This window comes from Cryobacterium mannosilyticum (assembly GCF_004402705.1).
Taxonomy (GTDB): Bacteria; Actinomycetota; Actinomycetes; order Actinomycetales; family Microbacteriaceae; genus Cryobacterium; species Cryobacterium mannosilyticum.
In genome coordinates this window covers 1-105528 of record NZ_SOFM01000044.1, presented here as the reverse complement: position 1 = coordinate 105528, position 105528 = coordinate 1, and the positions used below count along the sequence as shown (strand labels likewise).

Below are 105528 nucleotides of genomic sequence, written 5' to 3'. Positions count from 1 at the left end.
GCAAAAACTGCACTCTCCCGACCCCGAACCGCGTACCTCGTACGAAGCGCAGAACGACGACGCGCCCGCATCCGCTCGGTGAGAACGGATGCGGGCGCGTGACCTGCGAACGCGGGCGGGGCTATTCGACGAAGACGCCGGCCAGGGTCTTCTTGCCGCGGCGGAGAACCGCCACTCCCCCGGGCAGGACCGCGTTCTCGATCGTCTCGGCCTCATCGGAGACCTTCACGTTGTTCAGGTAGACGCCACCCTGGCTGATCGCACGCCGGGCCTCGCTCAGGCTGCCGGTGAGCCCGGTGTCGACGAGGAGCTGAACCACGGTCGCGTGCGGGGCCGTCGTCGTGTTCGGGAGCTCGCGGAGCGCCGCCTCGAGGGTGGCCTCGTCGAGGTCGGCCAGGTCCCCCTGGCCGAACAGGGCGTGCGCGGCCTGGATCGCGGCCTCCGTCGCCGGCCGGCCGTGCACGAGCCCGGTCACCGCCACGGCGAGGGTGCGCTGGGCAAGGCGCTTGAACGGCTCGATCGCCACCGCCGCCTCGAGCTCTTCGATCTCGGCCCTGGTCAGGAAGGTGAACACCTTGAGGCGGGAGATCACGTCGGCGTCGTCGGTGTTGAGCCAGAACTGGTAGAAGGCATACGGGCTGGTCAGGGTGGGGTCGAGCCAGACCGCGTTGCCCTCGCTCTTGCCGAACTTCGTGCCGTCGCTGTTGGTGATCAGCGGTGTGCCAATGGCGTGCACGCTCTCCCCCTCCGCCTTGCGGATGAGGTCGGTGCCGCTGGTGAGGTTGCCCCACTGGTCGCTGCCACCGGTCTGCAGCACGCAGTCATAGCTGCGGTAGAGCTCGAGGAAGTCCATGCCCTGGAGCACCTGGTAGCTGAACTCGGTGTAGCTGATGCCGGCGTCGGAATTGAGCCGGGCGCTCACGGCATCCTTCTTGAGCATGGTGCCCACCCGGAAGTACTTGCCGATGTCGCGCAGGAAGTCGATGGCGCTCAGCGGCGCGGTCCAGTCGAGGTTGTTCACCAGGGTGACGGCGTTGTCTCCCTCCCCACTGAGGAATCGCGAGACCTGGGCCTGGAGGTAGCCCACCCACTGGCCGACGACATCCTTCGTGTTGAGGGTGCGTTCCGCCGTCGGCCTCGGGTCGCCGATCAGGCCGGTCGACCCGCCGACCAGGCCGAGCGGGTGGTGCCCGGCAAGCTGGAGGCGCCGCATGAGCAGCAACTGCACGAGGTTGCCGAGGTGCAGGCTGGGCGCCGTGGGGTCGAAGCCGCAGTAGAAGGTGATCGGATCACCGGCCAGCAGCTCGCGGAGTTCGGTCGGATCGGTGGAGACCTGAACCAGGCCTCGCCAGGAGATCTCCTCCCAGACGTCGTCGAAGGTGAGATCGTTGGCCTGTTGGGTGAGGATTGCGGGGTCTGACACGGGTCCAGATTACCAGCGTGCCGGTGCGGGCCGGGAGCCACGCTCCAACCTTGATCGCCGGATATTAAGTGCAGGTAGTGAATTGTGTTATATTTAGCTTCCAAACTTACTTTTAGTCCGACAGGGAGGTGCGCTCGTGTTCGTGATCACCGCTGACCAGATCGACAGCCGCAATGACCGCGACCGGGCCGGCGAGATGATCGCCGGGCTCGTGGCGGAGTTCGGCGATGTCTTTACCCTGCCGCCCGACCAGACGGCCGGCGACGAGATCCAGATGCTGCTGGCGGATGCCCGCACCAGCCTCGATCTGGTCCTGGCCCTCCACCGGTCGGGGCACTGGAGCATCGGCCTCGGCGTCGGCACGGTGCGCACTCCCCTGCCCGACTCCGCCCGCCAGGCATCCGGGGAGGCGTTCGTCGGCGCCCGCGACGCGGTCACCCGGGCGAAGAAGGCGGACACCCGGTTCGGGCTCACGGCCGAGCCGGTCGGCCCGGCCGGCCCGGCCGGAGCGCGACAGCACCGCCCCGTGCTCGACGGCGAGCAGGTCGAGGCCCTGATCGCGACGTTTCTGCTCCTGCGCCAGCGCCGCACGAGCGAGGGCTGGGCCGCGGTCGACCTGCGAGAGACCGGTCTGACCCAGGTGGAAATCGCCGCCCGCCTGGGCATTTCGACGGCGGCCGTCAGCCAGCGGCTTCGGAGCGCGCTCTGGAAGGTCGACCGGTCCGCGCGCCCGGCACTCGTTAGGCTGCTGGAGGACCTCGACAACGCGACGACAGGAACAGGACCTTCCACATGAATTTCCAGGCTTTCCAGATTCTGGCCTACCTGTACTGGCTCCTGCTCCTGCTGGTCACTGGCGGGTCGCTCGCCCTCGCCGTGCTCGCGTTCAAGCAGCAGAGGCAGCAATTCGCCATCGCGTCGGCCGGGGGGCTCGCCGCGGCCCTGGTGATCGCCGCGGTGCCGGCCCCGGAGGGTTCCGGGTCGTTCGGCATCGTGCTGGCCATGGTGGCCCTGGCCCTCGCCGTGGTGGGCGGCGGCCCGATGGCGGTGCTCGCCCTCCGGCTGGCCACGAACAATTCCGTGCCGCCCGGCGCGCACGGCGGCATCCTCGTCGGCGACGGCGCAGAAGCAGCGCCGGGCCAGGCGGATGCCGGAGGCACGCACGAGGTGCTGCGCGGTGGCCTGATGATCGGAATCCTCGAGCGACTGGCCGTGGCCGGTGCGATCCTGGCCGGCTTCCCCGAGGCGATTGCCGTGGTCGTGGCGATCAAGGGCGTCGGGCGCTTCACCGAACTGGCCGCGGCCGAGGCCAGGGAGCGGTTCATCATCGGAACCTTCGCCAGCCTGATCTGGGCCTGCGCGTGCGCCGCCCTGGTCAGGCTCGCCACCGCGTAGGCAGTTCCTTCGTCGCGGCACAGGTTGCGGAACCGGGCGCACAGCAGATCGTGCGCCGGGTGCGCACACGTGAGCCGCGAGGTCAGCGATCAGCCCGTCGCGGGAGCGAGTTTCGGATGCCGCCGGTACGGCGACACCGACGGATCGTCCGGGAGCCAGAACCGCCACGGATATTCGGCTCCCCCGCCGGCGCCGCTGACCCCGGTGCGCGGCCCGGCCAGGAACACGGCCGGGCGGGCCGGCAGGGTGAGGTCGAACGGGTCCTCGGCGAGGTCGGCGCCGTTCTCGGCCAGGCTGATGCCGAGCGCGAGCGTGAGCCTCGCGGGCCCGCGGGCGAGATCCCGGTCCGACTTCGCGGTGCTGCGGCGCAGCCGGGCCTCGGCCGCGCCCGCGACGATCTCCCCGCCCCGCAGGAGCACCGCGGAGGCCTCGCCCTCCGGCGAGCAGACGACGTTCGCGCAGACGTGCATGCCGTAGCTGAAGTAGGCGTACAGGTGTCCGGCCGGACCGAACATCGCCGCGTTGCGCGGGGTGCGGCCGCGGAACGCGTGCGAGCCGGGATCCGTGCCGTCGCCGAGGTAGGCCTCCACCTCGGTGATGCGAAGCGACACCCCGGCCCGGCTGATCACCGCGCCGAGCAGGAGCGGCGCCACCAGGAGGGCGGGCCGCTCCAGCAGGCGACGGTCGAAGGTCACATCCGGAGAGCGAGGGCGAGCGCGCGCACCCGCGCCACCAGAACGGCGCGCTGCTCGGCGACCCGCACGGGCGCGGTGCCGGCCTGCCCGTCACGACGGTCGACCGAGCCCTGGATGCTCAGCACCTCGCGCACGTCGGGCGTGAGGTACGCGGAGATCGTCTGCAGGGACGCGTCGTCGACCTCGTGCAGGTCGAGGTCGTGCTGCTCGGCGAACTTGACCAGCGAACCGGTGATCTCGTGCGCATCCCGGAAGCTGACGTGCCGCTTGACCAGCCACTCGGCGACATCCGTGGCCAGGGAGAACCCGGCCGGGGCCAGCTCGGCCATCCGATCGGTGTGGAAGGTGAGCGTGGCGATCATGCCGCTGAACGCCGGCAGGAGCACCTCGAGCGTCTCGATCGAGTCGAAGACGGGCTCCTTGTCTTCCTGCAGGTCGCGGTTGTAGGCCAGCGGGAGACCCTTGAGCGTGGTGAGCAGGCCGGTCAGGTTGCCGATCATCCGGCCGGACTTGCCCCGGGCGAGTTCGGCGATGTCGGGGTTCTTCTTCTGCGGCATGATCGACGACCCGGTCGAGTAGCCGTCGTCGAGGGTGACGAACCCGAACTCGCGGGTGTTCCAGAGGATGATCTCCTCGGCCAGGCGGGACAGGTCGATGCCGATCTGCGCGGTGATGAACGCGAATTCGGCGACGAGGTCGCGGCTGGCCGTGCCGTCGATCGAGTTCTCCACCACGGCGCTGAAGCCCAGGTCGGTGGCGACGAGCCGGGCGTCGAGGCCCAGGGTGTTGCCGGCCAGGGCGCCGGAACCGTAGGGCGAGAAATCGGCCCGCTTGTTCCAGTCGGTGAAGCGTTCGAGGTCGCGCACGAGCGGCCAGCAGTGCGCGAACAGGTGGTGCGCGAGGAGCACCGGCTGGGCGTGCTGCAGATGGGTGCGGCCGGGCATGATCGCGTGCTCGTTCGCCTCGGCCTGCGACGCGAGCGCGTCGATCAGGTCGATCACGTGGGCGGAGATGGTGACCGCCTTGTCCCGCAGCAGCATCCGCACGAGGGTCGCCACCTGGTCGTTGCGACTGCGCCCGGCGCGCAGCTTGCCGCCGAGTTCGACGCCGACGATGTCGATCAGGCCGCGCTCCAGCGAGGAGTGGACGTCCTCGTCGGTCTCGGCCGGCTGGAACCGGCCGGACGCGACGGCATCCGCCAGCTCGTCGAGACCGGCGACCATGGCCGTGAGCTCGTCGCCGGTGAGGTAGCCGGCCGCGGCGAGGGCGCGGGCGTGCGCCCGGGAACCGCGGATGTCATACGGGGCCAGCGGCCAGTCGAACTGGGTCGACTTGCTCAGCTTCGCCAGTTCGGGCGACGGGCCGCCGGCGAAACGGCCGCCCCAGAGGGCGCCCGCCTTGCCCGCGCGGTTCGGGTTCTCGTCGGCAGCCACGCGTTGCCCCTACTTGCCGGCGAGGTCGCGGCGGGCGGAGATCTTGCTCGGCAGCGACCACAGCTCGATGAAGCCCTTGGCCATCGACTGGTCGAAGGTGTCGCCGGTGTCGTAGGTGGCGAGGTTGAAGTCGTAGAGGCTCTCGCCGGACTTGCGCCCGGTGACGACGGCGGTGCCGGCGTGCAGCTTCAGGCGGATGTCGCCGGTGACGTGCTTCTGCGTCTCGTCGATGAAGACGTCGAGGGCGCGCTTGAGGCCGGAGAACCACAGGCCGTCGTAGACGAGCTCGGCCCACTTGGACTCGACTCCGCGCTTGTAGCGGGCCAGGTCGCGCTCGACGGTCATGTTCTCGAGCTCTTCGTGCGCGGCGATCAGGGCGATGCCGGCGGGGGCCTCGTAGACCTCGCGGCTCTTGATGCCGACGAGGCGGTCCTCGACGATGTCGATGCGGCCGACGCCCTGGTTGCCGGCGAGCAGGTTCATCATTTCGATGGCCTGCAGCGGCGTGACGGCGACGCCGTCGATGGCGACGGGGACACCCTGGTCGAAGGAGACGACCACCTCGGTGGGCTCGCGCGCAATCGACGGGTCCTGCGTGTAGGTGTAGAGGTCTTCGATCGGCGCGTTCCACGGGTCTTCGAGGAAGCCGGTCTCCACGGCGCGGCCGTAGACGTTCTGGTCGATCGAGTACGGGCTCTTCTTCGACTGCGCGATCGGCAGGTTGTGCAGCGCCGCGTACTCGATTGCCTTGTCGCGGGTGAGCGCGAAGTCGCGGACCGGGGCGAGCGAGGTGAGCTCGGGGGCGAGGGCGGCGACGGCGGCTTCGAAGCGCACCTGGTCGTTGCCCTTGCCGGTGCAGCCGTGCGCGACACTGTCGGCGCCGAGCTCCTTGGCGGTGGAGGCGAGGTACTTGGCGATCAGCGGGCGGCTGAGCGCGGAGACGAGCGGGTAGCGCTTCTGGTAGAGGGCGTTGGCCTTGAGGGCCGGAACGACGTAGTCGCTGGCGAATTCTTCCTTCGCGTCGACGACGATGGCTTCGACGGCGCCGCAGTCCAGGGCGCGCTGGCGGATGAGGTCCATGTCCTCGCCGCTCTGTCCGACGTCGATGGCGAGGGCCACGACCTCCTTGCCGGTCGCATCCTTCAGCCAGCCGATGCCAACCGAGGTGTCAAGTCCACCAGAGTATGCGAGCACAACACGTTCAGCCATGGTTCTCCCTAAAGATTGTTCAGTTCAAGTTTAACGGTGTCAGTGGGCGTCGTTCTGGCGGAGGAGCCAGACGAGGAGGGCTTTCTGGGCGTGGAGGCGGTTCTCCGCCTCGTCCCAGATGATGCTCTGCCGGCCGTCGATGACGTCGGCGGTCACTTCGAAGCCGCGGTCGGCGGGCAGGCAGTGCAGGAAATGCGCGTCCGGCCGGGCGAGGGCGAGCAGGTCGGCGTCGACGCGGTAGGCGCCGAGCGTGGCGAGCCGGTCGGCCTTCTCCTCTTCCTTGCCCATCGACACCCAGGTGTCGGTGACGACGACGTCCACACCGGCCACGGCTTCCGCCGGGTCGGTGAAGAGCGTGACGGAGCCGCCGGTGCGCGCGGCGATCGCCGCGGCATCCTTCACCACCTGCGCGTGGGGGGTGTAGCCGGCCGGCGAGGCGATGCGCACGTGCATGCCGGCGGTGGCGCCGGCGAGGAGGTAGGACTGGGCCATGTTGCAGGCGCCGTCGCCGAGGAAGGCGAGGGTCTGGCCGGCGAGGTCGCCGCGGTGCTCGCGGATGGTGAGCAGGTCGGCGAGCAGCTGGCACGGGTGGAAGTCGTCGGAGAGCGCGTTGACGACGGGGACCGTGGTGCCGAGGGCCATCTCCTCGAGGCCGGCCTGGCCGTAGGTGCGCCAGACGATCGCGGCAACCTGGCGTTCGAGCACCCTGGCCGTGTCGGACGCGGTCTCCTTGCCGCCGAGCTGGCTGCTCGCGGTGGTGATGATGAGCGGGCTGCCGCCGAGGTCGGCGATGCCGACCGCGAAGGACACTCGGGTGCGGGTCGAGGACTTGTCGAAGATGACGGCGACGGTCTGGGGACCGGCGAGCGGCTTGGCCGCGAATCGGTCTCGCTTGAGCACCAGTGCCAGGTCGAGGATCTCGGCCTGTTCGGCCGGTGAGAGGTCGTCGTCGCGCAGGAAATGGCGGGTCACTGAGGTCACTTTCGGTGGGTTGCGGGATTGAACAACTCTAGAGGCTGGCCAGAGCGAGGCCGAAACGGTGCTCGAAATCGGCCAGTTCGGCGTCGCCGACGATGAGGGGCGGGGCCAGCCGGATGGTCGATTCGTTGGCGGCGTTCACGATCAGGCCCTCGGCCAGGGCCGCCGCCGCGAGCGGAAGCGCGACCGGGTCGGCCAGGCCGATGCCGAGCAGCAGGCCGCGGCCGCGCACCTCGGTGATCTGCGGCGACGTGAAGCGGGCGATGATCTCGCGCAGCTGCTCGCCGCGCCGTGCGGCGTTGGCGACGAGGCCGTCGCGTTCGATCACGCCGAGCACGGCGTTGGACGTTGCGGTGACGAGCGGGTTGCCGCCGTAGGTCGAGCCGTGCTGGCCGCGGCTGAACAGCTCCGAGGTGGCACCGTAGGTGACCAGGGCGCCGATCGGCAGGCCGCCGCCGATCCCCTTGGCGATGGTGATGGCATCCGGGGTGATTCCGTCGTGCTGGAACGCGAACCAGGCGCCGGTGCGGCCCGCGCCGGTCTGCACCTCGTCGATGATGAGGAGCACGCCGCGCCGGGTGCAGAGTTCGCGGGCGCGGCGGAGGAAGCCGGCCGGCAGGTCGATCACGCCGGCCTCGCCCTTGACCGGTTCGAGGAACAGGGCGGCGACAGTGCCGTCGATGGCCTCCTCGAGCGCCTTGATGGTGGTGTGGATGTGCTCGACCCCGCCGGGCACGGGCAGGAAGGCCTTGCGCATGGCGGGTTTGCCCGACAGGGCGAGCGCGCCCATGGTGCGGCCGTGGAACGATTCATGCAGCGACAGGATGCGGGTGCGCTTGCCGCCGCCCGTGTTGAGCCGGGCCAGCTTGAACGCGGCCTCGTTGGCTTCGGCGCCGGAATTGCAGAAGTAGACCCGGCCGGCCTCCCCTGCCCCGGTGATGCGCTTGAGCCGCTCAGCCAGTTCGAGCTGCGGCGGCGAGGAGAAGTAGTTGGAGACGTGGGCGACACGGCCGACCTGCTCGGTGACCGCGGCGACGAGGTCGGGATGCGCGTGGCCGAGCGAGTTCACGGCGATGCCGGCGAGGAAGTCGAGGTACTTCTTCCCCGTCTCGTCCCAGACGTAGCAGCCCTCCCCGCGCACGAGCATCGCCAGCGGGGTGGCGAGAGTGCGCATCATGGAGGCGCCGAAGCGTTCCTGCCAGTGCTCGGTGCCCGGGGTCTGCCCGGTCGGGGTCTGGGTCTGCTGGTCGGGGGTCATGCCTGGAATCGTCGTCCCTGGGTTGGTGGTGCCTGGGTTGGTGGTGCCGGGGTTGGTGCCTGGACCGGTCATGCGGGGACCACTTCGGTTCCGATGCCGCTGCCGGTGAAGACCTCGAGCAGGATCGAGTGCGGCACTCGTCCGTCGATGATCGCGGCCTTGGCGACGCCGCCGTCGACCGCGTCGAGGCAGGCGGTCATCTTGGGGATCATGCCCGATTCGAGGTCGGGCAGGAGCCGGCGCAGGGAGTCGGCGTCGATCACGGAGACCAGCGAGTCCCGGTCGGGCCAGTCGCTGTACAGTCCGGCGACATCGGTGAGGATCACGAGCTTCGCCGCGTTCAGGGCGATGGCCAGGGCCGCCGCGGCGGCGTCGGCGTTGATGTTCAGGGACTGGCCCGGGACATCCGTGTCGGGGGCGATCGAGGAGACGACCGGGATGCGGCCGGCGGCGAGCTGGGCGAGCACCGCCTCAGGGTCGACGCCGATCACGTCGCCGACGAGGCCGAGGTCGACCTCTTCGCCGTCGATCACGGTGCCGCGGCGACGGCCCTGGAAGAGCCCGGCGTCCTCGCCGGACAGCCCGGCCGACAGCGGGCCGTGTTCGTTGATGCGGCTGACCAGCTCGCGGTTGATCTGCCCGGTGAGCACCATCCGCACGACGTCCATCGCCTCGGGCGTGGTCACCCGGTAGCCGCCGCGGAACTCGCTCTCGATGCCGAGGCGGTCGAGCATGGCGGAGATCTGCGGGCCGCCGCCGTGCACGACGACGGGGCGGATGCCGGCATATCGCAGGTAGACCATGTCCTCGGCGAAGGCCCGCTGCAGTTCCTCGCTGACCATGGCGTTGCCGCCGAATTTGACGACGATGACCTGGTCGTGGAACCGCTTGAGCCACGGCAGCGATTCGATCAGGGTCGCGGCCTTGACGGCCGCCTCGGCCCGGCTGTTGGACTCACGGTCGGGGGCGCCGCCCGCGTCACGGCCCGCAGGGGCTTCGGGGGCGTCGTCGGGGGCCGGGATCGTCGGGATCAACTCGAGTACGCGCTGTTCTCTTCGACGTAGGCGTGGGTGAGGTCGTTGGTCCAGATGGTGGCCGTCGCGGCGCCCGCGTGCAGGTCGATCAGCACGGTGACCGCCCGCGGGCTGAGGTCGACCAGTTCGCGCGGCTGGTCGGGTTCCCCCGCCGTGCACACCTGCACGCCGTTGATCGCGACGTCGATCCCATAGGGGTCGAAGACCGCCTGGGTGGTGCCGACCGCGGCGAGCACCCGGCCCCAGTTCGGGTCGTTGCCGAAGATGGCCGTCTTGAACAGGTTGCTGCGGGATACGGCACGGGCAACGGTGACCGCGTCGGTCTCCGAGTCGGCGCCCTGAACCACGATCGCGACGTCGTGGGCCGAGCCCTCGGCGTCGGCCTGCAGTTGCAGGGTGAGGTCCTGGCAGAGGGCGGTGAGCGCGGCCGCGAACTCGGCTGGGTCGGCGGCGACCCCGCTCGCGCCGGAGCCGAGGAGGGTGACGGTGTCGTTCGTCGACATGCATCCGTCGGAGTCGAGCCGGTCGAAGGTGACCCGGGTGGCCTGTCGGAGGGCCGTGTCGAGCTGGCCGGAGTCGAGGACGGCGTCGGTGGTGATCACGACGAGCATGGTGGCCAGGCCGGGCGCGAGCATCCCGGCACCCTTGGCCATTCCTCCGATGGTCCAGCCGGCCGGCGAGGTGTGCGCGGACTGCTTGGGGGTCGTGTCCGTGGTCATGATCGCCGTTGCGGCGGCGAGGCCGGCGTCGGCGGATGCCGCGCTGCCGGCGTGCAGGGCGAGCGAGGCATCCCAGACCCCGGCGGTGATCTTGCCCAGGTCGAGCTGCTCGCCGATCAGGCCGGTGGAGCAGACGAGCACCTCGCCGGCGGAGATCTCGAGGCGGCCGGCCACGGCCTCGGCCGTGGCGTGGGTGGTCTGGAAGCCGATGCTACCGGTGTAGCAGTTGGCGCCGCCGGAGTTCAGCACGATGGCGCGGACCACCCCGCCGCGCATCACCTGCTCGCTCCAGATGACGGGGTTCGCCTTGCAGCGGTTGGTGGTGAAGACGGTGGCGGCGCTGGTGAGCGGGCCGAGGTTCCGCACGACGGCGAGGTCGAGGCCGCCGGACTTCTTCAGGCCTGCGGTGACTCCGGCTGCGGTGAATCCGGCGGGGGCGGTGACGCTCACGGGGCAACTCCATTCGTGCTCAGGCCGAGGGTCTCCGGGAGGCCCAGGGCGATGTTGGCGGACTGGATGGCGGCGCCGGCGGTTCCCTTGGCGAGGTTGTCGACGGCGGTGACGGTGACGACCCGGCCGACGGCTCGGTCGATGGCGAGGCCGATCAGCGCCGTGTTCGCGCCGAGGACGTCGCTGGTGCGGGGGAACCGGCCCTCCGGCAGCACGTGCACGAACGGCTCGTCGGCGTAGGCGCTCTCCCAGGCGGCGCGCACGGCGGCGTCGGTGGTGCCCGGTACCAGCCGGGCCGTCGCGGTGCAGAGGATGCCCCGGGACATCGGCACGATCACCGGGGTGAAGGAGATGGTGGGGTTCGCGGCCCCGGCCCAGGCCAGGCTCTGCTGGATCTCCGGGATGTGCCGGTGCACCCCGCCGACGGCGTAGGGGTTCGCCGAACCGAGGATCTCCGCGGCGAGGTTGGGCAAGGTGAGGCTCTTGCCGGCGCCGGACGGGCCGACCGCGAGCACCGCGACGAGGTCTTCCGGTTCGATCACGCCGGAACGGATGCCCGGAGCGAGCGCCAGGGCGACCGTGCTGGCGTTGCAGCCGGGCGCGGCGATCCGGCGCGCGCCGACCAGCCGGCTGCGCTGCTTCCCGTCGGCGACCGGCAGTTCGGGCACGCCGTAGGCCCAGGCCCCGTAATAGTCGCCGCCGTAGAACGCAGCCCAGGCGGCCTCGCTCTCCAGGCGGTGGTCGGCGCCGCAGTCGACGACGAGGGTCTCGGGCGGCAGCGCCGCCGTCAGGGCGCCGGATGCCCCGTGCGGCAGTGCCAGGAAGACCACGTCGTGCCCGGCGAGGGTTTCCGCCGTCGTGTCGACGAGGGTGAGCCCGGAGAGGGACCGCAGATGCGGCTGGGCGTCGATCAGCCGCTGCCCGGCGTTGCTGTGCGCGGTGACCGTGCGCACCTCGAATTCGGGATGCGCGGCCAGCAGCCGCAGCAACTCCCCGCCCGCGTAGCCGCTCGCACCCGCAACCGCCACCGTAAAAGCCATGTCTCAAACTTAGCGCGCCGCCCCGCGGTGGCGAGAATCCGCGTCGACGCAGTTTTCTTGCGTCGCGGGCGGTTTCGCGGGGCGGTCGGGACAGGTGTGTTCGCCGAGTTCTACTGTTTCGGTCGAGACCGACCGGTGTGCGGGGCGGTCTCGACCGAAAAGGTCGATCTGGGCGGAGGCTACTCGCGGAGGGTCGCGCCGAAGCGGGCGGCCGCGACGGCCACCCCCGCCAGCTTGGCGTCGCTGGCCTCGGCCGCGGTCAGGGTGCGGTCGGCGGCCCGGAACCGCAGGGCGAACGTCAGCGACTTGCGGCCGGACGGGATGCCCGCCCCGCGGTAGTCGTCGACGAGCTCGGCGTGGTCGAGCAGCGACCCGGAGCCGGCGATCACGGCCTCGAGCACCTCCCCGGCCGGGACGACGACGTCGACCACGAGGGACAGGTCCTGCGTGGCGGCCGGCATGGTGCGGATCGGGGTGGCCTGGAGTTCGGCGCCGGCGCGGTCGAAGACCACGCTGAGATCGATTTCGGCGACCGCGACGACCGCGGGCAGGTCGAAACCGCGGGCGATGGCCGGGAGCAGCTCGCCGGCGAATCCGACCGAGGCGGCGCCGGCATCCGTCGTTACGAACAGTTCGGCCGTGCGCCCGGGGTGCATCGCCTGGTGCGAACCCTGGCGCACCTGGATGGCCACGCCGGTGGCCAGGGCGACCTGCTGCACGGCGGCGAGGGCGTCCTGCCAGCCGGCGGCCACGGCCGGGCGGCCCGGCTGCTGCCGGACGGCGTTGCCGGTGAGCACGACGCCGACGGAGAACGGCTGCGGCGGGATGCCCGCGTTCAGCTCGGCCTCGAGGTGCGCACTGGGGCGTACGGCGCCGGGCGGCACGACCGTGCTGCCGTAGACCACGCCGGCCAGGGGACGGAAGACCTGGCCCTGCTCGAAGACGGCCAGGTCGGTCAGGCCGCGGGACCGGTTGCGGTGCGCGATCTGGAGCAGCCCGGGCAGGATCGAGGTGCGCAGGAACGGCGCCTCACCGTCGAGCGGGTTTGCGACCCGCATCTGCGGCACGACCGGGCCGGCCGGGGCGCCGAACAGGTTGTTGGCCTTCTCGGCGACGAACGGGTAGGCGAGCACCTCGGTGTGGCCGGCGGCAGCGAGGGTCTGCGCGACCTGGCGGCGCAGCACCTGGCTGCGGGTGAGGCCGCGCCCGGGAGGGGCGACGGGCAGCACCGAGGGGATCCGGTCGTAGCCGACGATGCGGGCGACCTCCTCGGCCAGGGTCCACTTGTCGGTCAGGTCGGGGCGCCAGCTGGGCGCGGTGACGGACAGCCCGCCCTCGGTCTCCGTGAGCGACGCGCCGATCTCGGCCAGCGAGGTGCGCACCTCCTCGCCGGTGTACTCGAGCCCGATCAGGCCGGAGATGAACCCGGTGGGCAGGAAGATCGGTTCGGCGGCGGGGGTGGCGTCGTGCAGCGAGCCGAGGTCGTCGGCCACTCCCCCGGCGAGTTCGACCAGCAGCTGCACGACGCGGGCCGCGGCGACGGCGGCGACGGCCGGGTCGACCCCGCGTTCGAACCGGCGGGATGCCTCGCTGGGCAGCTTGTGCCGGCGGGCGGTGCGCGCGATCGATACCGGGTCGAAGTTCGCGGCCTCGACCAGCACATTGGTGGTGGTCGCCCCGATCTCGGTGGTCTGCCCGCCCATCACGCCGGCCAGGCCTATCGGCCCGGATCCGTCGGTGATCAGGAGGTCTTCCGGGCTAAGGGTGCGGGTCACGTCGTCGAGGGTGGTGAGCTTCTCGCCGGTGGCAGCGCGGCGCACGGTGAGGCCGCCGGCCAGCGCGTCGAGGTCGTAGGCGTGGATCGGCTGGCCGAGCTCGATCATCACATAGTTGGTCACGTCGACGATCAGGGAGATCGAACGGATGCCGGCCAGCTTGAGCCGGGCGATCAGCCAGGCCGGAGACGGCCGGGTCGGGTCGACGCCGCGCACGGCCCGGGTGACGAAGACGCTCGCGCCGATCCGGCTGCGGATCGGTGCCTGGTCGTCGATGGTGACGACGAACTCGACCGAGGACGGCGCCGGGGTCACGGCGAGGGCCGGGTCGCGGAAGGTCGCCCCGGTGGCGTGCGCGTATTCGCGGGCGACGCCGCGGATCGAGAACGCATAACCGCGGTCGGGGGTGACGTTGATCTCCACGGCGCTGTCGTCGAGGCCGAGGAGGGCGATCGCATCCGTTCCGACGGGGGCGTCGAGGCCGAGGGCGGCCAGGCGCAGGATGCCGTCGTGCTCGTCGCCGAGGCCGAGCTCGCGGGCCGAGGCGATCATGCCGTCGGAGACGTGGCCGTAGGTCTTGCGGGGCGCGATCGGGAACGGGCCGGGTAGCACGGCGCCGGGCAGGGTCACGACGACCTTGTCGCCGACGGCGAAGTTGTGGGCGCCGCAGACGATGCCGTGCACGGCGGGGCCGCCGTCGGCGGCGACCTCGTCGCCGGGCGCGACCCGCACCTGGCACCAGTTGATGGTCTTGCCGTTGGTCTGGGCCTCCGGTTCGATCGAGAGCACCTCGCCGACGACGATCGGGCCGGTCAGGTCGAAGCGGTGGATCTCTTCTTCCTCGAGGCCGACGCTCACCAGCGCGGCGTGCACGTCCTCGGGGGTGGTGCCGGGTTCGAGGTCGACGAATTCGCCGAGCCAGCTCAGGGGAACGCGCATCAGACGGTCATCCCGTACTGCTGGCTGAACCGGACGTCGCCTTCGACCATGTCGTGCATATCCTTCACATCGTTTCTGAACATCAGGGCCCGTTCGACGCCGACTCCGAATGCGAAACCGGAGTACACCTCGGGGTCGATCCCGGCCGAGCGGAGCACATTGGCGTTGACCATGCCGCAGCCGCCCCATTCGATCCAGCGGGCGCCCTCCTTGAAGGTCGGGTGCCAGAGGTCGAGTTCGGCGCTCGGCTCGGTGAACGGGAAGTAGTTGGGGCGCAGCCGCACCTTCGCCTCCGGGCCGAACATGGCCTTGACGAAGTGGTCGAGGGTGCCGCGCAGGTGCGCCATGGTCAGGCCCTTGTCGACGGCGATGCCCTCGATCTGGTGGAACACGGGCGTGTGGGTGGCGTCGAGCTCGTCGGTGCGGAAGACCCGGCCGGGCGAGACGACGTAGACGGGCAGCTCGCGGGAGAGCAGGGCGCGCATCTGCACCGGGGAGGTGTGGGTGCGCAGCACGAGGTGGGCCTCGGGCGGGTCGACGAAGAAGGTGTCCTGCATGGCGCGGGCAGGGTGGTCCTCGTCGAAGTTGAGGGCGTCGAAGTTGAACCACTCGCTTTCGAGTTCCGGTCCTTCGGCGACCTCCCAGCCCATGCCGACGAACACGTCGGCCACGCGCTCCTGCAGCAGGGAGAGCGGATGCCGCGCCCCCGGCCGCCAGGCGGATGCCGCCGCGGTCACGTCGACGGTCTCGGCCGCGAGCTGGGCCCGCGCCTCCGCCTCGCCGATCTCGGCCTCGCGGGTGGCCAGGGCCTGGCTGACGCGGCCCCTGGCCTGGCCGACGAGCTTGCCGGCGGCGGCCTTCCGGTCGTTCGGGACCGTGCGCATGAGCGCGTTCAGGCGGGCCAGCGGGGAGGCGTCCCCCGCGTGCTCTGTGCGCACCACCCGCAGGGCGGCGGAGTCGGCGGCGGTGGAAATGGCGGTGAGGGCGGCGGTGACGGCCGCGCTCACGACCTCTTCGAAGATTTCGGTGGGATCAGACACAAGGCACAAGTTTAGTCCGTGGCGATTGTCCGGCCTTCGCCGCCGGCTAGATCTTGCTCGCCGCCAGTTCGGTCTCCGCCACATTCGCGGGCCGCGCCCCACTGCGACTGCGCCGGCTGCGCACCTCGACCCACTTGGCCACGCCCGAGAGGGCGAGGCAGAGGAGCACGTAGATGGTGCCGAACACGATGGTTGCCGGGATGATCGGCGACCCGTAGGTGAACTGCGCGCCGTAGAACTTCGCCAGGTAGAGCAGTTCGTGGAAGGTGACGATGAAGCCCAGTGCGGTGTCCTTGAGCACGACAACCAGCTGGGAGATGATCACGGGCATCATTGCCCGGATTGCCTGGGGAAAGAGGATCAGCGACATGACGGCGCTCTTGCGCAGCCCGATCGCGTAGGCGGCCTCCCGCTGGCCGGTGGGCAGGGATTCGATTCCCGCCCGGAACACCTCCGCGAGAACGGACCCGTTGTAGAGGGTCAGTCCGGTCACGACCGCCACGAACGGGGTGACGAAGGTCACTCCGAGCGGCGGCAGGCCGTAGTACATGATCATCATCAGGATGAGCACGGGCACCGCGCGGAACAGTTCGATGAAGACCGTGCACGGCACACGCAGCCAGGCGTGGTCGGAGAGCCGGCCGATCGAGAGCACCAGCCCCAGGAGCAGGCTGGCCACCGCGGCCACCGCGAACGCGCTCAGGGTGGCGAGAATCGCCAGGCCGATGTTCTGTTGCACGAGCGGGAAGGTGAAGACCCTCCATTTCGCGGCCGAGAACTGCCCCGTGTCTGCCAGCCGGTAGACGACGAAGGTGATCCCGGCCGCGACCAGGGCGATCGTGATCGCACCGAGGATGCGGTTGCGCAGGATCGCGCGGGGACCCGGGACGTCGTAGAGCACATTCGTCATCGGAGGACCTTCCATCGGCGCTCGAGGTATCGCTGCAGCACGGAGAGGACTCCCACCAGGATGACGAAGAAGAGCGCCACCCAGAGGAGGACGACGATGGCGGGCTCGCCCCGTTCGGAGAGATTGGCCCGGATCGCACCTGCTTCTGCGACGGAGAACCCTGCGGCGACGGTGGTGTTCTTGAGCAGGGCGATGAAGACGCTCATCATCGGCGGGATCACGGCCCGGAAGGCCTGCGGCATGATCACGAGGGTCATCGTCTGAGCGAAGGGCAGGCCGATCGCCCGTGCCGCCTCGGCCTGGCCGGTCGGCACCGTGTTGAAACCGGAGCGCAGCACCTCGGCAACGTACGTGGCGGTGTAGATGCTCAGCGCGATGATGGCGAGGGTCGTGTACGGCAGCTGCACGAGGTGCAGCTTCGGATAGCCGAACGCGAAGAAGAACATCAGCAGTGTCAGCGGCGTGTTGCGGACGAGGTTGACGTACAAGGTTCCGAACGCGCGCATGACCGGCACGGGCGACACCCGCATAGCGCCGACGACGATGCCGATGCCGAGGGCGAACACCGCCGAGACCGCGAACAGGAGGAGGGTGTTCTGGAATCCGAGCGCGAAGAGGTCAAGATTGTTGAACAGAGTGTCCATGACCTGGTCTTCCCTTCTCCTGCGAGTGCGAGTGGTGGTCGCCCCGGGTGACCCGGGGCAGTCGGCCGGCGCCGCCCGGATCGGGCGGCGCCGGCGACCTGGTGGTTAGTACGCTTCGACCTTGGGCTGCTCGACCTTGGTGCCCGACTTGCCCAGTGTGTCGTCGTAGATCGCGGCCCAGGTGTCCCCACCCTTGGTGAACATGTCATTGGTGAACGCCCGCAGTGCGTCGTCGCCCTTCGGCATGCCCACGCCGTACTTCTCGACCGTGAAGGGCTCGCCGACGACCTTGAGGTTGTCGGGATCCTGCGCGGCATAGCCGATCAGGATCGCGGCATCCGTCGTGACGGCGTCGACCGAACCGTCCTTGAGCGCTTCGACACACTGCGAGTAGGTGTCGAATTCGGTGGTCTTCGTGTCGGGGAAGTTCGCCTTGATGTTCTGGATCGGCGTTGAGCCCGTCGCCGAGCACACCGTCGTCCCCGCGAGGTCCTTCTCGCTCTTGATCGTCTTGTTGTCAGCGGCGACCAGCAGGCCCTGCCCGGTGACGAAGTAGGGGCCCGCGAAGTCGACCTGTGCCTTGCGCTTGTCGTTGATCGAGTAGGTGCCGACGTAGAAGTCGACGTCACCGTTGACGATCGCGGACTCGCGGTTGGCGCTCGGGATTGCTTCGAACGTGATCTTGTCCGCGGAGAATCCGAGGGACGCGGCGATCCACTTCGCGATTTCGATGTCGAAGCCGCTGCGTTCGCCGGTGGCGGCGTCCAGGTAGCCGAGGCCAGGCTGGTCTTCCTTCACCCCGATCTTCACCGTGCCACGCTTCGTCATGGCGTCGAAGGTGGGGCTGCCGGTGAGGGACACGTCGGTGGCAACCGTGAACGGGGACTTGCTTGCGGAATCGGAGGCGCCGCCGCCCGCGGGGTTGGGCCCGGAACAGCCGGTGAGCGCGAGAGCGGATGCTGCGATCACGGCGAGGAGAGTCATTCTCTTGCGCATGTGAATTCCTTTCGTGGTGCGGGGCAATTCGCCACCGCGGAATTTGTCGTTCAGGTCAATGCGTGATGAGTTTGGACAGGAAGTCCTTCGCCCGGTCGGTCTGGGGGTCGGTGAAGAAGTGCTCCGGGGTGGTCTCTTCGATGATTTCGCCGTCGGCCATGAAGATCACCCGGTTGGCGGCCTTGCGGGCGAATCCCATCTCATGCGTCACGACGATCATGGTCATGCCGTCATTGGCCAGGTCGATCATCACCTCGAGCACCTCGTTGATCATCTCGGGGTCGAGCGCGCTCGTCGGCTCGTCGAGCAGGATGACCTTGGGGTTCATCGCCAGGGCCCGCGCGATGGCGACGCGCTGCTGCTGCCCGCCGGACAGCTGCGCCGGCATCTTGTGGGCCTGGTTCGCCACCCCGACGCGCTCGAGCAGAGCCATCGCCTTCTCCTCGGCCGCGGCCCTGGAGAGACCGCGAACCTTGATCGGGCCGAGGGTGACGTTGTCGAGCACGGTCTTGTGCGCGAAGAGGTTGAACGACTGGAACACCATGCCAACATCCGCGCGGAGGCGCGCAAGCGCCTTCCCCTCCGCGGGGAGCGCCTGACCATCGATCGTGATGCTGCCGGAGTCGATGGTCTCGAGCCGGTTGATCGCCCGGCACAGCGTCGACTTGCCCGACCCACTCGGCCCGATGACGACGACGACCTCGCCACGGGTGACGACCGTGTTGATGTTCTTGAGAACGTGCAGGTCGCCGAAGTTCTTGTTGACGTCTTTCACGACGACCAGCGGCTCACCTCGGCGAACGGTGATGTTGGACGTAGCCGGCGCTGACTCAGTAGGCTCCATACCCCCAACCTAGGGGAGAAAAAAAGACGACGCCACCACACGTCATGTGATAGCGCCGTCGTGGTTCGTGGCTAGCTGCGCTGAGCGAACGCGCTCTCGTAAAGGCAGACGGAGGCCGCCGTGGCGAGGTTCATCGACTCGGCGTGACCGTAGATCGGCACCGAGATGGACCGGTCGACCTTGGCGAGGTCTTCGTCGCTGAGCCCGCGCGCCTCGTTGCCGAACAGCCAGGCGGTCGGGGCGAGGAGCAGCCCCTCGTTGCGGGCCTGGAGCAGGTCGGTTCCCTTGATATCCGCGGCGAACAGCTGCAGGCCGGCCTCCCGGGCGCGGTCGCGCACGTCTTCGAGGGTGACCCCGACGGCGACGGGGAGGTGGAAGATCGACCCGGTCGACGAGCGCACGACCTTGGGGTTGTAGAGGTCGACGCTGCGGCCGGTGAGGATGACCGCGTCGGCGCCGGCGGCATCCGCGGCACGGATGATGGTGCCCGCGTTCCCGGGGTCGCGAACCTCTTCGAGAATGGCGATCAGGCGCGGCTCATTGGCGAAAATGTCCTTGACTGAGGTGGGGAACTGGTGGCAGACGGCCACGAAACCCTGCGGGGTGACCGTGTCGGCCATGGTCTCGAGCACCTGTTCGGTAACGAATTCCACGTCGACGCCGGCTTCGACGGCCGTGTCGGCGATGTCGGTGTAGCGCTCGAGGGCGGTCGGGGTGGCGTACAGCTCCACGACGAGTTCGGGGCGGTAGGTGAGGGCCTCGGCGACGGCCTGCGGACCCTCGAGGAGGAACAGTCCGGTCTCGGAGCGCGCGGCTCGATTCGCCAGTTTCGCGACAGCCCGCACGCGCGGAGAACGGGGATTATCTAACATGAGACCAGCTTACCGGCCACGCTGCCGGGCGGCAGCAGCCGCGCGGGACGGCGCTCGCCTCGGCTCCCGGGCACGCAGAACGGGAGCGGGCGCTCGGCCCGCTCCCGTGAAGAGTGCGTGTTGCTGGGGGTGGAAGCTACGCGGCAACCTTCGGCGCCGACGTGTCGGCGGGCAGTGCTGCCTTGGCGCTCTCGACGATGGCGGCGAAGGTGGCCGCCTCGTTGACCGCGAGGTCGGCGAGGATGCGACGGTCAACCTGGATGCCGGCCAGGGCGAGGCCCTGGATCAGACGGTTGTAGGTGAGGCCGTTCTGGCGGGACGCAGCGTTGATCCGCTGGATCCACAGGCGACGGAAATCACCCTTGCGTGCACGGCGGTCACGGTAGCTGTAGGTGAAGGAGTGAGTGAGCTGCTCCTTGGCCTTGGTGACCAAACGCGAGCGCTGGCCGCGGTAGCCCTTGGCGCGCTCGAGGATGACGCGACGGCTCTTGTGAGCGTTTACCGCTCTTTTTACTCTTGCCATTGTTCTGGTTCCTTAAGGGGTACGGGGTCTAGCGACCGAGAAGCTTCTTGATGACCTTGATGTCGGCCTTGGCCAGCACCTGGTCCTGGTTGAGGCGAGACTTACGCTGAGTGCTCTTGACCTCGAGGTTGTGTCGCAGGCCGGCCTGCTGCTTCATGATCTTGCCGGAACCGGTCACCTTGAAGCGCTTCTTCGTCCCGGAGTGGGTCTTCATCTTAGGCATCTTTTTCCTCCAGTTTCGCTGCCTTATCGGCAACCTTGTCAGCCTTATCGGCAACTTTTTCTGCCTTGTCGGCAGCCTTGTGTGCGTTAGCCTCCGCCTTGGCCTCTGACTTGTTCTTCAGAGGTCCAATGACCATGACCATGTTTCGACCGTCGATCATCGGAGTCGATTCCACGGAACCGAACTCGGCGACATCCTCGGCAAATCTTTGAAGCAGACGTACACCCTGGTCGGGTCGGGACTGCTCACGGCCACGGAACAGAATCATGGCCTTGACCTTGTCGCCGGCCTTCAGGAAGCCTTCGGCGCGTTTGCGCTTGGTTTCATAGTCGTGCTTATCAATCTTGAGACGGAACCGAACCTCTTTGAGGATGGTGTTCGCCTGGTTGCGCCGGGCCTCCTTGGCCTTCTGCGCAGCCTCGTACTTGAACTTGCCGTAGTCCATGATCTTGGCAACGGGCGGCTTGGAGGTCGGCGCGACCTCGACGAGGTCGAGATCTGCTTCCTGTGCCAGACGCAGCGCAACATCGATGGCCACAACCCCGACCTGCTCGCCGTTGGGACCAACGAGACGGACTTCGGGGACGCGAATACGGTCATTTGTACGGGGATCGCTGATGCGTCTCTCCTCTTCTCATGCATCGTGACTGCAACTGACGACGGATGTCGCCCGCAGACGAAGAGAGGAAAATCGCGTATCCGGGTCTGAACTTTTCGTTCGAACACCGTCTACGACACCCTGTCTACCTTCGCGAACTGGAGATCCAGCGCCGCGACGGCGGAGTGTAAACAACCCGGTAACCTTGATGAAGCGGTATGCGCGGGTGGGAGATTATCCACTTTCGTACCGAGATTTGCATCTCGGAGCCCGGACGAGTCTAACAGAGGAATTCAGTGACGAGTAGCAACGAGCAGGAAGCACTTCAAGCCACCCGGGATATCGCCGATGTGGCCGCGGTCGAGATCATCACGACCGCATCCGTGCACCTGATGAGCGCGGCCGCGGTCAAGGTCGGCCTCGCCGACGACCCGGAGGCGCAGACCGACCTCGACGAGGCGCGCAAACTCATCACCGCCCTCGCCGGCCTGATCACCGCCGCCGCCCCCGACATCTCCGACATGCACGCGCGGAGCCTGCGCGACGGCCTGCGGTCGCTGCAGCTCGCCTTCCGCGAGGCGTCGGCGATCCCGGACCCGATCGGCCAGGGCCCGGGCGAGAAGTTCACCGGCCCGGTCAACTAGCCGGCCCGTCCAGGCCGCCGAACTGTGAGTTCGACGGCTTTTTCGGCCGGCCGAAGTCACAGTTCGGCGACCTGGGGTGCGGGTCAGGTTTGGCAGCGCGGGCACCAGAAGGTGTCCCGTTGTTCGAGGGCGTTGCGGCCGAGCCGGCCCCGCTCGATCGGGGTGCCGCACCGCCGGCAGGGCAGGCCGGCGCGGGAGAACACCCAGTCCTGGGCTCCGCGGCGGGTGTTGCCGGTGGTGATCCGCTCGGCGCGGTCGCGGTTGAAGAAGATCAGGCGACGGGCGAGGGCCACCAGCGCCGGGACATCCGTCACCTCGCCGACGGGACGGGTCGGCAGCAGGCCGCGCAGGAAGCAGATCTCGTTGACGTATTCGTTGCCGAGCCCGGCGAGGTTGGACTGGTCGGCCAGGGCCACGGCGACCGCGCGCTCGGGCCGGGACCGGAGGCGGCGCACCGCCTCGGCCGCGTCCCAATCGGGTCCGAGCAAGTCGGGCCCCAGATAGTCGAGCCGGGCGGATTCGTCGGCCAGCGGGAGCACCTCGAGCAGGCCGAGGTCGAAACCCACCGCCACCCAGTCCGCCGTCTCGAGCACGGCGCGGGCCTGGAACGCGGGCCTCCGCCATGCCGCCCCCGGCCGGTACAGGTGCCAGGCACCCTCCATCTTCAGGTGCGAATGGATGCTGGCCTCCCCCACCCGCATCAACAGATGCTTTCCCCGGCTGGCCACCTCGTGCACGGTCTCGCCGGTCAGGTCGACGGTGGCGAAGCGGGGAACGCGGAGGTCGCACCGGGTGAGCGTGGCCCCGTGCAGGGCGCCGTCGAGGGTGCGGGCAGCGCGGTAGACGGTGTCGCCCTCAGGCATGCAGCTTCAGCCCCTTCGGGGTGACGCCGAACCCGGCGGCCTGCAGCGCCTGCCCGGCCGGGGTGCCGATCACGAAGAGGCCGTTGACGGATTCGACGCCGAGCTTGACGACCCGGCCGGCGGAGATGGTGCGGGCCAGGGCGGTCGCCGCCGCGGCGAGGACGGCGTCGCCCGCGGCGTAGGCGAGCACGGATTTGCCGCCGCGCTCGACATAGAGCGCGAGGGCGCCGTCGACGATCACCACGAGGGCGCCGGCCTTGCGCCCGGGCCGGTGGCTGGTGCCCTCCGGCAGGGCCGGCCAGGGCAGCACGGAACCGTAGGGGTTGGCCGGGTCGGTGGCGGCCAGGGTGACCGCCACCGGCTCGGCGGGCGCCCCGGCGCCGCGGCCGAGTTCGACGAAGGAACGCAGCCGGTCGATCGTGCCGACGGTGGCGAACTGGGCCGCGCCGAGCCCCTCGATGAAGTAGCCGCGGCGGCAGCGGCCGACCTCCTCGAAGCCGCGCAGGGTGCGGTAGACCAGGGCGAACCCGCCGGTCACCCCCTCCCCGGCCACGGCCCCGCGGGTCACCACGCCGTAGCGTTCGAGCAGGGTCTCGCCGAGCGCGTGCGCACGGCGGGTGGGCGAGTCGTCGGCGACGGGCACGATCGACCAGCGGCCGGAGACGGTCGGCGGCCCGCCCCGCTGCGGCAGGCTCGGCCTGGCCAGGATGCGCCCGCCGTGCAGCCGGGCCCGCGGGGCCGGCCGGCGGGTGGAGTGGGCGGTGTGCCCGCCGGCGATGAGCGAGCGCACCGGGGCGAAGGTGTCGTTGCCGACGAGCCCGGCCCAGACCAGGTCCCAGAGCGCGACGGCGAGGACGGTGTCGTCCTGGCTGCCGACGGCATCGGCGAGCTGGCGGAAGAAGAACCCTCCCCCGCCGCCGAGCGTGCCGAGGATCTCCTGTTGCAGCGGGCTCGTCTCGAACGGGGACGGAGCGGGCAGGGTGAGCGGCGCCGTCTCGGCCAGGTGCAGGCTGATCCAGCCGTCGTTGCCGGCGAGGGTGCCGGCCCCGGCCCAGAGCACCTCGCCCGAGTTGGTGAGCTCGTCGAGCATCGCCGGCCGGTAGTCGGCGACCCGGGCGGGCAGAACGAGGGATTCCCAGGCCGAGGCGGGGATCCGCGCGCCCTCGAGCTGTTCGATCACGGATGCGACGCCGTCGATTCCGCGCAGCCGGCCGCCGACATGCTGCCAGACCGGCAGGAACCGCCCGACCGTGACCTGGTCGACGGGTTCGACCTCGTGCCGGAGCGCGGCGAGCGAGCGCCGTCGCAACCGCCGCAGCACCTCGGCGTCGCACCATTCGCTTCCGGTGCCGTGCGGACGGAACTCGCCCTCGACGATCCGGCGGGCCCCGGCCAGCCGGCGCAGGGCGCCGAGGACGACGGCCGGGCCCAGGCCGAAGCGCGCGGCGAGGTCGGCGGTGGTGAACGGCCCATGGGTGCGGGCGTACCGGCTGACGAGGTCGCCGAGCGGGTCGGGGACGGGCTCGGTGAACGCGGCGGGAACACCGAGCGGCACCGGCACGCCGAGGGCGTCGCGCAGCCGGCCGGCGTCTTCGATTCCGGCCCACCAGTCCCGACCGGCGTAACTGACCTGAAGCACCCGCCTGGCGGCGGCGAGTTCGAGCAGCCCCTCCGCCGCGCCCGGCCCCTGGGTTGCCTCCGACCCCTGGGCGACGGCGAGCCGGGCGGCGACCTCGGCGGTGGTCAGCGGGCCGAGGCCGCGGAGCAGGTCGGCGATCCCCTCGATCCCCTTCGCCTTGCGGTCGTCGGGGAGCCGTTGCAGTTCCTGGTCGGTCGCCTCGATCACCGCCGGGTCGAGCAGCTCGCGCAGTTCGACCCGGCCGAGCAGCTCGGCGAGCAGGCTGGAGTCGATCGAGAGGGCGGTGGCCCGTCGTTCGGCCAGCGGGGAGTCGCCCTCGTACATGAAGGCCGCCACGTAGCCGAACAGGAGGGTGCTGGCGAACGGGCTGGCGGTGTCCGTGTGCACCTCCACCAGCCGCAGCGACCGGTCGGCGATCCGCCGGGCCAGGCCGACCAGCGCCGGCAGGTCGTAGACGTCCTGGAGGCACTCGCGGATGGTTTCGAGGATGATCGGGAAGGTCGGGAAGGCCCGGGCCACCTCGAGCAGCTGCGACGCCTTCTGCCGCTGCTGCCAGAGCGGGGACCGGGTGCCCGGGTTGTAGCGCGGGAGGAGCAGCGCCCGGGCGGCGCATTCCCGGAACCGGGAGGCGAACAGGGCGGACCCGCCCACCTCATCGGTGACGAGCTGTTCGAGTTCGTCGGGGTCGAAGACGAAGAGGGAGGCGCCCGGCGGTTCGGAGTCGGTGTCGGGGATGCGGGCGACGATGCCGTCGTCGCTGGCGACGCAGCCCCCGTCGATCCCGTATCGCTCCCGCACCCGGGCGGCGACGGCGAGCGCCCAGGGCGAATGCACCTGCATGCCGAAGGGGGAATGCATCACGACGCGCCAGTCGCCGAGCTCGTCGCGGAACCGTTCGACGACGAGGGTGCGGTCGGTCGGCAGGTGGCTGGTCGCGGCGCGCTGGTCGCCGAGGAAGGAGAGCAGGTTGGTGACCGCGCGGTCGTCGAGGCCGCCGGCCGAGCAGCGGGCCCTGGCCTCCGCCGCCGGGAGTGCGGAGACCTCCCGGATGAAGGCGCCGATGGCTTCGCCGAGTTCGGCGGGACGGCCGAGGCCGTCGCCCTTCCAGAACGGCAGCCGGCCGGGTTCGCCGAAGGCGGGGACGACGAGGACCCGGTCGTGGGTGATCTCCTGGATGCGCCAGCTGGTCGCGCCGAGGGCGAAGACGTCGCCGACCCGGGACTCGTACACCATCTCCTCATCGAGTTCGCCGACCCGGCGGCCGGTGGCCTGCTCCCCGCCGACCATGAACACGCCGAAGAGGCCTCGGTCGGGGATGGTGCCGCCGCTCGTCACGGCCAGCCGTTGGGCGCCGGGCCGTCCGGTGAGGATTCCGGCCTCCCGGTCCCAGACGATCCGGGGCCGGAGTTCCGCGAACTGGTCGGACGGGTAGCGCCCGGCGAGCAGGTCGAGGGTGGCTTCGAACGCGGAACGCGGCAGGGTGTGAAACGGCGCGCTCCGGCGCACGGTGTCGAACCAGTCCTCGACCTGCACCGGTTCGAGCGCCGTGACGGCCACGGTCTGCTGGGCGAGGATGTCGAGCGGGTTGGCCGGCACGGACAGGGACTCGATCAGCCCGGCCACCATCCGTTCCGCGGCGACCGCGGAGTGGATGAGGTCGGCCCGGTGCTTGGGGTAGATGACACCGCGGGAGACCTCGCCGACCTGGTGGCCGGCCCGGCCGATCCGCTGCAGCCCGCTCGCGACAGACGGCGGCGACTCGACCTGCACGACAAGGTCGACCGCGCCCATATCGATGCCGAGCTCCAGGCTGGAGGTCGCCACCACGCAGCGCAGCCGCCCGCTCTTGAGGTCGTCCTCGATCATGGCCCGCTGTTCTCGGCTGACCGAGCCGTGGTGCGCGCGGGCGAGCACGGGTTCCGCGCCCTCGCTCCGGCCGCTGGCCCCCATCAGCTCGGCCGGTTGGCGGGGCGCCGGCTGCGCGGCGGCACGGGCATCCGTTGCCGCCGGCCGGTCGGTGTCTGCCTGACCGGCCGGGTCCTCGCCCGCTTCGGCGTCCTGCAGCCGCCCGGCGTAGATCTCGTTGAAGCGCGCGGTGAGGCGTTCGGCCAACCGCCGGGAGTTTGCGAACACGATCGAGGAGGAGTGCGCGAGCACCTCGTCGACGATCGCCTCCTCCACGTGCGGCCAGATCGACCCCGGCTGCGGTGCGGATGCCGCGGCCTGGCCTTCCCGGGGCTCGACCGGGCCGACCTGGCTCATGTCGTCCACGGGGACCACGACCCGCAGGTCGAACCGTTTGCCGGCGGCCGGGGCGACGATCTCCACGGCCGCGGAGCCGCCGAGGAAACGGGCGACCTCGGAGGCCGGGCGCACGGTGGCGGACAGCCCGATCCGTTGGGCCGGGGCGGCGAGCAGGTCGTCGAGCCGTTCGAGGGAGAGGGCGAGGTGCGCGCCGCGTTTGCTGGCGGCGACGGCGTGTACCTCGTCGATGATGACCGTGTCGATGCCGCGCAGGGATTCCCGCGCCGCCGAGGTGAGCATGAGGAACAGGGACTCGGGGGTGGTGATCAGGATGTCGGGCGGCACCTTGACCAGGCGGCGCCGGTCGGCGGCGGGGGTGTCTCCGGAGCGCACGCCGACGCTGACCCGGGGCGGTTCGAGCCCGAGGCGCAGCGCGGCCTGGCTGATGCCGACGAGCGGCGCGCGGAGGTTGCGTTCGACGTCGACGCCGAGGGCCTTGAGCGGGGAGATGTAGAGCACGGTCGTCGTCGGGGGCGCGTCGCCCGCTCCGGGTTCACCGGCCCGGGAGGCCAGCCGGTCGATGGCCCAGAGGAAGGCCGCGAGCGTCTTGCCTGAGCCGGTCGGCGCGACGACGAGCGCGTGCGAGCCGCGGGAGATGGCGTCCCAGGCGCCGAGCTGGGCCGGGGTGGGCGCCGTGAACGCCTCGCCGAACCACGCCCGGGTGGCCGGTGAGAATCGTCGCAGCACCTCGGTCATGGCACCATCTTGCCCGAAACGACTGACCGGCGCCGCTTTCCACCGGAGGCTATGCGGACCCGCTGAGCTGCACCCGGAGGGAATCGACCTGGGTGGCGATGACGTCGCTCGCCGACCAGCGGGCGGCGAGCCGGGCGAGGGTGGCGTCCAGTTCGGTGCGGGTGAGCCCGTCGACCAGTTCCAGCCGGACGATCAGTTCGGGGCCGGCCAGCCGGGACTGCGGGTCCCCGGCGCTGAGCCGGGCGTCGAGCACCGTCAGCTCGGTGGCGATCGAGGCGGCGAAGGCATCCGCCACCTGCCTGCTCGCGTAGCTGGGCGTCCACGGTTGCGACTGGGCGATCGCCCACAGCGCGGGGCGCCGGATGACGAATTCGGTGTCGGTGGTCGGATCGAGCACGACCAGGTCGGTGTTCTCCTGGGCTGCCGCCAGCGCCACCCGCACACCGTCGGACGGGACGGGACGGGCCTCGGGGTTCCAGGACCGCATCGCGGCCGTCGAGGAGAACACGGGCAGAACCCCACGGCCGTCGGGGCCGGCCACGGTGATGATCGAGAGTTCCTGGGTCTTGTCGATGACGAGACCGGTCGGGCCGACGCCGGCGTCGCCGAGCGCGGTCACGAGCGGGATGAGCAGCCGGGCCGTGCGGAGGGCGTCGACGACGCTCTCCTCCCCGGTCTCGCGGGCGCGGAAGAGCGCGAGGGCGGCAAGCAGCGCCTCGGGCGCCGCCCCGTCGTCGTCGGCATGGGTGTTCGCCTCGAATTCCCGGCCGGCCCACGGCTGCCCGGCGGAATCGGCGGGACCGGCCGGTTCGCCGGTCGAACCGAGGTTACGCGCCGGCGACATCCAGTGCCTCGCCCAGGGTGAAGGCGCCCGCGTAGAGGGCCTTGCCCACGATCGTGCCCTCGAGGCCGAGCGGGACGAGCTCGCGCAGCGCGGCGATGTCGGCGAGGCTGGAGATGCCGCCCGACGCCACGACGGGGCGGTCGGTGCGCTCCATCACCCGGCGGAGCAGCTCGATGTTGGGGCCCTGCAGGGTGCCGTCCTTGGTGACATCGGTGACGACGTACCGGGCGCAGCCGGCGTCTTCCAGCCGGGCGAGTACCTGCCAGAGGTCGCCGCCGTCCTTGGTCCAGCCGCGTGCCGCGAGGGTCGTCCCGCGCACGTCCAGTCCGACCGCGACGGCGTCGCCGTGCTCCGTGATCACCCGGGCCGCCCACTCGGGGTCCTCGAGCGCCGCGGTGCCGAGGTTGATCCGGCTGACGCCGGCGCCGAGCGCGGCCGCGAGGGACGCGTCGTCACGGATGCCGCCGGAGAGTTCGATCCGAACGCCTGGCAGCGAGCGGATCACGTTCCTGATCACCTCGGTGTTGTTGCCACGGCCGAACGCCGCGTCGAGGTCGACGAGGTGGATCCATTCGGCACCCTGCCTGGCCCAGTCGAGGGCCGCGTCGACCGGGTCGCCATAGTTGGTCTCGGTGCCGGCCTCGCCCTGGGTGAGGCGCACGGCCTTGCCGCCGGCCACGTCGACGGCGGGCAGGAGTACGAGACGCGGGGTGGGGTGCTGCTCAGTCATGGGAGTCCTCAGATCGGGGTGGGCGCGCGGCCCAGGGTCAGGCGAAGGGACCGGCTAACCGCGGAGCGAGCCGAGCCAGTTGGAGAGCAGGCGGATGCCGGCCTCCCCGGACTTCTCCGGGTGGAATTGGGTGGCCGACAACGGTCCGTTCTCGACCGCGGCGAGGAACGGGACGCCGTGCTCGGCCCAGGTCAGCCGGGGCTTCGGGAACGGCGGCATCACCTCGAGGGTCCATTCCTGAGCGGCGTAGGAGTGCACGAAGTAGAACCGCTCCTCTTCGATGTCCCGGAACAGCACGGAGTCCTCGGCGGGGGTGACGGTGTTCCAGCCCATGTGCGGGAGGATGGGCGCCTCGAGTCGGGTGACGGTGCCAGGCCATTCGCCCAGGCCCTCGGTGTCGACGCCGCGTTCGACGCCGTGTTCGAACAGAACCTGCATCCCCACGCAGATCCCGAGGACCGGGCGGCCGCCGGCGATCCTGCGGTCGACGATCTCGTCGCCGCGCACCGCCTTGAGGGCAGCCATCACCGCGCTGAACGCGCCGACCCCCGGAACCACGAGACCGTCGGCTTCGAGGGCCGTTTTCCGGTCGCTGGTCAGCGTAACCTCGGCACCGGCCAGTTCGAGCGCTTTGACGGCCGAGTGCACGTTGCCGGTGCCGTAGTCGAACACGACGACACGGCTCACAGCGCACCCTTGGTCGACGGGATGCCGGAGACGAGCGGGTCGAACGCCTTCGCCTGACGGAACGCGCGCGCGAAGGCCTTGAACTCGGCCTCGGCGATGTGGTGCGGGTCACGGCCGCCCTGCACGGTGATGTGCACGGTCAGGCCGGCGTTGAACGTGATCGCCTCGAAGACGTGCCGCACCATCGATCCGGTGAAGTGACCGCCGATCAGGTGGAACTCGAAACCGGCCGGCTCGCCGCGGTGCACCAGGTACGGGCGGCCCGAGATGTCGACGACGGCCTGCACGAGGGCCTCGTCCAGCGGCACGAGGGCGTCACCGTAACGGGAGATGCCCGACTTGTCGCCGAGCGCCTGGCGGATCGCCTGGCCGAGCACGATGCCGATGTCTTCCGCCGTGTGGTGCACGTCGATCTCGATGTCACCGCGGGCGCGCACGGTCAGGTCGGTCAGCGAGTGCTTGGCGAACGCGGTCAGCAGGTGGTCGTAGAACGGGACGGAGGTCTGGATGTCCGAGACACCCGTGCCGTCGAGGTTGAGCGTCAGGTCGATGCTCGACTCGCTGGTCTCCCGCTGAAGGTGGGCGACGCGGGGCGAGGAGGTCGTGGGAGTCAGGCTCATTCCGACAGTTTATTGGGCCGGGCGGCGGAGTGCTGCCCGAGCCCGGCCAGTGCCTCGAGGAATGCGGTCGTCTCCGCCTCGGTGCCCGCCGTCACCCGCAGGTGCCCCGGAATTCCGACGTCGCGCACCAGGACGCCCTCCGCCAGCAAGGCCTCGAAGGTGCCCCGGGGATCGTCCACCCCGCCGAACAACACGAAATTGCTCGCGCTGCGCAGTGGCCGGTAGCCGAGGACGGCAAGTTCGGTGACCAGGCGGTCCCGCTGACCGCGGATGTCGTCGACCATGGCGAGCATCTCGGGGCTGTGTGCCAGGGCCGCGATCGCCGCGGCCTGGGTGAGGGCCGACAGGTGGTAGGGCAGGCGCACCAGGCGGAGGGCATCCGTCACCGCCGGGTCGGCCGCAAGATAGCCGACCCGCGCGCCGGCGAATGCGAACGCCTTGCTCATGGTGCGGGAGACGAGGAGCCGTTCCCGCCCGGGCAGCAGGGTGAGTGCGCTCGGCGCGTCGGACGGGCCGAACTCGGCATAGGCCTCGTCGACGACCACGATTCCGTCGGCCGCGTCGTACACCGCCGCGATCGTGTCGAGCGACAGCGGGGTGCCGGTGGGGTTGTTCGGGGAGCAGAGGAAGACGAGGTCGGGCGACTCGGCGTCGACCCAGCTCCTGGCGGTGGCCGGGCTGAGCTCGAAGTCGGTGTCGCGGGTGCCGGCAATCCACCGGGTTCCGGTGCCGGAGGCCAGCAGGGGGTACATCGAGTAGGTCGGCGCGAAGCCGAGGACCGACCGGCCCGGACCGCCGAAGGCCTGCAGCACCTGCTGCAACACCTCGTTCGAGCCGTTGGCCGCCCAGATGTTCTCCCGGGTGAGACCGTGGCCGAGGTACCGGGCCAGCGACTCCCGCAGTTCGGTGAACTCGCGGTCGGGGTAGCGGTTGATGGTGCGGATGGCCTCGGCCATCGCGGCGACGATGTCGCCGGCGACGGCGTCGGGGATCCCGTGCGTGTTCTCGTTCACATTGAGCGCGACGGGCACGTGCAGTTGTGGTGCTCCGTAGGGGGTGAGTCCGCGCAGATTGTCGCGGAGGGGCAGGTCGTTGAGACTGGTCACTCCCCCAATGCTACCGGGGATGCCCGGGTGCCCCCGGGCGGCACCGATCACGCCCCAGTCGATTCAGAACCTGGCCGGCAGGGCGAGGCGCTGGCCCGGCTGCACGTTCTCGGAAGGCAGCTGGTTCAGGCTGACGATCTCGGCGATCACGTCGCGCGGGTCCGAGGTGGGGGCGATGGTCTCGGCCAGCTGCCACAGGGACTGGCCCGACGCGATGGTGACGTAGTCGAAGACCGTTGCGACGTCGGCCACCGTGGCCGCACCGGCGCTGGTGCCCTCCGCCGCTGCGATCCCGCCGTTGAGGGCGAGGGCGAGCGCGACGGCGGCAAGGGGGATCGCTGCGAGCGTCGTGAAGACGACCCGACCGCGTCGGGTGAGGTGCAGGCGGGTGCGGACGGAGGGCATCCGGACGGCGCCTGATCGGACGGCCCCCAGGTCGAGCGCCCCGTTGCTTCCGAGGGCAGTCATTCCGATTGCAGTGCTCATGTCGAACCTCCTGTGTAAAAACGCATCCGGCTCTCGGCCGGGAGAGCCGGATGCGAACCTATGTTCCGAATATATATTCGATTCTTCGAACAATCAAGAGATATTTGCGTTGTTTCCCGAAAAAGGTGACGACACACTCGAATAGATGTTTGTTTATCGTGCTCGAGATGGATACAGTTTCGATTGTCTGGATTGAATCAACCAGACGCCACCGACATTCGGGTCTGACGGCGGTTTCGACCGCTGACAGGACCGGTTCACCGAGACGAGGAGCGACATCGTGACGCAGGACAGCAGCGGTCCCCGCGACAAGGGCGGAACCAGGCGGCGCAAGAGCCTCAGTGAGAAGCAGCTCGCCATTCTGGACGTGATCCAGCGCTCGGTGAGTCAGCGCGGCTATCCGCCGAGCATGCGCGAGATCGGGGACGCGGTCGGCCTCTCGTCGCTGTCGAGCGTCACCCATCAGCTCAACCAGCTGGAGCTGAGCGGGTACCTCCGGCGCGACCCGAACCGGCCTCGGGCGCTCGAGGTGCTGATCGAGATTCCGCAGTCGCCGGAGGACGTGGCGGCCGGCGGTGCGGAGAGCTACCAGTCGGGTGTGCAGGTCGGCGATGCGGCCATGGTGCCGCTGGTCGGCCGGATCGCGGCCGGCGTGCCGATCATGGCCGACCAGATGATCGACGAGATCTTCCCGCTCCCCCGCCAGCTGGTGGGCAAGGGCGAACTGTTCATGCTCAAGGTCGTCGGCGAGTCGATGATCGACGCCGCCATCTGCGACGGCGACTGGGTCGTCGTCCGCCAGCAGAAGACGGCCGAGAACGGCGAGATCGTCGCGGCCATGCTCGACGGCGAGGCGACGGTCAAGGTGTTCCGCCAGCGCGACGGACACATCTGGCTGCTGCCGCGCAACACCAACTTCGAGCCCATCGTCGGCGACCACGCCGAGATTCTCGGCAAGATCGTGGCGGTGCTGCGCTCGGTCTGATCTTCTCGCGCGGAACGGCCCTGTCGGTGTTCCGGCAGGGCCGTTCTGCGTTCGGCTGGCGCTCAGGCCGGGGGCCGCGTTTAGGCGGGGATGCCGGCACCGATGCGCGCGCGCACCGCGCGGGTGGCGGTCACCATGTTGTGCAGCGATTCGGCGGTCTCCGCGTAGCCGCGGGTCTTGAGTCCGCAATCCGGGTTGACCCAGACCTGGCGCTCCGGGATGGATTCGAGGGCCCGGTCGAGCAGCTCGGTGATCTCCGCCACGCTCGGCACCCTCGGTGAGTGGATGTCGTACACGCCCGGTCCGATGCCGTGGTCGAATCCGCCGGCCTCGATGTCGGCGACGACCTCCATCCGGGAGCGCACGGCCTCGATGCTGGTGACGTCGGCGTCGAGGTTCCGGATGGCGTCGATCACCACGCCGAACTCCGAGTAGCAGAGGTGGGTGTGGATCTGGGTGGCGTCGGCCACGCCGGCTGTGGCGAGGCGGAAGGAGCCGACCGACCAGTCGAGGTAGTCGGCGTGGTCCCTCTTCTTCAGCGGGAGGAGTTCGCGCAGGGCAGGTTCGTCGACCTGGACGAGCCTGATCCCGGCCGCCTCGAGGTCGGTGATCTCGTCCCGGAGCGCCAGCGCGACCTGCCGGGCGGTGTCGCCCAACGGCTGGTCGTCGCGCACGAACGACCAGGCGAGGATCGTGACCGGTCCGGTGAGCATCCCCTTGACCGGCTTCCTGGTCAGCCCCTGGGTGTAGGTCGACCAGTCGACGGTGATCGGGCGGGGCCGGGACACGTCCCCCCAGAGGATCGACGGCCGGGTGCACCGGCTGCCGTAGGACTGCACCCAGCCGTTCTCGGTCACCTGGAAGCCGTCGAGCTGCTCGGCGAAGTACTGCACCATGTCGTTGCGCTCCGGCTCGCCGTGCACGAGCACGTCGAGCCCGATCTCCTCCTGCAAGGCGACCACCCGGGCGATCTCCGCCTCCATCAGAGTGCGGTAGCCGTCGGCGGACAGCGTTCCGGCGAGGTGCCTGGCCCTGGCCCGGCGGATCTCCCCGGTCTGCGGGAAGGACCCGATGGTCGTGGTCGGCAGCAGCGGCAGCCCGAGGGCGGCATCCTGCGCGGCCAGCCGGGTCCGGTAGTCGCCGCGGCTGAAGTCCGCCTCGGTGAGCGCCGCGGCGCGGGCACGCACCGCGGAGTCTCGCACGCCGGGAGCGGTGCGCCGGGATTCGAGCGCGGCGGATGCTGCCGCCAGCTCTGCCGCGATGGCTTCCCGGCCCTGCGAGAGGCCTCGGGCCAGGGCGGCGACCTGGCCGACCTTCTGGTCGGCGAAGGCCAGCCAGGACGTCAGTTCGTCGCCGAGCGCGGACTCATCGTCGACGTCGTGGGGAACGTGCAACAGGGAGGTGGACGTGGACACGGCCACCCGCGAGGAGAACGCGCTGAGCCGTTCGGCCTTCTCGAGCGCCCCGGCCAGGTCGCCGCGCCAGATGTTGTGCCCGTCGATCACCCCGGCGACGAGGGTCTTCCCGGCCAGGCCGGGGGTGTCCTGGGACAGGGCGCCGCGCACGAGGTCGAGTCCGATCGCGTCGACCGGTGTACCCGCGAGCACGGGAAGGGCGTCGTCGAGGCTGCCATACGGTGCCGCGACGAAGATGGCCGGCCGGGCGGACAGTCGGCCCAGGGTGGCGTAGGCCCAGCCGAGTGCGGTCAGTGCCTTGTCCCGGGGGGCGTCGATGCTCTCGCTGACCAGAGCCGGCTCGTCGAGTTGCACCCACTCGGCGCCGGCTTCGGCGAGTCGCTGGAGCAAGGTGGCGTAGACGGGGAGCAGGTCGTCGAGGCGGTCCAGGGGCGAGAAACCGGCGGGGGCCTCGTCACTGGCCTTGCTCAGCAGGAGGAACGTGACCGGGCCGACGATGACCGGGCGGGTGAGGTAGCCGGCCGTTTTCGCCTCGACGAACTCCCGCACGATGCGATCGCTGGAGAGCGAGAACACGGTCTCCGGGCCGATTTCGGGGACCAGGTAGTGGTAGTTGGAGTCGAACCATTTCGTCATCTCGAGCGGCAGGTTCTCGCCCGCGCCGCGGGCGAGGGTGAAGTACCCGGCCAGGTCGATCCCCCCGTCGGCGCCCACCAGCGACGCATACCGGGCGGGGACGGCTCCGACGGTGCAGAGGGTGTCGAGCACCTGGTCGTAGAAGGAGAACGAGCCGGGGATGGACGAGTCGTCGGCGCCGAGGCCGAGGGCCACGAGGCGCTCCCGGGTGGCCTGGCGCAGGGTGGCCGCGGTGTCCTCGAGCTCGGCGGCGCTGGTCGTGCCGGCCCAGAACGACTCGACGGCCTTCTTGAGCTGGCGGCGGGGGCCGATCCGCGGGTAGCCGAGGATGGTTCCGGCAGGGAATGGGGAGGTGGCGGTCATGGGGTGTCCTTTGCGGGGTGGGATCGTGCCTCGGATGGTGCGGGGCTTTTCGGTGCGGGCAGTGCCTGTGCCCGCACGATTTCGGGCGCGACGGTATCTCCGAGGCGCGTGCGGGCCGTTCGGTGGGAGGGGAAAGGAAGAGGGTGACGCCCGGAACGGGTCGCGGCGGGGCCGATCTACACGGTCGCCGGCAGCTTCGTCGGCGCCGAGACCGGAGCCGTGAGCAGTCCGCAGCCGCCGAGCACCTCGAGCACGGTCTCGTGCTCGTTGAAGGCGTAGAGGTGCAGCCCGGGAGCCCCGCCGGCGATCACCTGGCCGGCGAGGTCGATGGCGTGCTGGATGCCGATCTCACGCTGGCCTTCCTTGGTCGGTTCGATCTCGAGCCGGATCGACAGGTCGGAGGGCATTGGTTCGCCGGACAGCTCGATGATGCGGCGCAGTCTCGCCGGGCTCGTCACCGGCATGATGCCGGGAAGGAGCGGGAAGAGGACGCCGGCCTCCCTGGCGCGCTGGGCGAAGCAAAGGTAGTCGTCGGCATGGAAGAACAGCTGCGTGATGCCGAGGTTCGCCCCCGCCGCCTGCTTGGCGAGCAGGGTGTCGATGTCCTGCGCCGAGGACCGGGAGCGCGGGTGCCCGTTCGGGAACGCCGCCACGGCGATGCGCACCTTCTCGCGCCCGGGCTTCACGGCGCGGGCGGCCGGGATGCCGGGGATGATCGACTCCCGGTACGGTGATTTCTCGGCCTGGACCCGGTGGATGAGCTGCACGAGTTCGGCGGCGCTGCCGAAGTCACCGAGGAACGCCTCGCCCTCCTTCGCTCCCGCCGGGGGGTCGCCGCGCAGCGCGAGGAAGCTGCGCACTCCCGCGTCGAGGAACTCACGGATCAGCCGGTTCGCCTCCTCATGGGTGGAGCCGACGCAGGTGAGGTGGGCCATGGCCTCGACGTTCGTGGTGCGCAGGATCCGGCTGAGCACGTCGAGCGAGGATCGGCGGGAGGACCCGTTGGCACCGTAGGTGACCGAGAGGAAGTCGGGGCCGGCCGCGGCGAGCCGCTCGATCGTCGTCTCGAGAGCGGATGCGGCCGCATCCGTCCTGGCCGGATAGAGCTCGAAGGAGAACGGGATTCGACCGGGACAGGCCGGGTCCGACGTCTTCTGCATGTGCACCTCATTCGACAGTTGCCCGCACCGGCGGGTGCCGGGCGGCCGCGGACCGCCGGGCAGGCCTGGCGGGTGTTCGCGGGCGGATGCCGGGCTCGGCTGTCGCTCCATGCCCCCGAGCTGAAACCTCGGCGGCAACGATTGAATGAGACTCTAGCAACCCCGCTCGAGGGCCGCCAGACTGTGACTTCATGTGTCGCGCAGGCCCCGGTGATCGAACCTGTCGAGAGCCGGCCCCGGTGATCGAACCTGCCGAGATCCGGCTCAGGCGCTGACGGAGGGCCGAACGATGAACGGGCCGAACTGGGCCTGGATGTCGGGGGTGACCAGGGCGGTCACCTCGGTGCCGGTCTCGACGTAGTCCGTCGAGAGCACCTGTCCCTGGTCGTGCAGCGCGGCGATGAGGTCGCCGCGCTCGTAGGGGATGAGCAGCCTGAGCTCGATCTTGGGGCGCGGCAGGAGCTCGGAGACGGCCGCGAGAAGCTCGTCGATGCCCTCGCCGGTGCGGGCGGAGACGAAGATGCCCTGCGGCCACAGCCCCCGCAGCACCAGCCGGTCGTCCTCGCCGACGAGGTCGGCCTTGTTGAAGACGACGATCTCGGGGATGTCCCTGGCGCCGACCTCGCCGATCACCTCGCGCACCGTGGAGAGCTGGCTGGCCGGGTCGGGGTGGGAACCGTCGACGACGTGCACGATGACGTCGGCGTCGGCCACTTCCTCGAGGGTGGAACGGAAGGCCTCGACCAGCTGGTGAGGCAGGTTGCGCACGAAGCCGACGGTGTCGGTGAGGGTGTACAGGCGCCCGTCGGCCGTTGTCGACTTGCGCACGGTGGCGTCGAGGGTGGCGAAGAGGGAGTTCTCCACGAGCACGCCGGCCCGGGTGATCCGGTTGAGCAGGCTCGACTTGCCGGCGTTGGTGTAGCCGACGATGGCGACGGATGGCACGGAGTTGCGCTTGCGGTTGGCCCGCTTGGCCTCACGAGCGGGTTTCATCTCGAGGATCTGCTTGCGGAGCCGGGACATCCGGGTATGGATGCGGCGCCGGTCGAGCTCGATCTTCGTTTCACCGGGGCCGCGGGAGCCCATGCCCGCGCCGGCGCCGCCGACCTGGCCGCCGGCCTGGCGGGACATCGAGTCGCCCCAGCCGCGCAGGCGCGGCAGGAGGTACTCGAGCTGGGCGAGTTCGACCTGCGCCTTGCCCTCGCGGCTCTTGGCGTGCTGGCTGAAGATGTCGAGGATGACGGCGGTGCGGTCGATGACCTTGACCTTGACCACGTCCTCGAGTGCACGTCGCTGGCTGGGGGCCAGTTCGGTGTCGGCGATCACGGTGTCGGCGCCCATCGCCTTCACGATGCCGGCGAGTTCCTCGGCCTTGCCCTTGCCGAGGTAGGTGCTCGCGTCGGGCTTGGCGCGGCGCTGCATCAGCCCGTCGAGCACGGTCGCGCCCGCCGTCTCGGCGAGGGCGGCGAGCTCGCGCATGGAGTTCTCCGCGTCGGCCACGGTGCCCTGGGTGTACAGGCCGATCAGCACGACGTTCTCGAGTCGCAGTTGCCGGTATTCGACCTCGGTGACGTCCTCGAGTTCGGTGGAGAGGCTGGGCACGCGGCGGAGCGCGTTGCGGTCCTCCCGATCCTGCTGCGCCCCGTCGTGGCCCTCGTCGGATTCCGCGGTGGACGAGTCGGCCTGCAGGGCCTGGGCGGAACCGCTCCGGAATAGCGAATAGCCAGCGGCTTTGCTCTCGGCGCTGGCCAGGACGCGCGCTACCACATCGTCGTCGTTGTCGTGCTCGGTTGGCTCAATCATTGCTTTAACCTTAGTTCCTCGAAGCACGATAGGTTCCCTACTATGGCCTCAGACCACTACTTCACCCCGGCACCCGACAGCGCCCTGAAACTCAGGCAGATCACTGTTTCGCTGGGCGGCCAGGACCGGCTGTTGACGACCGCCAATTCGGTCTTCAGCCCCGACCACATCGACACCGGCACCCAGGTCCTGCTCGGCAACGCTCCGACCCCGCCGCCGGGCGGCGACTTCCTCGACCTCGGCTGCGGCTGGGGACCGATCAGCCTGCACCTGGCCCTCGCCTCGCCCCGGGCCACCATCTGGGCGGTCGACGTGAACGAGCGCGCGCTCGACCTCGTGCGGCTCAACGCGGAGAAGCTGGGCCTGACCAACGTCACGGCCGTGCTGCCCGACCAGGTTCCGGCCCATCTGAGCTTTCGCACGATCTGGTCGAACCCGCCGATCCGGGTGGGCAAGAGCGAGCTGCACAACCTCCTGCACACTTGGCTGCCGCGCCTGGAGCCCGACTCGGATGCCTGGCTCGTCGTGCAGCGCAACCTCGGCTCCGACTCGCTGCAGCGCTGGCTCGACGGCGACCTGCCCGACGAGTTCACGACCAGCCGGCACGCCATCAGCAAGGGCTTCCGGGTGCTCCGCGTCAAGCGCCACGAGTGACTCCCGGGCTCGGCGACTGACGCCGAGCCGGTCCGGCGCGTTCTCAGGCCAGGCGGAAGACCCCGTCGAAGACCAGGTCGGCCGGGCCGGACAGTGACACGTGCTCGCCGTCCTCGGTCGGGAACATCCGCACGCCCAGCACGCCGCCCCGCACTTCGACCCGCCACTGGTTGGGTGCCCCGGCTCCGGCCCAGTGCCGGGTCGCGAGGGCCGCCGCGGCGGCGCCGGTACCGCAGGACAACGTTTCGCCGCTGCCGCGCTCGTGCACGCGCATCCGGATGCGGCCGACGCCGTCGACGACCAACGGATCGTTGGGCACCACGAATTCGATGTTCGCGCCGGCCGACGGCTCCGGGTCGAGCTGCGGCACGAAGGTGAGGTCGGCGTTCTCCAGTTCGGCGTCGTCGGCGAGGGCCACGACGACGTGCGGGTTGCCCACGTTGATGCCGAGGCCGGGGCGGGCGACCGGCAGGTTCTTGGCCCGCACGAGCGGTTCCCCGCCGTCGAGCTTCCACCGGCCGAGGTCGACCTGGTAGCCGGTTCCGCCGCGCTGCACGTCGCGCACTCCCCCGCGCGTTCCGATGCTCAGGGTCTCGCCGCCGGCGAGCGTCGCCAGGCCCTGCTCCACCAGGAACCGGGTGTACACGCGGATGCCGTTGCCGCACATTTCCGAGACGGTGCCGTCGGCGTTCCAGTAGTCCATGAACCATTCGGCCTGGTCGTCCTCGGCCAGTGCGGCGCCGCCCGCGTCGAGGCTGCGCGAACGCACCGCACGGATGATGCCATCGCCGCCGATGCCGAACCGGCGGTCGCAGACGGCGCGGATCTGGTCGGGGGTGAGGTCGATGCGGCCGTCAGGGTCGGCGAACAACACGAAATCGTTGCCCGTGCCGTGGCCCTTGGTGAAGTTCAGATCCAGTCCCATGGGTCCAGTTTAGGAGAGCGGCGTCGCCGGCATCCCGCCGTCGATCCGATCGACGGCCTGCTGCACCCGGTCGGCGGCGGCGGAGTCGATCCAGTGGGTGTGCGGGGAGCGCTTGAACCAGCTGACCTGTCGCCGGGCGTAGCGGCGGGTGAACTGCTGGGTCTGCTCGATCGCCTCGGCACGGGTGAGGGTGCCGCGAAGCTGGCCGAGCGCCTGCGCGTAGCCGATGGCCCGGCTGGCCGTGACGCCGGTTTCGATTCCCGCCGGGATCAGCGCCTCGACCTCGTCGGGCAGCCCCGCGGCCCACATCGCGGTGACACGCGCGTCGAGGTGGGGCGTCAGCTCGTCCCGGGGCGCGCGCAGCCCGACGGTCACGGTCGGCCGCCAGTAGACCGGGTCACCGGGCAGCGCCGCGGAGTGCGGGGCTCCGGTGATTTCGACGACCTCGAGCGCGCGCACGAGCCTGCGGCCGTTGCTCGCGCCGATCCGGGCCGCAGCGGCCGGGTCGACGGCTGTGAGCCGGGCGTAGAGCGCGCCGGGGCCCTGCTCGACCAGTTCGGTCTCCAGCCGCGCCCGGAGCACGGGGTCGGTACCGGGGAACTGGAAGTCGAACACGACAGACGACACGTACAGCCCGGAGCCGCCGACGAGGATGGGCACGGCTCCCCGCCCGATGATCTCGGTGATGGCCGCCCTGGCCTCGATCTGGTACCGCGCGACCGTGGCCTCATCGGTCACCGCCAGCACGTCGAGGAGATGGTGCGGGATGCCGCGGCGTTCCGCCACGGAGAGCTTGGCGGTGCCGATGTCCATTCCGCGGTACAACTGCATGGCATCCGCGTTGACGATCTCCGCGGCCCGGCCGCTCGCGGCCAGGCGTTCCGCGAGGTCGAGGGAGAGCTCGGACTTGCCGGTGCCGGTCGGCCCGACCACGACCACCAGTCCGGGGCCGGCGTCCGTGTCGACGTCGTGCACCCGGTTAGCGCTCCCCGTCGGTGACGTCGTAGATCGGGGTCGTGGAAACCGTGCTGCGCGCCGCGGCGGGCAGCCCGGTGGAGGGCAGGCCCAGGGTCGGCATTCCGAGGGACACGGCGCCGCCCGTCGCGGCTGCACCGCTGTGGCTGGGCACCCCGCACGCCTCGGCCTCGGCCAGGTCCCAGGCATCGCCGGCGCGGGTGCGCCGGATCCGCAGCGGGGAGCCGTCGAGCGAGTCGGCGATCAGGTGGAACGGCGCCGCCTGGGTCACGGTCACGGTGACGATGTCGCCGGGCCGGGGCAGTTCGGACCCTGCCGGGACGTCGAAGTGCACCAGCCGGCTGTCGGGGGCGCGCCCGCTCAGCCGGTGGGTGTCGGCATCCTTGCGGCCCTCGCCGTTGGCGACCAGGAGGTCGACCTCTCGGCCGATCACGGCCTGGTTCTCCTCCCAGGAGATGCGCTCCTGGAGCGCGGCGAGGCGTTCGTAGCGGTCCTGCACGACCTCTTTGGGCACCTGGTCGGCCATGGTGGCGGCCGGGGTGCCTGGCCGGATCGAGTACTGGAAGGTGAACGCCGTCGCGAACCGGGCCAGTTCGACCACGCGGAGGGTCTCCTGGAAGTCCTCCTCGGTCTCGCCGGGGAAACCGACGATGATGTCGGTGCTGATCGCCGCGTGCGGCATCTGGGCCCGCACCCGGTCGAGGATGCCGAGGAAACGGGCGGAGCGGTAGGAGCGCCGCATCGACTTGAGGATGCGGTCGGAGCCGGACTGCAGGGGCATGTGCAGCTGAGGCATGACCGCCGGGGTCTCCGCCATCGCGTCGATCACGTCGTCGGTGAACGCGGCGGGGTGCGGGCTGGTGAACCGGATGCGTTCCAGCCCCTCGATCCGTCCCGCGGCGCGCAGCAGCTTGCCGAACGCGAGACGGTCTCCGAATTCGACGCCGTAGGAGTTGACGTTCTGGCCGAGCAGGGTGACCTCGATCGCCCCGTCGTCGACGAGGGACTGGATCTCGGCGAGGATCTCGCCGGGACGGCGGTCCTTCTCCTTGCCGCGGAGCGCCGGCACGATGCAGAACGTGCAGGTGTTGTTGCAACCGACCGAAATGGACACCCAGCCGCTGTAGCTGGAGTCGCGTTTGGTCGGCAGGGTGGACGGGAAGGTTTCCAGCGCCTCGAGGATCTCGAGCTGGGCCTCGCCGTTGTGGCGGGACCGTTCCAGCAGGCTGGGCAGCGACCCCATGTTGTGGGTGCCGAACACGACGTCGACCCAGGGGGCCTTGGCCAGGATCGTGTCCTTGTCCTTCTGGGCGAGGCAGCCGCCCACGGCGATCTGCATGCCTTCGTGGCGCCGCTTCACCGACGCCAGCTGGCCCAGGTTGCCGTAGAGCTTGTTGTCTGCGTTCTCCCGCACGGCGCAGGTGTTGAGCACGACGATGTCGGCCTCCTCGCCGGCGGCGGGCACGTAACCGGCCGCCTCGAGCGAACCGCTCAGGCGTTCGGAATCGTGCACGTTCATCTGGCAGCCGAAGGTGCGCACCTCGTAGGTGCGCACCCGGCCGTCCGCGGCGCGGGCCGCGCTCGACGGCGCGATCAGGGTGCGGGTGCGGGTCATCGGGTCGTCCTCGGTGCTCGCTGCCGGTGGGCTCAGCGTCACGGCGCCGGAGAATGGGGATGCGGGGGTGCTGCGGGTCATAGTGGCCTCAGTTTACGCGTCGAACCCTGAGCGCGGGAAAGGACCGCCGGATCAGCGGAACCGCACCCGTGATGCTCCCCCGGAACCGGACCGGGACGCCAGGGCGGCCTTGACGGCCAGGCGCACTGCGGACGAGGCGTAACCCTTGCGCATGAGGAACCCGGTCAGCCTCCGGTCGACGGTCTGGTCGTCGAGGCGGCCCAGTTGCTGCACCCGCTTGCAGGCCAGTTCGATGGCGCGTTCCGCCTCGTCGTCGGGGAGCTCTTCGAGCTTTTCGAGGATCAGGTCGTGGTCGAGGCCGCGGCGGCGCATCTCCGCCTGCACCCCGGACCGGCCCAGGCCCTTGCGTTCGTGGTGGCTGTGCAGGATCTGGTCGGCCAGCTTGCCCTCGTCGATGTAGCCGAGTTCGGCGAACCGGTCGATGACCTCGTCGATCTCGTGTTCGGCGATCTCGGTGCCGGCCAGAACAGTGCGCGCCTCGGTGGCCGACAGTGAGCGTGCGCGCAGCCGCTGCAGCAGCATCTGCTCCGCGTGTTCCCGTTCGGCCGCCGCATCGGCCTCGGCGGTGGCCGAGGAAGCCGCACCCGGGGCATCCTCGTCTGCCTCGTGCGCCTCGGGCGGCGCCTCGGTCGGGGCTGAACCTGCCGGGGCGGAACCATTCGGGGCTGAACCGGCCGGGGCCCCACCGCGCAGGTAGGTGACCGGGGCCAGTGCCGGTGTTCCCGCGGCGATGTCCTCCGCGGCCGGTTCGGCCGACAGGGCCTTCGCCGCGGCCCGAGCCCTGCTTTTCGCGCGGGCCGCGCTGATCGGGGTGACCTCGTCGGCCGGTTCGAAGTGCACCATCGCGGCTACGCGCCCTTGCGCGCTGCGAGCTTCGCCGGGACGGACTTGGCGTCCAGGCCGGCCTCCTTGGCCGCGGCTGCGGCGGCGGCCGTGACTGCGGCTGCAGCGGCGTCGGCTGCGAGTTGGGCCTTCTTGGCTGCGGCACCTTCGGGGCCGACGCCAAGCTTGAAGAGGATCTTCTTCTCGATCTCGTTGGCCATGTCTGGGTTCTTGAGCAGGAAGTTCCGGGAATTCTCCTTGCCCTGGCCGAGCTGGTCGCCGTCGTAGGTGTACCAGGCTCCGGACTTCTTGACGATGCCCTGGTCGACGCCGAAGTCGATCAGGCTGCCCTCCCGGGAGATGCCGATGCCGTAGATGATGTCGAACTCGGCCTGCTTGAACGGCGGCGCCATCTTGTTCTTGACGACCTTGACCCTGGTGCGGTTACCGACGGCTTCGGTGCCGTCCTTGAGGGTTTCGATCCGGCGGATGTCCAGTCGGACCGAGGCGTAGAACTTGAGCGCCTTTCCCCCGGCGGTGGTCTCGGGGCTGCCGAAGAACACGCCGATCTTCTCGCGCAGCTGGTTGATGAAGATCATGGTGGTGTTGGTCTGGCTGAGGCCACCGGTGAGCTTGCGCAGCGCCTGGGACATCAGTCGGGCCTGGAGTCCGACGTGCGAGTCACCCATCTCTCCTTCGATCTCGGCGCGGGGCACGAGCGCGGCGACGGAGTCGATGACGATCAGGTCGATCGAGCCGCTTCGCACGAGCATGTCGGCGATCTCGAGCGCCTGCTCACCCGTGTCGGGCTGGGAGACCAGGAGGGCGTCGATGTCGACGCCGAGCTTCCTCGCGTATTCAGGGTCGAGGGCGTGTTCCGCGTCGATGAAGGCGGCGATTCCGCCGCCCTTCTGCGCGTTGGCGATCGCGTGCAGGGTCAGCGTGGTCTTGCCGGAGGACTCCGGGCCGTAGATCTCGACGATGCGGCCGCGCGGGAGCCCACCGATCCCGAGCGCGACGTCCAGGGCGATGGATCCGGTGGAGATGGTCTCGACGGGGGCGCGCTCGTCGCTGCCCAGACGCATGACCGAGCCCTTGCCGAACTGGCGGTCAATCTGGGCGAGCGCGGTGTCGAGTGCCTTCTCGCGGTCTGCTGCTGATGCCATGGTGGACTCCTTCGGTCGTGCGTTTCGGCGCCTATAGGCTGTCGACCGCGGCGACCGGGAAGACCCCGGGTGCCGCTCTCGACAAGGCATTCGCTGTCTGTCTCTGACGAAAACCGACTGTACGCCGCACCTCCGACATCGGACGGAAACCGCGGTGCGCGTGCACAATCCGTCGTCGACGTCTGCTGTTGAGGAGCCTAGCAAGATGCGAACACGTATTCGAGCTTTTGGCTCTCGAATCGGGCGTGTCGTCGAAACTCACCGGCGCCGCGCCGGACGAAGCGGGTGTCGACGGAGCGAGTGTCGACGGAGCGGGTGCTATTTCCGCGCGGCGGGAAGCCCCGCGCCGTACCAGCGGCTCTTCGGGACGTCCGTTTCGGCGCAGAGCGCAAGCCACACATCGCGTGCCGGCGCACCGCCGGCCAGTGCCTGGTCGGCGGTGCGCCCGAAGGCGGTGAGGATGAGGTCCCGGGTGAGCACGCGACCGTAACCCTCGCCGAACTCGTCGTTCAGGGCCTGCCGGAACTCACTCAGGCGCATGCGGGGAACACAGGAATCGCTGCCGCAAGCGTCAGCGAACCATCAGACCGGTGTCGAAGTTGGCGACCAGTTCGTCCGGAACGGTGTCGGGGAAACGGTCGATTCCCTCGATGACCGCGAGACGGTCGCCGACCTCGCGCATGATGACCGAGATCGGGGTCTCCAACGCGTCTGCGACGGAGGCCAGAATTTCGGAGGACGCTTCCTTCTGACCGCGTTCGACCTCGCTCAGGTAGCCGAGGGCCACGCTGGCCTTGCTCGCAACCTGACGCAGAGTGCGCCCTTTCTGCAGGCGGAAGTCCCTGAGCACATCGCCGATTTCCTGTCTTACAAGAATCATCGGAACCTCCTTCTCGTACCTTTTCAGTACCACTTGTGAACTACGGTCATCTGGTGTCTGGTGTGGCGGATGGCCTACAGTACTACATTCATCCGACACCCCGAGACTACCGACGACTACTGGGCTTTTCTTGTGAATCTGCTCGGTGTAACCGCCGTGTCGCAGGAACTATTCCGGGCGGGAACCGGCTATCAGGGTGTGCACAGCTTCGACCGCCCTGGCCACGGTCTGCGCCCGGATCGCCGCCCGGTCACCGGCCAGGCGGAGCGGAATCGCCCACCCCTCGCCGCCGCGGGACAGCCCGAGGAAGACCGTGCCGACAGGGTGCCCGCCCTGCGGGTCCGGGCCGGCGGCGCCGGTGGTCGCGATGCCCAGGTCGGCGGCGCGGCCGGCCGTCGAGAGCCTGGTGCGCACACCGCGGGCCATCTGAATGGCGACCTCCGGATGCACCGGCCCGTGTTCGGCCAGGAGCGCCGGGTCCACGCCGAGCAGGGTGTGCTTGAGCTCGGTCTGGTAGGCCACGACTCCCCCGTTGACGCAGAGGGACGCCCCGGGGATCCGGATGAGTTCGGCCGTGAGAAGGCCACCGGTGAGCGACTCGGCGACGGCGATGGTCAGGCCGGCCGCGGTCAGCGCACCGATCAGATCGGCCGTCAGGTCGGGCACAGCGGTCATCGGCGTCAGTTCGCGGCCGGAGCGTCGCGGTTGTCGCGGCGGGCGGCGAGGAGGTAGTCGACCCCGGTGATCACGGTCGCGACCAGCGCCGCGGCCATGACCGCGCCGTTCACCCAGTGCACCCAGTCACCCAGCAGCAGCCAGAGCGGCACGAGGGCCAGCGAGATCGCCACGGACTGCAGCACGGTCTTGAGCTTGCCGCCCCGTGAGGCGGGGATGACCCGGTCCTTCAGCATCACGAACCGGAAGACGGTGATGCCGATTTCGCGCACGAGGATGACGATGGTCACCCACCACCACAATTCGCCGAGGATGGACAGGGACACGAGCGCCCCGCCGGTAAGCACCTTGTCCGCGATCGGGTCGAGGAGCTTGCCGAGGTCGGTGACCTGGTTGTTGCGGCGGGCGATCGCGCCGTCGATCCCGTCGGTCGCTATGGCGAGGATGAAGAGCACTGCGGCGGCCCAGCGGAGGGCGCCGTCCTGGCCCGCGTCGGCCAGGAGCAGCCAGATGAACACGGGTGCCAGCAGGATGCGCACCACCGTGATCAGGTTGGGCAGGTTCCAGTTGCCGGGGCGCGCGACGGGCGTGAGTGGTGTGGCCATCGGTCATTCCCTGTCGGTCAGTTGCCAGGCATCCTCATCGGGGGCAGCCTCTTCTTCAGGGTACCCCTCGGACATCTTCGCGACCGGGTCGCCGGCGTACCGGGAGTCAGGGGCACTGTCGGCCTGGTGTGCCGCGGCGGCCTGCGCGTTCGCGCTGGCCGCGTGGTGCTGCTCGTCCGACCCGCGGAGCAGTGCGAGCACGCTCGGCAGCTGTTCGACCGTGACGAGCACGTCCCGGGCCTTCGAGCCCTCGGACGGGCCGACGATCTCCCGGGACTCGAGCAGGTCCATCAGCCGGCCGGCCTTGGCGAAGCCGACCCGCAGCTTCCGCTGCAGCATTGACGTGGAGCCGAACTGGGTGGAGACGACGAGTTCGGCAGCGGCGAGCAACACCTCGAGGTCGTCGCCGATGTCGGAGTCGATCTCCTTGCGCGGGGCGACCATCGAGACATCCGGCCGGTAGTCGGGGCGGGCCTGCTGGGTGACGTGCTTGACGACCCGTTCGATCTCGGCCTCGTTGACCCAGGCGCCCTGCACCCGGATGGCCTTGGACGCCCCCATCGGCAGGAACAGGGCGTCACCCTGGCCGATCAGCTTGTCGGCGCCCGGCTGGTCGAGGATGACCCGGGAGTCGGTGACGCTGGTCACGGCGAAGGCGAGCCGGGACGGCACGTTCGCCTTGATCAGGCCGGTGACGACGTCGACGCTGGGCCGCTGGGTGGCCAGGACGAGGTGGATGCCGGAGGCGCGAGCGAGCTGGGTGATGCGCACGATCGAGTCCTCGACGTCGCGCGGGGCGACCATCATCAGGTCGGCGAGCTCATCGACGACGACGAGGAGGTAGGGGTAGGGCTTGAGGGTGCGGGCGCTGCCGGCGGGCAGCACGATCTCGTTGTTCACGACGGCCTTGTTGAAGTCGTCGATGTGGCGGAAGCCGAAGCTGGCCAGGTCGTCGTAGCGCATGTCCATCTCTTTGACGACCCACTGCAGGGCCTCGGCGGCCTTCTTCGGGCTGGTGATGATCGGCGTGATCAGGTGCGGCACCCCGGCGTAGGCGGCGAGTTCGACCCGCTTCGGGTCGATCAGCACCATCCGCACGTCGCTGGGCTTGGCGCGCATCAGCAGGCTGGTGATCATCGAGTTCACAAAGCTCGACTTGCCGGAGCCGGTGGAACCGGCCACGAGCAGGTGGGGCATCTTGGCAAGGTTGGCGATGACGAATCCGCCGCCGACGTCTTTGCCGACGCCGATGGTCATCGGGTGGGTGCTGTTGGTCGCGGTGCCGGAGCGGAGCACGTCACCGAGGGTGACGATCTCGCGGTCGGTGTTGGGGATCTCGATGCCGATGGCACTCTTGCCCGGGATGGGCGAGAGGATGCGCACCTCGTTCGAGGCGACCGCGTAGGAGAGGTTCTTGCTCAGCGCGGTGACCCGTTCCACCTTGACGCCCGGGCCGAGCTCGATCTCGTACTGGGTGACGGTGGGGCCGCGGGAGAACCCGGTGACCTTCGCGTCGACCTGGAACTGGCGGAGCACCTCGGTGATCGACTTCACGATCTCGTCGTTCGCGGCCGAGCGGGCCTTCGCCGGCGGGCCCTTGGTCAGCGTCGTGTTCGACGGCAGCTGGTAGGGGGCTGCCGGCTCCGGGGCTGCGGCTTCGGGGCGCGGGGCCAGAGCAGCCGCGTCGAGCTCGTCGAAACCGGGGAGCACCTCGGTGAGCCCGGTCGGGTCGTCGGCGTACAGGCCCGTGGCCGAGCCGCGCTGCACGTCGATCTCGCCGGTGAAGCGCTTGATGGCGTCCTCGGCGCGGATGAGGTCTTCGAGCACCTCGGTGCCGTAGTGGTCAGTGTCGCCGTGGTCCTTGTCGCCGCCCGGGGCCGGCTGGGCACCCTCCAGGGCGGTGGCGAAACTGCCGCGGCCGTCGCCGCCGAGCAGGGTGCTCAGCGGGTCGGATGCCGGCGGCTCCGCCTCGCCGGCGGGGTGCGCATCCGTGCTGACCGGGCTGCTGAAATCGGGGTCTTCCTCGCGCTTGCTCGTGTTGCGCCGCCACCAGGGCAGGGTGCTGGTGTCCTCGTCGACGCCGTCGAGTTCGACCTGCACGGTCTTCTCCAGCTTCGCCTCACGGGCGGCCGCGCGTTCCTCTGGGTCGGGGAGCTGGGCGCCGAACAGCCAGGCGTAGAGCTCACGGCTGCGCGCGCCGATCCGGTTCGGCGGGGTCTTCGTGATGATGAAGAGGCTGAGGGCCAGCAGCAGGATCACGACGATGGTGGCGCCGATGGCGGTGGTCAGGTAGATCAGCGGCGCGGCGATCATCCAGCCGATCACACCGCCGGACAGGGCGAGCACCTCCATGCCGTCGCTGGGCGCCGGCTGGCCGCCGAAGATGTGGCAGAGGCCCGAGACCGACACGAGCAGCAGCGACAGGCCGATGCCGATCCGGCCGTTGTCGTGCACCGAGCTGGGGTTGCGGAAAAGCCAGACCGCGAACAGCAGCATGATCACGGGCAGCGCGAATGCGACCCGGCCGAACAGGCCGCCGAAGGTCCAGGCGTCGAGGGTCTGCGCGACGGGACTGTTGATCAGGAACCATTCGATCACCGCGCCCGCGATGGCCAGGAGCACGAGGAAGAAGGGCAGGCCGTCTCGGCGTTCCTCCTTGGAGAGCTGTTCGGGGCCGAGGGCGCGCGCGGCGCCGCCGGTGACGTGGGCGAGCGCCATCCAGATCCGGGCGAACAGTCCGGGGCCGGGGTCGCCGGCCGTGAATTTGACGGTCTTCTGGGTCTGGGTCTTCTGGGCGGGCTTTCGCGCGGCCGTGCCGCGCGCAGGCGAGGTGCGGGCGCGCCCGGTCGACTTAGTGCTCGTAGCCATGGAATCTACGGTACCGTCGCCCTCGGACATCCGGGTCACCCCACGCCCACGCGATTGCGACCGCTTACCGTCCCGCACGTTCGGGATGGAGTTTTTCGCGACACGCCGTGCCCGGCACCCGGGACACCCGCGTGGCGCGAAATTCTCCGGTCTGAGCGCCGGAGCGGGCTACGCCTCGATCACCAGCGGGACGATCATCGGGCGGCGACGGAAGGCCACGTTCACCCAGCGGCCGACCGTGCGGCGCACGATCTGCTGCAGGGCGTGCGTGTCGCGCACCCCGTTCTGCGCGGCCTCGGCCAGGGCAGCCTCGATCTTGGGCCGCACGGCGTCGAAGACGGAGGCGTCCTCGGCGAATCCCTTGGCGTGGATCTCCGGGCCGACGATGACCTTGCCGGTGGAGGCGTCGACCACGATGATGATCGAGATGAACCCCTCCTCGGCGAGGGTGCGGCGGTCCTTGAGGTCGGCGTCGGTGATCTCGCCGACGCTCGACCCGTCGACGTAGACGTAGCCCAGGTCGAGCTGGCCGACCTTCCGCACGACGCCGGCGCGCAGGTCGAGCACGGTGCCGTCCTCGGCGAGAATCACGTTCGCGTCGGGCACCCCGGTCTCGACTGCGAGCTTGGCGTTGGCGACGAGGTGGCGGTACTCCCCGTGCACGGGCAGCACGTTCTTCGGCTTGAGGATGTTGTAGCAGTAGGTCAGTTCGCCGGCGGCGGCGTGCCCGGAGACGTGCACCTTCGCGTTGCCCTTGTGCACGACGGTGGCGCCGAGCTTGGTCAGCCCGTCGATGATCCGGTAGACCGCGTTCTCGTTGCCGGGGATCAGGCTGGAGGCGAGGATGACCGTGTCGCCGAGGCCCACCTCGACCTGGTGGTCCATGTTCACCATCCGGCTGAGCACGGCCATCGGCTCGCCCTGCGACCCGGTGGACATGTAGACGATCTTGTCGTCGGGGATGCTGCCGGCCTTCTTGAAATCGACCAGCACCCCCTCCGGCACCCGCAGGTAGCCGAGCTCGGCGGCGATGGTCATGTTGCGCACCATCGACCGGCCGAGCAGGGCCACCCTGCGGTCGTTCGCGTAGGCGGCGTCGAGCACCTGCTGCACCCGGTGCACATGGCTGGAGAAGCTGGCGACGATCACCCGGCGCGGGGCACGGGCGATGACGTCCTCGAGCACCGGGCCGATCAGGCGCTCGGAGGGGGTGAAGCCCGGGACATCCGCGTTCGTGGAGTCGACCAGGAAGAGGTCGACGCCCTCGGTGCCGAGCCGGGCGAATTCGCGCAGGTCGGTCAGCCGGTGGTCGAGCGGCAGCTGGTCCATCTTGAAGTCGCCCGTGTGCAGCACGGTGCCGGCGACGGTCTTGATCGCCACGGCCAGGGCGTCGGGGATCGAGTGGTTGACGGCGACGAACTCGAGGTTGAACGGGCCGAGGCGTTCCTTCTGGCCCTCCTTCACCTGCAGGGTGTACGGGGTGATCCGGTGTTCCTTAAGCTTCGCCTCGATGAAGGCGAGGGTCAGCCCCGACCCGATCAACGGGATGTCCTGCCGCAGCTTGAGCAGATATGGCACGGCCCCGATGTGGTCCTCGTGCCCGTGGGTGAGCACGACCCCGAGGATGTCGTCGAGGCGGTCCCTGATCGGGCTGAAGTCGGGCAGGATGAGGTCGACGCCGGGCTGGTGCTCCTCGGGGAACAGCACCCCGCAGTCGACGATGAGGATCTTGCCGTCGATCTCGAACGAGGTCATGTTGCGGCCGATCTCGCCCAGACCCCCGATCGGGATGACCCGCAGCGTGCCCGGTTCGAGGGGGGCCGGGTCGTAGACGTCGATGGGCATGGGCCCTCCTAGGGGGTCGGTGGCGTGATTAGCGTGTTGTTCCGGCGATCTTCGGCAGCGCGCCGCCCGCGGCGGCGTTGCGGTCGGGGCGGAAGTTGGAGAAGTCGACCCCGGGGATGTTCTTGACCAGGTCGATCTCGTCCTCGATCTGCGCGGCCTCGAAGTCCTCCGGGCCGACCAGGGGCAGGCGCACCCGCGGGCTGCCGATCCGGCCGAGGCCGTGCAGGATGTACTTGACCGCGACGGTGCCGGGGACGTGGGTCATGCAGGCCCGCACGAGGGGTTCGAGCTGGCGGTGCGCGGCGGTGGCCGTCTTCAGGTCGCCGGCGTTGACGGCGTCCACCATCTGGCGGTACGGCGTGGCCGCGATGTTCGCGGTGACGCCGATCAGGCCGGTCGCCCCGATCGACAGGTGCGGCAGCACATTCGGGTCGTCGCCGGAGAAGTAGAGCAGGTCGGTCTGGTTGAGCACCCGGCTGACCTGGGCCAGGTCGCCCTTGGCGTCCTTCACGGCGAGGATGTTCGGGTGCTTCGCGGCGCGCAGGATGGTCTCGTAGTTGATCGGGACGCCGGTGCGACTGGGGATGTCGTAGAGGATCACCGGCAGGTCGGTGGCGTCGGCGATCATCCGGAAGTGGGTGAGGATGCCCGACTGGGTGGGCTTGTTGTAGTACGGGGTGACGATCATGTTGCCGTCGGCGCCGGCCTTCTCGCTCTGGCGGGCGAGCTGCATGGCGTGCGCGGTCTCGTTGGAGCCGCCGCCGGTGATGATCTTGGCCCGGCCGGCCGCGACATCCTTGCCGACCTCGACCAGCCTGATCTTCTCCGGGTCGGTCAGGGTGGACGTCTCCCCGGTGGTGCCGGTGACGACGATGCCGTCGGCGCCCGCGGTGATCACGTCGTCGATGTGTTTCTCCACTCCCGCCCAGTCGACTTCGCCGTCGGCAGTGAAGGGAGTGACCAGGGCGACGAGGACCTGGCCGAAAGGGTTATAGGACGTAGACACGAATTACAGGCTATCGGTCACGGTGCGAGAGCGCACGCGGCGCCCGGCGCGGCCGGGCCTCCGCCGTAACCTGTCGTCACACTCCCCCGGCCGGTCCGGGACGCCCGTACCGTTGCGGAATGGATCCGATTCTCGCCCTCGGCAGTGTGCTGGCGCTCGTGGCCGCCGCGACCGGCCTCGGGCTGGCCTGGCGCGCCCGGCAGGGCCGCTTCACCGAGGTGGCGGAGGCGCCCGCGCTGACCCCGGCGGATGTCGCCAGCACCGCCCAGTTCGGCGCGGAAGCCACCCTGGTGCAGTTCTCCACCGAACACTGCTCCCGCTGCCCCGGCACCCACCGGATGCTCGCCGGCGTTGCCCGGTCCCGGCCCGGCGTCGTGCACGTCGAGGTGGACCTCACCCACCGGGCCGACCTGGCCCGCCGGTTCCAGGTCTTGCAGACCCCGACCACGCTGATCCTCGACCGGACCGGGCGGGTGCAGGCCCGGGTCGGCGGCGCCCCGCACAAGGCCGGAATCATCGCCCACCTCGACGACCTCCCCGGGAGCCGCCATGCCACTCTTGCCCGCTGAACCCGGCACGCCCGCGGCCGGAGCGGGTGCGCCCCGCCCCCGCCGGCCCGACCTCGACCCGCGCGGCCCGCGGTTCGGCGCCGGGATCACCGCCGTGCTGCTGCTCGTGGTGGTGTTCCTGTCGCTGACCGGGGCATCCGCCGCCGCGCTCTCGCTGCTCGTCGTGCTGGCCGCCCTGTTCGCCTGGGGCGCGATCGCGGGCGCCGGCCGGCACCCCTGGGGTCTGCTGTTCAAGCGTTTCGTGCGGCCCCGGCTGGCCCCGCCGGGTGCACTGGAGAACCCCGCCCCGCCGACGTTCGCCCAGGGCGTCGGCCTGCTGGTCACCCTCGTCGGCGTCGTGCTCGGCCTGGTCGGCCTGGCTCCGGCCGTGGGCATCGCCGCGGCGGCCGCGTTCGTCGCGGCCTTCCTCAACGCCGTGTTCGACTACTGCCTCGGCTGCCAGCTGTACCTGCTGCTGGTACGGTCCGGGCTGCTCGGCCGGGGGCCGGCCAGCGCCGGATAGCGGCCTCCCTGCCGATTCCCAGACGGGGTGGCCCCCTGCCGCCGGCCCCCATGGTTAGGCTGGAGGTTCACTCAGGAGGTAACACCATGGCATTGACCAGCGAAGCGACCACCGTCTGGACCGGCGATCTGAAGTCCGGCCAGGGCACCGTCTCCCTCGACTCATCGCAGGCCGCCGAATTCCCGGTCACCTGGCAGGCCAGGTCCGTCGGCAGCCCGAACACGACCAACCCGGAGGAACTCCTCGGCGCGGCCCACTCCGCCTGCTTCTCGATGGCCCTCGCCAACGGCCTCAGCGCCGCCGGTCACACGCCGGAGAGCATCCAGACCACCGCGGCGGTCACCTTCGAGGCCGGGGTCGGCGTCGTCGGCAGCCACCTCCTCGTCAGCGCCAGCGTGCCCGGCCTGACCGAGGAGGAGTTCGAGGCCTTCGCCGCGGACGCGAAGACCAACTGCCCGATCTCCAAGGCGCTGGCCGGCATCCCGATCACGATCGAAGCCGAGCTGGCCTAGCAGGGCCGGGCGTTCATGCGAGTTCTGGTCTCCGGGGCCTCCGGCCTGATCGGCACCGAGGTCTGCCGCCAGCTCGGCGCGGCGGGCCATACGGTCGCGCGCCTGGTGCGCCGCGACCCGCGGACGCCCAATGAATTCCGCTGGAATCCCGCCGCGCTGACCCTGGACGAGGCCGCGCTCGGGCAGGTGGATGCGGTGATCAACCTGTCCGGCGCGTCTCTCGCCCGGCTGCCGTGGACCCCCGGGTACCGGCGGCAGATCCTCGAGTCGCGGGTGCAGGCCACCCGCACGCTCACCGACGCCATGCGGCGAAGCGCCCACCCGCCGGCCGTGCTGCTCAACGCCTCCGCGGTCGGCATCTACGGTGACCGCCCCGGCGAGGTGCTCACCGAGCAGTCCGCTCCGGGCACCGATTTCCTGGCCGGCGTCGTCGCCGCCTGGGAGGCCGAGGCCGCTCGGGCGCCGGAGCAGACCAGGGTCGTGACCTTCCGCACCGGGCTGGTCATCGCCCGGGGCGGCGCGCTGCGGCCGCTGCTGCCGCTGGTCCGCCTGGGCGTGGCCGGTCCGCTCGGCCGCGGCACCGCGCACTGGCCGTGGATCAGCCTGCACGACGAGGCCGCCGCGATCGTGCACCTGCTCGGTTCGGCACTGTCCGGCCCGGTGAACCTGGTCGGCCCGACCCCCGCCAGCTCGAACGACGTGATCAAGGCCGTGGCCACGGCCCTGCACCGCCCGTTCCGGATCCCCGTGCCCGAGCTGGTGCTCACCGTCGCCCTGCAGGACGCCGCGCGTGCACTGCTGCTGGCCGACCAGCAGGTCGATTCGACCCTGCTGCAGAACGACGGTTTCGTCTTCTCCCAGCGCACCGCGGCCGAGGCCGTCGACTGGATGCTCGCCCAGCCCTGACCAGGCCAGGCAGGTCACACTACCGCTACCGGGGCGGCGCGACCGCGTGCATGGAGCGTTCGAGGGCAATGGCGGTGCGGATGGCGCCGCGCGCCCGGCGACGGTCCCCCGACGCGTCGTAGGCCAGTCCGAGGCGGAACCAGGCCCGCCAGTCGCCGGGGGCGGCATCCACTGCAGCCGTGAACCGAGGGAACTGCGCGTCGGCGGCGTCCCGGAGCGGCCGTCCACTCGGACGGGTGGGCAGGTCTTCGACGGGGAGGCCGCCCTCGCGCTCCAGCTGCCGCACGAGGCGTTCGGAGTCTCGGCCGAACCGGAGTTCGAGCACGAGCGCCCAGACCCCGATCAGCGGCAGGATGATCAGCGCCACCCCGATCAGGATGCCGACGGGGTCGCCGCTCTGCACGAACAGCACCGCGCGCCAGCCGACGAGGACCAGGTAGAACGCCAGGAGGAGGGCCATCGGGACGACGGCCAGGCGGCCCTTCATGCGCCGGCGCCTGAACTGTCGAGAACAGAGCCGTCGGGCACGGCGCCGTCGGGTGTGGAGTCGTCCGGTCCCGGTTCCGCCGGGACATCCGGCCGGACCGGCTCCCCGAGGCCGAGGTCCACGACCTGGTCGAGCCCGACCGTCACGCCGCGCGCCGACACGGCCGCGGCGAGGGCCAGCAGGATGCCGCGCTCGTAGGCAGCCGCGGAGAGGGTGTTGTGGCTGATCGTCAGGGTCTCCCCCGTGCCGCCGAAGATGACGTCCTGGCGGGCGAGCAGCCCCTCGAGCCGGAGGCTGTGCACCGGGACGCTGGAGACTTGCTGGCCGCGGGCTCGCTGGTCGATGTGCGGCGCGGACACCGGCCCGAGGCCGGCCCTGGCCCGCCCGATCAGTTCGGCCGTGCGCACCGCGGTGCCCGACGGCGAGTCGACCTTGCCGGCCTGGTGCGCCTCGACGATCTCGATCGAGTCGAAGAACCGGGCCACCATGGCCGAGAGCGCGGTGCCGATGACCGAGCCGATGGAGAAGTTGGGGATGATGACCACGCCGGTGTCGTCGCGCCCGGCGATGCGGCGGGCGAGGGCGTCGATCCGCTCCTGCGACCAGCCGGAGGTGCCGACGAGCACACGGAGCCCATGGTCGACGGCGAAGTCGACGACGCCCTGGCTGGCCCGGGGCACGGTCAGGTCGATCACCACGTCGGCGCCGAGCATCTCGGCCAGGTCGCTGGCGGAGTTCAGCCCGGCGACGAGGTCGTAGCCGTCCGTCTTCTCGACCAGTGCGGCGACGAGGCGGCCCATCGTTCCCGTTACGCCGACGATGGCCACCCGTGTTGTCATGGGTCCAATCTACCAAGGGCGGCGGGCCATTGCCGCAGCGGCCGGGCGAAGTAGCCTTGACCCATGTCCGATTCTCCAGCCCCGGCCTTCAGCGACGTGTCGGTGACGGATGCCGGCTCGATCGTGCTGCTCACCCAGTACTTCAGTGATCGTGAGTCGAGCTTCCCGGCCGATCAGGGTGCCTACCGCACCACCTTCCCGACGCCGGGCGAGTTCGTGCAGCCGAACGGGGTGTTCCTGCTGGTCAGCGAGGAGCCCGGCAAACGGGAACGCGCGTTCGTGGGGTGCGGCGGCATCCGCCGGATCGCTGATTCGCCGGCCGGCCGGGTGCGCTACGAGGTCAAGCACCTCTGGCTGCAGCCGCAGGTGCGTGGCCGGGGCTGGGGCCGCGTCCTGCTCGCCGAGCTGGAACGGCGGGCGCGGGACTTCGGCGCCGACGAGCTCGTGCTCGACACGAACGCGAGCCTGACAGCGGCCGGGGTGCTCTACTCGAGCGCCGGGTACGAGGACTGCGCACCCTACAACGACAACCCGAACGCCACCAACTGGTACCGCAAGCTGCTCGCCTGAGGCCGTCCGGGCGCGCTTCGCTCGAAGCGCGCCGCGAGAAGCGCGCCGCTAGAAAAGGAGCGGGTCGGGCAGGCCTGTGCGCAGCTCCACGGGGAGGTGCCCGGTGTCGTTGTGGGTGACCATGGTCCACGGCCGGCCGGGCTTCTGGTGCAGCACCGTGAGGCCGCAGTTGGCCTGGTTGATGCTGATCCAGCGCCAGTCCGGTGCGCCGAGCACCTCGCGCACGAACCAGGCGATGACGAAGTTGTGGGTGATCAGCAGGTCGTGGTGTTCCCCGCGCCTCGGCTGGAGGAACTCGGCGACGGCGTCCTCCATCTGGGCGCTCCCGGCCTCGATCTCCGCCTCGGTGACCGCACCGAAGAACGGGGCGTAGGCCGTCGGGGTCTCCGGCGCCCTGCCGGACGGAATGCAGTCGAAGAGCAGCGCCGAGGGTTCGGGCGTGAGCGCGGGCAGGCGCTGGGCGATGATCTTCGCCGTCTCCGCGGCCCGCTGCAGCGGGGAATGGTACGCGGCCGTGAACGGCACCCCGCCGAGGCGCTCGGCGATCAGCTGGGCCTGGCGCTTGCCGCGCGCGGACAGCGGGCCGTCCGGCAGGCCGTGTTCGGCATCCTGCTGTTCACCGTGGCGCACGAGGTAGATGTAGTGGGGCAAGTTGTTCTCTTTCGATTCGCTGCGCCCGGGTGAGCGGTGGGCGGCCGGGTCGGATGCCGGCGTCTGCGCCGGAGTCGGTTGGCGGGAAGTCAGGAGCGGAGCGGGTCCGGCAGGATGGCCGCGAAGGCGTCAGGCTCCAGCGCGCCGACGGCGGCGATCGATAGCGGGCCGGCCGCCAGGTCGACGGCCAGCGCCTGGACGTCCGCGGCGGTGACCAGGGCAAGGCGGCGGAGCGCCTCATCGAGGTCGATGAACTCACCGAGGGTGATCTCGGAGCGGCCCAGCCGGGACATCCGGGTGTCGGAGTCCTCGAGGGCGAGGGCGGATGCCCCCGACAGCTGGCCCGACGCCCGCTTCATCTCGTCGGCGGTGACGCCGTGCTCGGCGAGCCGGTGCAGCTCGCTGAGCATCAGCTCGGCGACCTGGCCGGCCTTCGCCGGCGTGCAGCCGGCGTACATGCCGAACAATCCGGCGTCGGAGTAGCCGGGGGCGAAGGAGTAGACCGAGTAGGCCAGTCCGCGCTTCTCCCGCACCTCCTGGAACAGTCGGGAGGACATGCCGCCGCCGAAGATGGAGTTCAGCACGCTCATCGTGACGCGCCGGTCGTCGGTGGCGAGGAGGCCGGGGAACCCCATCAGTAGGTTGGCCTGTTCCAGCGGCCGCGGCACGATCGTGAGCCGGGCACCCTGGCTGATGCCCGCCGGGCTGCCGGAGCGTCGGCCGACGGGCGCGGCGTATTCGCTCAGGTCCCAGCCGGCCAGGGCGAGGGCACGGGTCACGGCCGCGACGAGCACGTCGTGGTCGACCGCCCCCGCCACCGTGACGACGAGGTCCTGAGGGCGGTAGTTGGCCCGGTAGTGCTCGTGCACGGCGGCGTGGGTGGCGGCCCGGATCGTGTCGGGGCTGCCGCCGATCGGCCGGCCGAGCGGATGCTCCCCCATCACGGCCTCGAAGAATCGCTCGTTCGCGACGTCCGACGGGTCGTCGTCGGCCATGGCGAGTTCTTCGAGGATGACGCCGCGTTCGTTCTCGAACTCGACCGGGTCCAGCAGCGACGAGGTGAGCATGTCGGTGAGCACCTCGACCGCCATCGGCAGGTCACGGTCCTGCACCTTGGCGTAGTAACAGGTGTACTCCTTGGCGGTCATCGCGTTGTGCTCGCCGCCGACGGAGTCGAAGGCGATCGCGATGTCCAGCGCGGTGCGCTTCGCCGTGCCCTTGAACAGGAGGTGCTCCAGGAAGTGGGTCGACCCGAAATGGCCGGGCTCCTCGTCGCGGGAGCCGACGGCGACCCAGTAGCCGATGGTCAGGCTGCGACTGCCGGGCACGTGCTCGCTGACGATGCGCACACCGCTCGGCAGCACGCTGCGGCGTACGAGGGACTCACCGGCCGCTCGGAAGGAGAGTTCGGCCAGGTCCAGGGGAAACTCAACGGCACCGTTCATATCTCCCCCACCCTACGTCACCGGGCCTGCGCGGCCGAGGCCCGACTCGCGCCCGCGGGCGACCCGATTCCGCCACGGCGGGCGTCGCCCCTGGGCGTCGCGGCGGCGTCGCTAGGCCGAGGCCCGGTCCAGGTCCACCATGTCGCCGCGGGTCAGGCGGATGCCGGCGGCGGCCAGGAGCGCCTCCACCTGGTCGGGGTGGCTGGCGCTGGCCACCGGGGCGACGACCTGGCCGCGGGCGAGGAGCCAGGCGATCGCGATGGTCGCCGGGGCCACGGCGTGCTCCTCGGCGATGCGGTCGACGACCGCGAGCATCCGCAGCCCGGTGCGGGTGACGTATTTGGCGGCGCGGGCGGCGCGGGTCGTCTTCTGCAGGTCGGCCTTCGACCGGTAGCGGCCGGCCAGGAAGCCGTGCGCGAGAGCGAAGTAGGGCAGCACCGACATGCCCTGCGCCCGGGTGACCAGCGCCAGCGAGGACTCGAACGGCGCGCGGTGGAGCAGGCTGTACTGGGTCTGCAGCGCCACGAACCGGGGCAGGCCGTTGGCGGCGAGCACCCGGGCCTCCATCAGGCGTTCGGCGGAGAAGTTCGACGCGGCGAGGTAGCGCACCTGGCCGCTGCGGATGAGCACGTCGACGGCGCCGAGGCTCTCCTCCAGGGGAACGGTCGGATCGTCGAAGTGGAAGTGCAGAAGGTCGATGTAGTCGGTGCCGAGCCGGTCGAGCGAGGCCTGCACGGCGCCGATGATGCTGCGCGGCGACAGCCCGGGGTTGTCCCGGTTCTTGCCGATCTTGGTGGCGATCACGGTGCCGTCGCGGGCGCCGCGGGAGCGCAGCCAGTTGCCGACGATCACCTCGCTTCGCCCGGAGGTGTAGCTGTCGGCGGTGTCGAGGAAGTTGCCGCCGAGGTCGCGGTGCGCATCGAGCACCCGGGCGCTGGTCTCCCCGTCTGCCGTCCAGCCGAACACGCTCGTGCCGAGGGCGAGCGGGTGGACCGTGAGGTCGGTGTCGGCGATGGTGCGGCGGAGGCTCTGCGGCGTCGGCAGGGACTGCACGGAGACGGATACGGGGATGGGGAGCGAGATGGCGGGCGGGCCCTGCAACGCTGCCGGCCCGGTGGACGGCGCGCTCACGGGCCGCGTGCCGTGTCCGTGCATGGCCGGTCGGGGCATCCGTCACTCCCTCCGCTCAGTGCCGAGAATAACCCCCGCACCCGTTCAGACAAAGGACACGCCCTAACCGTTACCAAACCGTGGGGTCCCGGGCCCGAAACGAGCCTCTCGCGGGTCAAGTTAGAGTTGGAGGGGAACGATTCTGACCTGGCCGCCGCAGAGGCGTCGCCTCCGCCGGCCTGAATCGCCCGTGAAAGAAGGATCCATGACGCAGCCCATCGGCCTGTCCACGCCCGAGGTACTCTCTGAGGCTCGACGACGCCGCACGTTCGCCGTGATCTCCCACCCCGACGCGGGGAAGTCGACGCTCACCGAGGCGCTGCTGCTGCACGCGCGTGCCATCACCACCGCCGGGGCCACCCACGGCAAGGCGGGGCGCCGCGGCACGGTGTCCGACTGGATGGCGATGGAGCAGGCCCGCGGCATCTCGGTGACCAGCGCGGCGATCCAGTTCGAGTACCGCGACGCCGTGATCAACCTCGTCGACACCCCCGGCCACGCCGACTTCTCCGAGGACACCTTCCGGGTGCTCTCGGCCGTCGACGCCGCCGTCATGCTCGTGGACGCGAGCAAGGGCCTCGAGGTGCAGACCATGAAGCTGTTCGAGGTCTGCCGGCAGCGCAACCTCCCCGTGATCACCGTCATCAACAAGTGGGACCGCCCCGGCGCCGAGGCGCTCGACCTGATGGATGAGATCCGCCGGCGCACCGGCCTGATCCCCACTCCGCTGACCTGGCCGGTCGGGATCGCCGGGGACTTCCGCGGCGTGATCGAGCGTTCCAGCCACGAGTTCGTGCGGTTCACCCGCACCGCCGGCGGCGCGAAGGCCGCCGGCTTCGAACGGGTGAGCGCGGATGTCGCCGCCGCCGACGAGGGCGACGCCTGGCAGACCGCGACCGAGGAGTCGGAACTGCTCACCGAGGAGGACCAGGACCACGACGAGGCCAGGTTCCTGGCCAATGAGACCACCCCCGTGCTCTTCGCCGCCGCCGTGCTCAACTTCGGGGTGCAGCACATCCTCGACACCCTGGTCGACTTCGCCCCGGCCGCCGAGGCACGCGAGGACGCCTCCGGCGGCCACCGCCCCGTCGGCAGCGCGTTCTCCGGCTTCGTCTTCAAGGTGCAGTCCGGCATGAACGCCTCCCACCGGGACCACGTCGCTTTCGTCCGGGTCTGCTCAGGGCAGTTCCGCCGCGGCATGATCGTCACCCACGCGGCCAGCGGCCGGCCGTTCGCCACGAAGTACGCGCAGCACCTGTTCGGCCGGGAACGCGAGGTTGCCGATGAGGCCTGGCCCGGCGACATCGTCGGCCTGGTCAACGCCTCAGCGCTCCGGGTGGGCGACTCGATCTTCGAGGGCGACCCGGTGGAGTACCCGCCGCTGCCGATGTTCGCCCCGGAGCACTTCCGGGTGGTGCGCTCGGCCGACAGCAGCAAGCACAAGCAGTTCCGCCGCGGGATCGACCAGCTCGACCACGAGGGGGTCATCCAGGTGATGCGCTCCGATCTGCGCGGCGACCAGTCCCCCGTGCTCGGCGCGGTCGGGCCGATGCAGTTCGAGGTGGTCGAGGAGCGGATGACCCACGACTTCGGCGCGGCCATCCGTTCGGAGGCCCTGCCCTACCAGATCGCCAGGCGCACCGACCGGGAGAGCGCGCTGATCCTGGGCCACGACCGGCAGGTCGAGGTGCTGATGCGTTCGGACGGCACCCTGCTCGCCCTGTTCAGCACGGTCTGGCGGCTGCGCAACACGGTGCGCGACCACCCGGAACTGCTGCTCGAGGACCTTGCCACCGGCAGCCCGGAGGTGGCCGCCGCGCACTGACCCGGCGGCGAACCGCCGGGGCAGGTCAGCGGGTCATGCTCCGCGGCGGCTCGGGGAACTCGTCGCCGCCGAATTTCTCGTTGGCGACGCTCATCATGTCGGGCCACATCCGGTGCCGGGCGGTGGCCGCCTGGCCGTTGTCGAAGTAGGTGTCCCGTTGGTCCTGCCCGGCGCCGGACACGGTCACGACGCCGACGACGGTGGCGACCTTGGTGCTCGCCCCGGCCATCCAGGTGTCCTTGTTCTCGTCGGTGGTGCCGGTCTTGCCGATCATCGGCACCTCCGGGTCGGTCGCCCGGTTCGAGGTGGTCCCCGTGCCGCTGGTCATCACCCGGTGCATCGCGTAGGCCATCGCGGCCGCGACGTCCGGGCTGACGGATTGCGTGCAGGTCGACGTGGGGGCGGGGATCTCCGCGCCGTCCGGCCCGACGATCCGGTCGATCAGGATCGGGCTGCAGGTGGTCCCCTGGTTGGCGATCCCGGCGTACGCGGCCGCCATGGCCAGGGGGGCGATCTCGTTGGTGCCGAGCACCGACGCGGCACCCTGCTGGAGCGGATCCCCGTCGGCCCGGTGCACGCCGAAGGCTTCGGCGGTCTTGCGGATGCCGCACAGGTCGAGTTTCTTCGCCATGCCGATGAACCCGGTGTTGATCGAGCTGATCGTCGACTGGAGGGCGGAGTAGTACGACCCGTTCTCGTAGGAGGCGTCGTTGTTGGGGTCGAAACTCGTGCCGTATTCCTGGGGTCCGTTGCAGCTGTCCTGGAAGACGCCCCAGTCCGAGCGCTGCCGGGAGCTGACCGAGTCGGCGAGGGAGTTGCCCTCCTTGAGCCATTCGGCCAGGGTGAAGACCTTGTAGGTCGACCCGGTCTGGAACCCCTTCGACCCACCCTGGTCGGAGTCGGTGTTGAAGTTGATGCCCGTGGCGTTGGGGTTGGCGGCGGCCACGGCCGGATCCTGGGTGTAATCCTTGTTCTGGGTCATCGCGAGCACCCGTCCGGTGCCGACGCCCACGCTCGAGATGACGCCGCCGACATCCCAGTCCTCGAAGGACTTCGGGACGTTCTCGGTCATGGTCGTCTCGGCGGCGGCCTGCAGGTCGAGGTCCAGGGTGGTGTAGACGTTGTAGCCGCCGAGCCGGAAGTTGGCCAGCCGGGTGGCGCGATCCGCGCCGAAGGCCGGGTCGTTGCGCAGCGTGCGCAGCACCAGGTCGCAGAAGTAGGCGCTGCCGGCGGCGCTCTGGCAGCCGGTGCTGGGTTCGGTGATGGTCGGGGTGATCGGAGAGGCGATCGCGGCGTCGTGGTCGGCCGTGCTGATTTTCTTGTGCTTCAGCATCTCGCCGAGGATGTAGTCCCTCCGTTCCTTATTGTCCGCGTAGCCGGTGGCCGCACCGTTGGTGGCGCTCTCCGGCTTGTCGAGCTGGAACTTGACCGGGTTGTTCACGATCGCCACGAGGCTGGCCGCCTGCGGCAGGGTCAGCGCGGCGGCCGTCGTGTTGAAGTAGTAGTTCGCCGCAGATTCGATGCCGTAGACGGACCCGCCGAAACCGGTGATGTTCAGGTACTGGCGCAGGATGTCGGCCTTGGAGGACTTCTTCTCCAGCCCGATCGCGAGGCTCATCTCCTTGAGCTTGCGGTCGGGGCTCGTCTCCGTCGCGGTGTCGTAGCAGCTGGCCCGCTTCGCCTCGTCGGCCAGGGTCTCGCATTTCTGCACGAGCACGTTCTTCACATACTGCTGGGTGATCGACGACCCGCCGCGGGCCGTCCCGGTCACCAGGGTCGACACGAGACCGGAGACCGTCCCCCAGATGTCCACGCCGCCGTGGTCGTAGAAGCCGGGGTCCTCGGCGGAGGTCGCCGCATCCTTCACGAACTGGCTGATCGCATCCGAGGCGACCTCGACCCGGTTCTGGTCGTAGAACGACGCCAGCAACTGCGGCGTGCCGTCGCTCCGGGTGGCGTAGACGTTGCTCTTCTGCGACAACCGGCCGATGGCCAGGTCGTCGGGCAGGCTGATGACGAAGGCGACCAGGGTCGTCGCGAGCAGGGCCACGATGACGGCGGCGGAGACCAGTACGATCGACCGGCGGCGCGTTCGACGACGCGCCTTCTTCCGGCTGGGCAGTTCATGAGTCATGGGGCGATATCACTTCCGGGTTCGGCGAAGACGGAGGCCGCCGGGCTGGGGGCCCGGCGGCACCCGCTCACGCGTCGACGACGACCGAGGTGATCACCGGGATGCGGCGGTACTTGCGCTGCATCCACCGGGTCACGCTCTGGGTGAAGATGTCCTCGAGCTGCGGCCCGTCGACGATCTTGATCTTGTTGGCGGCGCGGAGGGCGTCATCGATCGACTTGGTGGCGCCGGCGATCCATTCCCTGTCCTGCACGAAGCCGCGCGCGATGAATTCGACCGGTTCGGTGAGCACGCCGGTGCGGGTGTCCAGGATGCCGAGGATGGTCACGGCACCGTCGTTGGAGAGCTGCAGGCGGTCGGCGAGGGCTTCCTCGGTGGCGCCGCTGCCGACGGTGACCCCGCCGTTGCCGGTCATGCCGTCGACGAAGACGAGTTCGCAGGCGACGCGGCCGGTGATCCGGGCCAGGCCGTCGACGAGGTCCACGACGACGCCGTCCTCGATGATCAGGACCTGCTCCTCCGGAATGCCGGTGCGAACGGCGAGTTCACCGTTGGCCTTGAGGTGGCGCCATTCGCCGTGGATCGGCATGACGTTCTTCGGCTTGACGAGGTTGTAGCAATAGACGAGCTCGCCGGCGCTGGCGTGGCCGGAGACGTGCACCCGGGCGTTGCCCTTGTGCACGACGTTGGCACCCCAGCGGGTGAGGCCGTTGATGACCCGGTAGATCGAGTTCTCGTTGCCGGGGATCAGCGAGCTGGCCAGGAGCACGGTGTCGCCCTCGCCGATCTTGATCTGGTGTTCCCGGTTCGCCATGCGCGACAGGGCCGCCATCGGCTCGCCCTGCGAGCCGGTGCAGATGAGCACGACCTTGTCGTCCTTCATCCGGTCGAACGCCTTGACGTCGACGATGAGGCCCTTGGGCACCTTGAGGAAGCCGAGCTTCTCGGCGATGGCCATGTTGCGCACCATCGAGCGGCCGACGAAGGCGACCTTGCGGTTGTGGCGGGCGGCGGCGTCGATGACCTGCTGGATGCGGTGCACGTGGCTCGCGAAGCTGGAGACGATGATCCGGCGCGGTGCGGTGCGGAAGACGGAATCGATGGCCGGACGGATGTCTTCCTCGGTCATCGTGAAGCCGGGAACCTCGGCGTTGGTCGAGTCGGTCATGAACAGGTCGACACCCTCCTCGCCGAGCCTGGCGAAGCCGGGCAGGTCGGTGAGGCGGTTGTCGAGCGGGAACTGGTCCATCTTGAAGTCGCCGGTGGCGAGCACCAGGCCGGCCTCGGTGCGGATGGCGATGGCGAGCCCGTCGGGGATCGAGTGGTTCACGGCGAGGAACTCGAGGTCGAACGGGCCGGCCTTGCGGCGCTGCCCTTCCTTGACCTGGATCAGGCGCGGGACGATGCGGTGCTCTTCCATCTTGGCGCTGAGGAAGGCGAGGGTGAGCTCGGACCCGATGATGGGGATGTCCTTGCGCTCGCGCAGGAGGTACGGGACGCCGCCGATGTGGTCTTCGTGGCCGTGGGTGAGCACGATCGCCTCGATGTCCTGCAGCCGCCCGCGGATGGCGGAGAAGTCGGGCAGGATCACGTTGATGCCGGGCTGGGTCTCTTCGGGGAAGAGCACGCCGCAGTCGACGATGAGCAGTTTGCCCTTGTGCTCGAAGACGGTCATGTTGCGGCCGATCTCACCGAGGCCGCCGAGCGGGGTGATCCGGAGGCCGCGCTTCGGCAGCGCCGGCGGCGTGGACAGGTCAAGCTGGTGCTTGGTCAATGAAACTCATTTCTCAGGGTGAGACCGCGCGCAAGGCAGTCAGGTCTCGGTAGGTGGGCCGGTGTGCGGTCCTGGTGAACGGGTGGTGCAAAGTTCGGATTCGCGCCTCGTCCTGGGGGACGTGGCCGGTCTGGCCGCCCGATGGGCAACAGTGCCCGGGGCCGGCTCGAGGGCGGCGGAGTCGCGATCTGGTGGCTGCCGATGCCGGGCAGGCGCGATGATGGCGACTCCCCAGCCTACCGCACCGGGCCGCGGACGGCAGTCCGGTGCCCCGGTTGCCGTGTCCTGCCGCGTTGCCCCGGCCGTCCGCCCAGCGATCTCGAAGGGTGCACCGTTAGCATCGCCTCATGTCAGCCAGCGCACTCTACGAGACCCCCCTCACCCTCATCGACGGCACCGAGACCACCTTCGGGCAGTTCAGGGGAAAGACGGTGCTCGTCGTGAACGTCGCCTCCAAGTGCGGGTTCACCCCGCAGTACGCCGGCCTGGAGGCGCTCTACGAGAAGTACGCGGACGACGGCCTGGTCGTGCTCGGCCTGCCGTGCAACCAGTTCATGGGCCAGGAGCCCGGCGACGAGGCGTCGATCGAATCCTTCTGCCAGCTCAACTTCGGCGTCACGTTCCCGCTGACCGAGAAGGTGGACGTGCGCGGCAAGAACCAGCATCCGCTCTACGCCCAGCTCACGAAGTTCAAGAGCGGCCTGCTCCCCGGCCTGATCAAGTGGAACTTCGAGAAGTTTCTGGTCAGCCCGACCGGGGAGATCGTCGACCGGTTCGCCTCGACCGTCGAGCCCGAATCCGACGACATCGTGCGCGCGATCGAGAAGACCCTCGCCGCCAGCGCGGCCTGACCGCTCGCCTCACCGCGCCGCCTCACCGCGCCACCCTCGACCTCGAGACCCCAGCCAACCGGCTGAACCAGCTGCTTCACGCGGCATAAACCCCCGCGTTGCCCCGACCCCTTGACTTTGCCCGGCCGAAAACCTGCACACCTCACAGTTCGGCGAGGTGGGGCGGCCGGGGCGGGGCGGAGGCTCAGCCGGTCGGCGCCGCCCGCCGCAGCACCGCCTCGGCGTGCCGGAGCAGGGGCGAGTCGATCATCCGGCCCTGGTAGGCGAAGACGCCGTCCTCGCCCGCGGCGGCTTCCAGGAGCGCCCAGGCGGCGGCGACCTCCTCCTCGGTGGGCCGGAACGCATCCCGGATCACGGCGACCTGGCTGGGGTGGATGCAGGCGGTGGCCCGGAACCCGCTCGCCACGGCGTCGGCGACCTCGGCGGCCAGGCCGGCCAGGTCGGGGATGGCCAGGAACACGCCGTCGACGGCGGCCTTCCCGTGCGCCCCGGCCGCCAGCAGCACGGCCGAGCGCGCGTGCCGGGCGATGGCCCGGTAGCTGCCGTCGGCGAACCGGCTCGAGCTTCCGCCGAGGGAGGCCACCAGGTCGTCCGCGCCCCACATCAGCGCGACGACGTTCGGTTCGGCCGCGATCGACGGGGCGGCGAGCACCCCGGCCGCGGTCTCGCAGAGGGCGACCACCTCGAACCGGGCCAGCGGGCGCAACTGGGACGCGTCCACGGTCTTGGGCAGCATCACGGTGCGGTACGCGGTCTCCTCCAGCGCGGCGAGGTCGAGGGCGAAGTCGGGCGTGCCGACCGGGTTGACCCGCACGATCGTGCGCTCCGGGTCGAGCGGATGCCCGATCAGCGCGCCCCGGGCCCTGGCCCGGTTGGCCGGCAGGATGGCGTCCTCGAGGTCGATGATCACCGCGTCGGCCCGGTCGGCCGCCTTGCGGTACCGGTCCGGGCGGTCGGCCGGGCAGAACAGCAGCGCCGGCCCGAGGTCGAAGCTCACGGGGCCACCTCCTCGCACCAGACCAGCACCGTGCGCACGGCCGTGGCGACGACGTCGCCGGTCTGGTTGCGCCCGGTGTGGCTGAGCGTGACGAGACCCTGCCCGGGCCGGGAGGCCGACAACCGTTTGCCGGTCACGATGGTCTCCGAGTAGAGCGTGTCACCGTGGAAGAGCGGATGAGGGAAGGTCACCTCGGAGAACCCCAGATTGCCGACGATGGTGCCCTGGGTGAGCTGCGCGACCGAGCTGCCGACCAGGGTCGACAGGGTGAACATGGAGTTGACCAGCCGCTGCCCGAACGGCTGGGTTGCCGACCAGGCCGCGTCCAGGTGCAGCGCCTGCGTGTTCATGGTGAGGGTGGTGAAGAGCACGTTGTCGGCTTCGGTGACCGTGCGGCCCGGGCGGTGCAGGTAGCGCACGTCGGGGTCGAACTCCTCGTAATACAGGCCGCGCTGTTCGATGCTGCGGCGTTCGTCGGTCATCCGTCGTCCCTCCCCACTCAACCCGTGAAGCCCAGCGCCCGGGAGATCACCATGAGCTGCACCTCGGTGGTTCCCTCGCCCAGTTCAAGCACCTTGGAGTCGCGGTAGTGCCTGGCCACCGGGTTCTCGTTCATGAAGCCGTAGCCGCCGAAGATCTGGGTGGCGTCGCGGGCGTTGTCCATGGCGGCTTCGCTGCCCACCATTTTGGCAATGGATGCCTCCATTTTGAAGGGCTGCCCGTCGACCATTTTCAGGGCCGCGTCCTGCCAGGCGAGCCGGGCTGTGTGCACGCGCGCCTGCATCCGGGCGATCTTGAAGGCGATGTGCTGGTTGGACCCGATCGAGCGGCCGAACACGTTGCGGCTGTTCGCGTAGCGGATGGATTCCTCGAGGCAGCCGGCCGCGGCGCCGGTGCAGAGCGCGGCGAAGGCGATGCGGCCCTCGTCCAGGGTCTGCACGAAGTTCGCGAAGCCGCGGCCCCGCTCGCCGAGCAGGTTCGCCTCCGGCACGCGCACGTTCTCGAAGACGAGCGGGTGGGTGTCGGAGGTGTGCCAGCCGACCTTGTCGTAGGCGGGGAGCGCGGTGAACCCGGGCGTGGGCGTCGGCACGAGGATCGCCGTCAGCTCCTTCTTGATCGAACCGTCCGGCCGGGTCTCTTCGCCGGTGACCGCGGTCACGGTGACCAGCCGGGTGATCTCCGAACCGGAGTTGGTGATGAACTGTTTGGTGCCGTTGATCACCCAGTCCCCGCCCTCGAGGGCTGCGGTGGTCTTCGTGCCCGCGGCATCCGAGCCGGCGTCCGCCTCGGTCAGGCCGAACGCGGCGAGCGCCGACCCGCTGGCCAGGCGCGGCACCCACTCCTGCTTCTGCTCCTCGGTGCCCCGGCGGTAGACCGGCATGATGCCGAGGCCCACGCCGGCCTCGAGGGTCACGGCGATGCTCTGGTCGACGCGCGCGAGCTGTTCGACCGCGAGGCAGAGGGCGAAGTAGTCCCGGCCCTGACCGCCGTACTCCTTCGGGAAGGGAAGGCCGAACAGGCCCATCTCCCCCATCTCGGCGATGATGCCGTAGGGCAGGGCGCGCTTGGTGTCGTACTCGTACGCGGCGGGAGCGACGACCGTGTCGGCGAAGTCGCGCACCATGGCCTGCAGCTTCCGGTTCTCGTCGGTCAGTTCGTAACTCATTGTGGTGCTCCCTTGTCTGCGTTGACGGTGGCGGTGTCCGGCCCTGGCGCGCCCGGATCGGGCGCGGCGGTGACGGTGGCGACGATCTGGTCGAGTCTGACCAGATCGCCGGGTTTGAGGGTGAGGGTGACGATGCCCGCGGTGGCCGCGGTCAGCTGGTGCTCCATCTTCATGGCCTCCACGGTGAGGATGGCCTGCCCGACGGCGACGAGGGCGCCGCTTTCCGTGTGCACGGCGACGACGGTGCCCGGCATCGGCGTGCGCACGTCGGGTCCGGCCGCGCCCGCGACCTGGCCCAGGCCGGCGAGTTCGTCGGCCAGGATCTCCGCCCCCGTGCGGTGCACGACGTCGACCGAGAAGCCGTCGCCGCCGATCCAGAGCCGGAGGCCGGCGCCGTTGTCTGCTTCGGCGATGGAGAGCATCCGCAGCACGCCGTCGACCTCGACGCCGAACGCCTCCTCCGGGTGGCGTGCCGGGGACAGGCTCGCGGGCAGGGCCGGCCGGCCGTCGATCGAGACGGATGCCCCGGCCGGGGACCCCTCGACCGTCACGGTGACCGACTCGGTCGCGTTCGTGGCCAGCACGTACCGGGTGGGAACGTGCGGGCCCATCCGCCACCCGGTGGGCCGGGACCAGGCCAGGTCGGCGCCCGGCGGGACGGCCCAGGCGGCCCGGTGCAGGAACAGGGCGGCGGCCGCGAGCACATGGTCGTCGACGACGCGGAAGGCGAGCCCGGGGAGCTTGCGCTCGATCAGCCCGGTGTCGAGGCGGCCGGCGGCCACGTCGGCGTCCTGCACGAGCAGCCGCAGGTACTCGACGTTGGTGCGCAGCCCGAGCACGAGCGTGTCGGCGAGCGCGCGGTCGAGCCGGGCGAGCGCACCGGCCCGGTCGGGAGCCCAGGCGATCACCTTGGCGAGCATCGGGTCGTAGTCGGCGGAGACGACGAGGCCGGCCGTGAGCGCGCTGTCCACCCGGATGCCCTCGCCCGTCGCCTCCCGGAGCGCGAGCACGGTGCCCGTCGTCGGCAGGAACCCGCGCTCCGGGTTCTCCGCGTACACCCGGGCCTCGATCGCATGCCCGGTCAGCACGACGTCCTCCTGCCGGTGGTCGAGTCGCTCCCCCGCGGCGACCCGCACCTGCCACTCGACCAGGTCGATGCCGGTGATCATCTCGGTGACCGGGTGCTCCACCTGGAGCCGCGTGTTCATCTCCATGAAGAAGAACTCTCCCGGCGCCGCATCGGAGACGAGGAACTCGACCGTGCCGGCGCCGGCATAGCCGACGCTGCGGGCGGCCGCGCAGGCGGCCTCGCCGATCCGGGCCCGGGTGGCGTCGTCCAGAAGCGGCGACGGCGCCTCCTCGATCACCTTCTGGTGCCTGCGTTGCAGCGAGCATTCGCGCTCACCGAGGTGGATGACGCCGCCGTGGGTGTCGGCGAGCACCTGCACCTCGATGTGCCGGGGGGTGCTGACGAAGCGTTCGATCAGGAGGGTGTCATCGCCGAAGGCGGCGGCGGCCACCCGGCGGGCGGTGACCAGCGCCTCGGCGAGGTCGCCCGGCCGGTCGACCCGCACCATGCCCTTGCCGCCGCCGCCGGCCGACGGCTTGATCAGCATCGGGTAGCCGACGCCCGGGGCGGCCGCGGTGAGCTGCTCGTCGGTCTGGCCGGGCAGGGACACCCCGGGGATGACGGGCACCCCGGAGTCGCCGACGTGCTTCTTCGCCCGGATCTTGTCGCCCATCACGGTGAGCGCGTGCACGCTCGGACCGATGAAGACGACGCCCGCGTCGGCGCAGGCCTGCGCGAAGGCCTGGTTCTCGCTGAGGAAGCCGTAGCCGGGATGGATGGCCTGCGCGCCGGTGGCCGCGGCGGCGGCGAGCACGGCGCCCTGGTCCAGGTAGCTGAGCTGGGCCCGGGCGGGGCCGAGCCGCACCGCGACATCCGCCAGCCCCACGTGCCGGGCGCCGCGGTCGGCGTCGCTGTAGACGGCGACCGAACGGATGCCGAGCCTCTGCAGGGTGCGGATGATGCGGCAGGCGATCTCGCCGCGGTTGGCGACGAGCACGGTGTCGAAGGTCGTCACGGCGGTCACATCCGGAAGAGACCGAGGGCGGTCTCGGGCAGCGGGGTGGCGGCGACGACGCCGAGGGCGAGGCCGAGCACCGTGCGGGTGTCGGCCGGGTCGATGACTCCGTCGTCCCAGAGCCGGGCCGTGGAGTAGTACGGGCTGCCCTGGTGGTCGTACTGCTCGATGATCGGCGCCTTGAACCTGGCCTCCGCCTCCGCCGGCCACTCCTCGCCGGCGCCCTCGAGCTGCTCGCGTTTCACGGTGGCGAGCACGGAGGCCGCCTGCGGCCCGCCCATCACCGAGATGCGGCTGCCGGGCCACATCCAGAGGAACCGCGGCGAGTACGCCCGGCCGCACATCGAGTAGTTGCCGGCGCCGAAGGAGCCGCCGATCACGACGGTGAGCTTGGGCACCCGGGCGGTGGCGACCGCGGTGACCATCTTGGCGCCGTTCTTGGCGATGCCGCCTGCCTCGTAGTCCCGCCCGACCATGAAGCCGGAGATGTTCTGCAGGAAGATCAGCGGGATGCCGCGCTGGTCGCAGAGTTCGATGAAGTGGGCGCCCTTCTGCGCCGACTCGGAGAACAGCACGCCGTTGTTGGCGACGATGCCGACCGGGTGGCCGTACAGGTGCGCGAAGCCGGTGATCAGGGTGCTGCCGTATTCCTTCTTGAACTCGTGGAACTCGCTGCCGTCTACGAGCCGGGCGATCACCTCGTGCACGTCGTAGCGGCCCTGCACGTCGACGGGCACGACACCGTAGAGCTCCGCCTCGTCGGCCGCGGGGGCGACGACGGGCCGCACGGCCCAGGCCGGGGCGAGGGGGCGAGGCAGGGTTCCGACGATGTCGCGCACGATCTGCAGGGCGTGCCGGTCGTTCTCGGCGAGGTGGTCGGTGACGCCGGACGTCTTCGCGTGCAGTTCGCCGCCGCCGAGCTCCTCCGCGGTGACGATCTCGCCGATGGCCGCCTTCACCAGCGGCGGGCCGCCGAGGAAGATGGTGCCCTGCCCGCGCACGATGACCGTCTCGTCGCTCATCGCGGGCACGTAGGCGCCGCCGGCGGTGCAGGAGCCCATCACGGACGCGATCTGCGGGATCTTCGCCGCGGACATCCGGGCCTGGTTGTAGAAGATACGGCCGAAATGGTCGCGGTCGGGGAAGACGTCGTCCTGCATCGGCAGGAACGCCCCGCCGGAGTCGACGAGGTAGACGCACGGCAGCCGGTTCTCCAGGGCGATCTCCTGCGCCCGGAGGTGCTTCTTGACCGTCATCGGGTAGTAGGTGCCGCCCTTGACGGTGGCGTCGTTGGAGAGGACGAGCACGGGGCGGCCGTGCACGAGGCCGATGCCCGCGATGATCCCGGCGCCGGGGCTGGCGTCCTGGTAGAGCCCGTTCGCGGCGAGCGGGGCGATCTCGAGGAACGGGCTGCCCGGGTCGAGCAGGGTGTCGATGCGGTCGCGGGGCAGGAGCTTGCCGCGGGCGAGGTGTCGCTGCCGGGACTTCTCCGGGCCGCCGAGGGCCGCGACGGCGAGCCGCTGCCTGAGGTCGGCGACGAGGGCCCGCTGGGCCGCCTCGTTCTCGGCGAATGCCGGGCTGGTCGGGTCGATCCGACTCGCGAGTGTCTCCATCGACAGCTTCCCGTTCGAGCGTGCCCGCCGCGCGGCACCCGGGTTTCACACCGGGAGGCAGTTCGCCGGACATCCGATACAGTTAGTGATCCCTAACCGAAAATTCAGGTTAGCGGTTCGTAACTGAGAAGTCCAGACCCTGCCGGAAAGGAGCCGCCCGTGGCCACCGCCGTTCCGCCCGCCCTTCCGCCCGCCGCGCAGCCCGCGCACTCACCTTCGCCCGCGACACCGCCCACGCCGCGGAGCCGGGCGAAGGCCGACCGGCGCCAGGCCCTGCTCGAGGCGGCCGCGGCGCTGTTCGCCCGGTCGGGCTTCAACGGCGTGTCGATCGAGGATCTCGGCGCGGCCGCCGGCGTGAGCGGCCCGGCCGTCTACCGGCACTTCAGCGGCAAGCAGGCCGTGCTCGCCGCGCTCCTGGTCGGGGCGAGCGCCGACCTCGTCGAGGGCGGCCGCACGGTCGTGGCGACGGCGACGGATGCCGCGGCGGCGCTGCGCTCGCTGGTGCGCTTCCACCTGGCCTTCGCCCTGGCCAACCCCGACGTCATCCGGGTGCAGGACCGGGACCTGGACAGCCTCGCCGAGGCCGAGCGGCACGAGGTGCGCGCCCTCCAGCGGAGCTACGTGGAGCTGTGGGTGCGCCTGCTCGGGGAGGTGCACCCCGAGGTCGACGCGAAGCTGCTGCGCATCCGTGCCCAGGCCACCTTCGGGCTGCTCAATTCCACGCCCCACAGCATGCAGGCGTCCTCGGCGCGCACCGTGCGGCCCGTGCTCGAGGAGATGGCGCTCGCCGCCCTGGGTGTGCCCGCCGGTCAGTAGACGGTGGTGCAGACGCAGAGCTCGTTGCCGTCGACATCCGCCAGCACCCACCAGTCGGGGGCGTGCTCGTCGGTGAGCAGGAGGCCGCCGGCCTCGATGATCGCCTGCACCCGCTCCTCGGCGTCACTCGTGGGCAGGTACACGTCGAGGTGGATCCGGTTGCGGTCGGTGCGGGCGATCTCCATGTGCTGGAACCAGACCTTCGGGCCGTCGCCGCGCGGGTCGACGAGCTCGATGCCGTCGGCGGTGTCCAGTTCGACGTAGCCGAGACCGACCTGCCAGAACGGGCGGATCGCGTCGGCGTCGGTGCTGTCGATCGCCACGTCGTAGCGGGCCGGGGCCGGCCGGGCGCGTTCGGCGCCCTCCGCGTCGGCGAGCTGCTGGCAGCGCAGGGCCAGGGCGAGGTCACGCTCGGTCACCCCGCCGGCGTCGTGGGAGCGGAGCCGGATGCCGACGGTGCCGTAGCCGAGGCGCACCTCCGGGTGGTGGTTCGCCGCATCCGCCGCCTCGGCGATCGCCGCGACCAGGCGGGCGGCGGAGGCGAAGTCGGCCGTCCGGAACGCGCCGTGAAGGGTGCCGTCCAGGTGCACGAAAGCGCCCCCGGCCAGCACGGACTCGGTCTGGACAGTGGTGAGGATGGTGCTCGCTGGGCTCATACCCCCACTCTGCTCCGTCACCCGTGGCCGGTCAACCGGTGCTGACCGGCGGGAGTGGGGGCTGCCACCGCCGCCAGGGCACCCGTTCCGGCCGCTCATTCCCGAGCGCGCCAGTTCCGCCGCAACGCCCCAGGCACGCCTGCAGCGCAACGGCGGAACTGGCGCGGTCGGCATCCTGCGGCGCCGGTCCCCTGCGGCGCCGGCCAGGAAACACCGGCTAGACCATGGTGAGGACCATGGCCGGGTCGGCCAGGATGGTGCCGATGTCGACCAGGAACCGGGCACCCTGTTCGCCGTCGACCAGCCGGTGGTCGAAGGAGAGGCTGAGTGTCATCACGTGGCGCAGCGCGATCCCGCCGTGGTGTTCCCAGGGCTGGCGACGGATGCCGCCCACGGCCAGGATCGCGGCCTCGCCCGGGTTGAGGATCGGCGTTCCGGCGTCGATGCCGAAGACGCCGACGTTGGTGATCGAGATCGTGCCGCCGCGGAGCGAGGCCGCGCTGGTCGTGCCGGCCCTGGCCGCCTCGGTGAGTTCGGCGAGCGCCGCGGCCAGGTCGGCGAGGCCGAGCCGGTCGGCGTCCGGGATGTTCGGCACGAGCAGGCCGCGCGGGGTGGCGGCCGCGATGCCCAGGTTGACGTGGTGGAACTGCACGATCTCGCCGGCCGCCTCGTCCCACCGGGTGTTCACGTCCGGGTTGCGGGCGACCGCGAGGCAGAGCGCCTTCGCGACGACGGCGAGGATGCCGATGCGCATCCCCTGGAAGGACCGGTTCGTCTTCAGCGCGTCGATCAGCTCCATGGTCGGGGTGACGTCGATGGTGAGGAATTCGGTGACGTGCGGGGCGGTGAAGGCGCTCCGCACCATGGCCGCGGCGGTGTGCTTGCGCACGCTCCGGATGGGACTGCGGGTCTCCCGTTGCCCCGGGCCGGGGGTCGGGGCAGGGGCGCCGGTTTCGGTCCCGTCGGGCGCCTCCGCGGGCCGGGCGAGCTGGGCGCGCACGTCCTCCCTGGTGATCAGGCCGGTCGGTCCGGTGCCGGTGAGGTGGGACAGGTCCACGCCGAGCACCCGGGCGAGGGCGCGCACGGGCGGGGTCGATCGGGGCCGGGCCGCAGCGGGCTCGCTGGGCTCAACGGCGATGCGCTCCGTGGCGGCCGTCTCAACGGCGGTGGGCTCCACATCGGTGGGCTCAGCCGAGGCAGGCGCCTCGGCAGCCTGCCCGCCCGCATCCGCAGATCCTGAGCGGGCCCGCCGGTGCGGCCGGCCCGAACGCTCGGGGGCCGCGCCGTAGCCGACCAGTACTGGCTCGCGCTCCTCGGCCGGCTCGGCCGGAGCCGCGGCATCCGCCTGGCCTGGCGTGCCGCCCGCCGGTTCGGCCGGTTCGGCCGGCTCGGCACCCGCCACCTCGAACGAGACGATCGGCTCGCCGACGTGCACGACCGTTCCCGGCTGCTGGTGGAGTTGGGTGACAACCCCGGCGAACGGCGACGGTAGCTCGACGACGGCCTTGGCGGTCTCCACGTCGGCGATGAGCTGGTTCAGCTCGACCGTGTCGCCGGGAGACACCCGCCAGGCCACGATCTCGGACTCGGTCAGCCCCTCGCCGAGGTCGGGAAGCCGGAACACCTTGATCATCGCTGCCGCCCCAGGGCGCGGTCGACGCCGTCGAGGATCCGGTCCAGGTCGGGCAGGTGGTGGCTCTCCAGCTTCGCCGGCGGATACGGGATGTCGAAGCCGGTGACGCGCACCGGGGCGGCCTCGAGGTAGTCGAAGCAGCGCTCGGTGACGACGGCGGCGATCTCCCCACCGAGGCCGCCTGAGCGGGCGGCCTCGTGGGTGATGACGAGCCGGCCGGTCTTCCGAACGGATGCCTCGACGGTCTCGTAGTCCACCGGGGAGAGCGAGCGCAGGTCGATGACCTCGATCGACACGCCCTCGTCGGCGGCGGCGAGCGCGGCATCCTTCGCGGTGCTCACCAGCGCCCCGTAACACAGCAGGGTGACGTCGGTGCCGGCGGCCACGATCCGGGCGCGCTCCATCGGGGCTCCGAGCTCCGGCGACACCTCGCCCTTGACGTGGTAGCGGCGCTTGGGTTCGAAGTAGAGCACCGGGTCGTCCGAGGCGATCGCCTGGCGGATGAGCCCGTAGGCGTCCTGCGGGTCGGAGACCGCGATCACCCGCAGCCCGGAGGTGTGGGTGAAGTAGGCCTCCGGGGACTCGGAGTGGTGCTCGGCGGCGCCGATTCCGCCGCCGAAGGGAACCCGGATGGTGATCGGCATGCTCACCCGCCCCTGGGTGCGGTAGTGCAGCTTCGCCACCTGGCTGACGATCTGGTCGAAGCCGGGGAAGATGAAACCGTCGAACTGGATCTCGCAGACCGGGCGGTAGCCGCGGTAGGCCAGGCCGACCGCGGTGCCGATGATCGCGGACTCGGCCAGTGGTGTGTCGATCACCCGGCGGGCGCCGAACTCGGCGAGCAGGTCGCTGGTCACCCGGAACACGCCGCCGAGCAGGCCGATGTCCTCGCCGAGCAGCACCACCTTCGGGTCGTCGAGCATGGCCTGGCGGAGCCCCGCGTTGATGGCCTTGGCCATGGTCAGCGTGGTCGTGCCGGTCAGCGGAACGGGAGTGCGGAGCGGGGCGCCCGGCAGGCTCTCGCCCGGGCGCGGGGCGGAGCCGCCCGAGCCGCTCGTCTGGCCGAGCAGGGCGGATGCCGCCGGCCTCATCATGGTCGTCATGGTCATCAGGCCTTCCCTCCGGTGGAGTCGAAACTTGCGAGATAGTGGGCGTACTCGGCGCGCTGTCGGTCGAGCGTGGCGTTCGGGGTGGCGAAGACGTGGTCGAAGACCGTGAGCGGCTCGGGGTCGGCCAGGCCGATGCAGCCGGCCCGCAGCTCGGCGGCGGCGGCATCCGCGAGCCCCTTGGTCTGGTCGGCGAGCTCGCTGCTGAGCAGCCCGAGCGAGTCGAGCAGCCGCTCCAGGCGCAGGATCGGGTCCTTCGCCCTCCACTCCTCCAGTTCGGCGGCGGGCCGGTAACGGGTGGGGTCGTCGGCCGTGGTGTGCGGGCCCATCCGGTAGGTGACCGCCTCGATGAAGGTGGGTCCGCCGCCGGTGCGGGCACGGTGGAGGGCCATCCGGGTGGCCGCGAGCACGGCGAGCACGTCGTTCCCGTCGACCCGGATGCCGGGGATGCCGAAGCCGAGGGCCCGGTCGACCAGGTTCGCCCGGGACTGCAGGCCGACCGGTTCGGAGATCGCCCACTGGTTGTTCTGGCAGAAGAAGATCACCGGGGCTTGGAAGCTGGCGGCGAAGACGAGCGCCTCGCTCACGTCGCCCTCGCTCGTGGCGCCGTCGCCGAAGTAGGCCACGGCCACCGAGTCCGTGCCGTCGTGCTGGGCGCCGAGGGCCCAGCCCGTCGCGTGCAGGGTCTGGGCGCCAATGATGATCGCCGGGGTGGCCATCCCGACGGAGTACGGATCCCAGCCGGATTGTGCGTTGCCGCGCCACACCCGCACGATGTCGGTCAGGCCGACCCCGCGGCACCAGGCCACCGCGTTCTCGCGGTAGCTGGTGAAGACGAAGTCGTCCGCCCGCAGGGCGCGGGCCGAACCGATCTGGGCTGCCTCCTGGCCGAGCAGCGGCGGCCAGAGGCCGAGCTCCCCCTGGCGCTGCAGCGCCGTGGCCTCGGTGTCGATCCGCCGCACCACGACCATGTCCTGGTAGAGGGCGACGAGGTCGGCCCCCGAGACATCGTCGAGCCAGGGATCGGCTGTTTCCGAAGCCACCCGCACACCCTCAGGTGAGACGAGTTGTAAGAAAGTGACGGGGTTTTCCCCCGGGAAAGATTCTGACATGGTGAGCCGCTCCCAGCGTCGTTGCCGAAGTTGCACCGAGCGTACGGTCATGCGGCACAGAGCACAACCATCCCGCTTGAGACTGGGCATTCTGCTCTATTCAGGGACCAACCGGCGTGCTAATCTCGTGCACTATGCACAGTCTGGACAGAGTCGACCTGCAGCTGCTCCGCGCCCTGTGCGTCGATCCGCGCAGCACCTTCGTCGCCCTCGCGCAGCAACTCCGGCTGTCCCGGAACACCGTGCAGGCGCGGATGGCCAGGCTCGAGGAATCCAACGCGTTCCTCTCCTTCGACCGCCGGATCAACCCGGTCGCCCTCGGCTACCCGTTGACGGCCTTCATCGAGGTGCACGTGCAGCAGAAACGGCTCACGCAGATCATCGCCGAGCTCACCCTCATCCCCGAGATCGTGCAGGCGCACGGGATGAGCGGATCGACCGACCTGCTGGTGCGGGTGGTCTGCACGGATGCCGACGATCTGTTCCGGATCGACGGCACGATCCTCGCCTGCGACGGCGTCGAGCGCACCGAGACGTCGCTCGCGATGGGCGAGCTCATCCCCTTTCGGGTCACGCCGCTGCTCGAGCGAGCCGGACGCGACTCCGGCGCCGGACGCGACTCCGGCGCCGACCGCCCGGACTCCTAGCCCCCGCGGCGCCCGGGCGGGTGGCCCGCCGCCCGTTCCGGTGAGGCTCCCCCGCCAGCCCGCGCCCGGCACATCTATTTGATAAATTCATCATATAGGTATATAAAGAAGTAATGATGTTTAGCGCGCGAGTCGACCTGATGCCCGCCGGGTCCGCGCTGCTACTGTCGAGTCAGGGCCGGCGCCGAACGCACCGCCCGCAGCGAGAACCGAGAACGCGATGACCGCCAGCATCCGCACGATCACCGGGGCCTGACGTGAGCGTCTCGCGCCTGGCCCGCCTCATCCGGCAGAGCGGGCGCATCGCCGAACCGGCCCCGCCGGCCCCGGCGCTCTTCGCCGGAGCCGAGGTCTTCGGCGGCAGCGTGCAGGTGCGGTTCATCAACGCCGGCGGGTGCAACGACTGCGCCCAGGAGGTCGCGAGCGCCTTCGGCCCGGTCTACGACGTGGAGCGGTACGGCATCCGTCTCGTGGCATCGCCGCGGCATGCCGACGTGCTCCTGATCACCGGAGCCGTGACCCGCAACATGATCGAACCGCTGCGACGCACGATCGACGCCACCCCGACCCCGCGCTTCGTGATCGCCGTGGGCGATTGCGCCATCACCGGCGGCGTCTTCGCGGAGGGGTACGGGATCGCCGGCCCCGTGTCCGAATTCGTCGACGTCGACCTCTCCGTGCCGGGCAACCCGCCCGCCCCTGACCTCATCGTCGAGGCCCTGCGCCGGATGACCGGTCGATGACGCCCGTCGAGGCCGGGATGCTCGGCCAGGTCGCCCTGCTCGCCGCGGCGGTCGCGTCCGCCCTGCTGGTGCCGTCCGCCCGGTGGCGCTCGCGGGTGAGCGGCATCCTCTGCGCCCTGCTCGCCGCCGCCGGCGTCGTCACCGGCGCCATCGCCCTCACCGGCGGTCGCGGGGCGCTCACCATCCCCACCGCCCTGCCGCTGGACCCTCTCGTGCTCTCCCCCGACCGGCTCGGCGGCCTCGTCATGGTGGTCGTGTCGGTGGTCGGCGTGCTGGCGTCGCTGTTCGGGATCGGCTCCGCCCGGGTCGCCTCGGCCTCCCGCACCGCCTGGGCCTCGATGGCCGTGTTCCTGTTCGGGATGCAGCTCGTGCCGGCCGCCACCGACGTGGTGTCCTTCCTGCTGTTCTGGGAAATCATGACGCTGGGGTCGACGGCGCTCCTGCTGGCCCACCACGCCACCCGCGGCACGGTCGCGTCCGCCCTGGTCTGGTACTCGGCGATGAGCCAGCTGAGCTTCTTCTTCGTGCTGGCCGGCTTCGCCGTGCTGGCCGGCGCCACCGGCGGGACCGGATTCGCCGCGCTCGCGACCCTGGATCCGGCATCCTGGCAGGCGAGCCTCGCCTTCGTGCTACTCCTGCTCGGCTTCGGCGGCAAGGCCGAACTCGTGCCCCTGCACGTCTGGGTGCCCCGGGTGCTGCCGGAGGCCCCCGGTCACGTCGCCGCCGCGATGAGCGGCGCCATGGTGAACATCGGCGTCTACGGGGCTCTCCTGGTCTGCGTGCGCCTGCTGCCGAACGGCCCGGCCTGGTGGGGGGTGCTGATCATGGCGCTCGGCGCCGTCTCCGCCCTCTACGGGATCCTGCAGGCCTCGGTGGCGAGCAACCTCAAGGTGCTGCTGGCCTACTCCACGACCGAGAACATGGGGCTGGTCTTCCTCGGCCTGGGCGCCTCCGTGCTCCTGCGCGGCGACCACGCCACCGGGGCCGCCGACGCCGCGCTCCTCGCCGCCCTGCTGCTCATGGTCAGCCACGCCGCGTTCAAGGCCACCCTGTTCCTCGGCGCCGGCGCCGTGGCCCGCTCCACCCGGGAGATGAACCTCGACCGGCTCGGCGGGCTCGGCAGCCGCATGCCCTGGACCGCCGGCGCGTTCGGCGCGGCCGCCCTCGGCGCCGCCGCCCTGCCGGTGACCAGCGGATTCGTGGCCGAGTGGATGCTGCTCCAGGCCCTCGTGCACGGCTCCCGGGTCGGCGGGGAAGTCGTCTCCGTCACCTCGTCCGTGGCCATGCCGCTGGCCGTGGCCGTGATCGCCCTCACCGCGGGGCTCGCCCTGCTCACCTTCGTCAAGGCGTACGGCATCGCGTTCCTGGCCCGCCCCCGCTCCGCGCAGGCGACGGCGGCCCGTGAGGTCCCCCTGATCATGCGCATCCCGCTCATCATCGGCGCCCTCCTCGTGATCGGCCTCGGCCTGCTGCCCGGACCGCTCACCGAGGCCCTCGCCTCGGCCGTCGGCCCGGCGTTCACCCCCGATGTGCGTACGATCGGGCTGGCCGGCGTCGACGCCCGCGGGATCGACGTGGTCCTGGACCCGACCACCTTCGTCGCCCTCGCCGCGCTCGTGCTCGTGCCGGTGCTGGCGGCCATCCTCATCTCGGCCCGGCGGCATCCCACCCGGGTGTCGCCCCTGCCGTGGGCGGGCGGCGGCTCCAGGCTGCGGCCGCGGATGCAGTACACGGCCACCTCCTACGCCGAGCCCCTGGTGCGAGTCTTCGACGACGTGCTCCGGCCCACCCGCGACGTCGAGGTCACCCACGTCGGCGAGTCCCGTTACCTCGTCGAACGCGTGCACGTCGAGCAGAGCGTCTCCGACGTGATCGAGACCCGGTTCTACCGCCCGGTGCTCGACCTCGCCCAGCGTTTCGGCGTCCTGGCCCGCCGGGCGCAGAACGGCAGCATCCACCGCTACCTGTCCTATTCCTTCGTCGCCCTGCTCGTCGTGCTGATCGTGGTGTCCCTGTGATCCCGGCGATCGCGATCGCCCTGCTGCAGCTGGTGCTCTTCGTGTTCCTCTCGCCCCTGCTGATCGGCGTGATGCGCCAGGTGCGGGCGCGGCTCGAGGGCCGCGCGGGCTCCGGCATCTGGCAGCCGTGGCGCGACGTGCGCAAGCTCGTGGCCAAGGACCCGGTGCGCGCGAGCGACAGCAGCTGGATGCTCGCGGCCGGCCCGGTCACCCTTCTCGTCTCCAGCCTGCTGCTCTGCGTGCTGCTGCCGCTGGTCGGCACGCTCCCGCTGCCCCTGGTGCCGAGCGACCTGTTCGTCATCGTCTCGATCATGCTGATCGGCGTGGTGGCCCTGGCCCTGGTCGGCCTGGACGCGGGAACCGCGTTCGGCGGCATGGGCTCCAGCCGGCACATGACCGTGGCCGCCCTGGTCGAACCGACCCTGCTCCTCGCGGTCTACGCGCTGTCGATCCCGGCCGGCACCTCCACCCTCTCCCTGATCGTGGAGACCCGGCTGCAGAACCCGGCCGTGATCATCTCGCCGGTCAGCCTGCTGGCCATGGTCGCCCTGGCCATCGCCATCATGGCCGAGACCAGCCGGCTGCCCATCGACAATCCCTCCACCCACCTCGAACTGACCATGCTGCACGAGGCCATGGTGCTGGAGGCCTCCGGGCGCGACCTGGCCTGGCTGGAGCTGGGTTCCTGGCTCAAGCTCGCCGCCCTGCTCGGCCTGCTCGGCAACCTGATCCTGCCGTGGGGTGTGCTGACCGACTTCTCCCTGCCCGGCGTGCTGGTCGGACTGGGCGCCGTCACCGCGAAGATCCTCCTGCTCGGCGTCGCCCTGAGCGTGGGCGAGGTCTTCCTCGCCAAGGTGCGCCTGTTCCGGGTGCCCGAGTTGCTGGCGGGGTCGTTCGCCCTCGCCCTGCTCGCCGTGACCGCCTCCTACCTGGTCGCTTAGGAGCATCCGTGTTCGCCTCCGTCTTCCCCCAGCTGATCGGCCTCTGCACCGGCGCGCTGCTGCTGACCAGCGCCCTGATGGTCTGGCGGCATTCCCTGCTGGCCTCGATCCGCCTGCTCAGCGTGCAGGGCTTCGCGCTGGCCGCCCTGGTGGCCGTGATCGGCCTCGAGGAGGGCGAGGCGGAGGTCATCATCGTCTCCGTCCTCGTGCTGCTGGTCAAGGGGATGGGCCTGCCCTGGGTGCTCGCCCACGAGACCCGCGCCACCACCCGCACGGATGAGGCGCCGCGGCTGAACCCGACGGCCGGCCTGCTCACCGTGGCGCTGCTGACCATCCTCAGCTACGTCGTCGCCAGCCGGCTGCTCAGCGGCGACACCAGCATCTCGGCCCACGCCGCCCCGATCGGACTGGCGATGGTGCTGATCGGGTTCCTGCTGCTGATCACCCGGCGGCAGGCCGGGTCGCAGCTGATCGGCTTCCTCGTGCTCGACAACGGCATCGCCACGGTCGCGTTCCTCACCTCCGGCGGGGTTCCCCTGTTCCTCGAGCTGGGGATCTCCCTGGACGTGCTGCTGGTCGTCGTGATCCTCTACGTCTTCGCCGGCCGGATGCGCAACAAGTTCGGCAACACCGACATTGATCAGCTCAGAAAGTTGCACGACTGATGAATTTCGCCCTCTGGACCCCCCTGTCCGTTCCGGTCGTCCTGGCCGCGCTCAGCCTCACCGGCGGCGCCCGCCCGCTCGGTCGCCTCGGCCCCATCGCATCCAGCACTGCCGTGCTGCTCTCCGGGCTGTTCCTGGTCGGCGCCGTGCTCGACGGGCAGGTCCCCAGCCTCGGCGGCGGCCTGCTCCGCGCGGACGCTCTCTCCGCGTACATGCTCACCGTCGTCGGGGCGGTCGGCCTCGTGTCGACCTGGGGCGGGCTGGGCCACACCGAGAAAGCCCCCGGCCGGTTCGCCGGTTCCTACGACGCCCTGATCTCGGTGTTCCTGGCCGCGATGTCCCTCGCCGTCCTGGCCGACAACATCGGCCTGATGTGGGCCGCGGTCGAGGCCACCACGATCACCACCGCCTTCCTGGTCGGTCACCACCGCACCCGGTCGTCGCTGGAGGCGGCCTGGAAGTACGTCATCCTCGGCTCCGTGGGCGTCGCCATCGCCCTGCTCGGGATCGTGCTCATCTACGCCGCCTCGCGCGGCACCGGCGAGCCGACCCTTTCCTGGCTGGTGCTCAGCCGCACCGACCTGCCGCTCGACCCGGCGCTGATCCGGGCGGGAGGCGCGCTGGCCGTGCTCGGTTTCGCCACCAAGGCCGGTCTCGCGCCCATGCACAGCTGGCTGCCCGACGCGCACAGCCAGGCCCCGGCGCCGGTGTCGGGCCTGATGAGCGGCGTGCTGCTCGCGGTGGCCCTCTATGCCATCCTGCGCATCCAGACCATCACCGACGCGGTGATCGGGCCGGACTTCCTCCGGGTGATGCTCAGCGTCGGCGGCCTGCTCTCCCTGTTCGTGGCCGCCGCCCTCCTGATCCGCCAGCGCGACTTCAAACGGATGCTGGCCTACTCCAGCATCGAGCACATGGGGATGATGGCCGTGGGAGCCGCGATCGGCCCCGCCGCCCTGCCGGCCGTGCTGCTCTACGTGCTCGGCCACGGCCTGACCAAGGCGACCCTGTTCGTGCTCTCCGGCCGCATCCTCGAGGTGGAGGGCACCCCCCGGATCGACGACGTGCGGGCACTTCTCGTGCGTCGCCCCGGCCTGGCCGTTCCGTGGCTGATCGCCATGGCGGCCCTGGTCGGCTTCCCCCCGTTCAGCATCTTCTTCTCCGAGGTCGGCATCATCGTCGCCGGCTTCGGCACCGGGATGGGAGTCGTCGTCGGCATCGCGCTCGTGCTGCTGCTCGTCATCTTCGCCGCCCTCACCCGGCTGACCGTCGCGATGACAATCGGCGCCCCGGCTGCCGCTCCAGGCACCGACCCGGCAGGCCCCGACCTGCCGGGAACCGACCCGGCAGGCACCGTCCCCGTCCGCGCGGCGCCGGACCGGTCGGCGCACGGACCGCGCCTGCCGCTCATCCTCGCCCTGGCCACCACCGCCGTGGTGGCCTTCATCGCCGAGCCGGTCGGCACTCTCCTGGCGCGCGCGGCCGCGGTTCTGGGAGGAGCCCAGTGACGACACCCGACCCGACACCGACCGCCGGCCCGAACCCACCGACCGCAGGCCCGACACCGACCGCGGGCCCGACACCGACCGCGGGCCCGAACCCGGCGGCCGCCGGCGCACCCGATCTGCGCCTGCTCACCCGCGACGACCTGCGTGAGACGGCCGCCGCCGTGCTCGCCGACGGCAACCGGCTCGCGATCATCACCTGCCACGACGACGGCGACGCGCTGCGGGTGGTCTACTCCTTCGCGGCGGTCTACCCGCGACGCCAGGTCGACCTGGTCGTGCCGGTCCCCTACGACGACGCCTGGGTGCCGAGCCTGGCCGATCTCTCCTACCCGGCCGGCAACTTCGAACGCGGAATGCGCGACCTGTTCGGGGTGCGTCCGGCCGACCACCCGCAGCCCTTCCGCCTGGTGCGCCACGGCCACTGGCCGCGCGGCTGGTACCCGATGCGCCGCGGCGCCCGGGTCACCCCCGAGTTCCTGCCCGACACCGAGTCGTTCCCGTTCGTCGAGGTCGAGGGTCCCGGCGTCTACGAGATCGCGGTCGGCCCGATCCACGCGGGCATCATCGACCCCGGCCATTTCCGGTTCTCGGTCGTCGGCGAGACCATCGTGCGGATGGAGGCCCGCCAGTGGTACATGCACCGCGGTGTCGAGCGGCTCTTCGAGGGCCGCCGGCCGGAAGACGCGGTCGAGCTGGCCGAGCAGGTCACCGGCGACACCGTGGCCGGCCACACCGTGGCCTGGCTGATGGCCGTCGAGGCCGCCGCCGGGATCGAGGTGTCCGAGGAAGACCGGATGCTGCGCGCGCTCCTGCTCGAACTCGAGCGCATCTACAACCACGTCTCCGACCTCGGCTCGCTGGCCAACGACGTCGGCTTCGGCATCGTGCACTCGCACACCCAGCGGCTGCGGGAGACCCTGCTCCGCCAGAACCAGGCGGTCACCGGGCACCGCTTCCTCCGCGGCGGTCTGACCATCGGCGGCGCAGCGGTGCTCGCCCTGCCCGACCCGGCGGTGCTCGCCCAGGTGCAGGCGGACATGCAGGAGATCATCGCGATCACCCTCGGCCATGCCATCGTGCGGGACCGGTTCACCGGGACCGCCCCGCTCTCGACCGGCCAGGCCGAGGCGATGGGCACTCTCGGCTACGTGGCGAGGGCGTCCGGCATCGACGCCGACGCCCGCCGCGACCACCCGTTCGTCGACCTCGGCGAGGCGTTCCACGTCGTCACGGACTCCGGCGGCGACGTGCTCGGGCGCTACCGGGTGCGCGCGGGGGAACTGGCGGTGTCGATCAGCGTGGCCACCGACCTCATCCGCCGCCTGGACGGCCGGCTGGGCAGCGGCCGCTCGGTCGCCCCCGTCGGCTCCGGCACCGGCGTTTCCCTGGTCGAGGGCTGGCGCGGCACGATCTGCCACCGGGTCGAACTGGGCGACGACGGCCGTCTGACCCGGGTGAAGATCGTCGACCCGTCGTACTTCAACTGGCCGGCCCTGCCGGTGGCATTGGCCGAGACGATCGTGCCCGATTTCCCCCTGGTGAACAAGAGCTTCAACCAGTCCTACGCCGGGAACGACCTGTAACCACCGGTGACGACGGTCAGGACACGTCCTGTTCGATCGTGCGGAGGAGTGCGTTGGAATCCTCGAGGGTGGCCACCAGCATCCGCTTGGCGACGGCGAGCAGTTCGGCGACCATCGGGTCGCGCAGTCCGTAGTAGATCGTGTTGCCCTCGCGTCGGGTGACGACGACCCCGGCCCGCCGGAGCACGCCGAGCTGCTGGGAGAGATTGGAGAGCTCCGAGCCGAGCGCCTCGGCCAGGCTCCCGACGGAGCGCTCGCCGCCGGACAGCTGCTCGAGCACCTGCACGCGCAGGGGATGCCCGAGCGACTTGAACAGTTCGGCCTTGAGCAGGGCCATGGGCAGTCCGGTGGTCGACACCGTCTGAGCATATCGCTAATCTATAATGTCTTCAAATAGATGAGGGATCCGCCCGTCCGCCACGGGTCGGCGCACGATGCGCCGTGGGCGGAGAGATGCGGTGTGCGGTGCGGTCCCACCCCGACCGCACCGCGTCACGCAAACGACCACGCGCCCCCCAACTTGCGTCCGGCACGTGACGCGCAGGCCGTACAGGGGTCCTGGCAGCCTCCGGAAACCGGTAGCCTAGACATGTCCAACCGAATCCAACGGTAGCACGAATTAGACATGTCCAACGCACGGCGACACGCCTTGGGACCATCGATCCACCGAGTAGGGAATTGCGTGATGCGCGAAGAACGCCGAGAGCGGGCCCGCCGGCTGGTCGAGGCGCTCGACCTGCCGCGCCCGCTCACCGCCGAGAAGCTCCACCGGCACATGGAGGGCGTTCGGCAGAGAAAGATCCTCCTCCGCCCCGCCAGCGCCGACCTGATCACGTCCGGCGTCTGCGGCCTGTGGCTGGAGATCGCGGGCGAGGACTTCGAGCGGGTGCACTACGCGCCGACGGAGTCTGCCGTGCACCGCCAGCAGTTCATCAACCACGAGTACGGGCACATGATCCTCCGGCACGAGAAGGAACTCCTCACCGCCGACCGCGTCGCCCTGCTCGCCCCGCTGATCCCGATGGACGCGATCGTGCACGCACTCTCCCGGAGCTCCTTCACCGACGAGCAGGAGGCCCTCGCCGAGGCCATCGGCGACGAGCTCGCCCTGATCATGCTGGACGACCGCACGGATGCCCGGAACGGCCCCCGGACCGGCTTCGGGAGGGTGCTCTGATGATCGTCCTCCTCCAACTCGCCGTCTGTTCGATCCTCTGGCTCGCCGCACTCTTCTGCCTGCCCTCGGCCATCCGAGGCCGTCGCCGCCTGTTGTTCTGGTTCCTGGCCGTCTTCGCCCTGACGATGACCCTGCAGCCGCAGCCGGTCTACGACGCCGTCGATGCGGTCCTCGGCAGCGTGAACACGACGTTCTTCCTCTTCCATGCGACCGTGATCATCGCGGTCGCGCTGATGAACAGCCTGGTCCAGCTCGCCACCACGGAGGGCGGCATTTCCCGGGCCGGCCGGCGGTCGACCGTCATCGCCGTCATTGTCGTCATCGGCGCCCAGGCCGTGCTGTTCTTCGGCAGCGACTGGCGGTTGACGAGCGACGTTCGCACGATGGACTTCGACCGCTGGGACTACACCCTCTACGCCATCACCACCTGGTTCGCCCTGGCCTACTTCGCCGTGTCGGTCCTGGTCGCCTGCCTGGCCGATTATCCCCGGCAACGCCGGATTGTGACCCGGGTCTCCCTGGCCTTCGTGTCCCTGGGCTGCCTGGCCGTCCTGACCTATGCGGTGCTCAGCGTATGGAGCGCGATTGACTCGAGCCAGGATCCGCACTCGACCTTCACCGCGTCATCGCGCGGCGTGTACTTCACCGCCCTCCTCGCCGCCCCGATCTGCGTGTCGATCGGCCTGGGCCTCACGACCGTCGTCGACGCCGTGGCCGGTGCGTGGCGAACCGGCAGGGATCGCGTACTGCTCTGGCGGATCACCCCGCTCTGGGAGCGCCTGATCGAGGACTCCCCCGAACTCAGCCTCGAGGCGGCCTCGCCGCGCCTGCGCCTCGCCTTCGGGCGTGAGCCGGGAGCCAGGCTCTACCGGCGCTACGTCGAGGTGCGCGACAGCCTGCTTCTCCACCCGCGGGAGGCCACCGCGGCCGAACGCGCCCTCCTCGACGCGGTCGAACGGCAGACCCACGCCGACCGCACCGAAACCCACCCGAGGCGCCTCACCGCGGCCGCCACCGGCGGCGCCACGCCGGCCTCGGCCTCCCCCACACCCCCCACGACGCGTCTGAGAGGCCCCCAGCCATGACATCCGCACCCGTGCCACTCGACGACGAGCTGACCCCCCAGCAGGAACTCGCCCGCAAGCTCACTCTGCTGCTCGACGTCGTCGTCGCCGAGGGGAACACTCCGTACACCTACCGGGCGATCGCGGAGGGCCTGGCCGAGCACGGACTCTCCCTCTCCCGCGCGCGCTGGGCCTACATGATCGCCGGCACCGGGCCGCTCGTCACCGATATGGCCCTGCTCACCGGGATCGCCGAGTTCTTCCGGATTCCGCCTGCCTACCTTCTCGGCTCCGACGACGACATCCCCGAGCGGGTGGATGCCCAGCTCGCGTTCGTGAAGAAACTGCGGGCGAAGCGGGTCGTCAGCTTCGCCGCCCGAACCCTCGGCGACGTGTCCCCCGAGATGCTCCGCTCGATCACCGAACTCCTCGACGAGTGATTCCGGGCCGCGCCTGATTCCGGGCCGCGAGTGATCCCGGGCCGCGCCTGATTCCGGGCCGCGCCTGAGCCGCACGTAGAACACCCGCTCGACCGTGGGGGGACGGGAGCGGGTGCGAAATCATATTAGCCCAGTATTCCCCGGCATCCGCGCGTTGGTCGCGATCGGGGCGTCCGCGCCTCTCGCGGCGTACCGTTCGGAGGCCGGCGCATGCTCCACGACGCGCCGACTTCCGCAACCTGAGCCGCGAGCAGAGCAGGGACGATCCGCGAAGCCCGGATCAGGCGCCCACGGCTCGGCACCGGCGCGAAAAAGCCCGCCCTGCCGAAGCAGGACGGGCTTCCCGTCTCACCGACTAACCTGGCGAGAGGTTGTCGGCAGAACTACCAGACTACGCCTCGGTGGTGACCGATGCGTCCTCGGAGTCGGCGTCGGCCGATTCCTCGAGAACCGGGGCGAGCGAAAGCTTGCCGCGGTCGTCAATCTTGGTGATCTCCACGAGGACCTTCTGGCCCACGCCGAGCACGTCTTCGACGTTCTCCACGCGCTTGCCGCCGGCGAGCTTGCGCACCTCGCTGATGTGCAGCAGGCCGTCCTTGCCCGGGAGCAGCGAGACGAACGCGCCGAAGGCGGCGATCTTCACGACGGTGCCGAGGAACTGCTCGCCGACCTCCGGGTTGGTCGGGTTCGCGATGGAGTTGACCATGGCGCGGGCGGCCTCGGCCGACGGTCCGTCGACGGCGCCGATGTACACGGTGCCGTCCTCCTCGATGGAGATGTCGGCGCCGGTCTCGTCCTGGATCCCGTTGATCGTCTTGCCCTTCGGGCCGATCAGCTCGCCGATCTTGTCGACGGGGATCTGCACGCTGATCACGCGGGGCGCGGTCGGGGCCATCTCGTCGGGGGCGTCGATGGCGGCGTTCAGCACGGCGAGGATGGTCGTACGAGCATCCCTGGCCTGCGTGAGCGCACCGGCGAGCACCGAGGCGGGGATGCCGTCGAGCTTCGTGTCCAGCTGGATCGCGGTGACGAACTCGCTCGTGCCGGCGACCTTGAAGTCCATGTCGCCGAGGGCGTCTTCGGCGCCGAGGATGTCGGTCAGAGCCGCGTAGCGGGTCTTCCCGTCAACGGTGTCGCTGATCAGGCCCATCGCGATGCCGGCGACCGGGGCGCGCAGCGGCACTCCGGCGTTGAGCAGCGAGAGGGTGGACGCGCAGACGGAGCCCATCGAGGTCGACCCGTTGGAGCTGAGCGCCTCGGAGACCTGACGGATGGCATACGGGAATTCCTCGCGCGTGGGCAGCACGGGGACCAGGGCACGCTCGGCGAGCGCTCCGTGGCCGATCTCGCGGCGCTTCGGCGTTCCGACCCGGCCGGTTTCACCGGTCGAGTAGGGCGGGAAGTTGTAGTTGTGCATGTAGCGCTTCTTGGTGACCGGGCTCAGCGAGTCGATCGTCTGCTCGAGCTTGAGCATGTTCAGCGTGGTGACACCCAGGATCTGGGTCTCGCCGCGCTGGAAGATCGCCGAACCGTGCACGCGCGGGATGATGGCGACCTCGGCGTCGAGCGGGCGGATGTCCGCGAGCCCACGGCCGTCGATGCGGATGCCCTCGTTGAGCACGCGGGAGCGCACGACGAGCTTGGTGACCGACTTGTACGCGGCGGAAACCTGAGCGTTGGCACCGGCTTCGAGCTCGCCGGCTTCGACCTTCGCGGCGATGGCTGCCTTGACGGATGCCTTGAGCGCGTCATCCGCGTTCTGGCGCTCGATCTTGTCGGCGATCTGGTAGACGGCCTTCAGCTGGTCGTACGCGAGGGCGGCGACGGCGTCGTAGGTGGCCGGCTGGTAGGACGGGAACACCGGGTAGGCGCCGGTCGGCTTGGCGGCCGAGGCGGCGACCTTCTGCTGCGCTTCGATGAGCTGCTTGATGAACGGCTTCGATGCTTCGATGCCCTCGGCGATGACCTCTTCGTTCGGCTTGATGGCGCCGCCCTTGATGAGGTTCCACGCGTTGTCGGTGGCTTCGGCCTCGATCATCATGATCGCGACATCCTGCGCGCCGGTGGCGTCGGTCACCACGCGGCCGGCGACGACCATGCTGAACACGGCGTCGACGATCTGCGAGTGCTTGGGGAACGCGACCCACTGGCCGGAGCCGTGCTCGTCGGGGATGAGGGCGACGCGGACGCCACCGATCGGACCGGAGAACGGGAGGCCGGCGAGCTGGGTCGACATCGACGCCGCGTTGATCGCGAGCACGTCGTAGTACTCGTCGGGCGCGATGGCCAGCACGGTCACGACAACCTGGATCTCGTTGCGGAGTCCGTCGACGAACGACGGGCGCAGCGGCCGGTCGATCAGACGGCAGGTGAGGATCGCCTCGGTCGACGGGCGACCTTCGCGACGGAAGAAGCTGCCCGGGATGCGGCCGGCAGCGTACATACGCTCCTCGACATCGATGGTCAGCGGGAAGAAGTCGAAGTTCTCCTTCGGCTGCTTGCTCGCGCTCGTCGCGGAGAGCAGCATGGTCTCTTCGTCGATGTACGCGGCGGCCGAGCCCTGCGCCTGCTGGGCGAGACGGCCGGTTTCGAAGCGGATGGTGCGCGTGCCGTACTTGCCGTTGTCGATAACGGTTTCGGCGAACGTGATTTCTGGACCCTCCATATGGGGGTTCTCTCCTTTGTTTAGACTCGTTTGCCCGGATGGCGCGCGAGTGGGGCGTCTGAGCAGGCAACGGCAGAACTACACTGCCCGTGAGCGCCGTTCGGCTGATTGCTCAACCGGAAACCGGTGCGTCACACTGTGCTCGAGCTGGCCACCAGTAGAAATTCACCAGCCGCGGATGCTGCCACCCGCGTTGGGAAACCACCACCGAGGGCCAGCGTTCCGCCGACCTGCTCCGTTGTGTTCGGCCGATCCGGAGATTGACCTCCACCAGTCTAACAGAGCGCCTCTCGATCAGGCGGTGGCGGCGCGAACGGCCGGGGGCGCGGTCAGCGCGATGCTGCGGGCAGGACCGCGTCGAACACGGGGCCGTCGACGCAGACCAGCGGCCCCTCCGTTTCCGGGTCGGTGGCGACCGGGGCGGCGCAACCATGGCAGTAGCCGAGGCCGCAGGCCATGTGCGCCTCGAGCGAGACCTGCACCGGCACACCCCACTCGGCGCCGAGTTCGGCGGCGAGGCGGGCGAGCACGCCGGCCCCGCAGACCAGGATCACCGCCGGCGGCGCGGCCCGGAATTCGACCCACAGCCGGGCGGCGAGCGCGGGAATGGCGCTCGACCCGTCGTCGTCGGTGACCGGGATGACGGCGGCGCCGAGTTCGGCGCAGTCGGCGACGCCGATCAGGTCGGAGAGGGTGCGGCCGCTGAGCACCACGGTCGCGTGGATGCCCCGCGCCGCGGCATCCTCGACCGAGCCCATGATGGCGCAGACGCCGACACCGCGGCCGATCAGCAGCGCCGTGCGGGCACCCTCCGGGAACTCGAACCCGCGGCCGAGCGGCCCGGTGACGAGCAGGCCGGCCCCCACGGCGACGTCGGCGAGCGCGGTGGTGCCGCGGCCGGAGACACCGTAGATGACCTCGACGGTCCCTGCCTCGGGGTGCCGGCGGTGGATCGCCATCGGGCGCGGCAGCAGGATCCGTTCCCCGCCGCTGGGCGGCACCGTGATCATCAGGAACTGGCCGGCGAGCGCGGTGCGGGCGATGGTGCCCGTCGACAGGAGGAGGCGACGGTACCGCTCGCCCACGTCGGTGTGTTCGAGCACCCTGGCGTCGTCCCAGACCGGCTCCGGCCGAGGTTCCGCGGCGGGAGGGCGCACGGCGATGAGGCCGTCGAGGGCGGCCTCATCGGCCGCGGCGAAGGCCTGCTGGCGCCGCAGCGCCTCGCGGGCGAGGGAAGCCATACCGGTCATTGAGCCCTCCACAGGTCGATCAGGTCACGGATGCCGGCCACCTCGTCGTCGGCGCAGCGTTCCTGCAGCGCGCGCACGATCTCGACCATGGCGAATGGCCGGCCGAAGTTCGCGGTGCCCACCTGCACGGCCCGCGCCCCGACCGAGAAGTAGTCGAGGGCATCGTCGGCGGTCTCGATCCCGCCGCAGGCGATGACCGGGATCTGCACGGCGCGGGAGGCCAGCCAGACCAGCCGGAGCACGATCGGGCGGATCGACGGGCCGGAGAGGCCGCCGATCACGTTGCCCAGGGCCGGGCTGCGCGTGTACGGCTGGAGCGGCAGGGCAGGAATCGAATTGGCCACGCAGAGAGCGTCGGCTCCCGCCTCCTGCGCGGCGAGCGCGCACTCCGCGATCGAGGAGGCCAGGACCGGGAGCTTGACGATCAGCGGTTTGTCGGTGGACTCGCGGGCCGCGCGCACCACGGCCGAGATGGCGTCGGGGTCTGAGCCGATGTCCGTGCCGAGTCGGTCCAGGTTCGGGCAGGACACGTTGAGCTCGTACGCGTCGCCCGCGCCGCGGAGGTCGGTGATCACCGGTGCGTATTCGCCGGGGCGGTGGCCGCCGACGCTGATGATGACGGGCACGCCGAGGGCCAGGTAGCGCGGATGCAACTCGGCCAGGTAGCCGGACGCCCCACGGCTCGGGATGCCGACACTGTTGACCATCCCGGCGCGGATCTCGGTCAGGCGGTGCGCCGGATTGCCGCCGCGGGGGCTGCCGAAGACGGTCTTGGTGACGACGGCGCCGAGTTCGCCGGCCGGGATGAGCCGGCCCAGCGCCGGGCCGAAGCAGCCGGACGCGGGCATGACCGGGTTGGCCAGGGTGAGTGCGCCGATTCGCACGGACAGGTCGACCGAGGAGGGGATCGCCCTGCGGGCGGCGAAGAATGCCTCACGCGCATCCGTCGGGGACTGCGGGGGCACGCTGGTCATGATGGTCTGCTTCCGGGGGCTGGAAGCATCCGTTCCAGGCCGCCCGACCAGTATCCCGCGCGGGCGGCGCCCGGCCAAAATCGGCGCCCGGCCCGGTCCGGCGAACGGCGACGTCGTGACCCAACCGTTATAACCAACCCCGTTCGAGGGTGAACCGCACACTAGGTTTGGGCCACTGCGCAATTTCGCGGCACGGTTTTCGCCGTGTCACACCACGAAAAGGACCAGTTCATGAGCCAAAAGCCCAGCCGAAGAATGTCCATGCTCGTCGCGACCCTGGCTGGAGCGGCGCTCGTCGCCGCCGGCCTCGTGGGAGGGAGCCCGCTGACCGCGGCCGCGTCCCCGCCGTCGGCAGCACCCCCGGCGGACACCGCCGCTGCTCCCCCGTCCGATGAGCTGCCCAACCCGGCCGAGGACAAGCGCCGCGCTCTGCGCGAGGAGGCGGTGCAGCAGGTCCTCAAGGGTGAGGCCACCGCGACCAAGAGCGAGGGGAGCACGGTCGTCCGCCTCAACGGAAAGGCTCGCGAGGGCAAGAAGCAGGACAAGTTCGTCGAGATCGCCCGGGAGAAGACCGACAAGATCTTCGTGATCCTGGCCGAGTTCGGCGACCAGCGGGACCCCGCGTATCCCGACCAGGACACCGACCCGACGACCCCGGGGCCGTCGGTGTTCACCGGCCCGCTGCACAACGCGATCCCGCAGCCGGACCGCACGGTCGACAACAGCACCGTCTGGCAGGCCGACTACGGCCAGGCCCACTTCCAGGACCTGTACTTCGGCGCCGGAGCGGGCGTGGAGTCGCTCAAGACCTACTACGAGGCCCAGTCGTCCGGCCGGTACAGCGTGGACGGGCAGGTGTCCGACTGGGTGAAGGTTCCCTTCAACGAGGCTCGCTACGGCCGCTCGAACGGTTTCCCCTGCGCCTCCAATGTCTGCAGCAACACCTGGGACCTGGTGCGGGACGGGATCAACCAGTGGGTCGCCGACCAGGAGTCCGCGGGCCAGACCGAGGCGCAGATCAAGGCGGCCCTCGCCGGCTACGACCAGTGGGATCGCTACGACTTCGACCAGGACGGCAACTTCAACGAACCGGACGGCTACATCGACCACTTCCAGGTCGTGCATTCGGGCGGAGACCAGGCTGACGGCGACCCGACCCAGGGCGAGGATGCCGTGTGGAGCCACCGCTGGTACGCCTACTTCAACCAGGCCGGACAGTCCGGTCCGGCCGACAACCTGCTCGGCGGCACCGAGATCGCCGATACCGGTCTGTGGGTGGGCGACTACACGATCCAGCCGGAGAACGGCGGGCTGAGCGTATTCGCGCACGAGTACGGCCACGACCTCGGGCTCCCGGACGACTACGACACCGCAGGCGGCCCGAGCAACAACAACGAGTGGTGGACCCTGATGTCGCAGAGCCGGCTGGGCGCAGCCGGCCAGGCGCTCGGCGAGAAACCGGGCGACATCGGCGCCTGGGAGAAGCTGCAGCTGGGCTGGCTCGACTACGAGGTCGTGCTCGCCGGTGAGAAGAAGACCCTCCAGCTCGGCCCGGAGGAGTACAACTCGGCCACGGCGCAGGCCGCGGTCGTCGTGCTTCCCAAGAAGGTCGTCACCAACACGCTCGTCACCCCGGTGGCAGGCTCGTACGAGTGGTGGAGCGGTCAAGGCGACGATCTGAACCAGACCCTCGCCCGCAGTGTGACCATCCCGGCCGGCTCCGCGTCCCTCACCTTCCAGGCCAACTGGAACATCGAGGACTGCGGACCGGACCCGTGCGACTACGCCTACGTCGAAGTGGACGACGGAACGGGCTGGAAGGCAGTTCCCGGTTCCATTGCGAACGCGGCGGAGGGCAACGGCATCGACGGCCTCAGCGCCGGCTGGCAGCCCGCCAGCTTCGACCTGACCGCCTTCGCCGGCAAGACGGTTAGCGTGCGTTTCAGCTACGTGACCGACGGCGCGGCCCAGGGAACCGATGCGAGCCTGCCGTCCGGCATCTTCGTCGACGACGTGAGCATCGCCGCCGGATCGACCGTTCTCTTCTCGGACGGGGCGGAGACGCTCGATCCGGGCTGGACGGCGAGCGGCTTCATCCGCACCACGGGTGTCGAAACGGCGGAGTACGACAACTACTACATCGCCGGCAATCGCTCACACGTCGCCTATGACCGCTATCTCAAGACGGGACCGTACAACTTCGGGTTCGCGAACACGAAGCCCGACCTCGTGGAGCACTTCCCCTACCAGCAGGGACTGATGATCTCCTACTGGGACACCTCGCAGGCCGACAACAATGTCAGCGCGCACCCAGGGGCAGGGCGGAACCTGTATGTCGACGCCCACCCTCAGCCCATCATCGGTCTCAACGGGGCACCATGGCGAAACCGGGTCCAGCTCTACGACGCACCGTTCAGCCTGACCCGGGCCGACTCGTTCACCCTCAACCAGAACAGCGCGCCGTCGTTGATCCGCGGTCAGGCCGCGCAGCCGGTCTTCGACGACACGAAGAACTGGGAGGGAATCGCGGCGATCGGCCAGGGTGTGAAGGTCGCGAACGCGGGCGTGAAGGTCGAGGTCGTCAAGCAGAACGGCACATCGATGACGGTTCGGTTCTCGGGCACGAAACCGAGGAGCTGAGCCGAATCGCCACAGCCGAACGTGCCCGTTCGGGCGCTGCGCGAACCCGGTGGGCAGGAGCCATGCTCCTGCTCGCCGGGTTCGCGCTCGCGGGATGCGCCGGCGGACAGGGCGGATCCGACCTGAACCCCTCCTCACGGAAGGCCAGAAGCTCACCGTGCAGGTGAGTCCGGCATGCTGCTGTCCCTAGTTCGGCGCCGTCGCCTCCAGTATTCTGGGCCTGTCCTGCACCGGTGCTGCGGGCACGGCGGAGGGAGAACGGATGACGCTGAGTCTGAATCGACCACGCCTGTTCCGTGCCCGGGATGAGAGCGAGGGCCAGGACCGGGTGACCTTCATCGAGCTGTTCTTCGATCTCGTCTTCGTCTTCGCGATCACCCAGCTCTCCCACACCATCGTGGACCATCTCGACGTGCGGGGTCTGGCCGAGGCAGCGGTCATCCTGGTCGCCGTGTGGTGGGTCTGGATGTACACCGCCTGGGCGACCAACTGGCTCGACCCCGAGACCGGGCCGGTGCGCCTGATGCTGTTCGTTCTGATGCTGCTCGGCCTGGTGCTGAGCACCTCGATCCCCGGGGCATTCGGCGACCGGGCGCTGGGATTCGCCATCGCCTATGTCGTGATGCAGGTTGGCCGCACCACTTTCCTGGCCTGGTGCTACCGCGCCGTGGACAGGGCCAACGGGATGAACATCACCCGGATCACGATCTGGTTTCTGGTCACCGCGCCGCTGTGGATTCTCGGGGCCGTTCTCGGCGGCGACGCACAACTCGTTCTGTGGGCCACGGCGATCCTGGTCGAAGTCCTCGGCCCCTCGGCGCGCTACTACACGCCGTTCCTCGGGGCCTCGCCGACGTCATCCTGGTCGGTGTCCGGTGGCCACATTGCCGAGCGCAGCGGGCTCTTCATCATCCTGGCGCTCGGCGAGTCGATCCTGGTGACCGGGACCGCCTTCAGCCAGGGTGACCTCAGCCTCGCCGCCGTCAGCGGGGTTCTGGCCGCGTTCGTGAGCACGATCCTGTTCTGGCTGCTGTACTTCAGCCACGGAGCGGAGCACGGCTCACGCTTCATCCGGTCCTCGGAGCTGACCGGACCGATCGCCCGGCTCACTTACGTCTACCTGCACATTCCCATCGTCGCGGGCGTTGTCCTCAGCGCGGTCGGCGATGAACTCGTGCTCGTGCACCCGGAGGATCCGCCGAGCGCCGCCGGCCTCGCCGTCGTGGTCGGTGCCCCGGCCCTCTACCTGATCGGGAATCTCCTGTTCAAACGGTCGATCGGGCGCCCGTGGCTGAGATCCCATCTGGCCGGCGTCGCGGTTCTGGCCGCTGCCTATCTGGCCGCCGCGACCGTCCTTCCACCGGTGGACGGACTCGCACTGCTCTGGCTCACCAATGCGGTCGTGGCGCTGGTGGTGATCGCCGACGAAGTGAGCACCCGCCGGGCCGGTTCGATTCCGGTGGCGAACCCGCCCGCAGCGGGCAGTCTGACCGAGTAGCGTCGGCCAGCCCGCCACCTCCTCGATTGTGGTGCGCTGCCGACCGGCTCGATCCGGCCCCGACCGGTCAGCCTGCCCGGACGGCGGCCGCCGCCCCGGCCACGCCCTGGTGGGCAGCGGCCGCGGCGGTGAGGCTGGCGTGGGTCGGGGCATCCGGCACGCGCGCCGGACGGTTCTTCGCCAGCTCCCGGCGGAGCACCGGAACGACCTCGCCGCCGAGGATGTCGAGTTGTTCGAGCACGGTCTTCAACGGCAGGCCGGCGTGGTCCATCAGGAACAGCTGGCGCTGGTAGTCGCCGAAGAAGTCGCGCATGCCGGCATACCGGTCGATGACCTGCTGCGGGCTGCCGACGGTGAGCGGGGTCTGCTCGGTGAAATCCTCCAGGCTCGGCCCGTGGCCGTAGACCGGGGCGTTGTCGAAGTACGGGCGGAACTCGTCGACGGCGTCCTGCGACTTCGCCCGCATGAAGACCTGGCCGCCGAGGCCGACGATGGCCTGGTCTGCGGTGCCGTGCCCGTAGTGCTCGAACCTGGCCCGGTAGAGCCCGATCAGCTTCTGGTAGTGCTCCTTGGGCCAGAAGATGTTGTTGGCGAAGAAGCCGTCACCGTAATAGGCGGCCTGTTCGGCGATTTCGGGGCTGCGGATACTGCCGTGCCAGACGAACGGCGGAACCCCGTCGAGCGGGCGCGGCGTGGCGGTGAAGCCCTGCAGCGGCGCGCGGAACTGGCCCTCCCAGTCGACGATGTCCTCCCGCCACAACCGGCGGAGCAGCGCGTAGTTCTCCAGGGCGAGCGGGATGCCCTGTCGGATGTCCTGGCCGAACCACGGATAGACGGGGCCGGTGTTGCCGCGGCCGAGCATGAGGTCGACCCGGCCGTCGGAGACGTGCTGCAGCATCGCGAAGTCCTCGGCGATCTTCACCGGGTCGTTGGTGGTGATCAGGGTCGTCGCCGTCGACAGGATGATGCGCTCGGTCTTGGCAGCGATGTAGCCGAGCAGGGTCGTCGGCGACGACGGCACGAACGGCGGATTGTGGTGCTCCCCGGCCGCGAAGACGTCGAGGCCGACCTCTTCGGCCTTGACCGCGATCGCCACCATCGCCGTGATCCGGTCGTGCTCGGTCGGAGTGCGGCCGGTCGCGGGATTGGCGGTCAGGTCGCCGACCGTGAAGATTCCGAACTGCATTTCCAGCCTCTCGCTCGCACGGCGTGCACCGGATGCCGGTTCCAACGGTGCCATGCCCGATCCTATTCCAGCGGCTCCGTCCCGGCCCCCTGCTTGGGCAGCGCCAGGCGCTCGAGCGAGGCCTGGATCGCCACCGCCGCCGCGCCGCGGGCCCAGGACGAGACCCCTGCGTCATCGACGATGATGCGCAGCGGCGCGGCATCCCGGTCTCGGTCGCGGAGCGCCGCCGCGGTGGCCTCGCCGGCCACGAGCGGCCAGAGCCCGATTCCCTCCCCGGCGAGCACGATCGTGTCGAGCATGGCGATGTTGGCGATCACGGCGATCAGCCGGCCGAGCGCCCGCCCCGTCGCCAGCACCACGGATGCCGCCGCCGGGTTCCCCTCGGCCGCGAGCCGGAGCACCTCGTCGTAGCCGACCTCCCGGCCGAGTGCGATGCCGACCTGGCCGCAGACGCTCGGACTCGTGAGCATCGCCCGCGAGCATCCGCGGTGCCCCTCAGTGCAGACCGGGCCGTTCGCGTCGAGCGGGATGTGCCCGGCCAAGCCGAGGCCGCTGTCGGGCGTGAGGATCACCCGGTCGTTCACGACCAGGCCATAGCCGACACCGACGCCGATCGTGAGCACCGCGAAGTTCGGGGCGCCGCGGCCGGCACCGAACCACTGCTCGGCCGCAGTGAGCGCCACCACGTCGTTCTCGATCGTGACCGGCAGCCCGAGCACGGCCTCGAGCGCCCCGGCGAGATCGACGTCGTGCCAGTCCAGGAACGGGGCACGCCGCACCACCCGGCCTCCGGCGACGGAGCCGCCGACGCAGACGCCCAGCGCCGACACCCCGTCGGTGCCCTCGAGTTCGCGCACGACCACGGTGATCTGCCGCACGACCTCCTCGAGGGAATGGCCGGCCAGCGGCCGCTCGGCCGCGGCGAGTTCGTTCGCGCGCAGGTCGGTGCGCACGCCGAAGACGTCGTCGCCGGTCAGTTTCACGCCGATGAACCGGCTGGCGTCGACCCGCACGTCGAGCGGCCTCGCCGGGCGCCCGACGGTGCCGTCGTGGTCTTCGGCGGCCTCGACGAACAGGCCGCGATCGAGGAACGGCTTGCTCAGCCGGGTGAGGCTGGCCGGGGAGAGTCCGAGGCGCCGGCCGAGCTCGCCGCGGGCGATCGGACCATGGATGAGCACGGCCCGGGCGAGTTCGCGGGAGGACGCGCTCAGGTACGCCGCCGTCGCCGTCGCCGTCGCCGTCGCCGTCGCCGTCGCTTCAGACATGAGTCTCTCTTCTCGGTCATCGGCTTCCGATCGCCGGCCGCTATTTGTTTCATATTGGCACAAAACAACGGAATCGGGTCGTCCTCAGTAAGGAAAATCGGAGTTGACAGCTTGATTCTTTTTGCAGTAGAAAGAATACAGGCAACGCTGCAGCACTCCCCGGTTTGCACAACCGGAGGCTCCGGCGTTGCACCGGATGCGCGAGGAGCACAACTTGACGGATACGACGACGTACCAGAACGACACCGGGCGGAGGCGCCGACCGAAAAGGTTGCGCCGGGTGCTCGCCCTCTCGCTTGCCGGGGTGCTCGGCCTTGGCGGCCTGGCCGGCTGCGCCTCGGCCGACACCGGCATCGTCACCCTCGACTTCTTCCAGTTCAAGCCCGAGGCCATCGGCAGCTTCGAGGCGATCATCGCCGAATTCGAGGTGGAGAACCCGGGCATTAGGGTCAGGCAGAACGCCGTGCCGGATGCCGACACCGCCATCCGCACGCTCCTGGTCAAGGGCAAGGTGCCCGACGTCATCTCGCTGAACGGCTCGGGGAACTTCGGACAGCTCGCCCGCGCCGGGGTCTTCCACGACTTCACCGATGACCCGGTGCTGAAGCAGATCAACCCGGCCGTGCAGGACATCCTCGCCGGGCTCGGCAGCTACAACGGCGACGAGGTCAACGCCCTGGGCTTCGTGAGCAACGCCAACGGGATCCTCTACAACCGTGACATCTTCACGGAGCAGGGCATCAGCGTTCCCACCACCTGGGACGAGCTCATCGCCGCCTGCGACCGCCTGAAGGCAGCGGGCATCAGCCCGTTCTACGGCACCCTCGCCGATTCCTGGACGACGATGCCGCCCTTCACCGGACTCGGCGGACAACTCGGCGGCGACGGCTTCTTCCCCCGGCTGCGGGCCGAGGGCGCCGACGTCGGCCCGGACTCGGCCGTCTCGTTCACCAAAGACTACGCGGAGACCCTCGGGAAACTGCAGACGCTCTACTCCTACGCGCAGCCCGGCTTCCAGAGCCGCGGCTACGAGGACGGCAACCAGGCCTTCGCCGCCGGCAAGTCGGCCATGCTCCTGCAGGGAGTCTGGGCGATCGCCCCGATCCTCGCCGACAACCCCGACGTGAACGTGGGTGCGTTCCCCCTCCCCGCCACCGACGACCCGGCCCAGACCAGGCTCGTCTCCGGCGTCGACGTCGCCATCACGATCGGACGGGACACCCCGCACCTGGCCGAGGCGCAGCGGTTCGTCGACTACCTCTTCGACAGGAAGGTCCTCGGCGACTTCGCGGCCTCGCAGAACATGTTCTCGACCGCCGCGGATGCCGGGCCCAACACCAACCCGACCCTCACCGAACTCCAGCCGTACTTCGATGCCGGCCGGATCGTGGGCTTCATCGACCACCAGGTGCCCGCCAGCATCCCGCTGCCGGCCATCATCCAGCAGTTCCTGCTGGACCAGGACAGCACGAAGGCGCTCAGCACCCTCGACAACGAGTGGCGCAAGGTCGCGGCCCGCACCACCTCAACGAGAAGCGGGGAATGATGATGGCCACCCCCGTCCTGACCCGGCAGACGTCGCCGGCCGCCCCGGCCGGCGGTCCACGACCGGCCCGCCGGCGCGGTCTGACCGTCACCCCCCGCGCCTTCTATTGGATGGTCGTTCCGGCCGTCGCCCTGTTCGCGCTCCTGCACACCGTTCCGGTGCTCATCGGCGTCTTCTACAGCTTCACCGACTACGCCGGCTTCGGCAGCTGGGACTTCGTCGGCCTCGGCAACTTCATCGCCCTGCTCCAGGACGACCGGGTGCTCAAGGCCTACGGCTTCACGTTCGGCTTCGCCATCGTCGCGACGGTCCTCACCAACCTGATCTCGCTCGCCATCGCGGTCGGCCTCAACGCGAAGATCGCCCTCCAGTCCACCTTCCGCGGCATCTTCTTCATCCCCTACGTGCTCGCGATCCTGGTCGTCGGCTACGTGTTCCAGTACTTCTTCGCAAACTCACTGCCGGTGATCGCGTCCGGCATCCCCGTGTTGCGCGACAACATCCTGACCAACCCGGACTGGGCCTGGCTGGCCATCGTCGTGCTGGCCGTCTGGCAGTCCTGCGCGTTCGCGATCGTGCTCTACCTTGCCGGCCTGCAGACGATCCCGGCGGAGCTGTACGAGGCATCCGCGCTCGACGGCGCCCGCCCGTGGCGGCAATTCCGATCGATCACCTTCCCGATGATCAGCGCCTTCTTCACGATCAACATGGTGCTGAGCCTGAAGGGCTTCCTGCAGACCTTCGACCACGTCGTCGCCCTCACCAACGGCGGGCCCGGCACCTCGACCGAGTCCATCACGCTCCTGATCTTCCGCGGGGGCTTCCAGGGCGGCGAGTTCGCCTACCAGTCCGCCAACGCCGTGATCTTCGTGATCGTGATCATGCTCGTCTCGTTCCTGCAGTTCCGTGTTCTTCAGCGCAAGGAGGCCGATTTCTGATGGCTGGCACACTCACCGACCCCCGCCGCATCAACTGGTGGGCGACCGCGCTGATCGCGGTCTGCTCGATCACCGTGCTGGTGCCGCTCTACTTCGCGGTGGTCACCGCGCTGAAGACTCCCGACCAGCTCGGCGGCACCGGCTTCGAGCTGCCGACCGGGATCAACTTGCAGAACTTCGTGGATGCCTGGACGCTGACGAAGTTCCCGCAGGCGCTGCTGAACACGGCGTTCATCACTGTCGGTGCGGTCGTGCTCACCCTGCTGACCAACTCGCTCGTGGCATACGCGATCGCCCGCAACCTGCACAAGCCGTTCTTCAAGGGCATCTACTTCTACCTGCTCTCGGCGGTCTTCATCCCGTTCCCGATCATCATGCTGCCGGTGGTGAAGGAGACGGCCCTGCTCGGCCTCGACAACCCGCTCGGCCTGGTGCTGCTCTACGCCGTCTTCGGCCTGTCGTTGAACGTGTTCATCTACGTCGCGTTCATCAAGTCGATCCCGATCGAGCTCGAGGAGGCGGCCTACACCGACGGTGCGAGCACCTGGCGGGTGTACTGGCAGATCATCTTCCCGCTGCTGACCCCGATGAACGCGACCGTCGGCATCCTCACCTGCGTCTGGGCGTGGAACGACTTCATCCTGCCCCTGGTCGTGCTCTCCGACCCCGGCGCCCGCACCCTGCCGCTCGTGCAGTTCGTCTTCCAGGGCCAGTTCAACACCAACTACCCGGCCGCGTTCGCCTCCTACCTGATGGCCATGGCGCCGCTCCTGATCGTGTACGTTTTTGCCCAGCGCTGGGTCATCTCCGGCGTGATGAGAGGATCCATCAAATGACCAGCACCACCCCCGCAGCCACGCTCGCCGACGCCGGGGCCGGCGCCCCGTGGTGGACCCGCGCCGTGGTCTACCAGGTCTACCCGCGCAGTTTCGCGGACTCCGACGGCGACGGCATCGGCGACCTCGGCGGCATCCGCGGCCGACTGGACTACCTCGCCGAGCTGGGCGTGGATGCCCTCTGGCTCTCCCCCGTCTACCCGTCGCCGCAGCACGACAACGGCTACGACATCAGCGACTACCAGGAGATCGAACCCGTGTTCGGCGACCTGGCGGAGTTCGACCTGCTCGTGGCCGAGGCGCACGAGCGCGGAATCAAGATCGTGATGGACCTCGTGGTCAACCACACCAGCGACGAGCACGCCTGGTTCCGGGAATCGCGCTCCTCGCTGACCAACCCGAAACGCGACTGGTACTGGTGGCGGAAGCCCCGGGGCGACGGGGGCCCGCCGAACGGCTGGGGCAGCGCCTTCAGCGGACCGGCCTGGACCCTCGACGAGGCGACCGGCGAGTACTACCTGCACCTCTTCGCGAAGCAGCAGCCCGACCTCAACTGGGAGAACGCCGAGGTGCGCCAGGCCGTCTACTCGATGATGAACTGGTGGCTGGACCGCGGCGTCGACGGGTTTCGGATGGACGTGATCAACTTCATCGCGAAGCAGGTCGGGCTGATCGACGGCCCGGCGCCGGCGACCGGCGGCGGCTCCCCGATGGGGCCGCAGATCCACGATTACCTGCACGAGATGCACGAGGCCGTCTTCGCCGGGAGGACCGGCGAGCACCTCACGGTCGGCGAGATGCCGGGCGTGGACACCGACGACGCCGTGCTCTTCACCGACCCGGCCCGCGGCGAGGTCGACATGATCTTCCAGTTCGAACACGTCGGCCTCGACCAGGGCGCGAACAAGTTCGACGTGCTCCCCCGCAGCCTGCCGGCGCTGAAGAAGAACCTGGCGCACTGGCAGGATGGCCTGGCCGAGACGGGCTGGAACAGCCTCTACCTCAACAACCACGACCAGCCCCGGCTCGTCTCCCGGTTCGGCAACGACACCACCTGGCGCTACGAGTCGGCGACGCTGTGGGGACTGGTGCTGCACCTGCACCGCGGCACCCCCTACGTGTACCAGGGCGAGGAGATCGGCATGACCAACGTGCGGTTCGACTCGATCGACGACTACCGCGACCTCGAGTCGCTCAACCACTACCGGGAGGCCGTGGACGAGTTCGACCTGGACCCGGGCAGTGTGCTCGCCGGGGTGCAGACCATGAGCCGGGACAACGCGCGCACGCCGATGCAGTGGGATGCGACGGAGCAGGCCGGCTTCACCACCGGCACACCCTGGCTCCCGGTCAACCCGAACCACAGGGAGATCAGCGTTGCGGCCGACCGGGCGGCGGAGAAGAGCGTGTTCCGGTTCTACCAGCGCCTGATCGCCCTCCGCCACGAGAACCCCGTCGTCGCGCTCGGCTCGTTCACCCTGTTCGAGCCGGAACACGAGCGGCTCTACGCGTTCACCCGCACCCTCGGCGAGGAGACGCTGCTCGTCGTGGCGAACGCGTCGGATGAACCACTCGACGCCCCGCTGCCGGTGGACGTGTCCGGGGCCGAACTCATCCTCGGCAACTACCCGGACGACGCCGTCGCCGCCGCGGCGCTCCGGCCGTGGGAGGCCCGCCTGTACCGGCTGTAGGGGAACCAGCCGGGAACACGCCGATGCCGGCGAGGTGGTCTAGCGGACCTCCTCACCGGCATCCGGCGTCAACCGATGCCGAGGCGGCGCCTCTGCGGCCTTCCGGAACGTCGCGGCGCACCTTTGGCCGGCTGGCGCAGGTTCTAGAGCCTGTTGCTTTATGGGGCTGCCCACCGGCAGGGCGTGTCGTTCCTGGGCGTGTTTGAGGGGTCTGAGAAAATGGTTCATGGCCCTTCATT

At 70.1% G+C, this 105528-nt stretch carries 93 protein-coding genes; 29 read left to right on the top strand and 64 right to left on the bottom strand.

Annotation, left to right across the window (positions count from 1 at the left end; genetic code table 11):
- Window positions 1-121: 121 nt before the first annotated feature.
- On the bottom strand, window positions 122-1423 hold the full coding sequence (gene tyrS, locus E3O32_RS14515) for a tyrosine--tRNA ligase (RefSeq protein WP_134510531.1): 1302 nt from the start codon (window positions 1421-1423) through the stop codon (window positions 122-124).
- Between the two features lie 136 nt (window positions 1424-1559).
- Here tyrS and E3O32_RS14510 point away from each other — a divergent pair, with 136 nt between their 5' ends.
- Both E3O32_RS14510 and E3O32_RS14505 read left to right on the top strand, forming a co-directional pair.
- Window positions 1560-2219 carry a sigma factor-like helix-turn-helix DNA-binding protein gene (locus E3O32_RS14510; protein ID WP_134510530.1) on the top strand — a complete coding sequence of 220 codons (660 nt, stop codon included), beginning with the start codon at window positions 1560-1562 and terminating at the stop codon, window positions 2217-2219.
- On the top strand, window positions 2216-2818 hold the full coding sequence (locus E3O32_RS14505) for a hypothetical protein (RefSeq protein WP_134510529.1): 603 nt from the start codon (window positions 2216-2218) through the stop codon (window positions 2816-2818). Before E3O32_RS14510 ends, E3O32_RS14505 begins: the two co-directional genes overlap by 4 nt.
- 89 nt (window positions 2819-2907) lie before the next feature.
- On the opposite strand, the gene E3O32_RS14500 is transcribed toward E3O32_RS14505, so the two are convergent.
- The 18 genes from E3O32_RS14500 to infC form a co-directional block, all read right to left on the bottom strand.
- A complete protein-coding gene (locus E3O32_RS14500; protein WP_134510528.1) occupies window positions 2908-3513 on the bottom strand; it encodes a DNA-3-methyladenine glycosylase in 606 nt (201 codons plus the stop codon).
- Window positions 3510-4946 carry an argininosuccinate lyase gene (gene argH, locus E3O32_RS14495; RefSeq protein ID WP_134510527.1) on the bottom strand — a complete coding sequence of 479 codons (1437 nt, stop codon included), beginning with the start codon at window positions 4944-4946 and terminating at the stop codon, window positions 3510-3512. The genes E3O32_RS14500 and argH overlap by 4 nt, the downstream gene beginning before the upstream one ends.
- A gap of 9 nt (window positions 4947-4955) precedes the next feature.
- Complete coding sequence (locus tag E3O32_RS14490) at window positions 4956-6155, bottom strand: argininosuccinate synthase (protein WP_134510526.1); 1200 nt, start codon at window positions 6153-6155, stop codon at window positions 4956-4958.
- A 39-nt stretch (window positions 6156-6194) separates the two neighbouring features.
- A complete protein-coding gene (argF, locus tag E3O32_RS14485) occupies window positions 6195-7127 on the bottom strand; it encodes an ornithine carbamoyltransferase (RefSeq protein ID WP_134510525.1) in 933 nt (310 codons plus the stop codon).
- A 37-nt stretch (window positions 7128-7164) separates the two neighbouring features.
- The gene (locus E3O32_RS14480) at window positions 7165-8391 is read right to left on the bottom strand and encodes an acetylornithine transaminase (protein ID WP_134510546.1); all 1227 of its coding nucleotides are present in this window, start codon (window positions 8389-8391) and stop codon (window positions 7165-7167) included.
- Between the two features lie 68 nt (window positions 8392-8459).
- A complete protein-coding gene (gene argB, locus E3O32_RS14475; protein ID WP_241974990.1) occupies window positions 8460-9305 on the bottom strand; it encodes an acetylglutamate kinase in 846 nt (281 codons plus the stop codon).
- 116 nt (window positions 9306-9421) lie between these two features.
- The gene (gene argJ / locus E3O32_RS14470) at window positions 9422-10594 is read right to left on the bottom strand and encodes a bifunctional glutamate N-acetyltransferase/amino-acid acetyltransferase ArgJ (RefSeq protein WP_134510524.1); all 1173 of its coding nucleotides are present in this window, start codon (window positions 10592-10594) and stop codon (window positions 9422-9424) included.
- Window positions 10591-11634, bottom strand: a complete 1044-nt coding sequence (gene argC, locus E3O32_RS14465) for an N-acetyl-gamma-glutamyl-phosphate reductase (RefSeq protein WP_134510523.1) — start codon at window positions 11632-11634, stop codon at window positions 10591-10593. Before argC ends, argJ begins: the two co-directional genes overlap by 4 nt.
- Window positions 11635-11813: 179 nt before the next feature.
- On the bottom strand, window positions 11814-14348 hold the full coding sequence (pheT, locus tag E3O32_RS14460) for a phenylalanine--tRNA ligase subunit beta (protein ID WP_134510522.1): 2535 nt from the start codon (window positions 14346-14348) through the stop codon (window positions 11814-11816).
- Window positions 14348-15388, bottom strand: coding sequence for a phenylalanine--tRNA ligase subunit alpha (gene pheS / locus E3O32_RS14455; RefSeq protein WP_134510521.1), 1041 nt, complete (start codon window positions 15386-15388; stop codon window positions 14348-14350). Before pheS ends, pheT begins: the two co-directional genes overlap by 1 nt.
- Before the next feature lie 46 nt (window positions 15389-15434).
- Window positions 15435-16298: an amino acid ABC transporter permease gene (locus tag E3O32_RS14450; protein WP_134510520.1), complete on the bottom strand. Its 864-nt coding sequence runs from the start codon at window positions 16296-16298 to the stop codon at window positions 15435-15437.
- Complete coding sequence (locus E3O32_RS14445; RefSeq protein WP_134510519.1) at window positions 16295-16942, bottom strand: amino acid ABC transporter permease; 648 nt, start codon at window positions 16940-16942, stop codon at window positions 16295-16297. The genes E3O32_RS14450 and E3O32_RS14445 overlap by 4 nt, the downstream gene beginning before the upstream one ends.
- A gap of 105 nt (window positions 16943-17047) precedes the next feature.
- A complete protein-coding gene (locus E3O32_RS14440; RefSeq protein WP_134510518.1) occupies window positions 17048-17938 on the bottom strand; it encodes a glutamate ABC transporter substrate-binding protein in 891 nt (296 codons plus the stop codon).
- 55 nt (window positions 17939-17993) lie between these two features.
- Window positions 17994-18782 (bottom strand): amino acid ABC transporter ATP-binding protein, encoded by a 789-nt coding sequence (locus E3O32_RS14435; RefSeq protein WP_134510517.1) that lies wholly within the window; start codon window positions 18780-18782, stop codon window positions 17994-17996.
- A gap of 71 nt (window positions 18783-18853) precedes the next feature.
- Window positions 18854-19654: a TrmH family RNA methyltransferase gene (locus tag E3O32_RS14430; RefSeq protein ID WP_134510516.1), complete on the bottom strand. Its 801-nt coding sequence runs from the start codon at window positions 19652-19654 to the stop codon at window positions 18854-18856.
- A 136-nt stretch (window positions 19655-19790) separates the two neighbouring features.
- Window positions 19791-20177, bottom strand: a complete 387-nt coding sequence (gene rplT, locus E3O32_RS14425; protein WP_134510515.1) for a 50S ribosomal protein L20 — start codon at window positions 20175-20177, stop codon at window positions 19791-19793.
- Between the two features lie 28 nt (window positions 20178-20205).
- Window positions 20206-20400 (bottom strand): 50S ribosomal protein L35, encoded by a 195-nt coding sequence (rpmI, locus tag E3O32_RS14420; protein ID WP_134364955.1) that lies wholly within the window; start codon window positions 20398-20400, stop codon window positions 20206-20208.
- Window positions 20393-21019 carry a translation initiation factor IF-3 gene (gene infC / locus E3O32_RS14415; RefSeq protein ID WP_134510514.1) on the bottom strand — a complete coding sequence of 209 codons (627 nt, stop codon included), beginning with the start codon at window positions 21017-21019 and terminating at the stop codon, window positions 20393-20395. The genes rpmI and infC overlap by 8 nt, the downstream gene beginning before the upstream one ends.
- A 275-nt stretch (window positions 21020-21294) precedes the next feature.
- On the opposite strand from infC, the gene E3O32_RS14410 reads away from it, so the two are divergent.
- Window positions 21295-21642, top strand: coding sequence for a DUF1844 domain-containing protein (locus E3O32_RS14410; protein WP_134510513.1), 348 nt, complete (start codon window positions 21295-21297; stop codon window positions 21640-21642).
- Window positions 21643-21725: 83 nt separating this feature from the next.
- Here E3O32_RS14410 and E3O32_RS14405 read toward each other — a convergent pair whose 3' ends face one another.
- The 8 genes from E3O32_RS14405 to E3O32_RS14370 all read right to left on the bottom strand — a co-directional run bounded on the left by E3O32_RS14405 (window position 21726) and on the right by E3O32_RS14370 (window position 31617).
- Entirely contained in the window at window positions 21726-22505 is a 780-nt protein-coding gene (locus E3O32_RS14405; protein WP_134510512.1) for a DNA-formamidopyrimidine glycosylase family protein, read from the bottom strand.
- Window positions 22498-27144, bottom strand: a complete 4647-nt coding sequence (locus E3O32_RS14400) for an ATP-dependent helicase (RefSeq protein WP_134510511.1) — start codon at window positions 27142-27144, stop codon at window positions 22498-22500. The genes E3O32_RS14405 and E3O32_RS14400 overlap by 8 nt, the downstream gene beginning before the upstream one ends.
- A 49-nt stretch (window positions 27145-27193) precedes the next feature.
- On the bottom strand, window positions 27194-27988 hold the full coding sequence (locus E3O32_RS14395) for an SseB family protein (protein ID WP_134510510.1): 795 nt from the start codon (window positions 27986-27988) through the stop codon (window positions 27194-27196).
- Window positions 27972-28718, bottom strand: coding sequence for a bifunctional 1-(5-phosphoribosyl)-5-((5-phosphoribosylamino)methylideneamino)imidazole-4-carboxamide isomerase/phosphoribosylanthranilate isomerase PriA (gene priA, locus E3O32_RS14390; protein WP_134510509.1), 747 nt, complete (start codon window positions 28716-28718; stop codon window positions 27972-27974). Before priA ends, E3O32_RS14395 begins: the two co-directional genes overlap by 17 nt.
- Before the next feature lie 54 nt (window positions 28719-28772).
- The gene (gene hisH, locus E3O32_RS14385; RefSeq protein ID WP_134510508.1) at window positions 28773-29405 is read right to left on the bottom strand and encodes an imidazole glycerol phosphate synthase subunit HisH; all 633 of its coding nucleotides are present in this window, start codon (window positions 29403-29405) and stop codon (window positions 28773-28775) included.
- Window positions 29402-30025 (bottom strand): imidazoleglycerol-phosphate dehydratase HisB, encoded by a 624-nt coding sequence (gene hisB / locus E3O32_RS14380; RefSeq protein WP_134510507.1) that lies wholly within the window; start codon window positions 30023-30025, stop codon window positions 29402-29404. The genes hisH and hisB overlap by 4 nt, the downstream gene beginning before the upstream one ends.
- Window positions 30022-31131: a histidinol-phosphate transaminase gene (locus tag E3O32_RS14375; RefSeq protein ID WP_134510506.1), complete on the bottom strand. Its 1110-nt coding sequence runs from the start codon at window positions 31129-31131 to the stop codon at window positions 30022-30024. Before E3O32_RS14375 ends, hisB begins: the two co-directional genes overlap by 4 nt.
- Before the next feature lie 63 nt (window positions 31132-31194).
- Window positions 31195-31617: a LysM peptidoglycan-binding domain-containing protein gene (locus E3O32_RS14370; RefSeq protein ID WP_338145204.1), complete on the bottom strand. Its 423-nt coding sequence runs from the start codon at window positions 31615-31617 to the stop codon at window positions 31195-31197.
- 280 nt (window positions 31618-31897) lie between these two features.
- On the opposite strand from E3O32_RS14370, the gene lexA reads away from it, so the two are divergent.
- The gene (gene lexA, locus E3O32_RS14365; protein ID WP_134510505.1) at window positions 31898-32602 is read left to right on the top strand and encodes a transcriptional repressor LexA; all 705 of its coding nucleotides are present in this window, start codon (window positions 31898-31900) and stop codon (window positions 32600-32602) included.
- A gap of 80 nt (window positions 32603-32682) precedes the next feature.
- Here the strand turns inward: lexA and metE are convergent, their stop codons facing one another.
- The 3 genes from metE to hflX all read right to left on the bottom strand — a co-directional run bounded on the left by metE (window position 32683) and on the right by hflX (window position 37979).
- On the bottom strand, window positions 32683-35016 hold the full coding sequence (gene metE / locus E3O32_RS14360; RefSeq protein WP_134510504.1) for a 5-methyltetrahydropteroyltriglutamate--homocysteine S-methyltransferase: 2334 nt from the start codon (window positions 35014-35016) through the stop codon (window positions 32683-32685).
- Between the two features lie 176 nt (window positions 35017-35192).
- On the bottom strand, window positions 35193-36176 hold the full coding sequence (locus E3O32_RS14355) for a methylenetetrahydrofolate reductase (protein WP_134510503.1): 984 nt from the start codon (window positions 36174-36176) through the stop codon (window positions 35193-35195).
- A gap of 264 nt (window positions 36177-36440) precedes the next feature.
- Window positions 36441-37979, bottom strand: a complete 1539-nt coding sequence (hflX, locus tag E3O32_RS14350) for a GTPase HflX (RefSeq protein ID WP_134510502.1) — start codon at window positions 37977-37979, stop codon at window positions 36441-36443.
- 42 nt (window positions 37980-38021) lie between these two features.
- On the opposite strand from hflX, the gene E3O32_RS14345 reads away from it, so the two are divergent.
- Window positions 38022-38633: a class I SAM-dependent methyltransferase gene (locus E3O32_RS14345; protein ID WP_134510501.1), complete on the top strand. Its 612-nt coding sequence runs from the start codon at window positions 38022-38024 to the stop codon at window positions 38631-38633.
- A 43-nt stretch (window positions 38634-38676) separates the two neighbouring features.
- Here the strand turns inward: E3O32_RS14345 and dapF are convergent, their stop codons facing one another.
- From dapF to dapA, 12 genes are all read right to left on the bottom strand, one after another.
- On the bottom strand, window positions 38677-39558 hold the full coding sequence (gene dapF, locus E3O32_RS14340) for a diaminopimelate epimerase (protein WP_134510500.1): 882 nt from the start codon (window positions 39556-39558) through the stop codon (window positions 38677-38679).
- 9 nt (window positions 39559-39567) lie between these two features.
- Entirely contained in the window at window positions 39568-40533 is a 966-nt protein-coding gene (gene miaA, locus E3O32_RS14335; protein WP_241974985.1) for a tRNA (adenosine(37)-N6)-dimethylallyltransferase MiaA, read from the bottom strand.
- Between the two features lie 4 nt (window positions 40534-40537).
- A complete protein-coding gene (gene miaB / locus E3O32_RS14330) occupies window positions 40538-42148 on the bottom strand; it encodes a tRNA (N6-isopentenyl adenosine(37)-C2)-methylthiotransferase MiaB (protein WP_134510542.1) in 1611 nt (536 codons plus the stop codon).
- Between the two features lie 132 nt (window positions 42149-42280).
- Window positions 42281-43072 carry a regulatory protein RecX gene (locus E3O32_RS14325; RefSeq protein ID WP_134510499.1) on the bottom strand — a complete coding sequence of 264 codons (792 nt, stop codon included), beginning with the start codon at window positions 43070-43072 and terminating at the stop codon, window positions 42281-42283.
- 5 nt (window positions 43073-43077) lie between these two features.
- Window positions 43078-44217, bottom strand: coding sequence for a recombinase RecA (gene recA, locus E3O32_RS14320; RefSeq protein ID WP_134510498.1), 1140 nt, complete (start codon window positions 44215-44217; stop codon window positions 43078-43080).
- A gap of 318 nt (window positions 44218-44535) precedes the next feature.
- Window positions 44536-44757 carry a DUF3046 domain-containing protein gene (locus tag E3O32_RS14315; protein ID WP_134510497.1) on the bottom strand — a complete coding sequence of 74 codons (222 nt, stop codon included), beginning with the start codon at window positions 44755-44757 and terminating at the stop codon, window positions 44536-44538.
- Window positions 44758-44788: 31 nt separating this feature from the next.
- The gene (locus E3O32_RS14310; RefSeq protein ID WP_134510496.1) at window positions 44789-45097 is read right to left on the bottom strand and encodes a helix-turn-helix domain-containing protein; all 309 of its coding nucleotides are present in this window, start codon (window positions 45095-45097) and stop codon (window positions 44789-44791) included.
- Between the two features lie 168 nt (window positions 45098-45265).
- Entirely contained in the window at window positions 45266-45772 is a 507-nt protein-coding gene (locus tag E3O32_RS14305) for a CinA family protein (protein WP_134510495.1), read from the bottom strand.
- A 5-nt stretch (window positions 45773-45777) separates the two neighbouring features.
- Complete coding sequence (gene pgsA / locus E3O32_RS14300) at window positions 45778-46377, bottom strand: CDP-diacylglycerol--glycerol-3-phosphate 3-phosphatidyltransferase (RefSeq protein WP_134510494.1); 600 nt, start codon at window positions 46375-46377, stop codon at window positions 45778-45780.
- A 3-nt stretch (window positions 46378-46380) separates the two neighbouring features.
- Entirely contained in the window at window positions 46381-49245 is a 2865-nt protein-coding gene (locus E3O32_RS14295; protein WP_134510493.1) for an FtsK/SpoIIIE family DNA translocase, read from the bottom strand.
- 168 nt (window positions 49246-49413) lie between these two features.
- A complete protein-coding gene (locus E3O32_RS14290; protein ID WP_134510492.1) occupies window positions 49414-51090 on the bottom strand; it encodes a ribonuclease J in 1677 nt (558 codons plus the stop codon).
- A 28-nt stretch (window positions 51091-51118) separates the two neighbouring features.
- Entirely contained in the window at window positions 51119-52096 is a 978-nt protein-coding gene (gene dapA, locus E3O32_RS14285; protein ID WP_134510491.1) for a 4-hydroxy-tetrahydrodipicolinate synthase, read from the bottom strand.
- 119 nt (window positions 52097-52215) lie between these two features.
- On the opposite strand from dapA, the gene E3O32_RS14280 reads away from it, so the two are divergent.
- From E3O32_RS14280 to E3O32_RS14265, 4 genes are all read left to right on the top strand, one after another.
- Complete coding sequence (locus E3O32_RS14280; RefSeq protein WP_134510490.1) at window positions 52216-52665, top strand: TlpA family protein disulfide reductase; 450 nt, start codon at window positions 52216-52218, stop codon at window positions 52663-52665.
- Entirely contained in the window at window positions 52646-53167 is a 522-nt protein-coding gene (locus E3O32_RS14275; protein WP_134510489.1) for a DUF4395 family protein, read from the top strand. Before E3O32_RS14280 ends, E3O32_RS14275 begins: the two co-directional genes overlap by 20 nt.
- A gap of 86 nt (window positions 53168-53253) precedes the next feature.
- Window positions 53254-53679 carry an OsmC family peroxiredoxin gene (locus E3O32_RS14270; protein ID WP_134510488.1) on the top strand — a complete coding sequence of 142 codons (426 nt, stop codon included), beginning with the start codon at window positions 53254-53256 and terminating at the stop codon, window positions 53677-53679.
- A 15-nt stretch (window positions 53680-53694) separates the two neighbouring features.
- Complete coding sequence (locus E3O32_RS14265; RefSeq protein ID WP_134510487.1) at window positions 53695-54585, top strand: TIGR01777 family oxidoreductase; 891 nt, start codon at window positions 53695-53697, stop codon at window positions 54583-54585.
- Window positions 54586-54610: 25 nt separating this feature from the next.
- On the opposite strand, the gene E3O32_RS14260 is transcribed toward E3O32_RS14265, so the two are convergent.
- Complete coding sequence (locus E3O32_RS14260) at window positions 54611-55072, bottom strand: hypothetical protein (RefSeq protein ID WP_134510486.1); 462 nt, start codon at window positions 55070-55072, stop codon at window positions 54611-54613.
- Complete coding sequence (gene dapB / locus E3O32_RS14255) at window positions 55069-55911, bottom strand: 4-hydroxy-tetrahydrodipicolinate reductase (RefSeq protein WP_134510485.1); 843 nt, start codon at window positions 55909-55911, stop codon at window positions 55069-55071. Before dapB ends, E3O32_RS14260 begins: the two co-directional genes overlap by 4 nt.
- A gap of 63 nt (window positions 55912-55974) precedes the next feature.
- Between dapB and E3O32_RS14250 the strand changes: the two genes are divergently transcribed.
- A complete protein-coding gene (locus E3O32_RS14250; RefSeq protein WP_134510484.1) occupies window positions 55975-56481 on the top strand; it encodes a GNAT family N-acetyltransferase in 507 nt (168 codons plus the stop codon).
- Window positions 56482-56529: 48 nt separating this feature from the next.
- Here the strand turns inward: E3O32_RS14250 and E3O32_RS14245 are convergent, their stop codons facing one another.
- The 3 genes from E3O32_RS14245 to E3O32_RS14235 form a co-directional block, all read right to left on the bottom strand.
- A complete protein-coding gene (locus E3O32_RS14245) occupies window positions 56530-57132 on the bottom strand; it encodes a histidine phosphatase family protein (protein ID WP_134510483.1) in 603 nt (200 codons plus the stop codon).
- A gap of 89 nt (window positions 57133-57221) precedes the next feature.
- Window positions 57222-58577 (bottom strand): M16 family metallopeptidase, encoded by a 1356-nt coding sequence (locus E3O32_RS14240; protein WP_134510482.1) that lies wholly within the window; start codon window positions 58575-58577, stop codon window positions 57222-57224.
- Between the two features lie 111 nt (window positions 58578-58688).
- Complete coding sequence (locus E3O32_RS14235; protein WP_134510481.1) at window positions 58689-59747, bottom strand: aldo/keto reductase; 1059 nt, start codon at window positions 59745-59747, stop codon at window positions 58689-58691.
- A 205-nt stretch (window positions 59748-59952) separates the two neighbouring features.
- On the opposite strand from E3O32_RS14235, the gene E3O32_RS14230 reads away from it, so the two are divergent.
- Window positions 59953-61572 carry a peptide chain release factor 3 gene (locus E3O32_RS14230; protein WP_134510480.1) on the top strand — a complete coding sequence of 540 codons (1620 nt, stop codon included), beginning with the start codon at window positions 59953-59955 and terminating at the stop codon, window positions 61570-61572.
- Window positions 61573-61597: 25 nt separating this feature from the next.
- On the opposite strand, the gene E3O32_RS14225 is transcribed toward E3O32_RS14230, so the two are convergent.
- Window positions 61598-63706 carry a transglycosylase domain-containing protein gene (locus E3O32_RS14225; RefSeq protein WP_134510479.1) on the bottom strand — a complete coding sequence of 703 codons (2109 nt, stop codon included), beginning with the start codon at window positions 63704-63706 and terminating at the stop codon, window positions 61598-61600.
- Between the two features lie 67 nt (window positions 63707-63773).
- Window positions 63774-65480 carry a ribonuclease J gene (locus E3O32_RS14220; RefSeq protein ID WP_198413036.1) on the bottom strand — a complete coding sequence of 569 codons (1707 nt, stop codon included), beginning with the start codon at window positions 65478-65480 and terminating at the stop codon, window positions 63774-63776.
- A 347-nt stretch (window positions 65481-65827) separates the two neighbouring features.
- Here E3O32_RS14220 and E3O32_RS14215 point away from each other — a divergent pair, with 347 nt between their 5' ends.
- Window positions 65828-66331, top strand: a complete 504-nt coding sequence (locus E3O32_RS14215) for a glutathione peroxidase (RefSeq protein WP_134510478.1) — start codon at window positions 65828-65830, stop codon at window positions 66329-66331.
- Between the two features lie 184 nt (window positions 66332-66515).
- Here E3O32_RS14215 and E3O32_RS14210 read toward each other — a convergent pair whose 3' ends face one another.
- The 5 genes from E3O32_RS14210 to E3O32_RS17405 are packed head-to-tail and all read right to left on the bottom strand — an operon-like array spanning window position 66516 to window position 72691.
- On the bottom strand, window positions 66516-67328 hold the full coding sequence (locus tag E3O32_RS14210; RefSeq protein WP_134510477.1) for an HpcH/HpaI aldolase/citrate lyase family protein: 813 nt from the start codon (window positions 67326-67328) through the stop codon (window positions 66516-66518).
- The gene (locus E3O32_RS14205) at window positions 67325-67810 is read right to left on the bottom strand and encodes a MaoC family dehydratase (RefSeq protein ID WP_134510476.1); all 486 of its coding nucleotides are present in this window, start codon (window positions 67808-67810) and stop codon (window positions 67325-67327) included. The genes E3O32_RS14210 and E3O32_RS14205 overlap by 4 nt, the downstream gene beginning before the upstream one ends.
- Before the next feature lie 17 nt (window positions 67811-67827).
- Window positions 67828-68994: an acyl-CoA dehydrogenase family protein gene (locus tag E3O32_RS14200; RefSeq protein ID WP_134510475.1), complete on the bottom strand. Its 1167-nt coding sequence runs from the start codon at window positions 68992-68994 to the stop codon at window positions 67828-67830.
- Window positions 68991-71078, bottom strand: a complete 2088-nt coding sequence (locus E3O32_RS17410; protein ID WP_241974980.1) for an ATP-binding protein — start codon at window positions 71076-71078, stop codon at window positions 68991-68993. Before E3O32_RS17410 ends, E3O32_RS14200 begins: the two co-directional genes overlap by 4 nt.
- A 5-nt stretch (window positions 71079-71083) precedes the next feature.
- On the bottom strand, window positions 71084-72691 hold the full coding sequence (locus tag E3O32_RS17405) for a carboxyl transferase domain-containing protein (protein WP_134510473.1): 1608 nt from the start codon (window positions 72689-72691) through the stop codon (window positions 71084-71086).
- 159 nt (window positions 72692-72850) lie between these two features.
- Between E3O32_RS17405 and E3O32_RS14185 the strand changes: the two genes are divergently transcribed.
- Entirely contained in the window at window positions 72851-73507 is a 657-nt protein-coding gene (locus E3O32_RS14185) for an SACE_7040 family transcriptional regulator (protein ID WP_134510472.1), read from the top strand.
- Here the strand turns inward: E3O32_RS14185 and E3O32_RS14180 are convergent.
- The 4 genes from E3O32_RS14180 to pdhA all read right to left on the bottom strand — a co-directional run bounded on the left by E3O32_RS14180 (window position 73501) and on the right by pdhA (window position 78014).
- A complete protein-coding gene (locus E3O32_RS14180) occupies window positions 73501-74163 on the bottom strand; it encodes a VOC family protein (protein WP_134510471.1) in 663 nt (220 codons plus the stop codon). The genes E3O32_RS14185 and E3O32_RS14180 overlap by 7 nt on opposite strands.
- A 217-nt stretch (window positions 74164-74380) precedes the next feature.
- Window positions 74381-75796, bottom strand: a complete 1416-nt coding sequence (locus tag E3O32_RS14175) for a dihydrolipoamide acetyltransferase family protein (protein WP_134510470.1) — start codon at window positions 75794-75796, stop codon at window positions 74381-74383.
- On the bottom strand, window positions 75793-76755 hold the full coding sequence (locus E3O32_RS14170; RefSeq protein ID WP_134510540.1) for an alpha-ketoacid dehydrogenase subunit beta: 963 nt from the start codon (window positions 76753-76755) through the stop codon (window positions 75793-75795). Before E3O32_RS14170 ends, E3O32_RS14175 begins: the two co-directional genes overlap by 4 nt.
- A 149-nt stretch (window positions 76756-76904) precedes the next feature.
- On the bottom strand, window positions 76905-78014 hold the full coding sequence (pdhA, locus tag E3O32_RS14165) for a pyruvate dehydrogenase (acetyl-transferring) E1 component subunit alpha (RefSeq protein ID WP_134510469.1): 1110 nt from the start codon (window positions 78012-78014) through the stop codon (window positions 76905-76907).
- Window positions 78015-78148: 134 nt separating this feature from the next.
- On the opposite strand from pdhA, the gene E3O32_RS14160 reads away from it, so the two are divergent.
- From E3O32_RS14160 to E3O32_RS14130, 7 genes are all read left to right on the top strand, one after another.
- The gene (locus E3O32_RS14160) at window positions 78149-78661 is read left to right on the top strand and encodes an Lrp/AsnC family transcriptional regulator (RefSeq protein ID WP_134510468.1); all 513 of its coding nucleotides are present in this window, start codon (window positions 78149-78151) and stop codon (window positions 78659-78661) included.
- 257 nt (window positions 78662-78918) lie between these two features.
- On the top strand, window positions 78919-79404 hold the full coding sequence (locus tag E3O32_RS14155; protein ID WP_134510467.1) for an NADH-quinone oxidoreductase subunit B family protein: 486 nt from the start codon (window positions 78919-78921) through the stop codon (window positions 79402-79404).
- The gene (locus E3O32_RS14150) at window positions 79401-81422 is read left to right on the top strand and encodes a proton-conducting transporter transmembrane domain-containing protein (protein ID WP_134510466.1); all 2022 of its coding nucleotides are present in this window, start codon (window positions 79401-79403) and stop codon (window positions 81420-81422) included. Before E3O32_RS14155 ends, E3O32_RS14150 begins: the two co-directional genes overlap by 4 nt.
- Window positions 81419-82363: a respiratory chain complex I subunit 1 family protein gene (locus E3O32_RS14145; RefSeq protein ID WP_198417578.1), complete on the top strand. Its 945-nt coding sequence runs from the start codon at window positions 81419-81421 to the stop codon at window positions 82361-82363. The genes E3O32_RS14150 and E3O32_RS14145 overlap by 4 nt, the downstream gene beginning before the upstream one ends.
- A gap of 8 nt (window positions 82364-82371) precedes the next feature.
- Window positions 82372-83028, top strand: coding sequence for a hypothetical protein (locus tag E3O32_RS14140; protein WP_134510465.1), 657 nt, complete (start codon window positions 82372-82374; stop codon window positions 83026-83028).
- Entirely contained in the window at window positions 83028-84536 is a 1509-nt protein-coding gene (locus E3O32_RS14135) for a proton-conducting transporter transmembrane domain-containing protein (RefSeq protein ID WP_134510464.1), read from the top strand. The genes E3O32_RS14140 and E3O32_RS14135 overlap by 1 nt, the downstream gene beginning before the upstream one ends.
- Window positions 84533-86119, top strand: coding sequence for a hydrogenase large subunit (locus tag E3O32_RS14130; protein WP_198417577.1), 1587 nt, complete (start codon window positions 84533-84535; stop codon window positions 86117-86119). Before E3O32_RS14135 ends, E3O32_RS14130 begins: the two co-directional genes overlap by 4 nt.
- Before the next feature lie 16 nt (window positions 86120-86135).
- Here E3O32_RS14130 and E3O32_RS14125 read toward each other — a convergent pair whose 3' ends face one another.
- Entirely contained in the window at window positions 86136-86477 is a 342-nt protein-coding gene (locus E3O32_RS14125; protein ID WP_241974979.1) for an ArsR/SmtB family transcription factor, read from the bottom strand.
- 327 nt (window positions 86478-86804) lie between these two features.
- Between E3O32_RS14125 and E3O32_RS14120 the strand changes: the two genes are divergently transcribed.
- From E3O32_RS14120 to E3O32_RS14110, 3 genes are read left to right on the top strand one after another with little or no spacing between them, the layout of a single operon-like run.
- Window positions 86805-87296 (top strand): hypothetical protein, encoded by a 492-nt coding sequence (locus tag E3O32_RS14120; RefSeq protein ID WP_134510463.1) that lies wholly within the window; start codon window positions 86805-86807, stop codon window positions 87294-87296.
- On the top strand, window positions 87296-88381 hold the full coding sequence (locus E3O32_RS14115) for an MAB_1171c family putative transporter (RefSeq protein WP_134510462.1): 1086 nt from the start codon (window positions 87296-87298) through the stop codon (window positions 88379-88381). The genes E3O32_RS14120 and E3O32_RS14115 overlap by 1 nt, the downstream gene beginning before the upstream one ends.
- A complete protein-coding gene (locus E3O32_RS14110) occupies window positions 88378-88800 on the top strand; it encodes a hypothetical protein (RefSeq protein ID WP_134510461.1) in 423 nt (140 codons plus the stop codon). Before E3O32_RS14115 ends, E3O32_RS14110 begins: the two co-directional genes overlap by 4 nt.
- A gap of 391 nt (window positions 88801-89191) precedes the next feature.
- Here E3O32_RS14110 and E3O32_RS14105 read toward each other — a convergent pair whose 3' ends face one another.
- From E3O32_RS14105 to E3O32_RS14095, 3 genes are all read right to left on the bottom strand, one after another.
- Complete coding sequence (locus tag E3O32_RS14105) at window positions 89192-91465, bottom strand: polyribonucleotide nucleotidyltransferase (protein WP_134510460.1); 2274 nt, start codon at window positions 91463-91465, stop codon at window positions 89192-89194.
- A gap of 329 nt (window positions 91466-91794) precedes the next feature.
- Entirely contained in the window at window positions 91795-92715 is a 921-nt protein-coding gene (locus tag E3O32_RS14100; protein WP_198417576.1) for an iron-sulfur cluster-binding protein, read from the bottom strand.
- Complete coding sequence (locus E3O32_RS14095) at window positions 92712-93689, bottom strand: dihydroorotate dehydrogenase (protein WP_134510459.1); 978 nt, start codon at window positions 93687-93689, stop codon at window positions 92712-92714. Before E3O32_RS14095 ends, E3O32_RS14100 begins: the two co-directional genes overlap by 4 nt.
- Window positions 93690-93920: 231 nt before the next feature.
- Between E3O32_RS14095 and E3O32_RS14090 the strand changes: the two genes are divergently transcribed.
- Together E3O32_RS14090 and E3O32_RS14085 are read left to right on the top strand one after the other, a co-directional pair.
- Complete coding sequence (locus E3O32_RS14090; RefSeq protein ID WP_198417575.1) at window positions 93921-96329, top strand: immune inhibitor A domain-containing protein; 2409 nt, start codon at window positions 93921-93923, stop codon at window positions 96327-96329.
- 262 nt (window positions 96330-96591) lie between these two features.
- The gene (locus tag E3O32_RS14085) at window positions 96592-97827 is read left to right on the top strand and encodes a low temperature requirement protein A (RefSeq protein ID WP_134510458.1); all 1236 of its coding nucleotides are present in this window, start codon (window positions 96592-96594) and stop codon (window positions 97825-97827) included.
- 67 nt (window positions 97828-97894) lie between these two features.
- Here the strand turns inward: E3O32_RS14085 and E3O32_RS14080 are convergent, their stop codons facing one another.
- Together E3O32_RS14080 and E3O32_RS14075 are read right to left on the bottom strand one after the other, a co-directional pair.
- Complete coding sequence (locus E3O32_RS14080; RefSeq protein WP_134510534.1) at window positions 97895-99013, bottom strand: LLM class flavin-dependent oxidoreductase; 1119 nt, start codon at window positions 99011-99013, stop codon at window positions 97895-97897.
- 62 nt (window positions 99014-99075) lie between these two features.
- A complete protein-coding gene (locus tag E3O32_RS14075) occupies window positions 99076-100278 on the bottom strand; it encodes an ROK family transcriptional regulator (RefSeq protein ID WP_134510457.1) in 1203 nt (400 codons plus the stop codon).
- A 214-nt stretch (window positions 100279-100492) separates the two neighbouring features.
- Between E3O32_RS14075 and E3O32_RS14070 the strand changes: the two genes are divergently transcribed.
- Genes E3O32_RS14070 through E3O32_RS14055 form a run of 4 tightly spaced genes read left to right on the top strand, consistent with a single transcriptional unit; the run spans window position 100493 to window position 105289 of the window.
- Complete coding sequence (locus tag E3O32_RS14070; protein ID WP_241974977.1) at window positions 100493-101824, top strand: ABC transporter substrate-binding protein; 1332 nt, start codon at window positions 100493-100495, stop codon at window positions 101822-101824.
- 2 nt (window positions 101825-101826) lie between these two features.
- Entirely contained in the window at window positions 101827-102762 is a 936-nt protein-coding gene (locus tag E3O32_RS14065; RefSeq protein ID WP_134510532.1) for a carbohydrate ABC transporter permease, read from the top strand.
- On the top strand, window positions 102762-103598 hold the full coding sequence (locus tag E3O32_RS14060) for a carbohydrate ABC transporter permease (protein ID WP_134510456.1): 837 nt from the start codon (window positions 102762-102764) through the stop codon (window positions 103596-103598). Before E3O32_RS14065 ends, E3O32_RS14060 begins: the two co-directional genes overlap by 1 nt.
- Entirely contained in the window at window positions 103595-105289 is a 1695-nt protein-coding gene (locus E3O32_RS14055; RefSeq protein WP_134510455.1) for a glycoside hydrolase family 13 protein, read from the top strand. Before E3O32_RS14060 ends, E3O32_RS14055 begins: the two co-directional genes overlap by 4 nt.
- The last annotated feature ends 239 nt before the right edge of the window (window positions 105290-105528 follow it).

Coding starts and splice junctions, on each gene's coding strand:
- E3O32_RS14505 (WP_134510529.1), top strand. CDS start 2,216: ATGAATTTCCAGGCTTTCCAGATTCTGGCCTACCTGTACTGGCTCCTG.
- E3O32_RS14490 (WP_134510526.1), bottom strand. CDS start 6,155: ATGGCTGAACGTGTTGTGCTCGCATACTCTGGTGGACTTGACACCTCG.
- E3O32_RS14480 (WP_134510546.1), bottom strand. CDS start 8,391: ATGACCCCCGACCAGCAGACCCAGACCCCGACCGGGCAGACCCCGGGC.
- argC (WP_134510523.1), bottom strand. CDS start 11,634: ATGGCTTTTACGGTGGCGGTTGCGGGTGCGAGCGGCTACGCGGGCGGG.
- pheT (WP_134510522.1), bottom strand. CDS start 14,348: ATGCGCGTTCCCCTGAGCTGGCTCGGCGAATTCGTCGACCTCGAACCC.
- E3O32_RS14450 (WP_134510520.1), bottom strand. CDS start 16,298: ATGACGAATGTGCTCTACGACGTCCCGGGTCCCCGCGCGATCCTGCGC.
- E3O32_RS14445 (WP_134510519.1), bottom strand. CDS start 16,942: ATGGACACTCTGTTCAACAATCTTGACCTCTTCGCGCTCGGATTCCAG.
- E3O32_RS14440 (WP_134510518.1), bottom strand. CDS start 17,938: ATGCGCAAGAGAATGACTCTCCTCGCCGTGATCGCAGCATCCGCTCTC.
- E3O32_RS14435 (WP_134510517.1), bottom strand. CDS start 18,782: ATGGAGCCTACTGAGTCAGCGCCGGCTACGTCCAACATCACCGTTCGC.
- E3O32_RS14430 (WP_134510516.1), bottom strand. CDS start 19,654: ATGTTAGATAATCCCCGTTCTCCGCGCGTGCGGGCTGTCGCGAAACTG.
- rplT (WP_134510515.1), bottom strand. CDS start 20,177: ATGGCAAGAGTAAAAAGAGCGGTAAACGCTCACAAGAGCCGTCGCGTC.
- rpmI (WP_134364955.1), bottom strand. CDS start 20,400: ATGCCTAAGATGAAGACCCACTCCGGGACGAAGAAGCGCTTCAAGGTG.
- E3O32_RS14405 (WP_134510512.1), bottom strand. CDS start 22,505: ATGCCTGAGGGCGACACCGTCTACCGCGCTGCCCGCACCCTCGACGGC.
- E3O32_RS14400 (WP_134510511.1), bottom strand. CDS start 27,144: ATGACCGAGGTGCTGCGACGATTCTCACCGGCCACCCGGGCGTGGTTC.
- E3O32_RS14395 (WP_134510510.1), bottom strand. CDS start 27,988: ATGTCGCCGGCGCGTAACCTCGGTTCGACCGGCGAACCGGCCGGTCCC.
- priA (WP_134510509.1), bottom strand. CDS start 28,718: ATGACTGAGCAGCACCCCACCCCGCGTCTCGTACTCCTGCCCGCCGTC.
- hisB (WP_134510507.1), bottom strand. CDS start 30,025: ATGAGCCTGACTCCCACGACCTCCTCGCCCCGCGTCGCCCACCTTCAG.
- E3O32_RS14370 (WP_338145204.1), bottom strand. CDS start 31,617: ATGAGCACTGCAATCGGAATGACTGCCCTCGGAAGCAACGGGGCGCTC.
- metE (WP_134510504.1), bottom strand. CDS start 35,016: ATGACCGCCACCTCCCCATTCCCTGCCGGAACCATCCTCGGCTACCCG.
- E3O32_RS14355 (WP_134510503.1), bottom strand. CDS start 36,176: ATGCAGAAGACGTCGGACCCGGCCTGTCCCGGTCGAATCCCGTTCTCC.
- hflX (WP_134510502.1), bottom strand. CDS start 37,979: ATGATTGAGCCAACCGAGCACGACAACGACGACGATGTGGTAGCGCGC.
- E3O32_RS14345 (WP_134510501.1), top strand. CDS start 38,022: ATGGCCTCAGACCACTACTTCACCCCGGCACCCGACAGCGCCCTGAAA.
- dapF (WP_134510500.1), bottom strand. CDS start 39,558: ATGGGACTGGATCTGAACTTCACCAAGGGCCACGGCACGGGCAACGAT.
- miaB (WP_134510542.1), bottom strand. CDS start 42,148: ATGACCCGCACCCGCACCCTGATCGCGCCGTCGAGCGCGGCCCGCGCC.
- E3O32_RS14325 (WP_134510499.1), bottom strand. CDS start 43,072: ATGGTGCACTTCGAACCGGCCGACGAGGTCACCCCGATCAGCGCGGCC.
- recA (WP_134510498.1), bottom strand. CDS start 44,217: ATGGCATCAGCAGCAGACCGCGAGAAGGCACTCGACACCGCGCTCGCC.
- E3O32_RS14315 (WP_134510497.1), bottom strand. CDS start 44,757: ATGCGCCTGAGTGAGTTCCGGCAGGCCCTGAACGACGAGTTCGGCGAG.
- E3O32_RS14310 (WP_134510496.1), bottom strand. CDS start 45,097: ATGATTCTTGTAAGACAGGAAATCGGCGATGTGCTCAGGGACTTCCGC.
- E3O32_RS14305 (WP_134510495.1), bottom strand. CDS start 45,772: ATGACCGCTGTGCCCGACCTGACGGCCGATCTGATCGGTGCGCTGACC.
- pgsA (WP_134510494.1), bottom strand. CDS start 46,377: ATGGCCACACCACTCACGCCCGTCGCGCGCCCCGGCAACTGGAACCTG.
- E3O32_RS14295 (WP_134510493.1), bottom strand. CDS start 49,245: ATGGCTACGAGCACTAAGTCGACCGGGCGCGCCCGCACCTCGCCTGCG.
- E3O32_RS14290 (WP_134510492.1), bottom strand. CDS start 51,090: ATGCCCATCGACGTCTACGACCCGGCCCCCCTCGAACCGGGCACGCTG.
- E3O32_RS14280 (WP_134510490.1), top strand. CDS start 52,216: ATGGATCCGATTCTCGCCCTCGGCAGTGTGCTGGCGCTCGTGGCCGCC.
- E3O32_RS14275 (WP_134510489.1), top strand. CDS start 52,646: ATGCCACTCTTGCCCGCTGAACCCGGCACGCCCGCGGCCGGAGCGGGT.
- E3O32_RS14270 (WP_134510488.1), top strand. CDS start 53,254: ATGGCATTGACCAGCGAAGCGACCACCGTCTGGACCGGCGATCTGAAG.
- E3O32_RS14265 (WP_134510487.1), top strand. CDS start 53,695: ATGCGAGTTCTGGTCTCCGGGGCCTCCGGCCTGATCGGCACCGAGGTC.
- E3O32_RS14260 (WP_134510486.1), bottom strand. CDS start 55,072: ATGAAGGGCCGCCTGGCCGTCGTCCCGATGGCCCTCCTCCTGGCGTTC.
- dapB (WP_134510485.1), bottom strand. CDS start 55,911: ATGACAACACGGGTGGCCATCGTCGGCGTAACGGGAACGATGGGCCGC.
- E3O32_RS14250 (WP_134510484.1), top strand. CDS start 55,975: ATGTCCGATTCTCCAGCCCCGGCCTTCAGCGACGTGTCGGTGACGGAT.
- E3O32_RS14240 (WP_134510482.1), bottom strand. CDS start 58,577: ATGAACGGTGCCGTTGAGTTTCCCCTGGACCTGGCCGAACTCTCCTTC.
- E3O32_RS14235 (WP_134510481.1), bottom strand. CDS start 59,747: ATGCCCCGACCGGCCATGCACGGACACGGCACGCGGCCCGTGAGCGCG.
- E3O32_RS14230 (WP_134510480.1), top strand. CDS start 59,953: ATGACGCAGCCCATCGGCCTGTCCACGCCCGAGGTACTCTCTGAGGCT.
- E3O32_RS14225 (WP_134510479.1), bottom strand. CDS start 63,706: ATGACTCATGAACTGCCCAGCCGGAAGAAGGCGCGTCGTCGAACGCGC.
- E3O32_RS14215 (WP_134510478.1), top strand. CDS start 65,828: ATGTCAGCCAGCGCACTCTACGAGACCCCCCTCACCCTCATCGACGGC.
- E3O32_RS14205 (WP_134510476.1), bottom strand. CDS start 67,810: ATGACCGACGAACGCCGCAGCATCGAACAGCGCGGCCTGTATTACGAG.
- E3O32_RS14200 (WP_134510475.1), bottom strand. CDS start 68,994: ATGAGTTACGAACTGACCGACGAGAACCGGAAGCTGCAGGCCATGGTG.
- E3O32_RS17405 (WP_134510473.1), bottom strand. CDS start 72,691: ATGGAGACACTCGCGAGTCGGATCGACCCGACCAGCCCGGCATTCGCC.
- E3O32_RS14180 (WP_134510471.1), bottom strand. CDS start 74,163: ATGAGCCCAGCGAGCACCATCCTCACCACTGTCCAGACCGAGTCCGTG.
- E3O32_RS14175 (WP_134510470.1), bottom strand. CDS start 75,796: ATGATCAAGGTGTTCCGGCTTCCCGACCTCGGCGAGGGGCTGACCGAG.
- E3O32_RS14170 (WP_134510540.1), bottom strand. CDS start 76,755: ATGGCCAAGGCCATCAACGCGGGGCTCCGCCAGGCCATGCTCGACGAC.
- pdhA (WP_134510469.1), bottom strand. CDS start 78,014: ATGTCAGAATCTTTCCCGGGGGAAAACCCCGTCACTTTCTTACAACTC.
- E3O32_RS14160 (WP_134510468.1), top strand. CDS start 78,149: ATGCACAGTCTGGACAGAGTCGACCTGCAGCTGCTCCGCGCCCTGTGC.
- E3O32_RS14150 (WP_134510466.1), top strand. CDS start 79,401: ATGACGCCCGTCGAGGCCGGGATGCTCGGCCAGGTCGCCCTGCTCGCC.
- E3O32_RS14135 (WP_134510464.1), top strand. CDS start 83,028: ATGAATTTCGCCCTCTGGACCCCCCTGTCCGTTCCGGTCGTCCTGGCC.
- E3O32_RS14120 (WP_134510463.1), top strand. CDS start 86,805: ATGCGCGAAGAACGCCGAGAGCGGGCCCGCCGGCTGGTCGAGGCGCTC.
- E3O32_RS14115 (WP_134510462.1), top strand. CDS start 87,296: ATGATCGTCCTCCTCCAACTCGCCGTCTGTTCGATCCTCTGGCTCGCC.
- E3O32_RS14110 (WP_134510461.1), top strand. CDS start 88,378: ATGACATCCGCACCCGTGCCACTCGACGACGAGCTGACCCCCCAGCAG.
- E3O32_RS14105 (WP_134510460.1), bottom strand. CDS start 91,465: ATGGAGGGTCCAGAAATCACGTTCGCCGAAACCGTTATCGACAACGGC.
- E3O32_RS14100 (WP_198417576.1), bottom strand. CDS start 92,715: ATGACCGGTATGGCTTCCCTCGCCCGCGAGGCGCTGCGGCGCCAGCAG.
- E3O32_RS14095 (WP_134510459.1), bottom strand. CDS start 93,689: ATGACCAGCGTGCCCCCGCAGTCCCCGACGGATGCGCGTGAGGCATTC.
- E3O32_RS14090 (WP_198417575.1), top strand. CDS start 93,921: ATGAGCCAAAAGCCCAGCCGAAGAATGTCCATGCTCGTCGCGACCCTG.
- E3O32_RS14085 (WP_134510458.1), top strand. CDS start 96,592: ATGACGCTGAGTCTGAATCGACCACGCCTGTTCCGTGCCCGGGATGAG.
- E3O32_RS14080 (WP_134510534.1), bottom strand. CDS start 99,013: ATGCAGTTCGGAATCTTCACGGTCGGCGACCTGACCGCCAATCCCGCG.
- E3O32_RS14075 (WP_134510457.1), bottom strand. CDS start 100,278: ATGTCTGAAGCGACGGCGACGGCGACGGCGACGGCGACGGCGACGGCG.
- E3O32_RS14065 (WP_134510532.1), top strand. CDS start 101,827: ATGGCCACCCCCGTCCTGACCCGGCAGACGTCGCCGGCCGCCCCGGCC.
- E3O32_RS14060 (WP_134510456.1), top strand. CDS start 102,762: ATGGCTGGCACACTCACCGACCCCCGCCGCATCAACTGGTGGGCGACC.
- E3O32_RS14055 (WP_134510455.1), top strand. CDS start 103,595: ATGACCAGCACCACCCCCGCAGCCACGCTCGCCGACGCCGGGGCCGGC.